At 52.6% G+C, this 115343-nt stretch carries 99 protein-coding genes, 6 tRNA genes, 1 pseudogene and 1 CRISPR repeat array (2 of these 107 only partly in view); of the genes and pseudogenes, 33 read left to right on the forward strand and 73 right to left on the reverse strand.

Annotated elements, in window-relative coordinates; all coding sequences use genetic code 11:
* Positions 1–703, reverse strand: the 5' portion of a protein-coding gene (gene lepA / locus CMUST_RS11780) for a translation elongation factor 4 (protein WP_047262684.1). It extends 1148 nt beyond the left edge of the window; the window shows 703 of its 1851 coding nt (coding positions 1–703); it begins with the start codon at positions 701–703; its stop codon lies off the left edge, out of view.
* A gap of 544 nt (positions 704–1247) precedes the next feature.
* Between lepA and CMUST_RS11785 the strand changes: the two genes are divergently transcribed.
* Both CMUST_RS11785 and rpsT read left to right on the forward strand, forming a co-directional pair.
* Complete coding sequence (locus CMUST_RS11785) at positions 1248–1766, forward strand: type II toxin-antitoxin system PemK/MazF family toxin (RefSeq protein WP_047263613.1); 519 nt, start codon at positions 1248–1250, stop codon at positions 1764–1766.
* 153 nt (positions 1767–1919) lie between these two features.
* On the forward strand, positions 1920–2183 hold the full coding sequence (rpsT, locus tag CMUST_RS11790) for a 30S ribosomal protein S20 (RefSeq protein WP_047262685.1): 264 nt from the start codon (positions 1920–1922) through the stop codon (positions 2181–2183).
* A 98-nt stretch (positions 2184–2281) separates the two neighbouring features.
* Here rpsT and CMUST_RS11795 read toward each other — a convergent pair whose 3' ends face one another.
* Genes CMUST_RS11795 through CMUST_RS11805 form a run of 3 tightly spaced genes read right to left on the reverse strand, consistent with a single transcriptional unit; the run spans position 2282 to position 6745 of the window.
* Positions 2282–4378, reverse strand: a complete 2097-nt coding sequence (locus tag CMUST_RS11795; RefSeq protein WP_047262686.1) for a 3-hydroxyacyl-CoA dehydrogenase/enoyl-CoA hydratase family protein — start codon at positions 4376–4378, stop codon at positions 2282–2284.
* Positions 4375–5541, reverse strand: a complete 1167-nt coding sequence (locus CMUST_RS11800) for an acetyl-CoA C-acyltransferase (RefSeq protein ID WP_047262687.1) — start codon at positions 5539–5541, stop codon at positions 4375–4377. Before CMUST_RS11800 ends, CMUST_RS11795 begins: the two co-directional genes overlap by 4 nt.
* A 28-nt stretch (positions 5542–5569) precedes the next feature.
* On the reverse strand, positions 5570–6745 hold the full coding sequence (locus CMUST_RS11805) for an acyl-CoA dehydrogenase family protein (RefSeq protein ID WP_047262688.1): 1176 nt from the start codon (positions 6743–6745) through the stop codon (positions 5570–5572).
* Positions 6746–6947: 202 nt separating this feature from the next.
* On the opposite strand from CMUST_RS11805, the gene CMUST_RS11810 reads away from it, so the two are divergent.
* Both CMUST_RS11810 and CMUST_RS11815 read left to right on the forward strand, forming a co-directional pair.
* Positions 6948–7529, forward strand: coding sequence for a TetR/AcrR family transcriptional regulator (locus CMUST_RS11810; protein ID WP_047263614.1), 582 nt, complete (start codon positions 6948–6950; stop codon positions 7527–7529).
* Positions 7530–7630: 101 nt separating this feature from the next.
* On the forward strand, positions 7631–9118 hold the full coding sequence (locus tag CMUST_RS11815) for a 3-oxoacid CoA-transferase (protein WP_201779205.1): 1488 nt from the start codon (positions 7631–7633) through the stop codon (positions 9116–9118).
* 57 nt (positions 9119–9175) lie between these two features.
* On the opposite strand, the gene CMUST_RS11820 is transcribed toward CMUST_RS11815, so the two are convergent.
* The 18 genes from CMUST_RS11820 to CMUST_RS11905 all read right to left on the reverse strand — a co-directional run bounded on the left by CMUST_RS11820 (position 9176) and on the right by CMUST_RS11905 (position 30856).
* Positions 9176–9664: an ankyrin repeat domain-containing protein gene (locus tag CMUST_RS11820; protein WP_083987560.1), complete on the reverse strand. Its 489-nt coding sequence runs from the start codon at positions 9662–9664 to the stop codon at positions 9176–9178.
* A gap of 18 nt (positions 9665–9682) precedes the next feature.
* The gene (gene holA / locus CMUST_RS11825; RefSeq protein ID WP_047262690.1) at positions 9683–10636 is read right to left on the reverse strand and encodes a DNA polymerase III subunit delta; all 954 of its coding nucleotides are present in this window, start codon (positions 10634–10636) and stop codon (positions 9683–9685) included.
* 47 nt (positions 10637–10683) lie between these two features.
* On the reverse strand, positions 10684–12399 hold the full coding sequence (locus CMUST_RS11830; protein ID WP_052844721.1) for a ComEC/Rec2 family competence protein: 1716 nt from the start codon (positions 12397–12399) through the stop codon (positions 10684–10686).
* Positions 12396–13184 (reverse strand): ComEA family DNA-binding protein, encoded by a 789-nt coding sequence (locus tag CMUST_RS11835; RefSeq protein ID WP_047262691.1) that lies wholly within the window; start codon positions 13182–13184, stop codon positions 12396–12398. The genes CMUST_RS11830 and CMUST_RS11835 overlap by 4 nt, the downstream gene beginning before the upstream one ends.
* Before the next feature lie 130 nt (positions 13185–13314).
* Positions 13315–14175, reverse strand: a complete 861-nt coding sequence (locus CMUST_RS11840; RefSeq protein ID WP_047262692.1) for a DegV family protein — start codon at positions 14173–14175, stop codon at positions 13315–13317.
* Positions 14176–14186: 11 nt separating this feature from the next.
* The gene (locus CMUST_RS11845; protein WP_047262693.1) at positions 14187–14924 is read right to left on the reverse strand and encodes a histidine phosphatase family protein; all 738 of its coding nucleotides are present in this window, start codon (positions 14922–14924) and stop codon (positions 14187–14189) included.
* Positions 14925–14930: 6 nt separating this feature from the next.
* Positions 14931–15395 (reverse strand): ribosome silencing factor, encoded by a 465-nt coding sequence (gene rsfS, locus CMUST_RS11850; RefSeq protein WP_047262694.1) that lies wholly within the window; start codon positions 15393–15395, stop codon positions 14931–14933.
* Positions 15396–15525: 130 nt separating this feature from the next.
* A complete protein-coding gene (gene nadD, locus CMUST_RS11855; RefSeq protein WP_047262695.1) occupies positions 15526–16146 on the reverse strand; it encodes a nicotinate-nucleotide adenylyltransferase in 621 nt (206 codons plus the stop codon).
* 21 nt (positions 16147–16167) lie between these two features.
* Positions 16168–17433: a glutamate-5-semialdehyde dehydrogenase gene (locus CMUST_RS11860; RefSeq protein WP_047262696.1), complete on the reverse strand. Its 1266-nt coding sequence runs from the start codon at positions 17431–17433 to the stop codon at positions 16168–16170.
* A 580-nt stretch (positions 17434–18013) separates the two neighbouring features.
* Entirely contained in the window at positions 18014–19027 is a 1014-nt protein-coding gene (locus CMUST_RS11865; RefSeq protein ID WP_052844726.1) for an HtaA domain-containing protein, read from the reverse strand.
* Positions 19028–19245: 218 nt separating this feature from the next.
* The gene (proB, locus tag CMUST_RS11870) at positions 19246–20358 is read right to left on the reverse strand and encodes a glutamate 5-kinase (protein WP_047262697.1); all 1113 of its coding nucleotides are present in this window, start codon (positions 20356–20358) and stop codon (positions 19246–19248) included.
* Between the two features lie 54 nt (positions 20359–20412).
* The gene (gene obgE, locus CMUST_RS11875; RefSeq protein WP_047262698.1) at positions 20413–21924 is read right to left on the reverse strand and encodes a GTPase ObgE; all 1512 of its coding nucleotides are present in this window, start codon (positions 21922–21924) and stop codon (positions 20413–20415) included.
* 94 nt (positions 21925–22018) lie between these two features.
* Complete coding sequence (locus CMUST_RS11880; protein ID WP_047262699.1) at positions 22019–24229, reverse strand: Ig-like domain-containing protein; 2211 nt, start codon at positions 24227–24229, stop codon at positions 22019–22021.
* Positions 24230–24279: 50 nt separating this feature from the next.
* Positions 24280–26313, reverse strand: coding sequence for an Ig-like domain-containing protein (locus tag CMUST_RS11885; protein WP_047262700.1), 2034 nt, complete (start codon positions 26311–26313; stop codon positions 24280–24282).
* A gap of 459 nt (positions 26314–26772) precedes the next feature.
* Positions 26773–27051: a hypothetical protein gene (locus CMUST_RS11890; RefSeq protein WP_047262701.1), complete on the reverse strand. Its 279-nt coding sequence runs from the start codon at positions 27049–27051 to the stop codon at positions 26773–26775.
* An 89-nt stretch (positions 27052–27140) separates the two neighbouring features.
* Positions 27141–27398: a 50S ribosomal protein L27 gene (rpmA, locus tag CMUST_RS11895; RefSeq protein WP_047262702.1), complete on the reverse strand. Its 258-nt coding sequence runs from the start codon at positions 27396–27398 to the stop codon at positions 27141–27143.
* A gap of 43 nt (positions 27399–27441) precedes the next feature.
* Complete coding sequence (gene rplU, locus CMUST_RS11900) at positions 27442–27747, reverse strand: 50S ribosomal protein L21 (protein WP_047262703.1); 306 nt, start codon at positions 27745–27747, stop codon at positions 27442–27444.
* Between the two features lie 169 nt (positions 27748–27916).
* On the reverse strand, positions 27917–30856 hold the full coding sequence (locus CMUST_RS11905) for a translation initiation factor IF-2 N-terminal domain-containing protein (protein WP_047262704.1): 2940 nt from the start codon (positions 30854–30856) through the stop codon (positions 27917–27919).
* A gap of 407 nt (positions 30857–31263) precedes the next feature.
* Here CMUST_RS11905 and CMUST_RS11910 point away from each other — a divergent pair, with 407 nt between their 5' ends.
* Complete coding sequence (locus tag CMUST_RS11910) at positions 31264–31989, forward strand: anti-sigma factor (RefSeq protein WP_047262705.1); 726 nt, start codon at positions 31264–31266, stop codon at positions 31987–31989.
* Positions 31990–31993: 4 nt separating this feature from the next.
* On the opposite strand, the gene CMUST_RS11915 is transcribed toward CMUST_RS11910, so the two are convergent.
* The 5 genes from CMUST_RS11915 to CMUST_RS11935 form a co-directional block, all read right to left on the reverse strand.
* The gene (locus CMUST_RS11915) at positions 31994–32512 is read right to left on the reverse strand and encodes a hypothetical protein (RefSeq protein WP_047262706.1); all 519 of its coding nucleotides are present in this window, start codon (positions 32510–32512) and stop codon (positions 31994–31996) included.
* Positions 32513–32775: 263 nt separating this feature from the next.
* Positions 32776–33186: a nucleoside-diphosphate kinase gene (ndk, locus tag CMUST_RS11920; protein ID WP_047262707.1), complete on the reverse strand. Its 411-nt coding sequence runs from the start codon at positions 33184–33186 to the stop codon at positions 32776–32778.
* A gap of 17 nt (positions 33187–33203) precedes the next feature.
* Positions 33204–33626 (reverse strand): DUF4233 domain-containing protein, encoded by a 423-nt coding sequence (locus CMUST_RS11925; protein ID WP_047262708.1) that lies wholly within the window; start codon positions 33624–33626, stop codon positions 33204–33206.
* The gene (gene folC, locus CMUST_RS11930) at positions 33623–35113 is read right to left on the reverse strand and encodes a bifunctional tetrahydrofolate synthase/dihydrofolate synthase (protein ID WP_047262709.1); all 1491 of its coding nucleotides are present in this window, start codon (positions 35111–35113) and stop codon (positions 33623–33625) included. Before folC ends, CMUST_RS11925 begins: the two co-directional genes overlap by 4 nt.
* The gene (locus CMUST_RS11935; protein WP_047263618.1) at positions 35113–37809 is read right to left on the reverse strand and encodes a valine--tRNA ligase; all 2697 of its coding nucleotides are present in this window, start codon (positions 37807–37809) and stop codon (positions 35113–35115) included. The genes folC and CMUST_RS11935 overlap by 1 nt, the downstream gene beginning before the upstream one ends.
* 119 nt (positions 37810–37928) lie before the next feature.
* On the opposite strand from CMUST_RS11935, the gene CMUST_RS16095 reads away from it, so the two are divergent.
* The gene (locus CMUST_RS16095; RefSeq protein WP_052844728.1) at positions 37929–38591 is read left to right on the forward strand and encodes a MerR family transcriptional regulator; all 663 of its coding nucleotides are present in this window, start codon (positions 37929–37931) and stop codon (positions 38589–38591) included.
* Positions 38588–39325, forward strand: coding sequence for a hypothetical protein (locus tag CMUST_RS11945; RefSeq protein ID WP_047262710.1), 738 nt, complete (start codon positions 38588–38590; stop codon positions 39323–39325). The genes CMUST_RS16095 and CMUST_RS11945 overlap by 4 nt, the downstream gene beginning before the upstream one ends.
* 24 nt (positions 39326–39349) lie before the next feature.
* Here CMUST_RS11945 and CMUST_RS11950 read toward each other — a convergent pair whose 3' ends face one another.
* Entirely contained in the window at positions 39350–40327 is a 978-nt protein-coding gene (locus CMUST_RS11950) for a malate dehydrogenase (RefSeq protein WP_047262711.1), read from the reverse strand.
* A 417-nt stretch (positions 40328–40744) separates the two neighbouring features.
* Here CMUST_RS11950 and CMUST_RS11955 point away from each other — a divergent pair, with 417 nt between their 5' ends.
* Positions 40745–41524, forward strand: a complete 780-nt coding sequence (locus tag CMUST_RS11955) for a TetR family transcriptional regulator (protein WP_047262712.1) — start codon at positions 40745–40747, stop codon at positions 41522–41524.
* Between the two features lie 74 nt (positions 41525–41598).
* Here the strand turns inward: CMUST_RS11955 and clpX are convergent, their stop codons facing one another.
* The 6 genes from clpX to CMUST_RS11990 all read right to left on the reverse strand — a co-directional run bounded on the left by clpX (position 41599) and on the right by CMUST_RS11990 (position 46687).
* Positions 41599–42885, reverse strand: coding sequence for an ATP-dependent Clp protease ATP-binding subunit ClpX (gene clpX / locus CMUST_RS11960; RefSeq protein ID WP_047262713.1), 1287 nt, complete (start codon positions 42883–42885; stop codon positions 41599–41601).
* 221 nt (positions 42886–43106) lie between these two features.
* Entirely contained in the window at positions 43107–43733 is a 627-nt protein-coding gene (locus CMUST_RS11965) for an ATP-dependent Clp protease proteolytic subunit (protein ID WP_047262714.1), read from the reverse strand.
* 19 nt (positions 43734–43752) lie between these two features.
* Positions 43753–44349, reverse strand: a complete 597-nt coding sequence (locus CMUST_RS11970; protein WP_047262715.1) for an ATP-dependent Clp protease proteolytic subunit — start codon at positions 44347–44349, stop codon at positions 43753–43755.
* A gap of 133 nt (positions 44350–44482) precedes the next feature.
* A complete protein-coding gene (gene tig, locus CMUST_RS11975) occupies positions 44483–45847 on the reverse strand; it encodes a trigger factor (RefSeq protein WP_047262716.1) in 1365 nt (454 codons plus the stop codon).
* An 83-nt stretch (positions 45848–45930) separates the two neighbouring features.
* A tRNA-Pro gene (locus CMUST_RS11980) sits at positions 45931–46004 on the reverse strand.
* A 611-nt stretch (positions 46005–46615) separates the two neighbouring features.
* Positions 46616–46687: transfer RNA gene (locus tag CMUST_RS11990), tRNA-Gly, on the reverse strand.
* Positions 46688–46980: 293 nt separating this feature from the next.
* Between CMUST_RS11990 and CMUST_RS11995 the strand changes: the two genes are divergently transcribed.
* A complete protein-coding gene (locus CMUST_RS11995; RefSeq protein WP_047262718.1) occupies positions 46981–47199 on the forward strand; it encodes a hypothetical protein in 219 nt (72 codons plus the stop codon).
* A 412-nt stretch (positions 47200–47611) separates the two neighbouring features.
* Positions 47612–48466 carry a hypothetical protein gene (locus tag CMUST_RS12000; RefSeq protein WP_047262719.1) on the forward strand — a complete coding sequence of 285 codons (855 nt, stop codon included), beginning with the start codon at positions 47612–47614 and terminating at the stop codon, positions 48464–48466.
* A gap of 51 nt (positions 48467–48517) precedes the next feature.
* Here CMUST_RS12000 and CMUST_RS12005 read toward each other — a convergent pair whose 3' ends face one another.
* Positions 48518–48991 (reverse strand): ribose-5-phosphate isomerase, encoded by a 474-nt coding sequence (locus CMUST_RS12005; protein ID WP_047262720.1) that lies wholly within the window; start codon positions 48989–48991, stop codon positions 48518–48520.
* Between the two features lie 50 nt (positions 48992–49041).
* The gene (locus CMUST_RS12010; RefSeq protein ID WP_047262721.1) at positions 49042–49653 is read right to left on the reverse strand and encodes a mycothiol-dependent nitroreductase Rv2466c family protein; all 612 of its coding nucleotides are present in this window, start codon (positions 49651–49653) and stop codon (positions 49042–49044) included.
* 219 nt (positions 49654–49872) lie between these two features.
* Here CMUST_RS12010 and pepN point away from each other — a divergent pair, with 219 nt between their 5' ends.
* A complete protein-coding gene (gene pepN / locus CMUST_RS12015; RefSeq protein WP_047262722.1) occupies positions 49873–52500 on the forward strand; it encodes an aminopeptidase N in 2628 nt (875 codons plus the stop codon).
* Here pepN and CMUST_RS12020 read toward each other — a convergent pair.
* Together CMUST_RS12020 and CMUST_RS12025 are read right to left on the reverse strand one after the other, a co-directional pair.
* On the reverse strand, positions 52497–53171 hold the full coding sequence (locus CMUST_RS12020) for a cation diffusion facilitator family transporter (RefSeq protein ID WP_047262723.1): 675 nt from the start codon (positions 53169–53171) through the stop codon (positions 52497–52499). The genes pepN and CMUST_RS12020 overlap by 4 nt on opposite strands.
* 43 nt (positions 53172–53214) lie before the next feature.
* The gene (locus CMUST_RS12025; RefSeq protein WP_047262724.1) at positions 53215–54366 is read right to left on the reverse strand and encodes a cystathionine gamma-synthase; all 1152 of its coding nucleotides are present in this window, start codon (positions 54364–54366) and stop codon (positions 53215–53217) included.
* 228 nt (positions 54367–54594) lie between these two features.
* On the opposite strand from CMUST_RS12025, the gene CMUST_RS12030 reads away from it, so the two are divergent.
* Entirely contained in the window at positions 54595–55017 is a 423-nt protein-coding gene (locus CMUST_RS12030; protein WP_047262725.1) for a globin, read from the forward strand.
* Here CMUST_RS12030 and CMUST_RS12035 read toward each other — a convergent pair.
* The 5 genes from CMUST_RS12035 to CMUST_RS12055 all read right to left on the reverse strand — a co-directional run bounded on the left by CMUST_RS12035 (position 55014) and on the right by CMUST_RS12055 (position 61081).
* The gene (locus CMUST_RS12035; RefSeq protein WP_047262726.1) at positions 55014–55634 is read right to left on the reverse strand and encodes a hypothetical protein; all 621 of its coding nucleotides are present in this window, start codon (positions 55632–55634) and stop codon (positions 55014–55016) included. The two genes, CMUST_RS12030 and CMUST_RS12035, sit on opposite strands and share 4 nt — an antisense overlap.
* A gap of 17 nt (positions 55635–55651) precedes the next feature.
* Positions 55652–56071 carry an acyl-CoA thioesterase gene (locus CMUST_RS12040; RefSeq protein WP_047262727.1) on the reverse strand — a complete coding sequence of 140 codons (420 nt, stop codon included), beginning with the start codon at positions 56069–56071 and terminating at the stop codon, positions 55652–55654.
* Between the two features lie 224 nt (positions 56072–56295).
* Positions 56296–57966 carry an energy-dependent translational throttle protein EttA gene (gene ettA / locus CMUST_RS12045; RefSeq protein ID WP_047262728.1) on the reverse strand — a complete coding sequence of 557 codons (1671 nt, stop codon included), beginning with the start codon at positions 57964–57966 and terminating at the stop codon, positions 56296–56298.
* A gap of 135 nt (positions 57967–58101) precedes the next feature.
* The gene (locus tag CMUST_RS16100) at positions 58102–58755 is read right to left on the reverse strand and encodes a single-stranded DNA-binding protein (protein WP_052844730.1); all 654 of its coding nucleotides are present in this window, start codon (positions 58753–58755) and stop codon (positions 58102–58104) included.
* Positions 58756–59041: 286 nt separating this feature from the next.
* Positions 59042–61081 (reverse strand): cytochrome c oxidase assembly protein, encoded by a 2040-nt coding sequence (locus tag CMUST_RS12055; RefSeq protein ID WP_407922011.1) that lies wholly within the window; start codon positions 61079–61081, stop codon positions 59042–59044.
* 230 nt (positions 61082–61311) lie between these two features.
* On the opposite strand from CMUST_RS12055, the gene CMUST_RS12060 reads away from it, so the two are divergent.
* Positions 61312–61385, forward strand: a tRNA-Arg gene (locus tag CMUST_RS12060).
* Between the two features lie 97 nt (positions 61386–61482).
* Here CMUST_RS12060 and CMUST_RS12065 read toward each other — a convergent pair.
* The 7 genes from CMUST_RS12065 to cmrA form a co-directional block, all read right to left on the reverse strand.
* On the reverse strand, positions 61483–61854 hold the full coding sequence (locus CMUST_RS12065; RefSeq protein WP_047262730.1) for a hypothetical protein: 372 nt from the start codon (positions 61852–61854) through the stop codon (positions 61483–61485).
* A 5-nt stretch (positions 61855–61859) separates the two neighbouring features.
* A complete protein-coding gene (locus CMUST_RS12070) occupies positions 61860–62075 on the reverse strand; it encodes a hypothetical protein (RefSeq protein ID WP_047262731.1) in 216 nt (71 codons plus the stop codon).
* Positions 62068–62376 (reverse strand): hypothetical protein, encoded by a 309-nt coding sequence (locus CMUST_RS12075; protein ID WP_047262732.1) that lies wholly within the window; start codon positions 62374–62376, stop codon positions 62068–62070. The genes CMUST_RS12070 and CMUST_RS12075 overlap by 8 nt, the downstream gene beginning before the upstream one ends.
* Before the next feature lie 3 nt (positions 62377–62379).
* Positions 62380–62718, reverse strand: coding sequence for an immunity protein Imm33 domain-containing protein (locus CMUST_RS12080; protein ID WP_047262733.1), 339 nt, complete (start codon positions 62716–62718; stop codon positions 62380–62382).
* A gap of 41 nt (positions 62719–62759) precedes the next feature.
* The gene (locus tag CMUST_RS12085) at positions 62760–63911 is read right to left on the reverse strand and encodes an ATP-binding protein (RefSeq protein WP_047262734.1); all 1152 of its coding nucleotides are present in this window, start codon (positions 63909–63911) and stop codon (positions 62760–62762) included.
* Between the two features lie 480 nt (positions 63912–64391).
* The gene (locus CMUST_RS16105; RefSeq protein WP_052844732.1) at positions 64392–65174 is read right to left on the reverse strand and encodes a hypothetical protein; all 783 of its coding nucleotides are present in this window, start codon (positions 65172–65174) and stop codon (positions 64392–64394) included.
* A gap of 107 nt (positions 65175–65281) precedes the next feature.
* Positions 65282–66082 carry a mycolate reductase gene (cmrA, locus tag CMUST_RS12095; RefSeq protein WP_047262735.1) on the reverse strand — a complete coding sequence of 267 codons (801 nt, stop codon included), beginning with the start codon at positions 66080–66082 and terminating at the stop codon, positions 65282–65284.
* Positions 66083–66238: 156 nt separating this feature from the next.
* Here cmrA and orn point away from each other — a divergent pair, with 156 nt between their 5' ends.
* Complete coding sequence (gene orn, locus CMUST_RS12100) at positions 66239–66874, forward strand: oligoribonuclease (protein ID WP_047262736.1); 636 nt, start codon at positions 66239–66241, stop codon at positions 66872–66874.
* A gap of 41 nt (positions 66875–66915) precedes the next feature.
* Positions 66916–66988, forward strand: a tRNA-His gene (locus tag CMUST_RS12105).
* 83 nt (positions 66989–67071) lie between these two features.
* Here the strand turns inward: CMUST_RS12105 and CMUST_RS12110 are convergent.
* Positions 67072–67420 (reverse strand): annotated as a pseudogene (locus CMUST_RS12110) (DUF2200 domain-containing protein).
* Positions 67421–67506: 86 nt separating this feature from the next.
* A complete protein-coding gene (locus CMUST_RS12115; protein ID WP_047262737.1) occupies positions 67507–68703 on the reverse strand; it encodes a L,D-transpeptidase in 1197 nt (398 codons plus the stop codon).
* Positions 68704–69099: 396 nt separating this feature from the next.
* On the opposite strand from CMUST_RS12115, the gene CMUST_RS12120 reads away from it, so the two are divergent.
* Positions 69100–69172 (forward strand) — tRNA-Lys (locus tag CMUST_RS12120).
* A 344-nt stretch (positions 69173–69516) separates the two neighbouring features.
* Here CMUST_RS12120 and CMUST_RS16110 read toward each other — a convergent pair.
* Entirely contained in the window at positions 69517–70290 is a 774-nt protein-coding gene (locus CMUST_RS16110) for a nucleotidyltransferase family protein (protein WP_052844737.1), read from the reverse strand.
* Positions 70291–70497: 207 nt separating this feature from the next.
* On the opposite strand from CMUST_RS16110, the gene CMUST_RS12135 reads away from it, so the two are divergent.
* A complete protein-coding gene (locus CMUST_RS12135) occupies positions 70498–71058 on the forward strand; it encodes a nicotinamidase (RefSeq protein ID WP_047262738.1) in 561 nt (186 codons plus the stop codon).
* A 54-nt stretch (positions 71059–71112) separates the two neighbouring features.
* On the opposite strand, the gene CMUST_RS12140 is transcribed toward CMUST_RS12135, so the two are convergent.
* Positions 71113–71388, reverse strand: coding sequence for a DUF3618 domain-containing protein (locus tag CMUST_RS12140; protein ID WP_047262739.1), 276 nt, complete (start codon positions 71386–71388; stop codon positions 71113–71115).
* Between the two features lie 96 nt (positions 71389–71484).
* Here CMUST_RS12140 and bcp point away from each other — a divergent pair, with 96 nt between their 5' ends.
* Positions 71485–71958 (forward strand): thioredoxin-dependent thiol peroxidase, encoded by a 474-nt coding sequence (gene bcp, locus CMUST_RS12145; protein WP_047262740.1) that lies wholly within the window; start codon positions 71485–71487, stop codon positions 71956–71958.
* Between the two features lie 3 nt (positions 71959–71961).
* Positions 71962–72618 (forward strand): TetR/AcrR family transcriptional regulator, encoded by a 657-nt coding sequence (locus CMUST_RS12150; RefSeq protein ID WP_144414210.1) that lies wholly within the window; start codon positions 71962–71964, stop codon positions 72616–72618.
* A gap of 36 nt (positions 72619–72654) precedes the next feature.
* On the opposite strand, the gene acpS is transcribed toward CMUST_RS12150, so the two are convergent.
* The 6 genes from acpS to CMUST_RS12180 form a co-directional block, all read right to left on the reverse strand.
* Positions 72655–73044, reverse strand: a complete 390-nt coding sequence (gene acpS, locus CMUST_RS12155; RefSeq protein WP_047262741.1) for a holo-ACP synthase AcpS — start codon at positions 73042–73044, stop codon at positions 72655–72657.
* A 5-nt stretch (positions 73045–73049) separates the two neighbouring features.
* Positions 73050–73331 carry a hypothetical protein gene (locus CMUST_RS12160; RefSeq protein WP_047262742.1) on the reverse strand — a complete coding sequence of 94 codons (282 nt, stop codon included), beginning with the start codon at positions 73329–73331 and terminating at the stop codon, positions 73050–73052.
* Between the two features lie 123 nt (positions 73332–73454).
* Positions 73455–73721 carry a hypothetical protein gene (locus CMUST_RS12165; RefSeq protein WP_047262743.1) on the reverse strand — a complete coding sequence of 89 codons (267 nt, stop codon included), beginning with the start codon at positions 73719–73721 and terminating at the stop codon, positions 73455–73457.
* A 489-nt stretch (positions 73722–74210) separates the two neighbouring features.
* Positions 74211–83318 (reverse strand): type I polyketide synthase, encoded by a 9108-nt coding sequence (locus tag CMUST_RS12170; protein ID WP_047262744.1) that lies wholly within the window; start codon positions 83316–83318, stop codon positions 74211–74213.
* A 223-nt stretch (positions 83319–83541) separates the two neighbouring features.
* On the reverse strand, positions 83542–83760 hold the full coding sequence (locus tag CMUST_RS12175) for a hypothetical protein (RefSeq protein WP_047262745.1): 219 nt from the start codon (positions 83758–83760) through the stop codon (positions 83542–83544).
* Between the two features lie 36 nt (positions 83761–83796).
* Entirely contained in the window at positions 83797–85230 is a 1434-nt protein-coding gene (locus CMUST_RS12180; protein ID WP_047262746.1) for an aldehyde dehydrogenase family protein, read from the reverse strand.
* Positions 85231–85538: 308 nt separating this feature from the next.
* Between CMUST_RS12180 and CMUST_RS12185 the strand changes: the two genes are divergently transcribed.
* Positions 85539–86945 carry an NAD(P)/FAD-dependent oxidoreductase gene (locus CMUST_RS12185; protein WP_047262747.1) on the forward strand — a complete coding sequence of 469 codons (1407 nt, stop codon included), beginning with the start codon at positions 85539–85541 and terminating at the stop codon, positions 86943–86945.
* Between the two features lie 84 nt (positions 86946–87029).
* Here the strand turns inward: CMUST_RS12185 and CMUST_RS12190 are convergent, their stop codons facing one another.
* Positions 87030–87242, reverse strand: a complete 213-nt coding sequence (locus CMUST_RS12190) for a DUF4926 domain-containing protein (protein WP_047262748.1) — start codon at positions 87240–87242, stop codon at positions 87030–87032.
* Positions 87243–87617: 375 nt separating this feature from the next.
* On the opposite strand from CMUST_RS12190, the gene CMUST_RS12195 reads away from it, so the two are divergent.
* From CMUST_RS12195 to CMUST_RS12230, 9 genes are all read left to right on the forward strand, one after another.
* Positions 87618–90467 carry a CRISPR-associated helicase/endonuclease Cas3 gene (locus tag CMUST_RS12195; RefSeq protein WP_047262749.1) on the forward strand — a complete coding sequence of 950 codons (2850 nt, stop codon included), beginning with the start codon at positions 87618–87620 and terminating at the stop codon, positions 90465–90467.
* Between the two features lie 87 nt (positions 90468–90554).
* Complete coding sequence (gene casA / locus CMUST_RS12200; RefSeq protein WP_052844739.1) at positions 90555–92201, forward strand: type I-E CRISPR-associated protein Cse1/CasA; 1647 nt, start codon at positions 90555–90557, stop codon at positions 92199–92201.
* On the forward strand, positions 92202–92819 hold the full coding sequence (gene casB, locus CMUST_RS12205) for a type I-E CRISPR-associated protein Cse2/CasB (protein WP_047262750.1): 618 nt from the start codon (positions 92202–92204) through the stop codon (positions 92817–92819).
* Positions 92820–92834: 15 nt separating this feature from the next.
* Positions 92835–93971 carry a type I-E CRISPR-associated protein Cas7/Cse4/CasC gene (gene cas7e / locus CMUST_RS12210; RefSeq protein ID WP_047262751.1) on the forward strand — a complete coding sequence of 379 codons (1137 nt, stop codon included), beginning with the start codon at positions 92835–92837 and terminating at the stop codon, positions 93969–93971.
* 2 nt (positions 93972–93973) lie between these two features.
* A complete protein-coding gene (gene cas5e / locus CMUST_RS12215; protein WP_047262752.1) occupies positions 93974–94675 on the forward strand; it encodes a type I-E CRISPR-associated protein Cas5/CasD in 702 nt (233 codons plus the stop codon).
* A complete protein-coding gene (cas6e, locus tag CMUST_RS12220; RefSeq protein ID WP_047262753.1) occupies positions 94675–95337 on the forward strand; it encodes a type I-E CRISPR-associated protein Cas6/Cse3/CasE in 663 nt (220 codons plus the stop codon). The genes cas5e and cas6e overlap by 1 nt, the downstream gene beginning before the upstream one ends.
* A 5-nt stretch (positions 95338–95342) precedes the next feature.
* The gene (cas1e, locus tag CMUST_RS12225) at positions 95343–96317 is read left to right on the forward strand and encodes a type I-E CRISPR-associated endonuclease Cas1e (RefSeq protein ID WP_047262754.1); all 975 of its coding nucleotides are present in this window, start codon (positions 95343–95345) and stop codon (positions 96315–96317) included.
* Positions 96314–96664, forward strand: a complete 351-nt coding sequence (cas2e, locus tag CMUST_RS16410; RefSeq protein WP_083987566.1) for a type I-E CRISPR-associated endoribonuclease Cas2e — start codon at positions 96314–96316, stop codon at positions 96662–96664. The genes cas1e and cas2e overlap by 4 nt, the downstream gene beginning before the upstream one ends.
* Before the next feature lie 54 nt (positions 96665–96718).
* Positions 96719–102227: a CRISPR direct-repeat array (repeat unit 28 nt; unit sequence GTTTTCCCCGCGTGAGCGGGGATGTTCC).
* A gap of 381 nt (positions 102228–102608) precedes the next feature.
* Positions 102609–103370, forward strand: coding sequence for a DNA glycosylase family protein (locus CMUST_RS12230; RefSeq protein WP_052844740.1), 762 nt, complete (start codon positions 102609–102611; stop codon positions 103368–103370).
* Between the two features lie 28 nt (positions 103371–103398).
* Here the strand turns inward: CMUST_RS12230 and CMUST_RS12235 are convergent, their stop codons facing one another.
* From CMUST_RS12235 to CMUST_RS12260, 6 genes are all read right to left on the reverse strand, one after another.
* On the reverse strand, positions 103399–103944 hold the full coding sequence (locus tag CMUST_RS12235; RefSeq protein WP_047262755.1) for a DUF1697 domain-containing protein: 546 nt from the start codon (positions 103942–103944) through the stop codon (positions 103399–103401).
* Positions 103945–103951: 7 nt separating this feature from the next.
* Positions 103952–105046 (reverse strand): hypothetical protein, encoded by a 1095-nt coding sequence (locus tag CMUST_RS12240; protein ID WP_047262756.1) that lies wholly within the window; start codon positions 105044–105046, stop codon positions 103952–103954.
* Positions 105047–105048: 2 nt separating this feature from the next.
* Positions 105049–106320 (reverse strand): glycosyltransferase, encoded by a 1272-nt coding sequence (locus CMUST_RS12245; protein WP_047262757.1) that lies wholly within the window; start codon positions 106318–106320, stop codon positions 105049–105051.
* A gap of 8 nt (positions 106321–106328) precedes the next feature.
* Positions 106329–107201 (reverse strand): ATP-grasp domain-containing protein, encoded by an 873-nt coding sequence (locus CMUST_RS12250; RefSeq protein ID WP_047262758.1) that lies wholly within the window; start codon positions 107199–107201, stop codon positions 106329–106331.
* Positions 107202–107204: 3 nt separating this feature from the next.
* Positions 107205–108116, reverse strand: a complete 912-nt coding sequence (locus tag CMUST_RS12255; RefSeq protein ID WP_052844743.1) for a PIG-L deacetylase family protein — start codon at positions 108114–108116, stop codon at positions 107205–107207.
* Between the two features lie 307 nt (positions 108117–108423).
* Positions 108424–108506: transfer RNA gene (locus CMUST_RS12260), tRNA-Leu, on the reverse strand.
* Between the two features lie 84 nt (positions 108507–108590).
* Between CMUST_RS12260 and CMUST_RS12265 the strand changes: the two genes are divergently transcribed.
* The 3 genes from CMUST_RS12265 to CMUST_RS12275 all read left to right on the forward strand — a co-directional run bounded on the left by CMUST_RS12265 (position 108591) and on the right by CMUST_RS12275 (position 110649).
* Positions 108591–108989 (forward strand): hypothetical protein, encoded by a 399-nt coding sequence (locus CMUST_RS12265; protein ID WP_047262759.1) that lies wholly within the window; start codon positions 108591–108593, stop codon positions 108987–108989.
* An 11-nt stretch (positions 108990–109000) separates the two neighbouring features.
* The gene (locus tag CMUST_RS12270; RefSeq protein ID WP_047262760.1) at positions 109001–109348 is read left to right on the forward strand and encodes a DUF3817 domain-containing protein; all 348 of its coding nucleotides are present in this window, start codon (positions 109001–109003) and stop codon (positions 109346–109348) included.
* A gap of 131 nt (positions 109349–109479) precedes the next feature.
* Positions 109480–110649, forward strand: coding sequence for an HNH endonuclease signature motif containing protein (locus tag CMUST_RS12275; RefSeq protein ID WP_047262761.1), 1170 nt, complete (start codon positions 109480–109482; stop codon positions 110647–110649).
* A gap of 39 nt (positions 110650–110688) precedes the next feature.
* Here CMUST_RS12275 and CMUST_RS12280 read toward each other — a convergent pair whose 3' ends face one another.
* Genes CMUST_RS12280 through murI form a run of 4 tightly spaced genes read right to left on the reverse strand, consistent with a single transcriptional unit; the run spans position 110689 to position 113707 of the window.
* Positions 110689–111303, reverse strand: a complete 615-nt coding sequence (locus CMUST_RS12280) for a non-canonical purine NTP pyrophosphatase (RefSeq protein WP_047262762.1) — start codon at positions 111301–111303, stop codon at positions 110689–110691.
* On the reverse strand, positions 111303–112031 hold the full coding sequence (gene rph, locus CMUST_RS12285) for a ribonuclease PH (RefSeq protein ID WP_047262763.1): 729 nt from the start codon (positions 112029–112031) through the stop codon (positions 111303–111305). Before rph ends, CMUST_RS12280 begins: the two co-directional genes overlap by 1 nt.
* Before the next feature lie 39 nt (positions 112032–112070).
* On the reverse strand, positions 112071–112838 hold the full coding sequence (locus CMUST_RS12290; protein ID WP_047262764.1) for an MBL fold metallo-hydrolase: 768 nt from the start codon (positions 112836–112838) through the stop codon (positions 112071–112073).
* Between the two features lie 50 nt (positions 112839–112888).
* Entirely contained in the window at positions 112889–113707 is an 819-nt protein-coding gene (gene murI, locus CMUST_RS12295) for a glutamate racemase (protein WP_047262765.1), read from the reverse strand.
* Between the two features lie 131 nt (positions 113708–113838).
* On the opposite strand from murI, the gene CMUST_RS12300 reads away from it, so the two are divergent.
* Positions 113839–114678, forward strand: a complete 840-nt coding sequence (locus CMUST_RS12300; protein ID WP_236690113.1) for a GDSL-type esterase/lipase family protein — start codon at positions 113839–113841, stop codon at positions 114676–114678.
* A 34-nt stretch (positions 114679–114712) separates the two neighbouring features.
* Here CMUST_RS12300 and CMUST_RS12305 read toward each other — a convergent pair whose 3' ends face one another.
* Entirely contained in the window at positions 114713–115321 is a 609-nt protein-coding gene (locus CMUST_RS12305) for a rhomboid family intramembrane serine protease (RefSeq protein WP_047262767.1), read from the reverse strand.
* A protein-coding gene (locus CMUST_RS12310; protein WP_047262768.1) for a P1 family peptidase crosses the window boundary here: on the reverse strand, positions 115318–115343 show its end. It continues 940 nt past the right edge of the window; 26 of the gene's 966 nt are visible here — the last part of the coding sequence; its start codon lies beyond the right edge, outside the window — the gene reads right to left on this strand; its stop codon occupies positions 115318–115320. The genes CMUST_RS12305 and CMUST_RS12310 overlap by 4 nt, the downstream gene beginning before the upstream one ends.

A 115343-nucleotide genomic window follows, 5' to 3' on the forward strand; every position in this document is an offset into this window, starting at 1 on the left:
GTTTGCCGTCGATCATGCGGATATAAGTAACGACGCCGCGATAGGTGTCGTAGACGGAGTCGAAAATCATGGCACGCGCCGGCGCGTCGATAGGCTCCTCGGTAGTTGGTGGGGGCACTAGTTCGGCCACCTTGTCCAGCAGTAATTCCACACCTTCGCCGGTTTTGCCGGATACCCGCAGTACTTCTTCGGGTTCGCAGCCGATGATGTGGGCGATTTCGAGCGCGTATTTCTCCGGGTCGGCGGCAGGCAGGTCGATTTTATTAAGGACCGGGATGATCTCCAGGTCGTTTTCCATCGCCAGGTAGAGGTTGGCAAGTGTTTGGGCTTCGATGCCTTGGGCGGCGTCGACAAGCAAAATTGCGCCTTCGCAGGCTTCGAGCGCGCGGGAGACCTCATAGGTGAAGTCGACGTGGCCGGGGGTGTCGATCATTTGCATGACGATTTCCTCGCCAGCGTGTGGGCCGGTGCGGGGAACCCACGGCAGACGCACGTTTTGGGCTTTGATGGTAATGCCGCGTTCGCGCTCAATATCCATATTGTCCAAGTACTGATCGCGCATGTCGCGGGCATCGACGACGTTCGAGAACTGGAGGATACGGTCCGCCAGTGTCGATTTGCCGTGGTCAATGTGCGCGATGATGCAGAAGTTACGGATTTGGGAAAGATCCGTAAACGTCTTTTCCGCGAAATTCTTGGGCATTATCTTGCTGTCTCCCTTTCTTGTTTAATCCCCCTCACATTACCGCATTGTGGTGTGTTTTCTTAGTCCGGTGTTTGCACTGCTATCGCTTGTCGACGTTTGCCTGTTAGCAACGTGTCACCGCCGTCATTAAGACACGGTTGCCTGCACTTACCCCCAGATAGGTGAGCAGGTTAACTAAATCGGAAAATAACAGACCTTGAGGTGACATTTTTGCGCTGGACGAAATACCTTTTCACACGGGGGCAACATTCACCCCCGTTGCCCAAACGTTATTAATTTAACCGCATGACAACCTTAAGATTTTCTGCAATGATTGTGTACAGGTACACCAGTTTTATCAACGGGCTGTAACACTCAAGGTGATGTGACCGGATAGCCCTATAGATAAAGGTTCGCCTTTCCGCATGTCGGAATGAACACTAGTGGGACAGATGTGACTAGAGTGATGAGTATGAGTCTCCGCAGGGACGCCAAACCCGCAACGACGCCGACCGCTGGCCGCCCCTCCCGCGCGCCCAAACCCACCGGCTTTCTTAATAAGATGCTGCGCTGGTTCAAGCGTGACCACAATGACCCCCTTGATGAGGGACTCACCATGTTGTATTCCCGGCTGGGACTACACGAAACCACCGTACCCACCGATATTCGTCAAGAAAACTTCGCCGAGTTCACCGTCTGCCCCGCCGCAGCCTGCCCCCGTAGTCTTTTTTACGCCCCAAATATGGACGGCCATGTCGACCCCGGCGAGATCGTGTGGTTCTGGGTCGCACCGGACGATCAAACCGGATCGCTGATCGAACGCGCCTTGGTCGTCGTTGGTCGCCACGGAGATATGATCATCGGGCTACTCACCTCCCCCAATCCCAGCCATGCGGATTCCACAAACTGGCTCGACATCGGCGCGGGCCCGTGGGACGATGCTGGACGGCAATCCTGGGTACGGCTGGATAAAGTGATTAAAGTCCCGGAAACCGCTATTCGACGCCAAGGGGCCGTCATTCCGGAACATCGGTTCAATCGCATTGCCAATCGGCTGCGCTCCGACCACGGTTGGGCTTAGCACTTCATTCGTGCTAGAGTTTTTCCTCGTTGTCCAATACAACAGCACCTAGATGATTTTCACCACACAACCAGGACCTTGGGGTTGTTACCCGGTTAAATTTCACACCAAAATCTAGGTGGTCTTTTGCTGCAAGATTAAGAGGTAATTGTCATGGCAAATATCAAGTCTCAAAAAAAGCGCGTCCTCACCAACGAAAAGCGTCGTCAGCGTAATCAAGCTGTTCGTTCCGCTGTCCGCACCGAGATCCGCAAGTTCCGCGAACTCGTTGCCGAAGGTGACAAGGCTGCCGCTGAGGCACAGCTGCGGGTAGCTTCCCGCGCACTGGATAAGTCCGTCACCAAGGGCGTCTTCCACCGCAACAACGCTGCGAACAAGAAGTCCAAGATGGCTAACGCCCTGAACAAGATGGCTTAACACTTTTAAGCTTTTCATCTAAAAACTCGCCACCCGCATATGCTGCGACGTGGCGAGTTTTTGCTATTGAACTGGCGGTTTTGTTCGACTTTTGGGGTCTAGCTGCGTTTTATCCCAGTAGCAACGGCCTTCGCCCGTTCGGCGTTCGCTGGGTTGCTAATGGCCTCAAAGGCGAGTTCGGTGGATTTCTTCGAGAACTCGGTTTCGGCCAGTTCCCCGTCCCCGGTGAGAAGCTGCGCCAAGCACTGGCCAACTTTCACATCGGCGACCTCACCGGTCACCGCACGATTTAATGGTTGCCCCTGGTAGAGCGGAATAGATTGTTCGACGGGAGGTCGGTAATCAGCGGCCAGTTCCGTAGCCACCTGAATGGCCATGTCACGCAGATGTTTGCGTGAGGCGACGATCCTGTCACTGGGCCGTAATAGGCAGTTGTCTTGGGCATCAAAGGCGGTCTGGAGGCGTGCGGCGGACATTGCAAAGTCGAACACCGCCTGATGCGGGTTTTTCGTTCCGGCTTCTAAATGCCGGATCAGGTGCTGCACTACCCCGCCCCAGCCGGGAAAGATTCCGACGCTTCGTTCGGGAAAACCGAGTTTAGTATCCACGTGTGCCACCACGGTATCGGCGTGCAACATCAGTTCCGCACCACCACCCAGTGTTATCCCGTGCACGGCCGCCACCACCGGAAACGGCGCAAACTGGAGCTTGCGGTAAACGGACACACCAATATCGATGAAACCTTTGCCGCCAGTGACTAGGCTGCTTAGTTCAGCACCCGCGCTAAAGGCCTTGGGGTCATTGGATGTGATGACTAGTCCGCGCAGATCGGATTCAGCCGCGGTGTTGAGGGCGGCAAGCACATCGGTGGTGATGATCCCCAGTTTCGTGGTGATGGTTAGCACCCCGATCCCGGAGGGCAATCGGGTTAGGGTGGCTGCAGGCGATGTGGCAAGGACCTCCCCCGATTCGGCTTTCGCCGGGGAATCGGAGCTAAACGCCTGGTAGAAGCCACCCGCCGCGACGGCTTCGAGTAGAAGCGAGGGCGGGTTGTCGTCGAAAAGCGAGACGATGGTGTCCACGCCGATAGCGTCCGCCAACGCGAAGGGCCCGCGCTGCCAGGAATAACCAAGTTCCATGCCCGCATCAATATCGGCGATAGTATTCGCAATGTCGTGGGCGTGGTCGCAGCAATAGCGTAGGGTTTCTACAAACACCTGGCGTGCGTAATCATTGCTGGTGACCAGCTGTATCAGGTCGGTGGGAATGGTGACCTGCCGCTTGGGTCGATACTCGAAGGTGGAATCAATCACCTGATCCGGGCCGTTATAGAAGCCAGAATCCCCGGTGCGCCCAGTCAACCCCCGCTCAATCAGCCCGGTAAAGAGCGGATGTTCCACGACGTTGTATTTTTGGAGCGCGTCGGTCGCCGGAAGCGTGTTATGCAGACTTCTCCACACGTCGGGAACGAGTTGCAGGCCGATGTAATCGAAAAGCCCGAACACGCCGGTGCGCGGAATTCCGAACGGTTTACTGAAAACCGCGTCAGCGTATTCCGGATCAATGCCCGAATCCAAGGCGATGCGGGCGGCCACCGCCATCCAAAAATTGCCGATCCGGTTGGCGATAAACCCAGGCGTATCGCGGCAAATAAGCACGCTTTTGCCGAGCTGCCGCTCGATGACGTCGATAAGCCAGCCCATGAGCGGGGCGTCGGAGGTTGCGGCGACCACCTCAACCAACGGCATAACCCGAGGCGGATTGAAGAAATGCGTGATGAAGAAATTGCTGCGGTGCTCCTGCGCCAACTCGGCGCTTAGCTTGGCCAGCGGAATCGTGGAGGTATTGGAACTCAGGACGGTATCGGGGCCTAAAAACGGCGCGATTGCGGCATATAGCGACCGCTTGGCATCAAGGTTTTCAAAAATCGCTTCGATAACCCATTGTGCATCCGCAACCACTGCAAGGTCATCTTCGGAATTTCCGACCGTGATATTCGCCGCGAATTTTTTATGGAAGAACCCGCCGCGTTTGAGTTGCAGGTCGACGGCCGCGCGGGCTCGGGCGTTGCGGTCTGGCCCGTCGGCGGGCATATCGAGCAGATGCACCTTCACGCCGGTACTTGCTAATAGCGCGGCGATGCCGGAGCCCATGGAACCGGAGCCGAAAACCACTGCGGTTTGTAGATCTGTCATAACGAAACTCCTGGGTTTTCTAATACCACCGCGATGCCTTGCCCGCCACCGATACACATGGTGACCAGGCCATAGCGGAGGTTGTGCCGCTGCATGTGGTAGATAGCTTTCACGGTCAGGATCGCACCGGTTGCCCCGAGCGGATGCCCCAATGCGATCGCGCCGCCGTTGGGGTTGACGATCGCCGGATCGAAACCAAGCTCCCGACTCACGGCCAGCGCTTGGGCGGCAAATGCTTCATTCGATTCGATGACCCCAATATCGGCAAGACTAATCCCCGCCTGCGCGAGCGCCTTCGGCACCGCCGGAATTGGCCCCAGCCCCATGAGATGCGGTGCGACACCAGCCACCGCCCAGCCAGCGATGCGCGCCAACGGGCTTAGGTTGTGGGTTTTCACCGCGCTTGTCGACGCCAACACCGTAAACGCGGCGCCGTCGTTGATGCCAGAGGAGTTTCCGGGAGTCACCGTTCCATCTTTTTGGAAGGCAGGACGCAGCCCACTGAGCTTTTCGACGGTGGTGGGGCGCGGGTGTTCATCACGGCTAAAGTCCCCCACGGCGACTATTTCGGCGTCGAAAAGCCCAGCATTTTGCGCCTGCGCGGCACGTTCTTGCGACAGTGCGGCAAATTCATCCTGGTCGTGCCTGCTAATCCCAAGCTCAGCCGCGATATTCTCGGCGGTAATCCCCATATGCACCTGATCGAATGGACAATTAAGAGTCCCGATCATCCAATCGCGGTTCATGCTATCGCCCATCCGGACCCCGTGACGCAATCCAGTTACCGAATAGGGAGCATTACTCATGGATTCCACACCACCGGCAAGCGCAATATCCGCAACGCCGTGGCAAATTTCCAGGGCGGCGGAGACGATCGCCTGCGCCCCGGAACCGCATAACCGATTGACGTTAAACGCGGCGGCACCTTCGGGTACACCCACCTCACGGCCCACCATTCGGGACAGGTACAGGTCTTCCGGCCGGGTTGGGATCACATTGCCGACAACCACCGAACCAATGTCGGCTGGCGAAACATGGGCACGCTCGATTGCAGCGGCCGCCGGAATGGCCCCTAGTTCCGCACAGTTCAGCCCCGCCAGCGATCCGTTAAATTTCCCGATGGGTGTCCGAGCCGCACCAATAATAAATACATCTTCGTGCATCTGAAAATATCCTCCTTGGATTAGGCGATCAGGCAAAAGCCCCGGTGCCGGTGATCTTGCGGCCCACGATGAGGTGCTGGATGGTCTCGGTTCCTTCGTAGGTGTGCAGGGCTTCGAGATCACCCATGTGCCGAATGATGTGGTTTTCCAGCAAAATCCCCGAGCCACCCAGCATGTCCCGCGCGTTTGCTGCGACAATGCGGGCGTGTTTCGTGCAATAGCCTTTCGCCATCGAGGCCTGTTCCGGCGCAAGGTGCCCGGCCGCTTCCAGCACGGCCAGTTGTTTGCAGTGCAGCGCCATCGACGTGATGTCCTGGAGCATTTCCGACAACCGTTGCTGAATGATTTGGAACTTCACCAGCGGTTTCCCGAACTGGGTGCGGGTTTTCGCGTGTTCCAAGGCAATTTCATAGCACGCGATCGCGTGCCCCAGTGCCGCCCAGGCAACACCGGAGCGTGTGGCCGATAACACCTTGGACACGTCTTTGAAGGAAGATACCCCGGGCAGCCGGTTTTCCGCAGGCACCCGGACGTCTTTCAGGGTGATTAGCGATTGGTCGATAGCGCGCAGCACCCCCTTGCCTTTGATGATTTCGGCCTGGTAATTCGGGGTGGTTTGCGGCACCAAGAAACCACCGACGCCGCCGTCTTCCAGTCTGGCCCAGATAATCGTGAGATGTCCGTTAGCGCCGAACCCGATCCACCGTTTTTGCCCGTTGAGTACGTAATCATCGCCGTCGAGAACCGCCGTGGTTTCTAGCGCCACCGCATCGGAACCGTGGTCGGGCTCCGTGAGCCCGAAAGCGCCGAAGATTTCACCCCGAGCGAGTTTTTCAATATAAGTATCGCGGTGCTGTTGCGAGCCGTACAGCATGATCGAGCGCATGACCAGCCCGCCTTGGACTGCGGCGACCGCACCCATGGAACCATCCGCACGAGAAATTTCCATTGCGACCAAGCCTGCGGCCAGTGGACTCATAACTTCGTGACCAGGAATTTCCACTCCATCAGTAAAGAGGTCACGGTCACCAAGTGCGCGCACGAGATCTGGGTTGGTGCGACCGATTTCCCAATCCTCATTAATGACTTTCAGGCATTCCACGCCAAAGTCGCGGGCGGTAGCCCACCATTTTTCATCGGCCGGGTCGAGATCGGAAAAAATTCCGTAGTAATCGGTGCTGGGAGCAAGAAGGTTGTGAGGCATAACGTGTGTCCTTTGTGGATAGTCTGAGTGCAGCCAAGTCAGCTGCCAGCGGGAAAAGCTTCACAACAATAACTAATAACCATTCGTTAAAACGAGTATGACGCAGATCTCAATAACTGTCAATACATCGCTCTAAAATTGCGAAAACCCAAAGAAACAAACCGAATGGTAATTCGCAGGAAATTCGACCACAATGACAGACATGAAGAAGCTCACGCGCAGAACCGAAATCCTCGCCGCAGCCCTCGAGATCATCGCCGAACGCGGCTATTACGGGACTGGCATGCAAGACATTGCGGAGGCCATCGGAATTCGGGCATCGAGCCTGTATAACCACTTTTCTTCCAAGCATGAAATCCTGGCAACGATCATGACCACCACCATGTCCGACCTTCTCACCCAACACGCCCGCGCCATCGCGGGAACAACGTCGCCTGCTGAAAAGCTCAGCGCAACCATGGCGATCCACCTGCAGTTTCATGCGGAACGCCGATTGGAAATCCGGGTAACCAACCGGGAGATTTCCACCCTGCAAGACCCCGACCGCACCCTACTGACCCAACTGCGACGCGATTACGTGAATAGATGGATCCGGATCATTGAGGACGGAATAACGGCAGGCGACTTCTCCTGCCCCGACCCGAAGATCGCCTCCTACGCACTCGTCGACATGGGGATGGGGGTTGCAAATTGGTACCGGCCCGACGGACCGCGCAGCTTAGCGGAGCTGCAAGAAACCTACTGCCGCATGGCTCTCAACGCGGTGGGGGTAGCCGAAATTTAACCCCTCTTCCCCTACCCACCATTGGCATGTAACCTGCATCACAACAATAACTAATCACCATTCGCCTAAATTCTTCCCGTCAGACCCAACAGAAGGAATGAATGATGGTCGATAAAGTAGTGAGATCAGTTGACGAAGCCATCGCAGGGATCACGCCCGGCGCGAACCTTGCCATCGGTGGTTTCGGAATCTGCGGAAACCCCCTGGTGTTGATCGAGGCGATAGCCGAACGCGGCATCAACGATCTTGTGGTGTATTCCAATAACCCTGGTACACAGGTCACTGGCGAGTCTTTAGGGCTTGCACGGTTTAGCGAAAAGCACTTGATGCGTAAATTCGGCGGTTCCTATGTCGGTTTCAATATCGAATTTGAACGCCAGTACCTCAACGGCGAAATTGAGGTGGAGTTGATCCCCCAGGGCACGTTGGCGGAGCGGATGCGTGCAGGCGGCGCGGGAATTCCGGGGTTCTACACCGCCACCGGCGCCGATACCGCCGTCGCATTGGGCGGGTTGCCGCAGCGGTTTAACCCCGACGGTTCCATCGCGTCGCCGTCCCCGCCAAAAGAGACCCGGGTGATGACCTTCCGTGGCGAGGAGCGCACCTTTGTTTTTGAGGAGGCAATCACTACGGATTTCGCATTGATCCGTGCCAAGAAAGGCGACCGGGCTGGAAATTTGGTGTTCAATCTTTCAGCCCAGAATTTCAATTTTGAAGCCGCCATGTGCGGTGGAATCACCATTGTTGAGGTTGAGGAGCTTGTCGAAACCGGCACCCTTGATCCGGATGAGATTCACCTACCGGGAATCTTCGTCGATCGGGTTCTACCGCTAAGCCCGGAACAGGTAGCAGCAAAACCAATTGAGATTATCCGCACCCGTAGTGACGACGGCGGCCAGTCCCAGGCACACACCGATGCTGAGCTACTTAACCCAGACGGGAAGGGGTGGAGCCGCAGCGGCATTGGTAACCGGGCAGCCCAGGAGCTTCGGGATGGCGAATACATCAACCTTGGGGTGGGGGTTCCCACCGAGGTGGCGAATTTCGTGCCGGAGGGGGTGACGGTAACCCTGCATGGTGAAAACGGCATTTTGAATATGGGCCCCTACCCCACCGAGTCAGAGGTTAACGCCGACTTGATCAACGCAGGAAAGACGACTGTCACGCTTAAGCCGGGCGGTGCCACCTTTAGTTCGTCGTTAAGCTTTGCGATGATTCGAGGCGGGCACATCAACACCGCGATCCTGGGGGCGTTGCAAGTTTCCGAGAAAGGCGATATTGCCAATTGGGGTATTCCTGGCAAAAAGATGAATGGCATGGGCGGAGCGATGGATCTAGTCAAAGGCGCCCAGCGAGTCATCGCGGTGTTAGATCACGTGAGCAAGGACGGCTCACCTAGATTGCTTGCTGAGTGCACCTATCCGCTTACCGCCGCTGGTGTGGTGCAGCGCATCATTACCAGCCTGGGGGTCTTCGACGTGGTTGACGATCATTTGAATCTCATCGAGCTTGCCCCTGGGGTCACGCTTGACGATATCGCCGCCAATACCGAAGCGCGGTACACGGTTGATCCGTCGCTCAGCACCTAAAACACTTAAGCCCCGGCCACCAATGACACGACTGGTGACCGGGGCTTATGTGTGCTTTTAGCCAGCCAATGCCCGCAGACGCTCGGCTAATTCAGTTTGCCCAAACATATCGGCACAGGCGATTGCGTCGGGGTGGCCTGCTAGTGGGTTCGCGCCAGCGTCGATAAGCGCTTCAACAACGGCTGTTTCCTTTTTGAAAATAGCGCCCGCCAGTGGCGATTGCCCCCGGTCATTCAGTCGGTCCACGTCCGCCCCTACCTTAGCTAAGGCAGTCACGATGTCGGCATGCCCATTGTATGCAGCCAGCATCAGCAGGGAGTTTCCTTCATGGTTGGTCAGATTCGGGGACAGCCCAGCCTCCACGTATTGCACCAAATGCTCGGCGGCACCGGGGCCGCCGTTGCGGGCGAGATTAAAAAGTTTGGCTACGAATTGCTGCAATTCTGGTGGAAGTTCAGCGCTATCCTCCGGGGCAGCATCGTCGTTGATGGTGGCGTTGGCATAGGATTGTTCAAGTTCTTCAGAAGACATGGGCTTTTCAGACATGCCTTCATTCTAGGAACTTTAGCCCGCTAATTTGGCTATTTTTAGCACGGCGTTTTCCAATGCGAATTTCGGATCGCCACCTTGGCCTTTGACACTTGCATCAAGTTCCGCGATCACAATCACTGCCTCGCTGACCGCATCGCCGGACCAACGCCTAGCTAATTGGGCAGTTTTTTCTAAAACGAAGGGATGCATACCCAACTTGCCTGCTAGGGATTTATCCACCCGCCCCCGCAGACTATAAAGCCGCGCTATAGCTGATACTTTCATCGACAACGCCGCCGCTAAGGCCGCCGGTTCCAATCCCAGTTGCAGCGCCCGGCGCATACTGGCTATAGCCCGCCTGCTGTTACCGCTGCAGGCTAAGTCAGCTATATCGAAACCAGACACCTCCGCCACCCCGGCGTAATATTCCCGGACTTTCGCCTCGGTGATTTCGCCTTGGGTGTCGGCCACTAGTTGGCTAACAGCGCTGGCTAGTTCCCGCAAATCTGAACCCACGCCTTCTAGTAATGCATGCACCACATCCGGAGTGGGGCGCACCCCGTGTCGACGAAATTCTGCGGTCACCCAGCTGGTTTTCGCACTTGCTTTTAGTTTGGGAACCTCATGAACTTCGGCAATTTTCTTCAGCTTAGGCACCATTGATTTCGTGCGTCCCCCACCGGAATGCACGATAATCAGGTAGATTCCAGGTCCCGGATCGACCGCAAATTTCAACACAAGCTCGGCTGGTTCTTTCCCCGCTTCCTCCATTTTGTTCAACACGATAATGCGATCCTCGCCGAAAAGGGAGGGGCTGCACATGTCAATGATTTCCGCCTCGGTGACGTCACCGGCCCGCACGGTGGTTACCACCAGGTTTTCGCCCTCCGGTGATTGTTCCCTCAGTGAAGCAACAACCTCTAGCCGGGCGCGCTCGGCGAGGAATTCTTCATCGCCGACGATCAAATGAACCTGTGGATTGGGCATGTCCCATACTTTAACCCATGCTCGAAAAAGGGTGCAGGATTGCGGCCTTAAAAACTCCCATCCACCGCATGTTGAGTACCGTCGCTATACACAATGACGCCCGGAGCCTGATCGACAAAGATTACCGGGATACCCTCTCGTGTAATGGTGGGGCGGTGAATTGGTTTCACCTGTACGCCCCGGCGCGCTGGCGGAGCGCGTAACACCAAAACAGCTTCGGTACCTGGTGGTATTCCGTCGCTTCGCCCGTCGCGGTTCACGTCGCGTCCGAGTTTTTCTAATTCCTTGATGTCTGAAACCGTAACGGTTAATAGGCTTCGGGGGTCGCGTGGCTGTGGGCGACTGAGATCTAACGGTTGGCTAGGAATGACCACCATCGCAATGATTAGTACTATCAGGGTTTTAAACAACCGCCGATACAGTAACACCACCACCCAGCAGGCGGCGAGCAGTGCCCACCAGAAAGCAAAAGGCGAATCGATGCTAAGTTGCGCCCCAGGCAAGCGGGCTGTGGTTTTAGCGATAAACACCACCCACTGTGCTAAGGGATCTAAAAGAAGAATCAGCGGCATGGCGATGCTGGGGTGGATGATACTTAATACAACAGACGCCATTCCGAGCAAGGTGATGGGCGCAACCACCGGTGCGGTGAGGATGTTTGCCAGCACCGCAACAACAGAAATGGTTCCGCTCATGGTGGCGACAATCGGCATGGTGACCAATTGGGCAGCTAATGCCACGGCTAACGCCCGTAGGAGGATGGCAGGAACTGGAAGTAAAACGAAAAATCTCAGTAGAACTGGGTAAAGAAGCAGGATTCCTGCGGTTGCGGCTACCGATAATATAAATCCGAAGTGTGAAGCCAAACTTGTATCCCACAACAGCAACCCGATAATCGTCAGCGCTAGACCATGAATCGGGGTGCTGGTGCTGGAAGCAACAACCGCCACCACAGCTGCCACGCTGGTGACCGTGGCACGTAATACCGAAGGTTCTGGGCCTACTAGTGTCACGAATGCAAGCATGGCAACCAGCACCACACAGCTACGTAGCAGCAACGTTAATCGGGCTGCTACCAGCGCCACACAGGTCGCAACGATCGCCACATTGGCACCAGAAACCGCCGTGAGATGCGCCAAGCCGCTTGCTTTCACAACCTCGCTAAATTCCGCCGATTGCGCGGTGGTATCTCCTAGCACCATGGCGGGAATGAGCGCGGCTGCATCCCCCTCAATATAGCGTGATACTGCGTGAGTAAAGCTGGTGTTGATCGCGTTGCTGACCGCATGGGTTATGTGTGGAGACGCAAGTATGTGCCAGTCCTGGGCTGTAATAAGGATGTGGCTTAATCCGATCCGATTGCTCGTTACCACGTTGCCTGTGATTTCTATCGTGGCACCGGGAGGCATATTAAGCGGTGTATCGGACATGACCGGAATATACGTTGGGTAATCCGCAACTCTAATGTCCTGCACCCAACCGCTGTTAGTGCGCCTGGGTCGTGATACTGCCGTTGCGATGATGGTTCTTGCCCATTCATACTGATCCACTTGCCGCACCCGCATCAGGGAAATCATAAGTGTGCTCGATCCCAGCAGCCCGCACATAATCGCCTGGCCGACATCAACTTTCAGGCAACCGATGAGCGAAATGCCGAAAACAATCACCACGATCCAAAGACCGCTACCGCCGCGCAGCCAGATCGCAGCAAAGCTTAGTGCCCACACCACCAAGGCACTAGGTGCCAGCCGCCATTGCGTCACAACGTAACCTCTTCGGCAATCGCACTGAACTTGGCTGGCCCGATGCCTTTGACTTCTTGGAGTTGCTCAACGCTGGAAAACCCGCCGTGGCTTTCCCGATATGCCACGATCGCCTGCGCGGTTTTCTCCCCTACCCCGGGAAGCGTGGTTAATTCCGTTACCGTGGCCGTGTTAATCGAGAGCTTTCCCACCATGCCACCGCCCACCGCTCCGCTTATCGATGCCCCTTGTCCAGCAAAAAGTTGAGGCGGCGCCGTAACCGGGTCGTCAACGTGGGGGACGAATATCTGTTCGCCGTCGACAAGCTTCTGCGCGAGGTTCAACCCCAGTGTCGCCGCCTGCGGTTTCAACTGAGCTTTCTCCAGTGCGTCTGCGACCCGGGCATTGTGGGCGAGTGTGATCAGACCGGATTGTTCCACCTCGCCGACGACACTGACAACAATGCTTGTCGACGCCGCCGCTTCATCGCTAATCGGATTCCTCTCAGCCCCAGCATGTGGTGGTATGTGCCGATCAGGCAGTGACGAATGCGCCGAGGCGATCGATACTGGAACTGGTGTTGAGGTTTCGGTGAAAAGATTCCAGGCCACAGCAAGCACTGAGACGACAGCGATCACAAACCCTAACGCCAGCGCCGCCCGGGGATTAATTCGCCACTGGATGTCAGCTGGTACGGGAAAATTCACCGCTAGTTCTTCTTCTGTTCCTAGCGGAGCGGTAATGTCACCCAATCGTTGCCTCACTGATGCGGCAACCTCATGACGTAGAAAACCGAAACGTCTCATACCTTTGACGCTAAATCGAAATATCAGCTGCGCGAAAGGGCTACTTCGGTTCTGTGGATAACTACCGCCTTACTGAAAACAACATTTTCAGTAAGGCCCACATCCCTGTGGAAAACCCACCTTTAGCGGACTACTCCGCCCCCGCAGTGGCGCCGGAATCCACAGCAGTTTCGGTCTCCGACGCAGGTGGCTGCGCCACTTCATCTTCGCGTTGCGAAAACACAGTGGATACCCCCAACGCCCCCGGACCACAATGGACAGCCAAAATCGGATCCATCTCCGTAATCATGATTGATGACCCCACTGGTAGTTCACCGTATAGCTGTGTCTCCAACGTGCGCGCGGCCTCCCGCGCTTCATTCTGCTGGATAGCAATAAACACCGGCTGCCCCGCAGCGCGGTCACAAATAAGTTCCGTTAGCTTTGCAAAAGCCTTCGATTGGGTACGGGTCTTAACCGCCAATTCAATCCGACCGTCGGTGATCTGCATGATCGGCTTCGTCGCAAGTGCCGTCGACACCACTGCGGTGGTCGCCGAAATTCGGCCCGACCGCCGGATCTCATCAATCCGGTGCAAATAAATCCATGTCTGTGACCGAGCGAGGGTATCCTCTGCTAACTCGACACATTCGGTCACGGTTGCCCCATCCAGCGCCAACCGGGCAGCCGCCATCGCTGCCGCCCCCACGCACATACCTATGCTTTGGGTGTCAATGACCGTCACCGCACCATCGAACACCCCCGACGCGGTGACCGCCGCAGACCAGGTGGCTGATAAATCTTTCGACAAATGAAGAGCAACTACCCCGCTATCACCACCGCGCTCCAACTGCCGTGCATAGGCGGCTGTTAATTCCAACGCGGAAAGCCCAGATGTGGAGCGCTCGTCGTCATCACCCATCAGATGCAATCCGACAACAGTAATCCCCAGATCCGCAGCCACCTGGGGTGGAACCCCGGACGAAGAATCAGTAACTATCCGAACTGGCATCCTACAATCCTTTATTTACCCGGCGCGCCGGCCTCACCGATCGTCGAAAAGTTCGGCGACTTTAGACCTAAGGCCACTCCCATGTTCCACCCATCGAGATACCACCGCGCGGTGTCAATAGTATCTGGGGTAAAGCGCGTGAATCGGCGTTTGCCATTGCTATCTAGTTCAAACTTCGGCCGGGCAGTCAATTGTGCCCAACAGGTATTGCCCAATCCAGAAAACATTGGGTACTGCGGAACCTCAAGATTCAAAAGATTGGAAGTTAACGCGCTAATCGTGCCACCATGGGCTACCAGCAGCACCGTACCATCGTCCCATTGCTGATTGTCCCGCATCAATTCATCAACCACCGGACGGGCACGCCGTGCCACATCGACACGCGACTCGCCTCCGCCGGGCGGAGCCCAAGTGGGATCGTGGCGCCATACTGCCCGCATCCCCGGATACATCGCATCCACTTCGTTACGGGACCGAGCCTGCCAGTCGCCTAGGTGGGTCTCCCGAAGCCGGGGGTCTTTCTTCACAGCGACCCCAAGCCGGTCCCCAACCACAGTGGCGGTGTCATATGCGCGGTTCAAGTCGGAGGAAACAATGGTGGAGATATTCAGCGTGGAAAGGAAATCCGCCGCTGCCTCAGCTTGCGCTACACCCAACTCACTGAGTTCAGTATTCAGGTGCCCCTGCATACGTTTGGTCGCATTGTATTCAGTCTGTCCATGGCGCAACAGAATTAGGCGGCGAGTCATGATGATCTACAGCTCCTCTTGTGGCTCTGGCTCAGCAAGCGGAATATCATCCAACGACTCAGCGGTGCGAATATCAACCTCGCTGGCCCAGTCGTCGGGTCGCACCATCGTGTCAATGCCTTCAACATCGATCAACGGGCAATCTTGGTATAGCCGATCCAAACCATAAAAATCACGCTCAATATTGCGTTGCACATGGATAACCAGCATTCCGTAATCCAGCAGCACCCACCGGTTTTCCCGGTTACCTTCGCGCCCCTTGGGTTCGTGCCCACGTTTGGTCAGCTCGTCTTCAATTTCCTCGACGATAGCGCGCACCTGGCGTTCGTTGTCAGCACATGCCAACACGAAAACCTCAGCGACATCCATAACATTCGATACGTCGATGACGGCGATGTTAGTTGCAAGTTTCTCATCCGCGGCGCGGGCGGCTACTTTTGCAATCTCAATTGTGTCTAAAGAAGCAGTCACAAATATTCCTAGTTCCTAATGTTGTTTAAATTTCCACTCTACAGTCTCCCATGAATGCTGGCAGCATATGAAACTACTCCCCGCATACGCATGCACAGGTTTTCCACGATGTGCAGCACTTTACCTACCACTATGTGTTATGAGCGTCTTGATATAGCCCGCGTTTATTGATGTATTGCACAACCCCGTCTGGCACCAAATACCAGACTGGCCGCCCGGCGCGGGCTCGTTCTCGGCACCCCGTCGAGGAGATCGCCATGGCTGGTATTTCCACCAATTCCACCCGATCTTTGTATTCATCTGGGATGTTATCCTCGTGCAACGTGTAGCCGGGCCGGGTAACTCCCACAAAGGTGGCAAGGTGGAACATTTTCTCCCAATCCCGCCAGGTCAATATTTTTTCTAATGCATCCGCGCCGGTAATGAAAAACAGCTCCGCGTCAGGGTATTCCAGCTTAAGTTCGGTGAGCGTATCAATGGTGTAGGTAGCACCAGGACGGTCAATATCAATGCGGCTGACGCTAAACCTCGGGTTCGAAGCGGTGGCGATCACCGTCATTAAATATCGGTCTTCAGCTTTGGAAACATCCCGTCCAGCTTTCTGCCACGGTTGCCCGGTGGGGACGAAGATTACCAAGTCGAGGTTAAACAAGTCCGCCACTTCGGAACCTGCTACTAGGTGCCCATGATGGATCGGGTCGAAAGTACCGCCCATAATTCCGATGCGGCGAGGTGTGCGTGGGGTTGTCATAGATCTAGCGCTCCGAAAACATTACGGCCGAGTCTGTCCAGTGCCGTGCAAAATCCACTTGGTGCTTGTTAGTTCTGGCAAGGACATGGGTCCGCGCGCGTGAAGTTTTTGGGTAGAAATGCCAATTTCTGCACCCATCCCGAATTGCTCCCCGTCGGTAAAAGCGGTGGAGGCATTGATCATCACTGCGGCTGAATCAACTTCGTTGGCAAACCGCAGTGCGGTCGTGGCGTTGGTGGTGGCAATCGCCTCGGTATGCCCAGTACTGTAAGTACGAATATGTGCCAATGCTGCATCTAAGCCGTCGACAAGCTTCGCTGCTATGTCCATCGAAAGGTACTCGTTTGCCCAATCGTCTTCATCTGCTGCGACGACACCGGCGATCCCGAGCGTTTCCCAGGGTTCGGTGTCGCCGTGCACTGTCACTCCTGCGCTGTGTAGTGCGTCAATGATTTCCCGCTTTTCGACGTCCCTAAGGCCCGCATCGATCAATACCGTCTCGGTGGCGTTACAGACCGAGGTGCGCCGCGTCTTACCGTTAATCAGCAAGGCAATCGCCTGTTCGAGATCAACCTCCCGGTCGATATACAGATGACAGTTGCCGGTTCCAGTTTCGATGGTCGGTACCGTCGCACCGGTCACCACAGCATTAATCAAACCCGCGCCACCTCGCGGAATCACAACATCAACCAAACCACGCGCTGTGATGAGATCCTGCACACTGTCGTGAGACTCGCACGGCAGCAGCTGCACGGCTTCGCGGGGAAGATCATGCCGTGCTAAAACATCTTGAACAAGAGTAACCAGCTTTTCATTGGAGGTTTTCGCAGATTTCGACCCGCGAAGTAACGCGACGTTCCCGGACTTCAATGCGAGCCCAAATGCATCAATGGTGACGTTAGGGCGTGCCTCATACACCATGCCCATCACCCCAAGCGGCACCCGCACTTGGCGCATCTGCACCCCATTAGGCATAACGGAACCCCGAATAACTTCACCCACTGGGTCTTTCAACGCAGCAACCTGCCGCAAACCGCCCGCCATACCAGCTATGCGGTCGGCGTCTAAGGCTAACCGGTCAATGAGCGACTTACTCATCCCAGCTGCCCGCCCGCGTTCAATATCGGTGGCGTTCGCGGCAAGAATATCGGAGGTATTGTCAACCAAGGCAGCTGCCACAGCTAGCAGAACCTCATCCTTCTTCGCGCTAGAACATCCGGCGATAATCGGCGCGATTTCTTTAGCCACACGCGCTTTTTGTAACACTTCTTCCCGCTCAGCAGTCATACCAGCTCATTGTAGGGTGTTTGGTTCTTACAGCCAAGAGATTTTGTGGGCACTAACCAAAAATAGCGCGCTTGCGGTTTTCAGCAGCGGGCTTGTTACATTATTTTCTTTCATGGCCTTTAGAAACCTTGATTTTTCGCTTGTATAGTGTGCACGCACACCCCAGTATCCTTAAAAGTAACTTCAATGATGATCTAATTAATTAGGTAGAGGCAAATAAAAACCCGAAATAGTCATTAAGACAACTTTGCAAATGTAATAAAACCCCAATCCTTTTCTCCACATAAATCTCATTTGAAGGCAAGCAAATTATTAACGGACGCAATAAGCGCCAAACCGAAACCACAGTGCATATCTACTCACAACAGTAGATAGAACACATTCCCGTGGCGTTGGTGGCAGATGCAGCGAAAACACCTGGCGCCATAGCTATACGTCACCGCTTTCCAGATGGGCGCCCAATCAGTACCTTTTATTGGCATGCAAAACGCGGCTGGGCACATGAGAGGATTCACATGCCCAGCCGCTCCCTTGGGTTCAGGGTATTAATGGGGGTTCAGTAACGAATTTTACCGCCGATTTAGAACTTTGGCAGACCAGGAACTAAACCGGAGCGCGACAGCCACTGGAACAGCCCTGCCAGCAAACCACCGATTCCCAGAACGCTGACGATACCGATGATGGCTTTCTTAAGCTTATCGTTCATCGTGCTTTGCTTGTCCTTACCAGGATCTTTTGGCTCGGAAGGCTTAGTGGTGTTGGTTGGCTTACTCGGCTCAGAAGTCTTGGTGGTCTCCGAAGGCTTACCCGGCTCGGAAGTCTTGGTAGGCTTCGGAGCTTCGCCACAGTCCTTCTTGAGCTTCAGCTCAACATTAACATCGTCCATTTCTGGCTTGTTGCCAGCGTGGTACTGACCCATGAAGATTAGGTCGACACCCTCAATGTACTGCCGGTGTGTGTCTTCGTCATACCGGGTACCTGGCTTTGCCTGGTACTTGATGTTTGTTCCGGTCAACGTAGCAGCAGAATCGTCAACCTTCCAGGAAGCATCACCGGAGGCAAAGGTATCCGTTCCGGTACGGAAGTTATCAGAGGTACGGTCCTGTGGCGTATATTCAGCCATGCCCTTACCCTCAACGTAGTAGCCTTCATAGGTGGTACCAGTCTTAACAGTATTGCCCGCTACCTCTACATACGGAGAGATGAAGGTGGAGCTCAATGCATCGTGGTGACCGCTGAATACAACCTTCGATGCTTGGGTCTTGATGGTGGCTGCGGTTACGTTACCGTCTGGACCAACTTCGATGGTGGAAGCAGCTGGATCAACGGCGAACTTAAGCTGATAATCAGTTGCCCGCTTCTTTGCAGCATCGTTTTCGGTAACTGCACCTTCAATTGTCCAATCGCCTTTTGCGATTGGCCCCTTTACATAGCTACGCCATGAATGCTTGATACCCCAATTCAGAGAGCCAGATTCGATGGACACCTTGCACTGCTGTGCGTTCTGTGCAGTTGCAGCGATTGGGTTAACGACACCAGCGCCCACCGCCAAAGAGGTTGCCAGCCCAAGTGCGGCAATAAACCTACGCGACATATAGAAAACTCCTTAAAAGAGATTGGGATTTATGTGGACAACACACACAATAAACCGATAAGGCTTACCAAACAATACTTAACACCCCCTTTATTCACCCCCTTCCACCTGCAAGAAAGGATTAAGATAGAAATCTGTCACTTAACGCCCCAAGGATGCGTTATTCGGACATTCCAATAAATAACCAAAACCCCAGGGGATAAACCTGGGGTTTTAAGCTAAGCACGAGAAGCGTAATCGGAGAGATAATCGGCATGGACTACTGGACGCTGCATTCCCGGCGGCAGTTCATCGGAATGTTTTCCAAGCATTCCCACCAAGGTCTCCGAATCGTAGGAGACTTCCCCACGGCCAATGATCTCACCATTAGGACCAACGATTTCGACAATTTCACCGGAGTGGAAATCACCATCAACCTCAGTGATTCCGACCGCCAGCAGCGAATTACCGCCAGAGGTAACTGCGACGACTGCACCAGCGTCGATACGTAACGTTCCACCAGTATCCGCAGCGTATAACGCCCAGAATTTCCATGCTGATAATCGGTTTTCTTTTGGATGGAAAACCGTTCCGACGTTAGCGGTGGTTAATGCAGCACCAATGTTATCCGCGCTGGTGAGCAACACGGGAATGCCACCACGAGAAGCAATTCGCGCCGCCGAAACTTTCGATGCCATCCCTCCGGTACCCACCACACCGCCGTCACCAGCAATGACACCTTTTAAGTCATTGCCGTCCCGAACTTCAGCAATAAACTGGGCGTCTGGTTCCAAGGGGTTTTTGTCGTATAACCCGTCGACGTCGCTTAGCAATATTAAAGCATCCGCGCAGGCGAGATGGGCAACAATGGCAGCTAGACGGTCGTTATCACCAAATCGCATTTCCGTGTGTGCCACTGTATCATTTTCATTAACGATAGGCACCACCCCCAGCCGCAACAGCTTATCGACGGTTCGTTGCGCATTCCGTGCCCGATCCCGGCGACCCGCGTCAGAGGCGGTTAACAACACTTGACCGATGGTGCGATTATGTCTTAAGAAACTCGTACCCCAAGTATGCATCAAGTGGACTTGACCGACTGAGGCGACAGCCTGCTTAGTTGCCAGATCAGCTGGCCGCGATGCAAGCCCCAGTGGCCCCATCCCAGCGGCCACTGCGCCGGAAGAAACCACAATCATTTCCGTCCCGAGTGCAAGCCGCGCCTGGATCGCATCGACCAGCTGGTCTATGCGAAACGGGTCAACCGTATGATCAGAGTTGGTCAACGAGGAAGAACCTATCTTAACCACGACTCGCTTAGCCGAGGTGATTAGCTCACGCACGTGAGACATGAAGAAACATCCTTTGTAAGTGTTGTGACTGCAGCAGATGAGGCGTCGAAAAGCTTAGCCCTGCCACCGCTCCCGGTCTGCTTCCTGGCCGTCACCGTAGTCAAATTCATCAATCAAGCCACGTCGCACCTGCGAGGCACGTTTACGTTCCGCAGCCGAAACCCGCTCCGTCCGGGACAACCGTATATCAGTTCCTCTGCCCGTCAATGTGGGATCCACGCCAGCGGCCGTCATCGGTTCCCACTCGAAAGTAACCTCCCCAATGGTCACGGCACATCCGGCTTTAGCTCCCGCCTTAGCCAAGGCATCTTCCACTCCCATGCGGTTAAGCCGGTCCGCCAGGTACCCAACAGCTTCATCATTTTCAAAATCGGTCTGCATGATCCACCGCTGGGGTTTCTCCCCGAGAATAATGAAACCACCGGGGATTTCCGGATCTTCTTCAATACTAAAATCGTGGCCCTTGCCCTTGGCATCAACAGCCTTCGGACGAACAATAAGCTTCGGTTCCGCCTTTTGTTGCGGGCGAGCTTTTCGCGCCTCCTGCACGATCTCTAGCAATTTATATTTCAACGGATCTAAGCCTTTACGCGCAACAGCAGAAATGATAAAGACTGGCCACCCAAATTGCTCGATCAAATCTGCTTTTACAAACTCGGCAAGCTCTTCAGCCTCAGGAATATCCGCCTTATTCAACACGATGATACGAGGCCGATCCCGCAAATCACCCAGGCCGGTGTCTTCATCCAGCGCCGACTGATACGCTGCGAGTTCCGCTTCCAACGCCTCAATATCTGAAGCAGGATCGCGGCCGGGTTCCAATGTCGCAGTATCTACTACATGTGCTAACACGGCGGTTCGTTCGATGTGACGCAAGAAATCCAACCCCAATCCCTTGCCTTCCGAGGCACCCGGAATCAAGCCTGGAACATCTGCGATGGTAAAGGTATCGTGTCCAACTTCAACCACGCCTAAATTAGGTTGCAACGTGGTGAAGGGATAGTCACCGATTTTCGGCTTAGCTGCCGATAACACCGAAATCAATGAGGACTTGCCTGCCGACGGATATCCCACCAATCCAACATCGGCCATAGATTTCAGCTCTAAAATCACATCATGGGTTTCGCCTGGCTCCCCCTTTAATGCAAAACCAGGCGCCTTTCGGGCGGCAGATGCTAACGCGGCGTTACCCAAGCCACCGTATCCGCCTTCAGCTGCAATAAACCGCATACCCACAGTGGTGAGATCAGCAAGAGTTTCCCCTGTCTCACTCAACACAACGGTGCCCGCTGGAACTTCCAACACCATATCCTCGCCACGGGCACCATTACGGTGATCACCGGCGCCATTTTTGCCACGACCAGCTTTGATATGCGGGCGGTAATGCAAATCTAGCAAGGTGTGAACTTGAGGCGACACCTCCAAAATGATGTCGCCCCCATGTCCGCCGTTGCCGCCGTCGGGGCCACCAAGTGGTTTGAATTTTTCCCGGTGCACGGAGGCACAGCCATTGCCGCCATCACCTGCCGCTAGATGTAAGACGACGCGGTCGATAAAACGGGCCATTATAGTAGGTGCCTTCCAGTACAAAAAGAAAAAGGGGTGAGGTTAAGTAGCTAGATTTTAGCAGACACTTAACCCCACCCCTAGTGGTGGCGTGCTACAGGCGAATTGGTAATACGCCGGAGTTTACCAACCCCAGCCAACCGAGGATCCCAAGAATACCCACGGTGAAAATGCCGGAGAGAACTTGCCAGATAGTCTTTAAAGAGAAATCGGAGGAAGAAGATGAGGACGAGCCGCCCTTACCGCCCTTCTCACCGGTTACTTTAAGTAACTTCGGAGTGGATTCCTTGCCGCCAGCCTGGGCCACAATTGCAACCTGGCCTGCTTCCTTAGGCTGGAACTTGAAGATGTACTTACCCTCGTCGTTAGTACGGCCTTTGACAATCTCGTTTCCGATCCGTACCTCAACGGCCTCGTTTGCAGCAACGGCATTGTTCTTATCGGTGACGGTTACCGTGTACTCCCCGGTGTCGTCACCAACCTTCAAAGTATCCGGTCCTTCAACTGCAACATTGCCGATCGCAGGAAGAACGTTCACAGCGGGAAGTTGCTCAGCGCCAGCATCCGGGGCGCACCGAGCCATGACCTGATGCACATCATCGCTGTTAGAGAATAAACCTGCCTGGAAGAAATTGATCCGGGTGCTAAAGGTTAAGAACGAATCTGCCGCTTGGTTAGCGTTGATGTCGGCTGCTGCAGGAAACGTTGGACGCATTTCGCCTTCGGCGTTTGGCGTTACGACGAAAACACCGCGTCCGATAGAACCAACCACTCGATCACCGACGACGGTACCGGTGGCACCACCATCAGCCTCTAGCTTGATCTGCGCCCGATTTGCCGGATCAATGGAATCGGTGTCTAATCCACCAGACACAATGACACGGGTGTCGTTGAGTGCATTACCTTCGATCTGCACTCCTTGTGGGAAGTCCAGTGCCAACCGGGCCCGACTGACGTCGTTATAAGTGGTCTTAACAGCAGATGTGTTGTTGTTTACCGACTTGAAGTCGAAGTTCACGTTCCGAATCACGTAACGTAGCGGCGCACCGACCCGACCATTCTTGGGGTACTCTGCCTCAACTGCAAGTTTAAAATCGGGGTTAGTCTTGGCACCGGCAGCAATTCCGTGCAGTCCGTCAACATGACGCCCTAACGCGGAGCTTTCCTTGTCTGCGGTCAGATAGCAGCTAAAAGCGGTATGCGCAGTTGCTGTCTCAACACCAAAAGGCGCATCGACTTGGTAATTAAAAGGCGCCGATTTCACATCACCAACTGATGCCGAAACCTCAATTTGTCCTGATTGCACGGGGGTAAACCGACGAATAACAGTACCCTCCCGGTCGGTGGTGAGCACTTGACGTTCACCTGCGATAACGGTTTCCATATCAATCAGCGGTACTGGCTTGCCAGCCTCGTCGGTTGCCTTGAAAGTAAACTGCGAAGTTTCTTCTTGGAAACCGGTCTGCGGGCTTGCAGAAATAGCAATGTTCTTCACGGAAGCTGGATCACCGCCGTCTTCCACAGCTACCGCAGGGAATCCCTTGAAATCAGAAGGGGTACACCGCACGAGTGCGCGAGCTTTCAGCGTTCCAACGATAGGGGCAGTAGCCTCAACCGCAGCGATCAGTGTGACAAACGAATCCTTTGCTGCGTATCCCGCTTTATTGGGGTCGGCGACCAATGGTGTGGTTGGTTGAATTTTGCCTTTTTCCTTGGCACGGGCTTTAACCTTGATGGTTGGCAAATCAAAGCCGATCTTGCCGCCTTGATTTCGGCCCACCATGCCCCGTTTTTCGCCATCCTTGGCGAGCCTAATTTGATCAGGTTTAGTGGCATCAATGTTATCGGTATCGGCATCCCCGCCGATCCGCAGCTGATTCGTCTCCTCTAATCGCTGCGCAGTGACATCGTCTTGTCCGCCAGACTGCTCGATATTCTGAATATCGATATTATCGGGCAGATTGACCAATAAGCGGGCTTGTTCAACAGTGGTCAGTTTCACCGTTGCTGGCCCTACCGAGAACGGATTTCCTAGCCCAACAAAACCGCCTTTGAGGGTGTAATCAAATTCTTGACCAGGACGAACTGCATCAGGTGCATCCACCGTGAAGTTAAAGACGAAACCGTCTTTTTTCTGGGGACCATCGGCTTGACTCGCGAAGCTGCCGAGACCGGCGGTCTTAATATCACAGGTGAATTGAATACCAATGGTTGTTTCTTTGGCTTCAGCCACCGGAACCGCGATGGCTGTTACCCCCACTACCGGCGCTATAACCGCCGTCATGAATTTCTTGAGTTTCGACATACGTCTTCCTTAAAAATCTGTTGAAGTGTGTTCGGTTAACAAGCCACCGATTACGGAACCAACCTGAAGTAGCGCAGGATCGCGTAGATTACGCCGCCGAAGAAACCTGTGCCCAAAACACCCGCGACGATCTTCCAGATGGTCTCGCCATCGGCACTTCCACCATTTTGCGATTGATCAGCAACAACCACCGTGGCAGTCGCGGTCTTGTTCGAAACCGTTGCTGTTACAGTGTGGTCACCTAGTGTGGTTGGTGAGAACGTGAAGCTATAAACACCGTCAGTCTCGGTGCCGCGCACGGTCTTGCCGTTGTAGGTAAATTGCACGTCTTGGCCAACCATCTTGGAGCCGTCGCGGGCAAGAACAGTCGCGTCGACGGTTGCGGTCTCGCCCAATTTGATGGTTGCGTTGCGCGGCGTGAGCGTGATTGATTCCACGATCTTGGAGTCTTCTTCTTCGACCAAGATCTTTGCCTCTGCTGACTTGTCTTCTACCTTTGCCGTGATGGTCTTTTCACCAAGAGTCGCGGCTGTATATTTGAATACGTAACTACCAGCTGGGCCTTCTTGGGCCGGTGTGGACTTCCCGTCAACCTCAAACGTAACGTTCTTCCCGGTCATCTTAGAGCCGTCTTGCGCGAGAACCGTCGCGGTCAGCGTTGCCTCAGTACCAATCTTTACAGTCTGGGTTTCTGGGGCCACGCTTATCGACGCCAAGACGTCTGCCGGTTTCGGGTTAACTTTGACATCAATGCGCTTGGTCAAGCGGGAACCGAAGTATGCGTCGACACGGATGTCACCCACTCGATCTGTAGTAAAGGTATGAACGAACTGACCAACTGGGTCGCCTTGTTTGTGCTGGACCGTGACTCGGTCGCCGCGATCGTAGCGCATTTCAATTGAATCAGCTGCAAATGGTTGTCCCTCATTGTCGATGAGCTGCGCGGTTATAACCACGTCCTTGCCACTGGTAACTTCGGCTGGCTCTGCACTGAGTCGAATTTCGCCAGCAACTGGTGCCGGCTTTGTAACCTGCACTTCGACAGGCTGTGACATTTTGTCCCCAACCTTAGCAACAGCAGTCAACGAACCAATCTTGGTGGTTTGGTACTGGTGGCTGAAAATTCCGTTGGTACCGGTTACCCCGGAGAATTTTTCTTCACCAATTTCAATGGTTACAGGTGCACCAGCAACCGGCTGCTGTTGATCGTTCAGCGCAGTGGCATTGAAGGTAACCTTTTGACCATTCTCTACAGTTTTTGGCTCCGCAGTCAGGGTCACGGAATTCACGGCATTGACGTCAGAAACGACTTGTACTGCTGGCAGGGTCACTTCAGCTGACGGCGAACAACGAATCAGAGCTTTGAAATCGTTGGTCTTGTTGTAAGTCATATTCGCCATTGCGGTGAAAAACGCATTTTCCGCGGGGAAACCATTTTCGCCGGCAGGAACGGAATGACGTCGAATGGAGGGGCTAAATTTCCCCGCCTTGGTTGGTGTAAAGGTTAAATCGAAGCTTGGTGAAGCCATTTTAAATGTTGTCGAACCTGGTTCACCAGTCATTCCACCTGGTTCTAATGCAGCGATCATGTCGATAGCTGCCTCGGATGCCGGAATGTTATCGGTATCCTTATCGCCTTTAACAACGATGGACGAACCATCAATTTGCACACCAGCGCTGGCGACTGGAGTCACAACGGAGATATTGGGGTTTTCGATATTCTCCGGTAAATCAAAAGTCATTCGCCCTTGGGAGAGACTCTTAATCTGCAACGGAGTAGAACCCCAGAAGCCAAGCAAAATGGGGTTACGAAGATCCGCTTCGGCGACCTTCACCTTGTAGGTGACAGACGATCCCAATGTAGCTTCGGCAGGGGCATCGACCGTCATATTAAACTTCAGCCCATAAGACTTGTCGTATTTACCCACAACGTTAGATGTGAATCGTTCACTCGATCCGGGTTTTATATGGCAATCCATAGATATTTTTTCCGAAGCTTCTTCCGCTACGGCTACAGGGGTGGTGAGGATTGCCGCACCGAGTGCGGAAGCCATGACTACTGCGAGGTTTCGAATACCAAACATCGCCGATAATACCTCCTTATTATTTTCTTCCATTGATAATATAAGTTGAAATTAACATTCTGTTACAGGAAGAACCTTAAAAAATCACTAGATTATCGGAGTAAAAGGCGAATAATTACGGTTTCCAACACAGGTGAAGCAGTTGTTTTTCCATTGATTTCAAGCAAAGATACAGCCAAATCGAACTTAAATAAAAATAAGCGATACCTATACTTTAACTAAGATAAATCTTTGTGCATTTGTTGCTACATCACCCCCATATAACCCCCCAACGATACCATTAGGTTATCGTTCCACAGAGATTGAACACACCAGAAATCCCACATTTTTATCACAAAGATGGCTTAACCGCGACCACCAAACGTCGAAAAGCAAAACCCACGACATCGAGAAAAGTAGAACCGATACCGTGGGCGTAAAACCGCAGCTGTAATGCAGCTATTCAAAGATGCTTAAAACTTAAAAGCGAATGCCAAACAATCCTAGAATCCGGCTTGCAAATACCGAAATGAAGGCCAGGACACCAACGACGATCCCGAATACGATCAGAATCGTGCGGAGGGTTTTACTCTGACGTTCAGTATGGAAAATCTGAGGAGTTTCAGATTCTTTAACTGCCTGTTGTTCCACGACGACACCTGGAACTGTGACCGCAGGGCTAGCAGAAGCAGCTGGAGCCACGATCGGCGCGGAGACAGCCACAGCTGTGCATAATGCGGTTGCGATACGTTTTTTCATGTTGTGATTCTCCTGAGATTTAACACGTGGATCTTACACATAATAAAAGACCGACCCGAGAAATAGGGTCGGTTTTTTAAAAAAGTGGCTTATGCCTCTACTGGAACAATGTTCACAGTGCGGCGGTTGCGCTTGATGCTAAATTGCACAGAGCCTGGCTTCAAAGCGAACAGAGTATCGTCGCCACCACGGCCGACGTTCTCACCTGGGTGGAACTTGGTGCCACGCTGACGGACGAGGATCTCGCCGGCGTTGACCCGCTGGCCACCGAATCGCTTAACACCAAGGCGCTTGGCCTCGGAATCACGACCGTTGCTGGAGCTAGATGCACCCTTCTTGTGTGCCATTTCGGTTTCCCTCCTTTTTAGGGTTTAGGTAGGCCGGTGAGCCTTACTTGATGCCAGTTACCTTAAGCACGGTCAGCTTTTGACGGTGACCTTGACGCTTCTTGTAACCGGTTTTGTTCTTGTACTTTAAAATCTTGATCTTTGGGCCCTTAACGGCCTCAACGATCTCGGCAGTGACCTTCACCTTAGCGAGGTCCTCAGCTTTGGTAGTAACATTTGCGCCATCGACGAGAAGAACCGGGGTGAGAGCCACGGACGAACCTGGCTCACCCTCGATCTTCTCGACCTTGACGAGGTCACCTTCGGCAACCTTGTACTGCTTGCCGCCGGTCTTGACGATCGCGTACATACGAGGGCTACCCCTTATCTATTCTCAGGATCAGGTGAGAGTTTCATAGCCCACCCGATGGAACTAACGTTTACTTTCATTGTGTTTTAAACAGTTGCGGTCGGCGAATCCTGCTTAAAACAGCGACTGTCAAAGACTACCCTTTAATGCATAGAAAAGACAAACTGCGTCATTTCCGTGTGCCCCGGCGCACAGCGCGTCGCCGCCCACGAGAAGCAGTCTCCGGCTGGGTTGGTTGCGACTCCGACTCTAGTTTTTGAGGGCTAACCTTGGTATCAGCCGAAGTGCGGGTTGTGGATTTGCGTACGACACGACGTCGTTTCCCGCCAGATGCTTGACGACGCTCCACAGCCACGGTTTCCGGCGCGTTCTTTCGGACTGCCCGCCGCCGTTTACGACCATGCGCGCCCTCACCCAGGTGCGAAATTGCGGCGATGTTTGCTTCTTTTTCGTCGTCCTCGACCTCAGTCACTTGCGGCTGCGTATCAAAGTCCTCAGGACGCGGCGGGATATCCGAGACGGAGTTTCCGCGTGTCCTACGTCTACGGCGCGGTGATTGTTCAAACTCCGCCACTGCCTGCTCATAGGTGTCTGGAAGGATACTCTGTGACGTTTCATCCGCAGAGATTGAACCGGACTTGGCTGCCGCTGCATCAGTATCTTCGGACTCCTCCGGCAAGGCTATGACCGCAGCTGCCAACTCTTCGATGGAAGGCGATTCGGCTTCCCGTTCCGGTTGTTTAACAACGACACCATCGCCATCAACCCCGGCAGCTTCGTTATCTTCCGCAGTTTGCATGGCGACTACAGCTGGATGCTGGGTGGGGTCCTGATGCAAAACACCGTGTTTACCGCGTGGCGTGGTGGAATCTCGTTGCTCGACCGGATCATCATGGATTAGGACACCCCGGCCACCGCATTCCTCACATTCCGTAGCGAAAGTCTCAAGTAAACCGGTTCCCAATCGTTTCCGGGTCATTTGAACCAAGCCTAAGCTCGTGACCTCAGAAATCTGATGTCGAGTGCGATCTCGGCCTAGTGCCTCAGTGAGCCTCCGCAGCACCAGATCTTGGTTTTCTGGCAACACCATGTCGATGAAATCGACCACGATCATGCCGCCTAGATCTCGAAGCCGCATTTGGCGAACAATTTCCTCCGCAGCTTCTAGGTTATTTTTCGTAACGGTTTCTTCCAGATTTCCGCCCTGACCGGTGAACTTGCCAGTATTGACATCAATGACGGTCATAGCCTCGGTCCGATCAATGACTAAGGTTCCACCAGATGGCAGCCATACTTTCCGGCTAAGTGCTTTCTTTAATTGTTCGTCCACCCGATGCACCATAAACGCATCTTGTCCGTCGTGTTCTAAGCGATCGAAACGCTGAAGCCGCGACAGCAAATCAGGCGCAACCGATTGGATATACGCATGAACGGTGTTCCATGCCCGCTTACCGTCAACAACAAGCGCGGAGAAATCCTCGTTAAACAGATCGCGGATAACCTTCACCAACATGTTCGGCTCTTCGTACATGGTGACGGGCTTTGCGCCTTTGGATTCTTTTTCTTTCTCGGTGCGCTCTTGGATTTGCTCCCACAGATTGTGCAAGCGGTTAACGTCAGCGGCGATAGCCTCTTCCGAAACTCCTTCCGCAGCAGTCCGGATGATTGCTCCCCCGTCGTTGGGCACAACGTCACGCAGGATGGACTTTAACCGTTTGCGTTCCGGGGCCGGGAGTTTCCGGGAAATCCCTGCGGACTTACCACCGGGTACGTACACCAGGTAGCGGCCAGCAAGCGAAATCTGTGTGGTCAGCCGTGCGCCTTTTTGCCCCACCGGGTCCTTGGCAACCTGAACCAATACTTGATCGCCAGATTTAAGTGCCTGCTCTATCTTGCGATTACGTCCACCTAGGCCAGCGGCACGCCAATCTACCTCACCTGCATAAAGCACGCCGTTGCGTCCTTTGCCTATGTCGATGAAAGCTGCCTCCATGGATGCTAGGACGTTTTGCACCCGGCCCAGGTAGATGTTGCCTACCATGGACGACTGGGTGTCTGAGGTGACGAAGTGCTCAACAAGCATGTCGTCTTCCAACACGCCCACCTGCGTGACCATGCCCGGATGGTCGGTGCGTTCGCGTTCCCGAACCACCATTACCCGGTTAACTGATTCCCGGCGCGCTAGAAACTCGGCTTCGGAAACGATGTGGCGTTTCTTGCGCGATTCCTCACGCATTTCCACCCGACGTCGCCGTTGCGCCTCCAATCGCGTCGAGCCTTTGAGGGCAAGCGGCTTGCTGATGGGTTGATCGTCTTCGTCGATTAGCTCCGGTTTTCCGGCGCCGCGTCCGGTTCCACGGCGACCCCGGCGTCGTTTGCGTGGAGAGGAGTCGCTGCTATTTTCGTCATCGTCATCACTGCTGTCGTAATACTCCATGTCGTAGTCATCGTCGTCGTTGCTGTCGACGGTGGGTGCGACGAATAGCGGCATGCTAAAGCCAACAGTGCGCGGCGCAGGTGTGATTACCGGTTCTAATTCCTCTTCTTCGTCTATGAGGCTAAATTCTGGAAGATTCGACGAAACTAAAGATGCGGCCGACTTGGATGTGTCTGCTGCGTCTGAATCCGCCTCCACGGCTGCGGGAGTTTCGCTCTCGCTCAAAAGACCACGATCCAACCGATCGGCAATGTCTTGTTGAACTTTTTGTTCGATTTGGTTGATTTCGTTTTCAACGTTTTTCTCTACTCGGTGGCGGATTTTTTCGTCGTCTTCTGCCTTTTCCAACGGTTCGCCGGTTTGTTCCGCGAGTTCACGCTCGACTTTTTGCTCAATCTGGTTGATTTCGTTTTCAACGTTCTTTTCCACCCGATACCGTAGTTTTTCTTCCTCGGTATACGTGTCATCGGCATTTGCTGTCGTTTTGGCTAGCGCGTCTAGGACTTTTTCCGCTTCATCGCGGGTCAGATTGGATTGAGCGACCTTTTTCAATCCGATCTCAGCGAGGGAGGTGATGAGTTCCTTGGAACTTAATCCAAGGTTCTTTGCTAAGACATGTACGCGGGTTTTTTCACCGAGCGCACTGCGGTCAAATGTAGTTATGTCAGCCATTTTGTTCTCCTGGCATAGGTTTTTACAAACGTTTCGGGCGCCTGAAAGTCAGCCTCACAAAACGCTTCTTTTATGGTTTGTGACTATGAAGTTGTGTGTGGTGCGAACATATTCTTATGCTTCTCCTCTTTGGCACGCACCATCCCATTGTTTCACAAAGGGGTGGGCTTGTGCAGTAAACCACTGTTTGCCGTGTCTTGAATTAACACATGAGTGTTTTTCTCAGGTTTACCCTCCCCCGGTGAGCAAGGGGTTAGTCCCGGGGTAAGGCAGCCGCCAAGGTATTGATCAGGAGAAATCATTTTTATTCGTTCCGGGGGTAACGCTTGGGGATCGCGTCAACATTGTTTACACAACCTGCTACAACTAATATTTACCTGGTATGCAAATTAAGAAAGGGTGAGAATATGCAGGAACCACACCGAAATGGTGATACCCCCGTTTTCGATGATTTGGTGGATACCTTACTCTTCTCCCCAGACGCAGAGCCCAGAACCGAGCAAGCACTAGAAACCGACTCACCTTCTTTCGAGGCCGAGTCAGCACCAACAACAAAATCCAACCGCGCCAATCTTTGGTTTGCAGTTGCCGCAGCCTGTAGCGTCCTCGCACTCAGCAGTGGTCTTTATATTTTTGATGAGATGCGAAATAACGAACAGGCAGCTGCCGAGCTTAGTTCTCAGCTTCCGACAGAGCCATCTGCGATGTCACGTATCACCATGGTTGATCCAACTAACACTTCCGCAGAATCTGCTGAAATTACAGAAGCTGAGGTTTTTGCCGAACCAGAAGAACCCCAGGCAATAACGCTTGAATCAATAACTACAGCTGAAGATGCACAGGTTCAGGTTATCGACATCTACGGGGCGCGGGGAGAGATTCACTCATCAGCAGCATTGGGACAAGCCGGGCTTTTCGTCACAGGTTTCCCCACCCCACCTCCCGGGATTGGTATCCAGATGTGGACGACCAATCCAGAGGGAGTCGTGTCGTCTGCCGGAATGGTCACCCCGACCGACAGCGGCACTTGGATGCCCGCCGCACCTGGAACTACTCGCATTATGCTCAGCGAAGAACCAGAGACAGGTAGCGAGAACCCGACCGGTGGCGTTATCGTTGACTACGGATTTTAAGCCGCTAAGCGGTGCTTCGTTCGCGACCAAATTCCACCGCACATCTGGCAAGCGAGACAGAGAAAAATGCTATCCAGAGTGGCAAAATGGTAAACCGTCCAACATCGGGCAGGTAGACCATGCAGAACATGCTGGTTGCTACGGTTATAAATGCACCTACGCTGATGGAGACGAGCATTTGTGGCAGCGCAAAAATGAAGGCGGCGGTGATGTAAGTGACGGTGATGATCGCAACGTCGCCGATTAGCCCCCAGAGTGATATTGCAAGTCCGATAAGCACAATTACATTGCCGAGTGCCCAACGATTGCTCCCGTGGTTGTAAGCATCAAAGCCAAACCCGATGATGTAAACCATACAAAACGTGACCCAAATAATCAGGGCGCTAGCCCACGCGACCGGTGAGGCGATAGCCGCTATAACCGGCAGCAGCGTGGAACATCCGAATGCTAGCCAGACCCCGCCAGCGACAGCCGCAACCGGATCGAATTTTCGACGTGGCGCCACAACTGCATTTGCCTCCATTTTTCGCACTCCTCCTCTCAGATGCTTCTTATCACCCGGTTTTCCACACATAAGCTGCATGAACCCAATCCAACAAGCAAAGCTAAACTGAGAATAATTTAACCTACAACTATATATTGGCCAAATCAGTATTAAGCATTACATTATTGGATTCCCTCAGCCAATAGATTGACCCACCGTTGCCCCCGCCTGACTCGCCCTATAACGCAGAAAAATCCCGCTGCTCATAATCAACAGAGAACAGCGGGAAGGGGAACGAAGTGTTAAAGGTTAGGGAACCAGATGCCAATTTCCCGTGCAGCGGATTCCTCGGAATCGGAGCCGTGAACCACGTTTTCAGCAACGTTCAAAGCAAAATCGCCTCGGATTGTGCCAGGGGTAGCCTTAGCCACCGGATCGGTGCCACCAGCTAGCTGGCGCCATGCGTCGATCGCACGTGGGCCTTCGATCACGCCAGCAACAAGCGGTGCGGATGTGATGAATTCAACTAGTTCCCCGAAGAAAGGCTTGTCAGCATGCTCAGCGTAGTGCTTTTCAGCGGTTTCTCGATCCGCGACGCGCAGATCCAATGCCACGAGCTTCAAGCCTTTGCGCTCAATCCGAGCGATGATTTCACCAACATGGCCAGATGCAACACCGTCTGGCTTAATCAGAATCAAGGTACGTTCAGTCATGGTTATTCAGTTTATACCTACATGTGCTGCGTAGTAAGCAAACCGCGTTTCATTCGTTCCAATAAGTTCCGGCGTAGATAGAGAATGTACCACCACACTAGGGCGAATAGAACCGCAACTATTCCCATCGATACGTGAATATAGAAACCACATAATGCAATTACCTGGATGGCAATATTTACTTTGAGCGCCCAAGGTCGTGACTGCATAAAGCTCATAATCAACATCACGGTAGCTAAAACCGTGACGCTGACCCAGTTAAAGGTGGTCCAATGCGCGCCGTTATCAACTCGAAGGATAACCGTGAGTACCAAATAAAAGGTGATCGACTGCATCATCATTGCGCCAGCCATCACGCCACGCAACCCTTTCATGGGGTCTTTAACAGGTTCGTGTCCCGGACCCAGCGGCCCATATTCGACAGTTTCGGAACTACTCATGCAGGTTCCTTTCCAAACAATGTTCGGGCTTCACCAGCCGTTACTACAGATCCGGTCACAATAACGCCGGCTCCTGATTGAATATCGGTGTCTTCGGCTAATTCCACTGCTAGTTCTATAGCGCCGGGCAGATTTGCGGCAACGTGAACCCGTTCTTCCCCAAAAATCTCCTGCGCGTAATCCGCTAGGTCAGCCACTGGTAATGCCCGTGGACTGGTGTTTTGCGTTACAACAATTTCCGCACAATACGGTTCTAAGGCCAACAAAATATTGCGGGCGTCTTTATCACCCAGCACCGCAACCACTCCGATCAATCGGCCGAAGTCAAAGTCGCGGTCCAATGCGGCCCCCAATGCGGCTGCCCCGTGTGGATTGTGCGCAGCGTCGATAAAGACCGTGGGGGCAGTGCGAACTCGTTCCAACCGGCCGGGACTTTCAACCGTCGCAAAGCCCTCACGCACCGTATCAAGATCTAAACTGCGGCCTGGCCCGGCACCGAAGAATGCCTCCACCGCAGCAAGCGCAGTGGCCGCATTGCGCGCCTGATGTTCACCAGAAAGCGGCAAGAAAATATCGGGGTATTCACCAGCCAAACCGTGAAGTGTCAGCATCTGCCCACCTACCGCGATCGCGGATTCAGTCAGCCCAAATTCCACGCCGCTGCGCGCTACTGAAGCATCAGCGTTAACCGCATGTTCCAAAATAACAGCCATTGCTTCCGGCGTTTGCTCACCGATGATCGCAACGTTGTCAGGTGGGGCTAGCAGGTCAGAAAGATCCCACCGAGGTTTGATAATTCCGGCTTTTTCCGCCGCGATCTCTTCGATGGTATCGCCAAGGTATTCAGTGTGATCCACCCCGACCGGGGTAATCACAGCGACATCCGCATTGATAACATTGGTAGCATCCCACCGCCCGCCGAGTCCCACTTCAATGATCGCAACATCGACTGGGGCATCGGCAAAGGCGGCGTACGCCATCGCGGTGAGCACTTCAAATTTCGACAGCCTCGGCCCGCCTTGTTTCATGCTCTCGGCATCCGCCATCTCCACGTAAGGCTTTATTTCCTGCCATACTCGCACGTAATCGCGGGGGTGAATGGGGACACCGTCAATGGCAATGCGTTCGGTGACCAATTGCAGGTGTGGGCTAGTTGTTCGCCCAGTACGGCGATGAAACGCCCGCATCAGGGATTCGATCATCCGAACGGTGGAGGTTTTCCCGTTCGTACCCGCGACATGGATCGCTGGGAATGCCCGCTCGGGGTTACCCAGCAGATCCATCAGCAGTTCCATTCGCCACAACGTGGGATCAATGGTGGTTTCATTCCACCGGGTGTCCAATTCCGCCTCGACCTCTGCCAAAGCAGCGAGGTCAGTTGGGGTTATCTCTACCGGTGCTGGCTTTTCGACGTCCCCACTGGCGTCGATAGGCAAACTTAGTCCGCCCTCGCCCAACGTGACTTCTCCTAGGTTCAGCTCGTCCATCACAATTCCCCAAGCCGGGCGGTAATACGTGCAACTTCTTCCTGAGCGATCTGCTGTCTGGTCTTAATCTTGTCCACCACCGCCGCAGGTGCTTTGCTCAAAAATGCTTCGTTGGCTAGCTTCTTTGTGGTTCCGTCAAGTTCCTTTTGCGCCGCTGCCAGGTCTTTTTCAAGCCGCTTGCGTTCAGCTTCCTTATCCACAGTTCCTGAGGTATCCAGCGATACTTCTATGGTCGCGGTGCTCAGCCGCACCTCGACGGTTGCCGACGCCTGAAAATCTGTCGGTGGTACGTCAACCTTGGCCAGGGACCGAATGACTCCTTCTTGATCAGCCAAATCCGCAGCGGTGAAGTCGATCGCAGCTGGAACCTTTTGGCTTGGTTTTACTCCTTGATCGGAGCGGAACCGACGTAGCTCCGTCACCAGCTTTTCGACGTCTGCCATGCGCCGGGCAGCCAACTTATCAGTAGCCGCACCACCGTTGGTGATCGTGGCATCCGGCCATGCAGCAATGGTTAGGCTCTCGCCATCGGTCAGCGCCTTCCACAGAACTTCGGTGATAAACGGCATGGCTGGGTGCAATAAGCGCAGCACGGCATCCAATACATTTCCCAAAACAATCTGGGTTGTGATTCCCCGACGTTGTTCTTCCGCCGAAGCGGTGTCGAAATCCCGTGGAATTTGTACCTTGGCGATTTCGACATACCAGTCGCATAGTTCGCCCCAAGTGAACTGATACAACGCCTCGTTTGCTTTGGCAAACTGATACCGATCCAGGTAATCATCAACGTCTACCCGTACCTGTTCCAACCGATCCAGAATCCACCGATCTGCATCGGTTAATTCCTCCCGTGCTGGCAATTGTCCCGTGTGTGCGCCGTTCATAAGTGCAAACCGGGTGGCATTAAACAACTTGGTGGCAAAGTTACGGGAGCTTTGGGCTGAATCCTCTCCCACCGGCAAATCAACCCCCGGATTGGCGCCACGCGCTAGAGTAAACCGCAATGCATCGGCACCGTAGTCCCGAACCCAATCCATCGGATCAATACCATTACCCAGCGATTTACTCATCTTGCGGCCGTGTTCGTCCCGAACCAAGCCGTGCAAGAATAAATCAGTAAATGGCACTTGTGGCCGACCATCGGTCCCGTGGCCCAAGACCTCCGGTGTCTGCTGGGCTGCGAAGGTGCCAAACATCATCATTCGAGCAACCCAGAAGAACAAAATGTCATAGGCAGTCACTAGCACAGATGTCGGATAAAACTTGGCCAGGTCTGGGGTCTTATCCGGCCACCCCATAGTGGAAAACGGCCATAATGCTGAGCTGAACCAGGTATCCAAAACGTCAGGGTCTTGGGTATATCCTTCCGGTGCGACCTCATCCGGCCCGAGACACACGACTTCGCCGTCTGGCCCGTACCAGATAGGAATCCGGTGACCCCACCACAATTGACGCGAAATTGTCCAGTCGTGCATGTCATCAACCCAGTCGAAATACCGAGGCTCAGCGGATTTCGGGTGAATAACCGTGTCACCACTACGTATGGCGTCACCCGCCATCTTCGCCAGTTCCTCAACTTTGACAAACCACTGCAAGGATAACCGAGGTTCAATCGGCTCACCGGAGCGTTCTGAGTGCCCAACGGAGTGAACATAGGGTCGTTTTTCGGCCACAATTCGCCCCTGCTCAGCCAACGCTTCCCGGATTTTCACCCGCGCCTCGAACCGATCCATGCCATCAAATTCCGTTCCGGTACCAGCAATCTTTCCGCTTTCATCCATGATGGTTGGCATGTCCAACCCATGCCGCAGCCCCAACGCGTAGTCATTCGGGTCGTGCGCCGGGGTGATCTTCACTGCACCAGTTCCAAATTCCGGATCGACGTAGTCATCAGCAACAACTACCATCTCGCGCCCGGCAATAAATGGATGCGGCAAAGTGGTGCCTACCAAATCCGCGTAGCGCTTGTCATCCGGGTGCACTGCGACCGCGACGTCACCCAACATGGTTTCCACCCGGGTAGTGGCAACCACGACGTGCGGCTGGTCGTCGTCAAGCGAACCGTAGCGGATCGAAACCAGCTCGCCCTCAACGTCTTTGTATACAACCTCAATATCCGAAACCGCAGTTTCTAAAATCGGTGACCAATTGATCAACCGGTTCGCGCGGTAAATCCAACCGCGATCGTACAACTGCTTGAAAATCGTGGTCACCGCCCGCGACAATCCCTTGTCAAGGGTGAACCGCTCCCGCGACCAGTCGACGGAGTCGCCAATGGCGCGCATTTGCTTACCAATGGTGCCGCCAAATTCTTCCTTCCACTGCCACACTTTGGCAATGAAATCATCGCGCTCGTAATCCCACCGGGACTTCCCTTCGGTTTCCTTCAGCCGCGCCTCCACCTTAGATTGGGTCGCAATTCCGGCATGATCCATGCCCGGCAACCACAAAACTTCGTAGCCCTGCATTCGCTTACGACGCGCAATGCAGTCCATTAACGTGTGATCCAAGGCATGCCCCATGTGCAGTTGCCCAGTGACGTTGGGAGGAGGTAGCACGATAGAAAATGCTGGCTTATCAGAATCGGCATCAGCAACGAAGTATCCCCCGTCAACCCACTCTTGATACAACTTTTCTTCTACTGTTTTCGGTTCCCAACTTTTGGGCAGTTTATCTGCACGATTCATTTCAGCCATGCCCACCATCTTAGATACTTTAAGCCCCAATTCCACTTTCACGCCCACCAGAGACACGGGCACAACGGCTGAGCCAATTCTTGACCTTGCCGTGGCGTAATGGTTTAGAACTTGAAAACATGAAGATCTCAGAAGTCGCTGCCATTGTCGGTTGCACCCCCAGGGCTATCCGGCACTACCACCAGATAGGTGTGCTGGAAGAACCACCACGACTGAGCAACGGTTACCGCAACTACCGGATCACCGATATTGCTGCAATCGTTCGCATTCGCGCCCTCATCGCAGCAGGTATTCCCATAGAATCCGCTTCGCAAACAATCGACCTACACGCCGCGCTGCAATCATTAGACAACCGAATCCAGTCACTTGAACGACAACGGGCCCAACTCCTCCGCTACCTCACTGAGGGATTCGGAATTCCCGAACCAATAGCAACAAAACTACGCTCTACCGTTCCCACCGCGGAATTTGAAATGTGGGAACTAATGGCTTTTTCTGGCATAACAACCGAAAAAACATGGCAGGTGGTAGAACAAAACCTCAATAACCCTCACTTGGTTGCTAATACCCTACGGTTCTATGCCTTGTGGTCTGATCTTTCGGACTCGGATTTCGATGAAGCTGCACTGCTTATCGACGATTCCATCATGAAAGATATCTGGCAAACTTTTCGCGAAGGGGATCTCAGTTTTCCACCTGGGGCGCTATCGCTAAGCCCGCCCCAAGAACAGTTCTTAACCAGCATGGCTGCGATTATGATTAACCGGCTAGGCTCATCATGAAGAAACTGCGTCTCCCCCTCATCACCGCCGGGCTGCTCATAACCGTCGAATGGTGGCTCGTCCATGTGGAGGCTTTGTCCGCGCACATTGCGATCGTTTGCTTCATATGCCTCGAATGCGGTTTAGGACTATGGGCCTACGCCCGCGACCCCAACCACATCGCGTTTCGATACTGGCGCGCAGAATGGCAGATGCTTAAAACGATCACATATCTACTCCGGCGACACATCATCATTCCGCCAGACGCCGTCCCGATTACCGGGGCTGGCAATTGGTGGCAGATTCCATGTGCCATGACTGCCGCCACTGCCCTGGAAATCCTTGCGTTAGAGCTACTGTTAGATAACCGTCTGATCCGAATATTACTCATTGTGGTCTCCGGATACTCAGTCTTGATTCTGTGGGCGATTTTCGGTAGCAAAAAGACTCACCCGCATTACCTATCAGAGACTAGCCTAGTACTCCGGCACAATCGCGAAATCATCGCAGAGATCCCACTTAAGCAGATAACGAAAATCCAAAAATCACGAAACTTCAATGCGCACAATTACGACATAACGGCCGATACCCTCGTGCTCGGTTCAAACGAAGGCACCAATGTCGCAGTGCAATTAAACCAACCAACACTCGTGGTACGGCCGCATTATCCATGGCAAGAACCCCAATCGGCGCTTGCCACATCTATTCACATATGGGTTGACTCGGATTCTGCCGATATATGTAGCATGTTTTAAACCCGAATCACCCGTTGCTGGATTTTAACCCAGAAGGTGCGAAACAGCGTTGCGCTCTTCTTCCAATTCCGTTACGTTGGCCTCGATACGCGCCTTTTGGAAGTCTGAGAGCTCCAGACCAGAAACAATCTCCCACGCCCCACCACGGGACACGGTTGGCAGGCCTACGATCAGCCCTTCAGGAATGCCATAAGAACCATCAGAAGGAATAGCTGCGGTCGCCCACCGTTCAGTGCCATTAATCCAGTCATGCATGTGGTCGATAGCTGACGATGCAGCCGAAGCAGCCGAGGACTTACCCCGAACCTCAATGATTTCCGCACCACGCTTTGCGACGCGTGGAATGAACTCATCTACATACCAAGAGTGATCCAAGCTGTCGAAGATTTTCTCCCCAGCCACGGTGGTGTAAGTCAAGTCTGGGAACTGCGTTGCGGAGTGATTACCCCACACAACCAGGTCGTTGATGTCATTTTTATCGCAGCCCAACTTGGCTGATAGCTGCGATAGCGCCCGGTTGTGGTCTAAGCGCATCATGGCATTGAAGCGATCATTTGGCACATCCTTTGCAGCATGCATGGCGATCAAAGCATTGGTATTAGCTGGGTTTCCTACCACCAGAACCCGAATGTCGTCCGCAGCGTGGTCATTGATCGCAGCGCCCTGTGGCCCGAAAATTTTGCCATTAGCAGCCAACAAATCGGAACGCTCTTCACCCTTGCCACGTGGCTTGGCGCCAACTAGGAACGCAGCATTGGTTCCGTCGAAGGCTTCCTCCAGTTTATCGGTCACCACGATGTTCTTCAGCAGTGGGAATGCCGAGTCATTCAATTCCATGGCAACTCCCTCAGCACCGCTGATGGCATCTGGGATTTCCAACAGCTGCAATTCGATGGGAGTGTCCTTACCGTAGACATCACCGTTTGCGATACGCCATAGAAGTGAATATGCAATTTGGCCAGCAGCACCCGTGACGGCGATCTTCTTTACGGATTGGCTCATGAAAACTCCTTAAGTCCTTAGGAAAAGTCTGGACAACGATTGACTCGCGTAACGCTTGCCACATTCGCGGACAATCTGGGCGCTGTGGCTGGCGTTCAACACTTAATTATCAGACTAACTCACAACAGCCAACAACGACCCACCAAGATCGAAAAAACACAGGTCAGAGCCATTTAAGAGATTTATCACATAAACATCCGGGATGGCCCCAAATACCACAAAGTTTATGAATCTAACTCCCAACTTCCGATACCCTAACCCCAAGGATCACCCCCACTCTCCTGCCCTTTCCTACAAAATGAGCAAACCAGCCCGTCTCAATCCGCCGATCATCGGAAATTCCGCTATGTTTGGCCTAGGAAGGCCCATTATTGGGTGAGGATTAGCGTACGGTTGTTTTTAGGAGTTTCAAGGGTGATGGACGCCAATAGCAATACTGTTGATGCACAATCAGTTGATTCCCCAACCACTGGAGAATCCTTACCTGCCACCGAAATCACCCCAGAAACGGTATTGCAAATCGCGCTTCTTAAGTTCGCTGAATTAGGCTTTAACGACGCACGGCTTGAAACCATCGCCAAAGAGTCTGGCATGTCCAAACGAATGATCCACTATCATTTTGGCGATAAAAAAGGGCTGTACCAACGTTGTCTCGTTTTAGCCATCAACAGGCTCCGCCCGACAATGGAAGAGATGGCTTTAGACTCTGACGTTCCCGTCGAAGGTGTAAAGAAAATAGTCGAAGCGGTATTCAGCCGATACGTGGCACACCCAGAAGCCATCCGTCTACTGGCGGTCGAAAACCTTATGCAATATGCAAACCTGGTTGAAGCGCAACCAATCGTGGATCAATCCAGCATCACGCTACAACTAGACAAATTATTGATGTTAGGCCAAGACGCCGGAGCGTTCCGCCCCGGAATTTCTGCCCAGGATGTTTTCACCCTCATCGCATCACTAGCGATCTTCCGCATAACGGTTCGCAACACCACCATCAACCTGTACAACATCGACATGATGGATGAAAATAACACTCAGGGCATGGCGCGCATGGCCGTTGATGCGGTCTTGGCATTCCTTACCTCGCATCTTAAGACTGGGGATCAGATATCCTATCTATGCCCTATGACCGCCAGTGAAGCGCTCGAAGTTGAAGAAGATTCTACCTACGAAATCTCCCCCGATATGTTTCAATAATTAGGCTATATAAACCTAAAATGTGCGCCCACCGAAATCAGGTATTTGGTGGGCGCACATTTTAGGTATTTTTGTTAAGCAGATTGTTCGGCTGCATCGCGATCCAGAAGCTGCGGCGCTTCCTCACCACGTGCCGCTGCAGCGGTGACCATAACGACCTCAATGTCCTCGTGATCTGGAATGTCGTACATGATTGGGACCAGAATTTCCTCCATAATAGCCCGGAGTCCGCGTGCGCCTGTACCGCGATCAAGCGCTAGATCCGCAATCACATCTAATGCTTCAGGTTCAAATACCAACTGAACCCCATCCATAGCCAACAATTGCTCGTATTGTTTGACCAAGGAATTTTTCGGCTCAGTTAGAACTTGAACCAACGACGCCCGATCCAAATTGGTTACGGTAGCCACGATCGGTAACCTGCCAATAAATTCTGGAATAAGACCAAACTTCACCAGGTCTTCTGGTCGCACATCCTTAAAAATATCGATTTCATCGCGTTCTTCTTTGGTCTTGATATCGGCACCGAAGCCAATCCCTTGTTTGCCACGTCGCTCCTCGATCACTTTTTCCAGACCTGCGAATGCGCCAGCGACGATAAACAAAATATTCGAGGTGTCCAACTGAATGAAGTCTTGGTTTGGATGTTTCCGACCGCCTTGTGGCGGGATAGATGCAACCGTTCCCTCCAGAATCTTCAATAGTGCTTGTTGTACGCCTTCACCAGAAACGTCGCGGGTGATGGAAGGATTCTCTGATTTTCGAGAAATCTTATCCACTTCATCGACGTAAATAATGCCTCGCTGAGCCCGTTGAACGTCAAAATCAGCAGCTTGAAGCAACTTCAAGAGGATATTTTCCACATCTTCACCAACGTAACCAGCTTCGGTCAGTGACGTGGCATCCGCGATGGCGAAAGGAACATCCAGCAACCGGGCGAGCGTTTGGGCCAAGTAGGTTTTTCCGGAACCGGTCGGGCCCAGCATCAAGATGTTGGATTTCTGTAATTCGGTTTCTTCTTCTTTGTTTCGCCGTGGATTCATACTCCGAGCTTCCTCGGCACGAACCCGCTTGTAGTGGTTATAGACCGCAACAGACAGGATCCGCTTGGCTTCGGTTTGCCCGATGACGTACTTATCTAAAAACGCTGAAATCTCGGACGGGCGTGGCAGCCGATTGGAATCCTCAGAATTAGATTCCTGGGATTGACCTAACTCTTCCTCAATGATCTCATTACATAGTTCAATACACTCATCGCAGATATACACTCCACCACCTGCAATGAGTTTTTTCACTTGCTTTTGGCTCTTGCCACAGAAGGAGCACTTCAGCAGATCGGCGCTTTCTTGCATGCGTGCCATAAAAGTACGTGGCCTCTTTCTTTAGTCTTTGTGAAACAAAGCAGCGCCCACACATGGGGCAGTTACCCACCAACACTAGCACCGTCTCAGGCGATAATCGTGATCTGACAGACGGGTTTAGTATTCGGAATACAAACAACGTGGTGGATGGAAGAAAACCACGCCACCAAATACCAAGACGGTCACTTTTGGGGGCGTGGCGGTGGAATTATTTCATTCAATTACGCGTTGAGTTTGCGGTAATCAAAGACCTGATCGATAATACCGTACTCCATAGCTTCCTGTGCAGTGAGGATCTTATCGCGGTCAGTGTCGATTCGAATCTTCTCGGCTGGTTGCCCGGTATGGCGTGCAAGGGTTTCTTCCATCATGGTGCGCATACGCTGAATCTCAGCCGCCTGAATTTCCAAATCCGATACTTGTCCTCGACCGCCTTCGGTCGCTGGCTGGTGGATAAGGACCCTGGCGTTGGGCAACGCTGCGCGTTTGCCTGGCGCACCCGCCGCCAACAGAACCGCCGCAGCGGACGCAGCCTGCCCTAAGCACACCGTGCGGACATCTGGGCGAACGTACTGCATAGTGTCATAAATGGCCATCAGGGAGGTAAACGAGCCCCCGGGCGAGTTGATGTACATGGTAATTTCCCGGTCGGGATCAAGCCCTTCCAACACTAAAAGTTGCGCCATAATGTCGTTGGCCGAGGTGTCGTCTACCTGAGTACCCAGGAAGATGATGCGCTCTTCAAATAATTTGGCGTAAGGATTCGTTTCTTTCGTGCCATAAGTGGAGTGCTCAATAAAAGAAGGCAGCACGTAGCGGGCGGATGGCATCTGCATACCGTTAGTCATGTTGTTCTCCTGGTAATTCTTAGTTAGCGATCGAACCCTGCGCCGAGGCAATAACGTGGTCTACTAGACCATATTCTTTTGCCTGTTGCGCTGTGAACCAACGGTCCCGGTCGGAATCTTTGGTGATCTGTTCGAAGGTCTGGCCGGTATGTTCAGCGATCAGCTCCGCCATTTCCCGTTTAGTTTGAGCGAATTGCTCCGCCTGAATCGCAATGTCCGCGGCGGTACCGCCCACGCCTGCCGACGGTTGATGCATCATAATTCGTGCATGCGGCAGAGCATAGCGTTTTCCTTTGGTGCCACCAGAGAGCAGGAACTGCCCCATGGATGCAGCTAGCCCCATTCCGTAAGTAGCAATATCGCATGGTGAATACTTCATGGTGTCATAAATAGCCATGCCTGCAGTGACGGAACCACCTGGGGAGTTGATATACAACGAGATGTCACGGGTAGGATCCTCAGCAGAAAGCAAGAGGATTTGCGCACACAACTTATTGGCAATCTCGTCATCGACGGCTGTCCCAAGGAAGATAATGCGTTCCCGGAGTAGCCGTTCGTAAACCGAATCGCTCAAATTTAACCCGCTTGATGCGGATGAATTAACCAGTTCGTTCATTAAAAACTCCTTGTTCGATAAAAGTCGATGGTCTCAACGATACAACGAATCGTCACGAAATCCGCTTTTGTTCGCTAACAGCGTTAAAACACCAAAAGCCCAGCATTAACGCTGGGCTAACGGGGAACGGGAATTAGGACTCAGTCTCGGTTTCAGTCTCAGTTTTGGCCTCAGACTCGTCTACCCCGAAGTACTCGGTGACATCCACCTTGTTACCAGCATCGTCGGTTACAGTGGTCTGGCAGATAGCGGAAGCCAGGGCCTTGCCACGACGAATGTCAGCGAACAACGCACCGATCTGGCCAGCGTTTTGCAGCTGCTCCATGAATTTCTCTGGCGGCATGCCATATGCCTGAGCGGTGTATACGACATGCTCAACGAACTCTTCGTTTGAGACAGATGGTTCTTCCTTGTCTGCAAGGGTATCCAGGAAGAGCTGGCTGCGAACAGTCTTTACAGCCTGCTGTTTAGCTTCTTCCTTGAACTTCTCTAGCGAAGAGTCCTGAGTCTTCAAGAAATCGTCGATAACCTGCTCTTGGTGAGCAGCTTCACCGAAAGTACCATGCAAAACGTTGTGGACATGCTCGTCGATTAGGCTTTGCGGAACCTCAAATTCGGTCTTTTCCAAAGCTGCATCAAGCACCGCGTCGCGGATAGCTGCGGCTTGCTCAGTCTTAGCACGCTCTTCCAACTGGCCGGAGGTGGCCTCACGCAGTTCTTCCACTGTGTCGAATTCGGATGCCATCTGAACAAACTCTTCGTCGAGCTCCGGCAACTTGCGTTCCTTGGTCTGAACGACAGTTACGGTCACGGTTGCCTCTTCACCAGCATGTTCGCCCGTCTTGAGGGTAGTGGTGAATTCTGCGCTCTCGTCGGTCTTCATGCCACGCAGTGCGGTGTCAAGACCTTCGATCAAGTCATCGGCACCAACCATGTAGGACAGGCCCTCAGCGGAAGCTTCTTCAATCTCCTTACCATCTACCGCAGCAGAAAGATTGATGATGGCGAAATCATTGGTCTTGAGCTTGCGTTTGGTATCGCTCAGTTCACCGAAACGTTCACGTAGCTTGTCAATCTCAGCATCAATTGCTTCATCGTCTACTTTGCGCGCAGGAACCTCGACAGCGATATCTGCAAAATTGGGCAGATCGATCTCTGGGCGAACATCTACCTCCGCAGCGAATTCGATCACTTCACCGTCTTCTACTTTGGTCAGATCGATCTCCGGGGTACCAAGCACCTTCAAATCGTGCTCTTCAACGGCTTTCGGGTAGTTGTTATTGATTGCATCGTTGACAACTTGCTCAAGAACAGCACCACGACCGAAGCGGGCGTCGATAAGCTGTTTCGGCGCCTTCCCCTTACGGAAACCAGGGATAGAAACCTGTGCGGCGATTGCTTGATAAGCCTGATCGATTTCGTTCTTCAGTTCCTCGAATGGAACCTCCACGGTCAGCTTGACTCGGGTATCGTTCAGCTTTTCGACGGAACTTTTCACGAGCTACTCTCCTGTTTTATCGGTGGTAATACTGGTTTAAACCCCCGAGGTGCATGACAATTTATGCTCCTCGGGGGTTATTGTCGGGACGACAGGATTTGAACCTGCGACCCTCTGCTCCCAAAGCAGATGCGCTACCAAGCTGCGCCACGTCCCGTTATACTCCACTAGGATTCTAAACCCTTACATGGGGTGTGCCGTTCTCAACGACAGGAGAAATCTTGCCACGTTACCCCCCGTTTTACCTAATCCGCAGGTCACGGTAACTAAAAATCGCAGATCACCACACTGAACCACCAAAAGCCAAATTTCAAACCAGCCCTCAATGCTTAAGTGCGATCAAACCAAAGCACAGCCGCAAGACAGACACTAAGACAAGAACACCGATCACCAACCCCACGCAGCCAACATCTTTTAGTGCAAAAATGCCCGATAGGTTCCCAGTTCCCACGTTTCGGCAACCGTCAACGAAACCACCAATATGGAAGCATCCTCGCTTATGTGCACTACTATTTTGGCCCACAATCAGCAATTTCGCTGCCGGAAAAACTGCACTTAGGTATTCATTAGTAAGCAAGCATACTATCCCCCATCACCACCCCCGACAGTGAATGAAACCGACACATTCCTTAGCCTTTTACATCCCCTTTTATTGAAATAAAAAAGTCAATTAGTACATGCATTAACTCAGCCAAGCCCGCGTGCTGATTTAACAGAAAAATTCCCGGAATTGTAAAAACTACAATTCCGGGAATTTAATTTCACTTGAGGGAACGACGGGAATCGAACCCGCGTCTTCAGCTTGGAAGGCTGAGGTATTAGCCACTATACGACGTTCCCATTCACATTTTGTGTGGTTCCCATACTGTAGCGAATCGAACCCCGATAGAGCAAATCCGCAGAACTCCCCCATCATTCACCCCTATTTTAAAGTTACATTTCGAAATCTTTTATTTATTTTTTTGTTATAAAACGATCAATATTCACGCGCTTCCATACGATTTCAAAAGTTATTTCAGACACCAACGTTGTTGATACTTTTACAATGAAATAAACCGGGATTACCTGGGCTTTAAGTTTATGCTGCAATATTTATTAGGAACTTTTTTGCTTTATGGGTTAATATTCAAAACATGAAGCCAACGATTATTGATGCCGACACTGGTCGCGAACTTTGGACAGCTATTGAATGTGCAACTTTCTCTGGCACCGCACGTGGTACCTTCACCAGCTACGCAGGACGTGGCCGTGCTCCAGTCCCAGTTGCAAAGCACCACGGTCTAACCTTGTGGGACTCCGACGAGATCCGCAAGTGGACCGCAGAGCGTAAAGCAGCCAAAGAGTCCGACTAGTTATTAGACACGCTGGAGCTGGTGCAGCGGAATAAACTGAAATCCAACTGCCATTGGAAACAAGTTACACAACCGCTCTACAACACCTTTAGAGCCACGCTGTATTTCTAATTCCCGCGCGTTATCCGTAACTAACTGCGTCCTTCTTCTGTCGAGTTAAACAACACTCTAAACGTTTGATTCCCACATTATGGTGGACGTGCATTCTTAAAAAAACCTTTCACTGTGCGTTCCGCGCATGGATGAGGTACCCGGCGACTGCCATCGCCTACCTCGTCATCACTGCGCCTGCCCAGTACCAGTCCATCCGTCCATTACAGTTCCCAGGAGCAGCAATCTGCGCTGGGAACTTTCGCTTTTTAGCGGTCGTTGTTATGGAAAGTGTAACGAACGAATCAAGGAGACTATCTACATGACGGGTTTGATACTAATCGCTGTGGTTATTGGCGGCGTTGTCTTGTTACTCAGCCGCTCAGGCAATAAGAAAGCTATCGCATCTCACAACACACAGTTAGATGATGCTATCGCAGACGCACGGCGTTGGATCGAACGGCTGGGATCCCAAGTACTGAGCATTTCTGGCACCGACGCTGCCTCCACGCAGGCTATCGCTGATGCTTCCGAGCGTTACAATGCAGCGTCATCCCAAATTTCCACTGCCCAGACTGTGCGCCAGGCACAACTAGCACGGGAGTCTGCGTTAGAAGGCTTATATTTCATGAACGCAGCACGCGAAATCATGGGGCTTCCTGCAGGGCCGGAACTACCGCCATTAGAAGGCCAAAAGACCGCTGGCAAGGTGTCCGAACACCGTACCATCACCCATGATGGACATGAGATTATCGCGTCTCCCGCTGCCTCAGCGCAGACTCCTCATTATTATCCAGGTGGAGCCGTCGCTGGCCGCCCGGTGCCTGCTGGGTGGTACTCAGAACCGTGGTGGGCATCTGCGCTTCGAACCGGCGTATGGGCTGCAAGCAGCGCCGTTTTGTTCTCTGCTTTATTCGGCGGAATGGCTGGGGTGGCATCCGCCAGTGCCTTTGAATCTGGCATTGCTACTGGAGATCTACCTGCTGATGATCCCACCGGTGGTGCATTCGATTCGGGTGGCGCCGATGTTGCCGAAGGCGCTGGTGAATCTGGCGGATTATTCGACGGGTTCTTTGATGGTGGCTTCCTCGGCGGAAACGATGGTGGTGGCTTCTTTGGTGGCGGTGACAGCGGCGGTTTCTTCGGAGGTGGCGATGGCGGAGGATTCGACTTCTAAGATGGCATAAAATATCCGGGTACATCATCTTTGCAATGTACCCGGATATTTTTATTGTTGTGGTACCTCAGGCGGGATACCAGTTTTTTCAAATTCAGCGAGAATGTCGATACGGCGTTGATGCCGCTCAGCTTCGCTCCATGGTTGTTCTAAAAATGCATCCACAATGGCGAGAGCTTCCTCTTCGGAATGCATGCGGCCGCCGATACCAATCAACTGTGCGTTGTTGTGCTCGCGTGCCAACTTTGCGGTCTCAACCGACCAAGCGAGAGCGCACCGAGCTCCCTTCACTTTGTTTGCGGCGATCTGCTCGCCATTACCAGATCCGCCCAGTACAATTCCCAGCGAACCCGGGTCGTTAACCACCCGGAATGCCGTCTCAATGCAGAATGCTGGGTAATCATCGTCTGCATCATAGACATGAGCGCCGCAGTCGATAACCTCGTGGCCGGTATTTTCAAGATGTCGGGCAATCGCATTTTTCATATCAAAGCCCGCGTGATCTGCTCCAAGATAAACTCGCATGCTTTAAAAGTGTAGCGGACACCGCGAAAGTAGGGGTGATAGGACGTTGGTTACAGTTGTGGGCGCTCTGTTCGGGTGCGTTTTAGTTCAAAAAAGTGCGGATAGGAGGCCAGCTGCACGCAGGCGTCGAAAAGCTCGACAGCTTGACTGCCGCGCGGCACCCTCGTGATAACCGGACCGAAAAATGCTACGTCGTTAAACTGAATGACCGGCGTTCCGACTTCATCCCCTACCGCCGCCATAGCCTGGCCATGGAAGCGGCGTAGCTGGTCATCGTATTCGGTGGTGTTAGCGACTTCCGCGATCGACGGGTCTAAGCCGACCTTAGCCAGGGCCTGCCTAATAAGCTCGTCGTATGCCCCAAAACCTTGTTTTCCGCCCTCACCTCCGTGATGGATCATGGTTCCTAGCTCGGTATAGAGCTCATCAACCTTGTCAGGATTCTCGGTAGCAACTTTCGCAAATACCCGAGCTGGCCCCCAATTAGCTTTCATTTTATCCATGTAGTCAGGGGCTAAATCTCGTCCTTCATTGAGAACCGACAAGCTCATGGGGACCCAGTGAACTGCAAGATCTCGGTGCTGTTGGACTTCTTTCAGCCACCGAGAGGTCAGCCAGCAATAGGGGCAGGAAACATCGAACCAAAAAGTGGCATTAGCCATTGTTTTATACCTTTCGTGTATCACCGCTACGGCGACAATGTCCGTCATGGAAGAAGGAGCGGTGTCGAAGCGTTGTAATCTGTTGAAGGAACGAGATCACAGATCTTCCAATCCCGCCTCTAGCAGTTATGCAAATCAGATCTAACAGTATCGTATATCCCGGCAATCCCAATTGTTGACAATCCGGCAGTTTTTCGCCAGAAAGGTACCATCAGCTCCATGTCATCGGTAAACCTCACCCATACGGAAGCGCAAGAACGCGCCGCGCTTATCGACGCACTCGACTACACCATCGCGATTGATGTGACCACTAGCGACTCCGTCTTTTCTTCCACCACTACTGTTTCTTTCAATCTGCGCGAACCTGGCAGCACTTTTATTGACCTCATTGCAAAAACCGTTGAATCCGTGGTACTTGATGGTGTCAATATCACCGCCTCGGCAGTTCCAATTAAAGAAGATTCAGCGGAATATGACCCGACTACTGGTATTAGGCTCACGGATCTTTCAGCCGGGGACCACACTCTAATCATCGAAGCTACCTGCGAATTTTCTCACAGCGGACAGGGGCTCCACCGGTTCATTGACCCGGTGGATAATGAGGTGTATTTATATACCCAATTTGAAACGGCGGACGCTAAACGGGCATTTGCATGTTTCGATCAGCCTGATTTAAAAGCCACTTATTCATTGTTTATAACAGCACCGAAAAATTGGCAGGTAATTACCAATTCTGCGCAGCAAAAAACAATTAATGGTGATAAAGCTGTCTTTTTCTCTCGAATCGGTTATCCACTGTCTACCTATCTTGTGGCAATATGCGCCGGGAATTACGCGCATGTCACCGATACCTGGCGCGGGAAACTGACTCATACGCCCCAAACACCAGCGGATTCTCCTACCGACGTGGAGATCCCATTGGGGATATATTGCCGCCAATCGCTTGCCGAGCATCTGGATGCCGAGACGCTTTTTACCGAAACCAAACAAGGTTTTGACTTTTACCACGCTAATTTCGGTGTCGCATATCCTTTTGGAAAATATGACCAATTATTCGTCCCTGAATTTAATGCAGGCGCAATGGAAAACGCAGGCGCGGTCACCTTCCGCGATGAATACGTTTTCACTTCCAAGAACACCAAGTATTTGTACGAACGGCGATGTGATACGTTGCTGCACGAAATGGCTCATATGTGGTTCGGGGATCTGGTCACGATGCGTTGGTGGGATGACCTATGGCTCAATGAATCATTTGCTACCTGGGGTGCAGCAATATCCCAAGCAGAGGCAACCGAATACACGAATGCGTGGGTGACTTTTGCCAACGTGGAAAAAGCTTGGGCCTACCGACAAGACCAGCTGCCTTCCACGCACCCAATTTCCACGGATGCTTCCGACATCGAAACAGTAGAACAAAACTTTGACGGAATCACATACGCGAAGGGCGCCTCGGTGCTAAAACAACTCCAAGCATATGTGGGCCGGGAAGCGTTTTTTGCTGGTGTCCGTCAGCATTTCGCAGACCACGCGTTCAGCAATGCTACCTTTGATGATCTCCTTGCAGCCTTGGCAGCAGCTTCTGGCCGTGACCTTTCCCATTGGGCCAAGCAGTGGCTTAAAACCACCGGAATCAATGAACTTTCCGCCACCAGCGGAGTCACCGACGGGAAATACTCATCTTTTGAAATCCGGCAAGGCCCCGCCACACCGGGTGCTGGTGAATTACGTAGCCATCGCATTGCCGTAGGGCTCTATTCGCTTGTCGACGATCAGGTGGTCCGCACCCACCGCCACGAATTAGACATTGCGGCAGCGGCGACTCCAGTGCCTGAGTTCATCGGCCTTCCGGAAGCTGATCTGGTACTTGTCAACGACGATGATCTCACCTATTGCCTCATGCGCTTGGATGAAAAATCCCTCGACTTCGTGCTGCATAACATTGAAAAGATCGCAGACCCGATGGCTCGTACACTGTGTTGGTCAGCTGCCTGGCAAGCCACCCGCTCTGGCCAGATACGCGCCCGCGACTTCATCGCGTTGGTGGTTCGGGGAGCTGGCAGCGAATCGGAAATAAGCGTGCTTAATACCATCCTCCAGCAAGCACGGACCGCCCTTTCAGATTTCGCTGACCCAAAGTGGGCACGGCAAACTGGAACCGAGCTCCTGGTCCGCGCATTCGTCGACGCGGCCACCGCCGCACAACCTGGTTCAGATCATCAATTAGCGTTCATCCAAGCGCTTAGTGCAATGGAGGTAACCTCAGACTCCGTGAACCCGTTATCGAAAATTGTTGCTGGCGAGAGCCCACTTCCGGGGTTGATCATCGACAACCAATTGCGGTGGGATGCTCTAACAGCATTAGCTGCAGCGGGCGAAGCTGGAGACGTCGAAAAGCATATCGAGGCGTTAAGCGCAATTGATCCCAGCGCCACCGGGCGAGCATGTGCGCTACGGACTCGGGCGGCGATTAACACTGCCGAAGCCAAAGCTGCGGTGTTCACTGAGCTTACTGAGCAAGCTGCAGAATTGAGTAATATCGCAATCCGATACAAGCTTTCCGGATTGACGTTCCCCGGGGCGGACGCGCAATTACAACAGTTTAATGAGAAATACTTTGAGTGTGTGTTGCCTATCTGGGAGTCCTTGCCTACAGAGACAGCCTCCACTTTGATCGAATCGCTCTACCCCACGTGGGATGTTTCAGCGGCAGGCATCAGCCGAGCAGACGAGTTCGCCGCGCAGTCGCTGCCAGCTGCCGTTGCCCGGCTAATAGCCGAAGGCAAAGCTAAGGTTGAACGTTGCCGGGCAAACCAGCTTGTCGACGCCGCCCCGGTTGCAGCCTCCTAGTCACATCCGCAGGGGCGCGCGCCGCTGTTCAGCTCCGTGTTTGGGTCCAGGACCCGGCCGGTGCTGAGCGCGCAAGCGTCACCTTCCCATGCCTCTTTTCCTTCCCGAAGTGCAAAACCAGCAATCACCAAAGCTGCAACCGGGTCAGCCCACCACCAACCTGCGATTGCATGGAGTGCCAACCCAACCAACAACGCGACGGACAACCAGGCACACACCAGCGTTTGTTTGGAGTCCGCCACCGCCGTTGCGGAACCTAATTCCAACCCGGCACGGCCTTCCACGTAGCTGACCATCGGCATGATAACCACACTTACAGCCGCAATTGCTATACCGAACAGGCTGACCTCGGGTGGTTGTTGCCAGATGAGAGTGAATACGGAGTCAGCTATGACATATGTGGCTAATCCGAAAAACGAAAACGCGATGAACTGTAGGGTCAGTGGTTCGTATTTTTTCGGATCCCTACGGCTAAATTGCCATGCTACCGCCAATGCAGAAGCCACCTCGATGGAGGAGTCGATTCCGAAACCAATCAATGCCCCTGACGAGGCATATCTCCCAGCCCAAATAGAGACTATCGCTTCCGCAATGTTATAGGTGATGGTGAACATCACTATAAGTTTGATTCGCCTCGTTAACGCCGCAGCGCGTTCTGGGGTGGGACTCACGACATACCTTTTAGACTTCTATGTAAGTGGGGGCAGTCGTATCTTAAAGCTGGGCCAAGGCCTGGTCAATATCAGCTAGTAAATCCTCAATATCTTCGATCCCCACCGAGATTCGCACCAAGTCGCGTGGCACCTCCAACGACGAGCCGGAAACAGACTGATGAGTCATAGTCGCAGGATGTTCCAGTAGTGATTCCACCCCGCCTAACGATTCCGCTAGACAAATCAACTGTGTGGAAAGACAGAATTTTCGGGCTGCCTCCTCCGAATGGAACCGCACGGAGATCATCGCTCCGAATCTACGCATTTGCTGCTTGGCGACGTCGTGGTTTGGGTGCTCAGGTAACCCAGGAAACAGAACACATCTCACTTTGTCACTGGCTGTAAGGTGGTGGGCAATCGTCTCGGCGTTATCGCAATGCCTATCCATCCGAACCGCAAGAGTTTTAATACCGCGCGCCGTCAAATACGCATCAAAAACAGAAGGAATTGCGCCAGCTCCACCTTGTAAAAATTGCAATGCTTCATCCACCTCGGCGGAATTGGTTACCACGACCCCTCCTACGACGTCCGAATGACCACCAAGATATTTGGTGGTGGAATGTAACACATGATCTGCCCCCAAAGCCAAGGGGTTTTGCAAATAGGGTGAAGCAAAGGTGTTATCTACCACCAATTGCGCCTCAGAACCTGTGATCGCATCAGCAACAGCGGCAATATCCGTTATCGCTAGTCCTGGGTTTGAGGGCGTTTCTAGCCACACCAGTTGTGTGTTGGGGCGCAGCGCCGCTGCCACCTGGCTGGCATCGGTCGTGTCTACAACGCTGAACTCAATCCCCCACTGGGCATAAACAGACTGAATCAGCCGGAATGTGCCACCATACGCATCGTGCCCGAAAATCAGGTGGTCGCCAGGCTTGAGAATGGATCGCAATAGTACATCGGTTGCCGCCATGCCGGAAGAAAACGCACGGCCAAATGTAGCGCCTTCTAACGCCGCCACAGTTTTTTCCAACGCCGCAATCGTGGGATTACCGCACCGGGTATATTCGAACCCACCGCGTAGCTGATTAAGTCCATCTTGGGCGAAAGTCGTCGATGCATAGATCGGGGTATTGATGGCACCATATAATGAATCCGGCTCGTAACCAGCATGAATGCTCGCGGTGGAAAAACCCGACGGCGTAGTGGACATGGCGGCAAACCCCTTAGAACAATCAAAAATGTGGCCTATATCTCTTTGGCGATAGTAGAGCACGCAGCCACCAGGTAGGTAACTTACCCGATAACAAAAAGAAGTATCTAATTTATAGTTGTGGAGTCTAGCTGGGAAAATGATGAGCGTTGCGCGTCGAAAAGCATGAATAAAATAGCATCAATAACACTGCAACACCGAAGCTAAAAAACGACGTAGAGTAAAACCATGCGTTTACCCGAACCCTCACCCAACGACAACCAGACTCAACAATCGTTCTTTGACTCAGTCGGCGGCGAAGAAACCTTCCAACTGGTGGTGCACCGGTTTTACCAGCAAGTCCGCGAAGATGACCTAATCGGACCGATGTATCCCGTCGATGATTGGGAAGGTGCCGAGGATCGTCTGCGTTGGTTCCTCATGCAATACTGGGGCGGGCCACAAACCTTCAGTGAAAACCGAGGGCACCCCCGCCTCCGCATGCGGCACGCACCATTTGAGATCGGCGAAAAAGAAGCCGAGCGGTGGTTAGAAATGATGGACAACGCCATCGACAGCATCGATGAACACACCTTAAGCCTAAGCCACCGGGCCGCCATGCGGGAACACATGCAACGCGTTGCTTATATGCTCATCAATAAACCCGACTAGCGGATTACCAGTAAGTTAATTCGCTCACACAGGTACACCGAACCAAATGGGGCATCTACCCGCACCCATCTGCCCGTCCGAGATACTCGCAATTGTCGCGGGATCTCCGGTGGCGCAGACTCACCGGGAATAAAACCCAAGGCATTCAACGCAAATATCATCCGCATGGGGATTTCCGCCGTCATATCCCCATTAGTTGCCGTCAGAACAGTCTGATTAAGCAGGCTCTGTGGTGGACCCAATGCGGAAGAAAACTGACGAGCCAAATCTTTGCCGCTTTGGTTGAGCCTAAAAACCACGTCGGATGGAATGACATCCACTAATTGAAACCCTGCGGCTGGGGGTAACTCCCCCGCATCCCAGATTACGTCAACTGCGGGCGCACGGAATTCTTCTGCCACAAACGTTGCGGCCTTTACCACCGAACCATCCCGGGTGATGGTTCCAGCGACCCTACGTGATGCGAGCACCCCAAAGGGGGTGGACACAAAAACCTCGACGCCTGAATCCAGTTGCTTGAACCGTGCCAACGCCGACTCATCCAATGCCGCCACGCGACGCAATAATGCATTTATTCCCTGGTCAAAGGGTGTTAGTTGAATGATTTCGTCTGACATTGGCTCAAAAGGTGTTTCTAAGCAGAGGTAAGTACTTTCATTTCAAAGTCGGTGATTTGACGGGGGCGAGTGGTGATAACGTCTACTGCAACCTGGACCACTTCAACCACGCAGCACAAATTCCCATCGGCGTCTTTGATCTCTTGCCTGGTGGTAAACGATGTATTTCCGATTTCGATTACCTGTGTCTCAACCGTTACTTCAGTGGTATTGGATAGGATCGGTCGCAAATAGTCGGCCTCGATTTTACGAACGAACACCGCTGGTATTTCCAGTCCGCGTTTGTTGAATTCACGCTGGGCAAAAGCCATACGAGCTTCTTGGGCCAATTCGACATATGCAGCGTTGGTGATGTGATTAAAACGATCGAAATCACCCCAACGTACCGGAATCTGCTCGGTATGAATATTGCCGTTGACGTTGGTTGCTTCGCTCATGATGGGTGTTCGTTCTCTTTCCCGTAACCTTTAGCTGAATATGTAAATTGTTGGTGTAGGTACCCCACACCAGACAGCATGTTCAATGTTGCCACATACCATACCGCCCGACACAATAGTTTGTTACAAAAGTAGGCAATCGTGGACAAAACCGCTGCTGAACGCAAAACCGCGACGGTAATCCAAAACAAAGGAAAACCATCGCGGCATATCGGCATAGCCGATTAACGGGTCAGTTTGCGGTGAGTAACCCGAGATGGTCGTGCGGCTTCAGCGCCCAAACGTTCCACCTTGTTCTTTTCGTAATCCTCGAAGTTACCTTCAAACCAGAACCACTTGCCCTCCTCGATATTGCCTTCCCACGCGAGGATATGGGTACAGGTACGGTCAAGGAACCAGCGGTCGTGGGAAATGACCACAGCACAACCTGGGAACTTCTGCAATGCATTTTCCAACGACGATAGGGTTTCGACATCGAGGTCGTTTGTTGGTTCGTCCAGCAGAATCAAGTTTCCACCTTGTTTCAACGTCAAAGCCAGGTTCAGGCGGTTACGCTCACCACCGGAAAGTACCTTCGATGGTTTTTGCTGATCCGCGCCCTTGAAGCCGAAAGCGGAAAGGTACGCGCGAGACGGCATTTCGTTCTGTCCGACAACGATGTAGTCGAGGCCGTCCGAAACAACTTCCCACACGGTTTTTTCCGGATCAATGTTTTCGCGCCCCTGGTCTACATAGGACAACTGAACCGTCTGGCCGATCTTGACCTCACCAGCATCTGGTTGCTCTAGACCAACAATGGTCTTAAACAGCGTGGATTTACCCACACCATTGGGGCCGATAACTCCGACAATGCCGTTACGAGGCAAGGTGAAAGACAAGTCCTTGATAAGGACACGGCCGTCGAAACCCTTCTCCAAATCGGAAACCTCTACAACCTGAGCACCAAGGCGTGGCGGGGTTGGGATCTGGATTTCCTCAAAATCGAGCTTCTTGTATTGCTCCGCCTCAGCAACCATCTCCTCATAGCGGGCAAGACGTGCCTTGGACTTTGCCTGGCGTGCCTTCGTTCCAGAACGCACCCACTCTAATTCGTCCTTCAAGCGTTTTTGCAGCTTCTTGTCTTTCTGGCCAGCAACTTCCAAACGCTCTGCTTTCTTCTCCAAGTAGGTGGAGTAATTCCCTTCGTATGGGTACAGCTTGCCGCGGTCAACTTCGCAGATCCAACCAGCCACATGGTCGAGGAAGTAACGGTCGTGGGTAACAGCCAAAACAGCACCTGGATACTTGGCAAGATGCTGCTCCAGCCACAAAACGGATTCCGCGTCTAGGTGGTTGGTAGGCTCGTCGAGAAGCAACAGATCCGGCTGGGAAAGTAGCAGCTTCGCCAACGCAACCCGGCGGCGCTCACCACCGGAAAGATGGGTAACAGGTTCATCAGATGGCGGGCAACGCAGCGCTTCCATGGCCTGCTCAATTTTGGAGTCAACCTCCCACGCATCGGCAGCATCCAGTTCTTCCTGGAGTTTGCCCATTTCTTCCATGAGCTCATCGGTGTAGTTGGTGGCCATTTCTTCTGCGATAGCATCAAAGCGCTTCTTCTTTTCGAAGATGTCGCCTAGGCCCTCTTCGACGTTTTCACGAACAGTCTTTTCCTCGTTGAGCGGTGGTTCCTGGAGCAGAATGCCCACGGTTGCGCCTGGGTCGAGGAAGGCTTCGCCGTTGGAAGGTTGGTCAAGCCCGGCCATGATCTTTAAAATCGATGATTTACCAGCACCATTTGGGCCAACCACACCAATCTTGGCGCCTGGATAGAAAGCCATAGTTACGTTATCAAGAATGACTTTGTCACCAATTGCCTTGCGCACGTTTTTCATCGTGTAGATGAATTCACCCACGTTGATTTTCCCCTTAAATAGAATAGGACAGTTTGGTTGTTAAGGGTACATCATCTTGGCCGCAACAGCACCACCAGCACAGCAGGGTAGATGCAACATCACAACCCTATCTGCCCTTCTGGTATCACCGAAGAATCAGGCAACCATGTGGGTAGATGCAGTTGCCTTGGAAGGATGCATATCGTGGGTGGGATCAGGGACAGCAAAACTCTCGGTTTTATTATTCCCTGCAGCTGCCCGATCGTCAGCATTAGAGTCCATAGTGACGGGCATTTCTGGTAAGTGGCTGACATCCTTGCACCCCTCGACGGCAGATGCCTGCGGTTGCAGGATGTCAGGCTCCGGCGGGTATTTGCTGAAATCCGCACCACCGGTTTCCACCTGCGGCATGGGATTGCGACGGAATTGCAATGCGTAGTTTCGCATTTCAAAACCAACATATGTTGCACGCAAAATAGTTTTGGACATCGTATTGCCAGTTCCCGAATCTTGCCACTCTTGGGTGGTGAGGAAGCCTACACAGATCACCGGTTTTCCTTTTCGGACGGAAGCATGTACGTTCTTCGCTAGATTTCCCCAGCATTCCACATCGATATATAGCTGATCCCGGTCGATGTAGTTAGCATCCTCGTTTGGCGGAATAGTCGAGACATCATCTTGTGATCTAGGCATACGCCGCACCCGGCGCGACGCAGCTATCCGGAACCGGGTCAGAGTGGTTCCACTAGCAAAGACTTTAAGACTCGGGTCCTGGGTAAGGTGCCCGATAAGGGTAATGGCTTGTTGCATGGATGGCCTCCTAAAACCAAAGTGACGGTACGGGAGAAAAACACAACCAATTTCTGGCCCATTGCCAGTTCACAGCGTTTTTCTGTTTCACAATCACTATGTATCGAATGCGGAAGCCACCACAATGTTTTTAAGCCGAAACTCCAAAATCTGTGGAATTCAACCTGCGCTTTATAGTTATCCACATTAATCCCTCCCAAAGCTGGCAAATTTTTGCATGATTTGCATAACTTTCCCGCATATATACGTGGGTTTCGGGTGGCTATCGTCACAGCGTGTTTTTAACTTAGTCGCGGTTAAACGATTGGTCGTGGTATGTGGAAATATTATCCGATTCACCCCGATTCATTGCCGCAAGCATTTCATTATAGGCATCCAGGTCGCCTTCCCCAGATTCTTCTGCCCGTTTATCGTATTCTTTTGCTTCCTTGCGATCATCCTTAAGCCATTGGAGGAACAATGTGCCAAATACGACGGTCAGCGGGAATGAACCAGAAGCCCAGGCAATGCCACCGCCAACGTTCTGGTCGTGCATGAGGTCAACCCCCCACGGCAAAAGCAAGGACCTATAGAAATCTTCTGCCAAGATTTCCGAGAGCTGCATAAGGTAGACACCGAAATATAGGTGAAATGGCATGGAGAACACTAACCATGCCAGTCGGCTGACAACCGTGTTGTCCCTGGGTTTCGGATCGGAGCCGATCATATCCCAGTAGTAAATGTAGCCGGACAGTAAGAATACCCAGTTCATAATCAAATGTCCTGCGTGTTCGGAAACCATAAGGTCATACCACGGAGTGATATACAGCAGATAGAAAATAGTAATGAACTGAATGGTATTGACCGCCGGGTGCATGATTACCCGCAGGAAAGTGGAATCCAAGAATGCTTGAACCCATTCGTGCAGTCCCGGCTGCTGTGGATTAGGTTCGGTGACAGTTAACATCAGCCGAAGTGGGGCACCAAGTACGAGAAATACCGGTATGACCATCGATAATGTCATATGCGCCACCATGTGCATGGAGAACATGGCTGGCATATACAAACCAATCCCGGAGCTCATGGCCAGACCTAACGTGACGGTGCCTAATACCCACCAAAAGGTACGGTGCCACGGCCACGCAACATTGCGCTTGCGCAATTGGTACAGCCCGTAGCAATAACTGCCGAGCAGAGCGATCGCAAGTGTGGTGAACATGATATCGAAGCGCCATACTGTCCACACTGACCATACGGTCGGTTTGATGGTGAGGTCGTAGCCCATTTCCAATGCCATTGGAGAAAGATCAAACACGCGTGGTGGCGGTGGCGGGGTGCGACCTAAGGAGATCGCCACCCCCACTGTCGCCGCCATGACAACTAATTCCACGATGCTTACCCGAATAAAGGCCCGCTGGTCGCCGGTTCTTAACCGTGGCATGGTGCTATTTCGGTGCCACAATCCGAACAACGCAAGCAGCAGGGTGAGCACGAATTTGGCGACAATCACTTTGCCGTAGCCGGAGGTGAACAGGTCGGAAAACCGCACCCGAATCGCAGCGTTAATTACACCGGATAGAGCCATAGCAATGATGGAGATAAGGGCGATCGTCGAAAAGCGGCGCACCGCTACTGCCATTCCCGGTCCGAGCCGACGACCGTGTGCAACCAGTCCGAATAGACCGCCTACCCACAACATCATGAATAGTAAGTGCCACAGCAAAGAATTAGTGCCGTAATCGTGATCGCCGCCGGAGGCTGAGTGCCCTTCCAGGCCCAGCGGTGCAACTATAGCGATGGCACCAAGAAGCCACACCGGCTGCCACATCCACGTTTTTGCCAGAATCAACGCGCCGATGCCAACAACCAGTGCAATCGCCGCGGAGCCTAGCCATGCTTGCGATTCCGCCACTTGGGACAGCGCGACCGACCAATTGCGTGGTTTCACCGCTTCGGAAAACGGCTGGCCGGAGACGTCGGAAAGCACCAGCGGCACCATAAGTGATGAAATCATGGCAAAACACAGCGCGGCAATTGCCCCGGTGCGGCTGGCGATCACGCCGTCGACGTTTAACGACGTCTTACGGAGATCACCGGGTTGCGGTGAAATGAAAAACGCGGCGCTAAGAAATGATCCCACCGACAACGCGGCACATAGCCAGGCGACCGCCCGGAAGAATGGTAAGCCCGCAGTTGTTATGGGCCCAGGATCGGGGATACCCAGCGCTGCCAGCGACTCCCCCAGGAAACCCCACGCGATGACGGCACCCACAAGCCCAGCCACAGCCATCGCCGCGACATAGATGGGCCAGGATGATCGAACCGAAGCGGATTGGGGAGTTTTCACATCAACCATGCAGTCAACACTAATACTCACACCGTTTCGAAAGACATTTCACCCTGTTAGCACACCGAACATAATATCTTTTATTATTTTCTGACCATTCCAGCTCACCCCATCACTGCGTCTCCTTGTACCTAAGACATTTCGCAACCCCCGACGACCCAGGTTTCGTTTATCGCTGGTTAGTGTATATATTGCTACCGTCGGCCAAGTGCGCTAACCTTTTATTGCTTGCCTCCATAGCTCAGTGGATTAGAGCTGCCGGCTTCTACCCGGTAGGTCGCGGGTTCGAATCCTGCTGGGGGCGCACATCAAAACCCCATTTCACCTGCGAAAAATCCGGTGGAGTGGGGTTTTTAGGTGTCATTTGTCGATATTGCAACGACACGTATTTCTTCACACCACTACCGCACCTCAAAAACCAAACCAAAATCAGTTTCGTTAAGATCACCGGCAAAGCAATCCAGGTGGAAGTGAGTACCGGATATGTCATTCGGTTCGAAATACTCCACAAGGTTGTCCCCTATTACGCGAAACGCTTGCTTATTGCTGCCGATAACCAAGGTTATTTCGTTCTCAATATCCACGGCTAGCCGATCGGTGGCGTCGACAAGCGGAACGATCCGAAGTTCGGAAATGCGCTGTGGCGAATCTGCGATAGCGGCAACGGGTACCGCTACTTCTTCCGTGACACTGTGGAAGATTCGCCCGAGTTGGTGCAGTTCAGATACCGTTCCGACGATACTTAATTGAGTGTCACCATACACTTCCAGCATGGCGATTATCCCTCCAGAATTTCCAGATCATCTGGTTCAAACATGACGAGTCGTTCGGCACCGTCGAGTTTCACGGCGTAGCCATAAACTGTCTCGTTTTCACTGCTTATTCCGCAAATTTTTCCACTATCACCACAATGATTTCCGCTTTTTGTTATTCGCACCCGTGCCCCAAAATCCTGAGCAAAGTTGGTCGGTGACGTTGGAAAATTTTCACTCATCAATATCCCCTTCCCACCGCATATAAAAGAAGTGTTCACCTGGCGGTAATTGCCGCGAAATTCGTTTCGTGTCGCAGATAATTTCTAAATTCTGCGTTTCAAACTGCGGAAAATCACACAAGACTTCGGTCATTGCAACGCTGATCGCTTCTTTTTCTTCCCAAGCAAGCGGCGATTCTACTATTATTTTCAACCGAAAAACATTCGGATCATCGCTAAAAATTATGGCGCGGACTTTGGGGCATATCTGCCCAAGAAACGCCTGCAATAGCGATAGTTTTAATCCAGATTCAAAACGCATATCCTAACTTATTCCCGGGGCTTCGAAATAGACATCTTCGTACCCTTCATGGTCGATGACGAATCTAAACCCGCATTCCAGCCCCAGATACGGCATAACCTCCGGCAGGGTTTCAGCAATATGTTCAATGCACATCACGTCGAAGAAATCATCTTCCCCGGTGTTTGCACCGCAGAATAAAAACCACGTTATCTCGTTAGGGTCGTCAGTCATCGGAAATTCCCGCAGACCGTAGGTTGGTATTTTTCCTAGAGTTTTCAACGCAATCGCAATCCGGGTTCCGGGCTTCGGGTAGTCAAAGGCAGAGCCGTATTTCTTGCAGATTTCCGCAGCTTTATCCATGCGCCTAGGCTACCACCGCACCGCATTATATTCCTGGCGTTTTAGGAGAAATTTTTAAAAGGATAGTTGCTTTGCGACGATTCCAGGTACTCCTTAAAATAGGGCAGTCGAAACGACAATTTCCCCCAGGCAGTCGCCGCAACTACCTCTTTTATCAGCAATCTGGCGCGCACGTCGGAAAGCGAAGTCACTTGTTTACCTAGCCGCTGCGCGATGGCCGATAGTTCTGCTTGACTGTTTTCATCCATCACAGCAGCCATTGCTTCGATGAACTGGGTTTCGGAACGTGTGAGATACTTCAATTCTGGCTGGTGCACCTGGGTGCCCAATGAATTGATCGCGACGTGGTTAATCGCATCAACTTCTTCGACGTCAATGTGATCTTTCCCGGCGCGTTTCGCCTGCCCCCAGGCCAAAGAGCCGGTTAATTGCACCAGGTAGGGGTGCCCTTTGGCAAAGGCGGCTGCGGCTTCTGCTGCTGGTTGACTAAACGCAATCCCGGATTTTGCGGCAGTGATGATAAGCGTATCGACCGATTCTTGGTGCGATAACGGCTGTAATTCCACACGCACACCACGTCGAATAAACGTAGTGCCAGGGTGGTGTAAAAGGCTGTCTACGCCATGGCTTAGCCCCGCCACAACGAGACTAATATCGACGCCATCACGAATTAGGTCTTGATATGCGGTTGCAATTATCGCCATTTCTTCTGGGTCGATGTGTTGTACTTCGTCAATCGAGATGACAATACCGGTGCCGTGCAGCGCTAACAGGTCGCTTAATTCCCGTAAACTACTGTTGAGTGTCGGTTGCGGTTGTTGGGTTTGGGTTTGCTCAGTGGTGATTCCGCCCAATCCGGCAATAGTGGCTCCAGTAATTCTACGGCCAGCTGGCGGGTCAATCTGGTGAATTTTGTTCGCAATGGTAGAGCTCACCAGGGTTTCCACCGGGTTCCGGTCAGTGGTATGTACACGTATCGGAATCCAACCGGCTTGGGACGCTATTTCTTCCAGTTCTGTCACCAAGGCAGTTTTCCCGATACCACGTAAACCGCTGATAACTAAGGTGCGGCCTTGGTCACCGGGGAAGGAATCTAACGCTGCCATATACGAATCTAGTATGGCCTGTCGACCAGCCCATACTTGCGGCACGATTCCAAAGGCGGGACGAAATGGATTTTTAGCTACAGCCATGGTTACTACTGTACCTATACCCCAGCCGATAAATCCGATAAATTTCATATTGGCCGATAAATCCGATAAATTTTGCGTCTCACTTGCGGCGCCTCGGTCAGCAACATTAACAGCACAACCACAAGCCGACGGTTGACAATTTATCAGCGCCCGAGAAACGTCTTTCTGGTGCAGATTTTCGGGAAGAAGATTGCATACCAGGATGGTACCCCGTTGATATTGTGTCCAGTTTCAATACACATGACGATCAGCATATTGCCGCTTGAAACACCCACCTTATACCGGCAAATAAGAACACCCTTGATAGGAAATTTTTCGGGGACATGGTTGACGTTGCGACCACCTAAACCCGGCTAGGGCTCTACATTCGTTTTTGGTAGTCAATGATTCCCTCCCCGATCACCACCCTATGCTATAAGGCGGAGGAGCCTTCCCCGTGCTCCTCCGCCTTATAGCATAGCCTTTTGCGCGGGAGTTTTCTTAAGTACCTGCCGCTAAGTCGTAGGTGTTTATCCACGTTAGTGCTTTATTGTATGCCCCCGATTGGATAAGTTGCAGCAATTCAGGGTTTTCTTCCACTAATTTTTGCACGTGCGCCAGGAAATCTGGCGTAGCTATTCCCCGCTTGTACCATGCAGGATCAGCCGCAGCCAGATAGTCACATTCCGTCCCATCAGCAACAAATCGATCACTAAAATCGACGTTGCTATTCAACCAGTCTCTTCGTGCCAGCTCATGGAATACCACCGCCAACCCAGCATGGGGCTGCAATCTATTCAGCATCTCAGCAAGCTGTTCAAAACTGTAGTCAGCGGACCAGTGTCCACACACATAACCGGATTCCACATCAATAGTTTCAGCCGTGTGATCCAACGTTTGAATAACATCGTTGGTTTCCTGCGAAATAGCAGTCAAGTGACTGCGCATGTACCAGCCTGGCCGCAAGTGTTTTATACCACGAAGAAAAAGGCTTGCGTCCGGCCCCATTGTTGCTTTCAGCAAATCACCCGGTACCAACGGGTAGTGGGTGGCGATGCTGCACACTTCAAATACACCACCATTGTCCGTAGTAGCCACAGGTTTACATAAAACCGCCGCAGGCGGTTGCGGGCACAGCTGGTCAGTTCGGGGCCGAATGTGGACACTGACGAAACATGACGACTCGACCCCGGCATTTCGAACTGCAACATCTGCACCACGGTTTTCACACTGTGGTGTATCGGAGGCGTGAACGATCGGGCGTTCGGTAATAGAAACTGGCATAGTGGGAACTCCTGAATAAACTCAAGATACGGATTTATGGTCGTATATATTCTTGGACTCATCCAGAACCCCGTTTGGTTCCATGCCATCGAGAAATTTTTAAAAATTTATCCCATCTTCCGGTAAAACCACCCCATAATGGGTGATAAAACCGCTGTCGGCGCAACGGAAGAAACCGCATTCATGGCCTTAGACAACGGGCCAGGCACCACACGTCGTTTATTCTTCGCCATCGCATCAAGGGTTTCCTTAGAACAGGATTCATATGTTGTCCACAAGAAATCTGGCACTACCTTATCGACGATGCTTTGTTCCGATTCTGGAATTTCCGCCTCTCGAACCGGGCCAGGTGCAAGCAACGTACAGCTGACACCAGTCCCCTTCAATTCATAATGCAATGCCTCGGTAAACGCATTGATTCCAGCTTTAGTCAGCACATAGGTGGCATTGTTTGGAATAGGCATATTCCCCGCAGCCGACCCAACATTGCAGATAGCGCCGCTGCTACGCTCAATCATGCCAGGCAACACCGCATGAGTGAGTTCAAAAACTGCCGTAGCATTCAAAGCAAACTGCTTAGACTCGTAATTAAAATCCTGCTCAATAAACGGCCCAAAGCTAGCAATTCCGGCGGAATTAACAATGATATTGATTTCACGCTCCGCAATATCAGCAATCAATTGATCCAATTGAGGTCTCTCTGCCAAATCACAAGGATAAACCTCCGCAACAATGGAATGCGCACGTTCCAATTCCTCAGCTAACTCCCGCAGAACATCCTCGCGCCGGGCAACCAGAATAAGGTTATGCCCCATCGCTGCGAGATCGCGGGCCATAGCCATTCCTATGCCTTGGCTAGCGCCGGTTATGAGTGCACGGGCCGACATTGACGGTGCAGGAAGTGCCATTGAAATATCCTTTACACAGAAATGGGGGTGGTTTTTAAGCTTCCTCCACCCTACCTGGTTTGTTGCCGCGAAAACATCGGCTTGTTTCGACGAATGATCACTGAAGATCGGCTGTGGTGAAAACGTCGATTAGCAAGTGGCTTAAAGTAGTAAGTTATGAACGAAACTACCCCAGCTAAAAACGATCGCTTGGTGTGGGTGGACTTGGAAATGACCGGTCTAGATATTCACCAACACACCATTGTGGAGATCGCCGCACTCGTCACAGATGCAGACTTGAATATTCTTGGTGAGGGGGTGGACTTGGTCATCAACGCTACCGATGAGCAACTGGCGAAAATGGATGATTATGTCACTGAAATGCACCGTAGTTCAGGGTTAACCAATGAGATTAAGGCATCGACCATCAGCCTATCTGAGGCCGAAGATGCGGTTTTGGCGTTAATTGAACAACACTGCGACCCGGAGCACCCAGCACCACTGGCCGGAAATTCCATCGCGACCGACCGGTCGTTTATTCGGGAACAGATGCCCCGGTTGGATGCGGCGCTGCACTACCGGATGGTTGATGTTTCCAGCATCAAGGAATTGGCGCGGCGCTGGGCACCTCGGGTGTATTTCAATCAACCAGATAAGGGAATGTCGCATCGGGCGTTATCCGATATCATCGAGTCCATCCAAGAATTGGATTACTATCGCCGTAGCCTATTCGTCCCAGATCCGGGCACCGAGGAGTGCGAGGCAGCTAAAGCCGAAGCAACCACTCGCTACCAGCAGTTTTTGCAATCTTAGGTTCGTGGGTTATTATTGTTCTCGCTGCATAAGCAGCAATGGTGGCTGTAGTTCAGCTGGTAGAGCACCAGGTTGTGATCCTGGGTGTCGCGGGTTCGAGCCCCGTCAGCCACCCCTAACAAAATAGCCCAATTCATGCAGGTGAATTGGGCTATTTGTTTGTTTAAAGCATCTTTCTTTCACAAGCATTCCGCAGGTTACAGTTTGCGCAAGATTTTTGCCATGTCTTTACCCTTGGCCAGTTCGTCGATTAGTCTGTCCAAATACCGGATAAGTCGCATGAGAGGGTCTTCCACCTCGTGGACTTTCACCCCACACACTGCCAGTGATAAGTTCACGGTGCGGATTGAGTTGAGGTGCATTATCAAAAAATCCACGGAAATCCGTTCGGACTGCAAGTTCTTGGTGCAGTCCGTCCGCTGAGTATCCAGTAAGCCAACAAATAATCTCGTCGACCTCGGCCTGAGTGCGGCCTTTCCGTTCTGCTTTGGCAACGTAGTGTGGATAAACGTCCGCGACCGCCGTTGTAAAAATACGATGAGTCATGAATTCGATACTAGAGGGCGTCGAAAAGCTTTAGGATACACCCAGTGCTTTTCAACGCCCTCAGGGTTGCGCTACCTCACGAATTTTTAAACGTCGTCGGCGTTGCCTTTCTTCCAGGTAGCCCAGTCAATGTTCCAATCCCCTAAGCCGTCATAACCACTGAGTGTCTCACCGACGGTGTTTTTGACGGTGACAATGTCGCCACGTTTAACGAAGTTCTGAAACCATCCAGCATTCTCCGTACTGACGTTGACGCAGCCGTGCGACACATTGGTGTTTCCCTGAGCCCACACGGACCAAGGGGCTGCGTGGACAAAGATACCCGAATACGACATCTGGGTGGCAAAGTCCACCGGAGTGCGGTAACCGCCGTTTTCCAAGGCTAAGCCGTAGCTTGTCGAGTCCATCACGAGGTTAGGATACTCATCGCCGATGATATACACACCGTTCGGCGTAGGCCACTGACCTGAACCTAAGGAAACCGGCATGGACTTTACTTTGTCTCCATTTTTAAACACGGTCATGGTTTTAGTGTTGTCATCGACAACAGCTTCAACACGGTCGCCGATGCTAAACGATGCTTTATTGCCATTAGCGCCATAAATACCTTCGCCAACCTTTACACCATACAGGTCAGCGTCGACCGTAACCTTGGTTCCCGGTTTCCAATAATCCTTTGGTCGCCAACGAACTTCCTGGCTGGAAATCCAGTAGAAAGCACCGTCAACCTTCGGCTCCGTTGTGATCTTAATGGCCTTTTCCACTGCTTTCCGGTTTCCCACCACAGTGTCAAAGCGGACACCGATGGTTTGACCTACCCCAACAGTGGAACCATCCAATGGAGCTAACGAATTTTCTGCCAACATGTTTGCAGCGATGGTCTGGAATTTCGTTGTGGTGGTTTTACCATTTTTGTCGGTGGCCACCACACTATATGAACGGTTAAAACCTAAAGGTTCGTCGCTAGTCCACGACATGGCATCCTTAGACAGCTTGGATTTGATAACCTTGCCATCCTCGTTAGTCATTTCTACCGATTTCAGACCCTCACCAACAGATTTAACAGTCACCGGATCTTTTGGATTAATGCTGGTTGCGCCATTTTTAACGCTTACCTCCGGCGGCATCGACTTAGCCACTGTTGAGGTAACTGGCGCGCTTGAAGGCGCAACGCTTCCTTCCGCACCCACCTCGGAAGTAATCGTGCACGCCCCAAGAAGCAATGCAGCGCTAGAAACGACTGAAACACACACATGCTTGACAGCCCTGTGCGACACTCCCATACTTTTTGTCTTTTCCTGTCTTGAACTTATGCAACCTGACTCGATTGGTTGATGAAACAACTAAGAGCTGACTTCCAATCCTAAACAACACTTGTACATTGGGCCTCACTTATCAATGTTCCGTTGCCATATTGTTACCAGCAGAAACCTTAGTTCCAACCTCTCACTAACACATCGATATAAAATCCTTGCACGTTAGCAGCATTTGCGCTACCTGATGGTTTCATTGCCCCCGCGCTAACCCCGTCAATCCCCACAGTTGCACAATGTCACACTTTACCATGAACCCAGTAACAAAACCCTGATTGAACTGGGGATTTTACTTTAATACTCAACTACTGTTATTGTTTTCTTCGTTGCTGGCAAGCACCAAAGCGTTTGCATGGACAACACCTAGCGCCATTAGCTCAATTGGTAGAGCAACTGACTCTTAATCAGTGGGTTCGGGGTTCGAGTCCCTGATGGCGCACAATATCACTGGGTGTGCAAGTCTTTTCCAACTTGCACACCCAACTTTTACATTTTCACCAATTACTTTGGGTGATAACTCATTGTGGATTAACGGACACGCTTTTATCCCCTAACCCCTCACTGTTCGATTTAATTAAACCGCAACTTCCCGCATGAAATATCGAGAATGACTCTCTCGAATTACTTCTAAAGAATCGGCCTGGACCACAACTACCTCGATGTCCCGACTTGGTCTAGATTCAGTACGCCTGAAACGTTCCTGAAATGCCAATCTGGGATCTGAATACTCCACCACATCTACGAAACCTGTTTTACGGTTGTATTCGATTAAGAATGAAATCATCATTCACCCCAATCTTTTTGGTTCTTTTTGGCCCTTGTCGCTAATTCTACAAGTTCTTGGTGAACAGAGAACAGTTTATTCTTCAGGATACCGATTTCATTGGGATCAGCCAATTGTTCACGATTGCAGTTGACTGACCGTGACGAAACCCGATCGATTTCTTCTTCAATTTTTTTAATTTCTGCAGAAAGTTTCTGCATGTCAGCTATTAAATATGCGCCTGGATGGCTTTCAGCTATCCGTTCGTAGCGGTGTGCCCTTCCGAAAATATCCCCTAAAAGCTCGTTCACATTAGCCCAAGCTGCCTGATAGATAGTTCTAATCTGAAGCTCTGATCGACCTGCCGCACAAGTAATATGTAGATGTATCGCTCGATATCCTTGCTGCGTTTCTTGAAGATAATTCTTCAGGTTCACTTGAGCCCCAATCGCGGTGTACGCATCCTCTAATCTCTTAGCAAACTCAATTTGCGCCCCTAGCCCACACTCAAGATCTAATCTGCAACCAGCAAAATCTTGAATCCTGTTGAGTTTCGTTTTCAGCCTTAAAAGTTTGTCTGCTAGGGTATCGTCCGTTTTAATTCGTTTAGTTAGTTTATAGTTCCCCTCAATTTGAAGATGAAATGGGTACTCATTCATCATGTATTGTTTTAATTCCCTTTCCGCAACCAGAGCTATTTCCGCGATAAGCCGTTCAAACCAATCCGTAATTTCCGCGTATTTGACAAGGTCAGGAGTTTCCCCCATTTTCAATGACTTTCCGATCCTATCCATGTCACCATTCGTAAACGGCTTGTTTGAGTTTAAATCCAATTGTCCTAACCTTTCTAACGAATAATAAGATTTTAAGGCAGTAGGTACCCTCAATTTCACCACGCGGAAGTAATAGTTGTTGCTGTAAAACTAATAATGCCCCCACCATCCCTGCCCGTAGGATAATCACACTGCGGAAAGCCCGTTAAGTGTTTAAACTGTGGTGCCATGAGAGCTCTCGTTATTGTGGATGTCCAAAATGATTTCTGCCCGGGCGGTTCCTTGGCCGTTACCGGCGGCGATGATGTAGCCGCAGCCATTGCAGCGCATGTAACTGAAAATAAGGCTAAGTACCACAAGGTGGTTGCCACCAAGGATTGGCATATTGATCCCGGCGATCACTTCTCGGCGGAACCGGATTTCGTGGATTCGTGGCCGCCGCATTGTGTGGCTGATACATCGGGGGCGGATTTTCATCCGGGTTTGATGCCTGTAGCGGAGCAGTTCGATGCTGTGGTGTTTAAAGGCCAGCACTCAGCCGCGTATTCGGGGTTTGAGGGGGCGACGGAGTCGGGCGAGATGCTGGCCGACTATCTGCACCGAAACGACATCACCATCATTGATGTGTGCGGGATCGCCACCGATCACTGTGTGCGAGCGACCGTTCTGGATGCACTGAAAAGCGGGTTTGAGGTGAAGGTTCTCACCGATTTGTGCGTCGGGGTGGGCGCTGAGAGCAGCGAAGCCGCTTTGCAGGAAATGGTGGGAAGCGGCTGTCAGTTAGCATAAAGATTTGCTTTTCGACGCGCCAACGCTGCGGCGTCGAAAAGCAAAAGTCTGCGCCTAGCGGGCGGCGAGGAGTTGCTGCAACTCTTTCAGGTCCTTGCGCCGTTTGCGGGAACGCAAAACTCCCACGGCGATGAGCCCAACCACAACGGTGCCAACCCCCATCACAATCTTTTGCACCTCTGGTTGCTTTAGCTTTGCGGAGAAGTTGGTTTTTGCATCCTCGACGATGTTTTGCGGCTTGGCACGGTCAGCGATCTCGTCGAGGGTTTTCGCCAGCTGACGGCGAGTACGCTCAATTTCGCGCTGGATGTCATCAATGTTGCGTGCCACGGAATACTCCCTAAAAGTTTCAAATGAGGTTTTGTTTTCCTCTAACACCTTAGTCGGAATCCGAGGAAAAATGGTTAAACAGGTAAAGTTGAGCGCATGACTGAAAACCTGCGTTTGGAAATCGGCACTCAGGCCCCAGATTTTACGTTAACCAACGACGAAGGTGGCACCACCAGCCTCAAAGACTATCGCGGTTCAAAGGTGCTGGTCTATTTCTATCCCCGCGCCAACACCCCCGGCTGCACCAAAGAGGCGTGCGACTTCCGCGATTCACTGTCGCAGTTAAATGACCTAGGGATCGCTGTAGTGGGCATTTCCCCGGACTCCCCAGAAAAACTACGCCAGTTCCGCGAAGATCATGAGCTTAATTTCCCACTTCTTTCCGACCCAGATAAAGAAGTAATGAAAGCCTATGGCGCATTCGGGGAGAAGAAAAACTACGGGAAAATTGTGGAGGGGGTTATTCGTTCCACATTCCTTATCGATACCGAAGGCAATATTGCTAACGCCATGTACAATGTCCGTGCCACCGGACATGTGGCCCGCGTAATTAAGGAGCTTAACGCGTAAATCATGACAGATATGCAGGCAGAATCCCCCGAGGCTGAGGTGATCTTACAACCTCGGCGTCGGCCTGCACAGAAACGATCGCGGGAACGTTATTCCCGGATTCTCACCGCAGCCCGTACCGTGCTCGTTGACGTAGGTTTTGAGTCCTTTACTTTCGACGAAGTAGCCAAACGCGCCGAGGTCCCCATCGGCACCCTGTATCAGTTTTTCGCCAATAAATACGTGCTCATCTGCGAACTCGACCGGGAGGATACCGCAGCCACGGTGGCGGAATTAACGCACTTCGCCCAACAAGTCCCTGCCCTGCAATGGCCCGATATTTTGGACGAAATGATCGACCACTTCGCCGACATGTGGCGGGCTGATCCCTCCCGGCGCGCAGTCTGGCACGCCGTCCAATCCACGCCTGCGACCCGTACAACCGCCGCCGCCACTGAACAACCCGTACTCGCATTACTAGCAGGGGTTTTAGAACCCCTATCTCCCCATGCCACCGAGTCGGAGCGGCGCAATATGGCAGGGTTGTTAGTTCACACTTTGGTGTCGTTGCTTAATTACGCTGTGGGGATAAACGATGCGTCAGAAGAAGTGTTCGCGGGCACAGTTGGTGAGATCAAACGGATGCTGGTGGCATACCTGTTCGCAGTAGCAACGGATTAACCACCCACCACGCATTCCCACATGACGCAACCCTTGTTACAACACACAAATTGCGGTGGCGTAGTCGCCGTCGTGGCTAATGCTTACCGTGATGGCATCGGACACAACGTGGCCAGCTAGTTTCCCGGTGAGCACTATTTGGGTTCTCCCCCACCGATCCGGGGTTACTTGAATCTCCGCCCAATTGACCCCCTCCGGTCCGATTACTGGCGGTGTTCCGTAGCGGGATTGCCCCCACGCTTTGATAAACGCCTCCTTTGCCGCCCACCGCCCAGCGAGGTGTTCCGCCCGGCGGGGTTTTGTTGCTGCAATACGCAACTCCAACGGACTGAACACGGACTCAAATCTGCTTCCCGGTTGTGCCAATTGCTCCGCGAAGCTGGGAATATGCACCAAGTCGATGCCGACGAACGGGGTGGGGCTCATGGTGGCTATTCTTCCACAACTGTGGTGTTGGGGTTTCCCGCAACGGGTTTCGCAAGCACGTTAACCAATTGCTGTGCCAATTCATGGTGAGATCGATCAAAGTACAACACACTGGGCCCGCAGTAAATATCATCAACCAAGCTAAATTCACAGCCTCCGTAGGTGATGAACCATAGTTCGGCGTTTGGCGCGACCCCGAACCGCGGATTCAGGGCGGCCAAAGCCGCAGGGTCGAATGCCTCGAATTCGATTTCCCACAGGTTATGCCCCAGATTGAATGGCTGCATTATGCTTAACTCCTTGATGAACAAATACGAGGTGAAGCTACAGAATTACGAAATGGTGCGAACGCTCTTCACCCTGCTGGAATACATCAACTGCACCCGGCTTGCATAATTTTAGTACGCCTTTTATTGCTGGTTTCCCGCAGTTGGTTTCGTAAGCATGTTAACCAATTGCTGTGCCAGCTCATGGTGCGACCAGTCGAAAAAACGCACACAAGGCTCGTAATCGAGATCGTTAACGAAAACAAACTCACAGCCTTCGTAGGTGATGAACCACAGGTCGACGTTTGGCGAGAACTCATAACGAGGATTGAGGGCGGCCAAAGCCGCAGGGTCGAATGCCTCGAAGTCGATTTCCCACAGGTTATGCCCCAGTTTGAATGGTTGCGTCACACTAACTCCTTAATGAACGAATATGAGGCAAGGCTACAGAAAATTTTCTTCGATCTCATTGAGGGAGCTTTTAGCAAACGATGTGGAGATCAACAAGATTTTCATTCTGTGTTGATGTTGATAAATGCATTGCAGAAATGTGTGAATATCCACCGGGGATTTGCTCACCGGTGGATTTCTACGCCTATTTGGACGGAGAAGACTACCGCCCCTTCAGCTGCGATTGGCCGGAACTATCCGATGCGGAATTAAAAGAATGCCTATCATTGGCCTTCGAGCTGTGGGTGGATTGCCGGTGGAGAGAAACCGAAGGGTACAGATACTTCGACCGGCTTTATTGCATGTTTTTCTCTTCAGACTTGTTGTGATGCTTTTCGACGCCCCAGGGCGCCGGTTGGGAACAGGTCTGTAATCGGAACTTCAAAAAAGCTGATGGTTGCCCACTGTCGTATTAGCAGTAGGCGACCATCAGCTTAGTTTTTGGCTTGACTACTTAACGACGGTGAGGACACCGTCGACAAGCCGAACGTTGTCACTTAACAGGATCGCTGCTTCGCGCTCCTTCGCGGCATCACCCGTAGCACCTAGGTTGCGGTCAACCGGGCGCTCAAACAATGGCTTGCCACCGTGCATACCGGAAACGATGGTACGCAAACCTGCGGCTTCACGTTCAGCAGCCTTATCCGCCCACTCGGCAGCAGCGGCTGCACCATCTGCCGCCCGGATTGCCTCCTTGAAGGCAGCCGGGTGAACAATAGCCAACAGCGCGGAGACGTGACCGAAGCCAAGGGATGTTACCAAGCCAGCCTTTGGTGCCTGAGCTGACAAATCCAACGGGCGACGCAACCACACCAGGTGCTCATGCTTCGCCAATACTGGGTCCACACAGTCTAGGGACATGTTGGCTGGAACCATGCCAGAGCGCAGCACCTGAGTCAAACCAATAATCTGGAAAGCAGCAGCGCCACCCTTAGCATGACCAGTCAGAGTCTTCTGCGAGATCACATACAGCGGGTTACCGGAACTACGGCCAATTGCGGCGGCAATACGCTCATGCAAATCTGACTCGTTCGGGTCGTTGGCGGTGGTGGAAGTATCGTGCTTGGAAATAATCGTGATGTCGTCAGCAGAAACACCAACTTCAGCCAATTGCTTCACCAGTCGGGATTCAGTTCCACCGCGAGCAGCCCCCAGAGCACCTAAACCTGGCGCGGGGATGGAGGTATGAGCACCATCAGCGAAAGATTCCACGAAACCGATCACACCAAGAACCGGCAACCCAGTTTCCTTAGCAAAGCTACCTTTTGCCAACAGAATGGTGCCACCACCAGCGGACTCGATAAAACCACCACGTCGGCGATCGTTAGCCCGCGAGAAGAACCGCTCTTCAATACCCTTAGCAACCATATCGCCGGAATCAGCCGTAGCTGCCATGTCCCCGAAGCCGGTAATTCCCTCAATGGAAAGATCATCAAAACCACCGGCCACAACAAAGTCGGACTTACCCAACTTGATCTTGTCAAAGCCTTCTTCCACCGAAACCGCAGCGGTAGCGCAAGCAGCAACAGGGTGAATCATCTGACCATAACCACTGACATAGGACTGCATGACGTGAGCGGCCACAACATTAGGCAATGCTTCTTGCAGAATGTCATTTTGACGCGGCTCGGCCATAATGCCATCCAAATACAACGAACGCATGGACTGCATACCACCCATACCAGTGCCTTGCGTTGAAGAAACGCGCGCCGGATGGACAGAAGCCAGTAGTTCCGCAGGGCTGAAACCAGAAGCCAGGAACGCATCAATGGTTGCAACCAGGTTCCACAATGCCACCCGGTCAAGATTGTCAATCATGTCAGCTGGTATGCCATAAACAGTTGGATCGAAACCTTCTGGTATTTGGCCACCAACGAACCTACTCATGGCCATACGTCGCGGCACGCGCACAACCGAGCCAGCCTTGCGAGTAATGACCCATTCGCCGGAATCCTCATCGAATGTCGCTGTCGTGAGTTCTGGATCAGATTCCACAAAGGTTCGGGCCGCAGCCTTATCAGCGACATTGAAGGTGAGATCGTGATCCAAGTACACCTGGGTCAATTCCGGAGCGAGGTTATCCACCATTCCGAAATCGTCGTGGTAGCGCCGTACCCCGACCCGAGCAAGTACTTCGTCGTGGAACCGGTCGAAGATTTCGGTTTCAGCAACCGGATCGTCGTTCTGGTCGTACCAGCCTGGGGTTGGGTCGGTGTCCCAGTGGATAAGACCCATACTCCATGCCAATTCAGTGACACCGGCGGCAGTGAGGCTGCCGGTTAATTCCGCATCGAAGCGGGTACGAGAAGAGCCCCATGGTCCGATTTCACCGGCCCCGACAATGACCACCATGTCATCCAGGTCTTGACGAACCTGGTTGGCGAAATCCGGGGTGGTTTCGGCAACTGGCCGGTACGGGGTTGGCAGAGCTTCAATCGTGTTGGGTTCCTCAGCTTCTGGTGCGGCGGAGCCTCGCTCCAACTGCCGTGCCAATGCTGGCAGGTCGATATCAATTTCACCCAACCCTCCAGTGACATCAACTGTCACTGGAGACTGTGCTGCGGTTGCCCTCACGTCGGTGGCGATCTGTGCCACCAACAGGTCAGCCATTTCTTCGGTGGAATAAGTGGTTACACCGGCAGCCTCTACAGCTTCGACCAGTGGGTCGTTTCCGCCCATAAGACCAGTGCCACGCACCCAACCGATCAGCATGTGCACTAACGAGGTATGTGGTTGCCACGCCGGTTCGGCATTCCACCGGGTAACCAAGGCATCGAGTGCAGCCTTGGATTCACCGTATGCGCCGTCGCCGCCGAAGCGGCCACGGTTCGGCGATCCGGGCAGCACCACGTGCAGCCTGCGTCCAACATGGGTGTCGGTGCCAATGGTGGAAAGACCAGCGATCAACCGTTCCACGGACCACAGCAGCAAACGCATCTGCATCTCGGCAGCCGGTCCGGCGTCGGCAAGCGAACCGGAGACGCGCGGTGCCGCAAACGGGAACAGCAGGGTTGGTTTGAGCGCCGGTTTGACTAGCTTGGACGCGCCGTTGACGGTGGCGGTCTGCGCGGAACCAACCCACGCGATCAGATCGTCAAGATCACTGAAGCTGGACAAGTTAGCAGGAACCACCCATAGAGCCGCAGTTCCGCGTGCGGACTCAGAATACAGCTTCTTGTAGTAGCCCAACCGGTCGTGGCTTAACGACGACGTGGTGGCGATCACTGTAGCCCCGCCAGCCAAAAGTCGCTTGACCACACTGGCGGCGATGGAATTCGGGGAGGCGCCAGTGACAACTGCCACATCTTCGGCAAATTCCAGGGTTCGGTTATCGCGCGCTTGGGCTGCTAGTTCGCTAAGCCCGAAGAACTCCGCTTGGCGGGCAACCTGCTCACCGGCACCGGTGACATCAATTGACTTTGAAGTGATCTCGCCCAAGGCAACCCGAGTGATATCCTCGCGTGCGCTGGCCCAGCGGTCGTCGATAAGCACCGCCAGATTCTCATCGAACCGGGGTTTGATTTGGCGCGGCCAATCAGAGCCCAATTCCCGCGAAACAAGTTCAAATAGAGCAGCATCTGCATCGGCATCATCTAGTGACAGAGTCTTAGACGGTTCGGCATCCAAGCCTAAGTTGCTCAAGATGGTGCGGGCAGCTGCGGCAAGCACACCAGCCTTACCGGTGACTTGCTCAGCAAATTCACCCAAGGCTGCGGAGTCAACAACTCCACCGCCAGCGCCGCCACCAGCACCTGGCATAGCAACGGCAACTCCCTGTTTCGCTGCCACGGCTTGCACCGCCGCATCAATCAATTGATCCAGTTCAGCAGCATTTCCAGGCGCGGCTGGGCTGAGCGTTGCCAAATCACCGCCGCGTAACGATGCGCCCTCGCGGGCACAAAGAACAACCTCTGCGACCACATGATCGGCCCAGCCCTGTCCCAAGCCCCACGCACCGGTGACTCGTTCAGAAATGTAGTTCGCGCGTTTACCAGTTGGCCCAGTCAGACGGCGCAAAGCATCACCAACTGCCTCCGAAAGAACCGGCCCGAAAGCGGTGTAGCCCTTAGCCATACGGGACACGGTGGCATACAGATCATTTAGCTCGGCATCCGCAGCGCCATCTATAGCGCCCAGACCAAATTCCACCCCAAGGTCCAATAACAATTGATTGCGGCGAGATGACACACCTTCTACCAGGGTTTCGATGGAGTCCGAAGCACCCATTTGATCCGGGCGAACCTTCGTCCACAGTGCAATGAGCATCGCGGTGGCTTCCGCCGGGCCAAACGAGATATCGCTTGGGGTACCAGCTGCAGCCGGAGCCGCTGCGGGTGCTTCTACTGGCACTGCGGTATCGGCAACTGGTGTAGTTTCGGCCGTTGAAGCAGGCTGTGCTGGCGCTTGGTTGCTTAGTTCAGCGCTTTCTGGCTGTTCAGGTTCTGGAACCTCACGCACAATTTCATCGGAAGCGAACACGACGCTTCGGTCGCGTTCAACGTTGAGGATTTCGACCTCAACACCGGCGTACTGCGGCAACGCTGTAGTCTGAGCCATCATATTGGCCAAGGTTGGGGCAGAACCCACGCCGACCTCAACAAACCGCTCGGCGCCTAGTCCCCCATTCTCGGCGGAGCGCAACAACAAATCCTGGGTTTCGATCCACCGCACTGGTGAGGCGAACTGCCAGGCTAACAGCTCCACTAGGAGGGTGCGGGCCAGGCGCTTCGGATTACGCACTTCAACATCAAAATCAGCCAGAATATCCTTGATGATCGGCGCATCCACTACTTCCAGAATGGACTCGACGAATTCGCGTGTAAGCTCAAACGGCCGGGCAACCAGATTCGGGATGTACCGTCCCACCAGGATGTCTAGTTCCACTTCGTCGGGCAACAAATCATCCAAGGTGTCGCGGAATGCATCCACCCCACCTAGCAAGTGGCTGGAGTGGAACGGCACATCGATGCCAGGGATCAGAATGAACGCCCGCTGACCCGGCGCGGCTTCGTCGCATGCGGCTTCCAGTGCTTTTAAGCCTTTGAATGTACCGGCCACAGCGTACTGCATACCGGCAAGGTTGTAGTTGACGATCTCTAAAAATTCGCCCGACTTGTTTGCGATGTCAGCCACGAAATCAAAGACGTTTTCTGCGGTCAGACCCATCTTGTGTGGGCGAAGTGCGGCCAGGCCGTAGTTTGAGTTGCCTTCAGCGTCACGTTCAACCAGCCGGTGCATGGTCAGGCCACGTTGGTAGACGATCTCCACAACGTTTTCTAACGACAGCACGTCTGCGTAAGCGGCCAGTGCGTTGTACTCGCCCACCGAGTGTCCAGCGAAAAATGCGCGTTGGTTTAAGACATTAGCTTCCCGCATTTCAGCGATCTGTGCCACACCCAAACACGCCATAGCAACCTGGGTGAACTGGGTGAGGAACAATACGCCCTTCGGGTGGGTGAATGTCTCGCCCGCAACGACAACCTCCGTCGGATTGTTTTGGACAATCTCTAGAACTGAGAAGCCTAGTTTGCTGCGGGTATGTTTATCGGCTCGATCCCACACCTCGCGTGCGGCTGCTGACTTGGAGCGCGATTCCATACCCATGCCTTGCGACTGGATACCTTGACCTGGGAATGCGTAGAACGTTTCTGGTGCCACCATCGTCGCGGTGGCTGTTAATACCATTTGCCCGTTGACGGTTGCGGTTACTTCGCGCACCTCACTGCGCCCAGGGCGGGTGTCGATGCCAGTGCGCTCCACCAGAAATTCGATCTCAGCTCCTGGCAGGATCGGTGCCAGCATAGTCGCGGTGTATTCCGCCACCTTGGCTGGAGCGGTGGTTACAGACTCGTCTGAGTAACCAGCGGCGGCCAATAGTTCCGCGATGGCGGAGGTCCACATGCCGTGCACGATTACACCATTGTTGAGACCAGCAAGCGCTGCAGCTGTGTCGGATACGTGTATCGGGTTCCGGTCACCTGAAACCACAGCGAAGGGATGCATAGATTCGGGAGCGGTCACCTTGGCATAGGCACGGAAGGACCGTGGGGCATGTTCATGGGTAGGTAGTACGGAGGTGTTTGTTCGGGCGGTAGCCTTCCCGCGTCGACCCCGCACCGCCATTCGTTCAGATAGCTTCGCTATGCGATTGCCATGTGCTGTAATTTCAGCGCGGATCAAAATGATGCGGCCGATCTCGGTGTCAGAGACGTCTTCTGCCTGCGCGGTAACTTCAATGTCAATTACCTCGCCTGGTTTCGGATTCGGCAGATCACCAATCAAAGTGATGTGGTGCTCCAGGTGCACCAAACTCAACATGCCTTCAACAACGGAGGCAGAATCGGTTCCTGGAATAACAGCCGACTGCACTGCTGCGAAAATCGCGGGCCACGACCGTCCTACTAAAACGTCCGGTGCCGTACCAGCCGGTACTATGCTGCTAGGCAAGTGGCCAGCGGTGACGTTGACGTAATCAGCAATGTCCTCGGCGGAAAGCGTAGTACGCCACGTGGCCACACCGGAGGCATTCTCCCCGATCTGTCCACCAGCAGCAATCGTCGCCAAGCTAGTCATCGCAGCTTCGGCATCAGCTTGGGTTACCTGTGGAACCGCGCTTATTGGGGCATCTTTCGGTATTGATATCCGAATGTCTAGGTCCGCTGTGGTACCAAACGCGGTCGATCCTGCCAGTGGCACCGTTAACACCACATGCTCGTCATCTTCGGGAATCAAGATGGCACCGGTTGGCCCATGGCTGGCCTGTTTGCGGCCATTGACCTCGCCGAACTCCCACGCATCGATATCGCTTAGGCGGGCAATAAGCGACGTTTGGTGGCGACCTGCCCAATAGGTTCCGGAAGCATTGATTACTCGCTTAGCAGGGCATAGCGGTTCTTCAATAACTTCCGCATTGTCATTCTCCAACTGGGCAATGGTCGCAGCGTTAAACCGCTCTAACAGCTCGGCCACCGGTTCGTTTGCTTTAGTAATACCCGCAACTGCGGCAATGCCTGGGATGATTGCCACCTGGTCGGCGTCGTAACGCTCATCATGCGACTGCCACAGCGAGTCGGAACGCCACCAACGGCGTACGTCCTGATCGATAACTGGTACGAAATTTACCGGTTTGCCAGGGGTACGACACAGCTGCATAAACCATGCGACGTCCGCCGGGTGCAACGTATCCGTTGCCGCCTCCGGGTACGCTGCCACTAGCTTTTCGACGACCGCAGCCGGATCATCTTCCACCGAAACCTGCACTTGGGGTGCGAATCGGCCGTGATCCTGCGCAATCAACCGAGCTTCGCAGCGAGCCACCATCTCAGCGAAGCGGTTAAACCACGATATGTCCGTCCATTCGCCCTTATAGGGGCCAGAAAGCTCAAGATACCGCTCTAACCAATCGGTGTAGGTCATGGCTGGTAGATGACCAAAATATGGCTTTGCGGTCTTGGCAATTGCTGCAATGATTTCGTCCCGACGGGCTGCCACTGCATCAGCATCGCCAGCAACCTCGTCTAACAATCGTCCAGCTCGGGCGAAGGAATTATCAATCTCGTGAATATCCGCCCCCAGTTGGGAGCGGCCCGAAGCCATTCCGCCAGCGGCCTTTCCGGCACCTACCCAATCTTCAATGCCGGTGGTTTCCACCAGCATCTTCTTCACAGATTCGGAGGTTTTGGCTTCTTTAGTGGCCATAGCGGCGGTACCGATCAAAATGCCATCCACTGGCATCGGTGGCAGGTCGTACTTCGTTGCCCAATCACCTGTAAGGTATTCGGCGGCGCGTTCTGGGGTGCCGATACCGCCACCTACACACAACACAACATTGTCGTGGGCACGAATATCTTCATACGTATTAATGAGCAGATCATCCAAGTCCTCCCAGGAATGGTGCCCACCAGCTTTGCCACCTTCAACCTGAACGATCACCGGAACGTCAGGAACATCGGCGGCTACGGCGAGTACCTTGGCGATTTGCCGTACCGCTCCGGGCTTAAAGGCTACCCACGGGAAACCTCCGTCGCGCAGCTCGTGGACCAGGGCAACTGCCTCATCGTGTTCCGGAATACCAGCGGTGACAACGATCCCATCGATCGGTGCTCCGTTGGCACGAGCCTTAGGCACTAACCGTTTGCCGCCGATTTGCATTTTCCACAGGTACGGGTCAAGGAACATCGAGTTGAACTGGGCGTTTACGCCTGGCAAAAGCAAGGAGGTGAGTTTCTCGATATGTGCTTCCAGAATTTCTGGGGTTACCTGGCCACCGCCAGCCAATTCCGCCCAGTGCCCGGCGTTTGCCGCCGCCGCAACGATTTCTGGGTCGACCGTGGTTGGAGTCATGCCAGCGAGCAGCATAGGGCTACGGCCGGTGAGTTCGGTGAACTTAGTGGAGACGCGGTTTCCGTTGGCGGTTTTAAGCAACCGAGGTGCGAATTCCTTGAAGTTTCGTGGAAGTTCAGGAGCTTGTCCTGCGTCGAAAAGCTGGGACTGACCACTTAGCCCACTCACGCTCAATGACAGTGCACCGCGTCCGACCAGGATTGAATTAGTAAGCAAGCCAACGCCCGCCGCCGGGCCCACATCAAGAATCCACCGAGCACCTGCATCTACAACCTCAGTGACCTGCGCCAACCAGTCCACCGGGTCGACCATGGTCGACTGCGCGACTTCGCGTGCCAGGTTGACATCTAATTCAGCTTTCTTTGCCCACGCAACGACCTGCTCCACACCGTCTGCCATCAGTGGGTGATGGAAACCAACCTGTACCGCCAGTGGAGTAACAGTGGGTGCGAAAGCAGCACCGCCGCGCTGTTTCTCCTCAATAGCTTTCGCGTCCTTGCGTGCCCATGCGTTCACAACATCAACGACTTTGCGGTTATCTGCTGGGCGCCCCACAATGACGAAGGTATCGCGCGAGTTACGCAAACCGATCACCGGGCGGCTTTGCGACGCCTCCACACCGCAGGCCACAGCGATGGCTTCTTCCACCTGCTGGCGGCTAACACCCGAGATAGCCACCATTGGCATATCTTCGCCCGTTGCGACCAAACCGGTGATGCGAGCCTGGCGAGTAATAGCCGCACCTACCAATTGCGCGATTGCCAGAACCTCCGCAGCACGGCTGAGATCCTGGCAGGCAATAACCCCCAGCAATCCCTGGGAATGTCCAATACTCGCAATCGCCGATTCCACATCAAGACCCTGTGCCTCCAACTGATCCAGCACCGCAAGCTGGGCAACAAAGATGCCTGGCACACTGACTGCCGCCTGGCTCAAGTCAATGGCAATGTTGCCGTGATCAGCCCAGTTTAGTGGGTCGAAGCCATAAGGTCGGGTACCCGCAATCTCGTCAGCCACTGGGGCGATCAGCGCAGCTGCCTGTTCTACCAGCGGCGCCACCGTTTTGCGAGCCCCCTGTGCTACCGCAGCCTGAAGTGTGGGTAGCCACTCGAAACCCTGGCCAGAAAACGCCAACGCAAACGGCTGTGTGGCAAAGCGATCGATGAGTCGATCAGTTCCTGGTTGGAGGCCGAATTTGTGGGATGTATCGGTCACGGGAAAACTCCTGAACACTCGGTTACTGAAAAATCCGCCCCCAGTTCAGCCGCATCGCGTTACCTTTAAAAAAGTTGGCACGACAAAATTAGGGACGTAAAAGTTTTGCCTAACAAATATGCCACAAAACATGAGGGAAGTGTCATCTTTTGCGCCCTAAACCGAGAAATTCACATAAAACTTCCAGGCAACACATCCACCCATCCCCCCGAAAAACCCCAGCTCAATCCCCCAAAATCTGAGAAATAATCCGCTCGGCAGATTCCCACTCATCAGAATCTAAAACACCATCCGCTTCACCCCTATTCGGCGCGTCGACATCCGGAACGTACCACTGGGTGGATGGTTCAAACACCTGACAGGGATTGTCTGGTACCACCTCAGCCGACTGCACAATGCCATGGGCCGCCAAATACTCATCAAAATTACGAGAAATACTCATAAGTCATCAGTGTAATAGGCGACCCATCATGAATAATCAGTCGAGGTGAATGACCCCAGTACGCAGATCGCTCATATCTAGCAGCGTATGTTTGCCACCGATCCGACCCCAACCGGTACGAGTACCACCTACACCACCAAACGGCATGTTAATGTCCCAGAAACCATTGCTATCATTTACGATCACCTGGCCAGTGCGCATATTTTCCACAAACCTATAGGCACGGGTCATATCCTTGGTGAAAACCGCTCCCTGCAACCCAAGTGCATCATCATTAGCCAAACGCAATAGCTCGTCATCATCAGCACCAACAATGATTGGCACCACCGGCCCAAAGGTCTCTTCGACACTAAGCAAACTATCTGGCGCCACGTTATCAACAACGGTGAATTCATAGTACAAATCCGTTGGGTAATCAGCACTACGATTACCACCGACAACTATGTCAAAACCACGTTCCTTGGCTTCTTCCAGATGACGATCCACCTTCTCCGCTGTGCGTTGGTTATTCATCGGGCCCAACGTAGTCTTCTCATCGAAAGGATCACCAAGAACCGCTTCCGTCGCCGCAGCTTTAACCGCCGCAACAAAATCCTCATGTACCGCTTGATGGACCAACACACGACCAGTAGCACAGCACACCTGGCCCGCGTTATAGTATGCACCCTGAACAACCGCTTTAGCAGCCGCATCAAGATCAGCATCATCAAGCACCACTACCGGACCATTTCCGGAAGCCTCAATGATCGCCCGCTTAAGACCAGCGGTCTGCACAATCTTTTCCGCCGTAGCAGAAGACCCAATGAAGCCAATCGCGTCGATTCCCGTATGGCTCACCAATTGCGCACCAAAATCACCTTCACCGGGAAGAATATTAATCAATCCGGGTGGCACACCTGCCTCATTTAAAACATCAACCAACGTCAGCAACGTCAAAGAGGTATGGGTTGGCGGCTTGACCACCAATGCATTACCCGTAGCGAGTCCCGGAGCCGCAAATTCGGAAAACATCAAAACTGGGAAATTCCACGGAATGACAATTGCCCAGGTTCCAACTGGTTGATAGAAAGTCCACATCCGTTTGTGCGGATCGTTAGCGGGGAGAGTCTCACCATGCAACCGCACCGCATCTTCAGCATGCAACCGGAACAGTTCCGCAGTCTCATCAACATCAGCGTAGGACTCCGTGATCGGCTTACCCTGCTCCAGTGTCAAAAGCTTCGCCAACTCATCGCGACGCGCATCAATCAACTCCCCCACTTTGCGACACACAGCCGCTCGCTGCCAAACCCCCACCTGCCGCCACTGCGCTTGCGCCTCCCGCGCCACAGACACCGCGCGATCCAGATCAGCTGACGTAGGAACAGCGACTTCTGCAATCACATCCCCTGTCACTGGGCTCACGATTGGAGTTACACCACCATCAGAGGCGTCAACAAATTCACCGCCAATATAAAGCTGAGTTTTCATTTATTTGTCACCAACATTCCTTTGAAAAACATGAAACGAAACGGGGGACACAGCTATATAAGAAAACCCGAGGGAATTCCTAAGGTGAAACTCAGCCGCAAAACCCCGATTCAAGAGCACATATAGCCAAAAGCTAGTGCGCCCCACCCTATACAAAACCGCCGAAAACGCGCCACAATTCACCACAAATAACTACCCCCATCTCCCACACCTACCACATATTTTTCGAGGGAAACCCACCCCCACTACCTCGTCCGCCGTAGCATAGACATCAAGCAGAAAAGACGAAAAAGGAAACCTCAGAACACATGTCCACCGCCTACGGATCCACACCAACCCACGACCCAGCACTTCTCACCGAAGCGCTCAAAGACGCGAACACCACGCCCTTTTGGCTCGATAACCCCAACCGACCGGAGCCACGGCCCGCGCTGACTGAAGACATCAACGCTGACCTCCTTATAGTCGGTGGCGGCTTCTGCGGACTATGGACTGCAATTATCGCCAAAGAACGCCACCCCGAATGGGACGTTGTGGTCGTCGAAAAGCGGCGAATTGCGTGGGCTGCCAGCGGTCGCAATGGTGGCTTCTGCGAATCCAATCTCACCCACGGCGACGACAACGGAAAACTCCACTTCCCCAACGAATTAGCAACGATACACAAGCTTGCCGACGAAAACTTCGCCGAACTTCACCGCACCATCACCCAATACAACATTGATGCCGAATGGGAAAACACCGGCGTCATGGTCGTAGCCACCGAAAACCACCAAGTTCCGTGGATCACCAATAGCAACGCCCAACAACTTAATCCCACCGACAACCACGGCCACGGCAACTCCCCTGTCTACCGCGCCGCATTATTCAAAAAAGACGGATACTCCTTCGTCCACCCCGCAAAGCTAGCTTGGGGGCTAGCCGAAGCAGCGGAAAAACTCGGTGTCACAATCTACGAAAACACCGAAATCACCGACCTCAAACACAACCAAACTGGCGCCACAGCCCACACACCAGAAGGAAAAATAACCGCCACCAAAGTAGCGCTGGCAACAAACGCATTCCCCTCCTTGCTACGACACCTGCGACTGTTTACACTCCCGGTCTACGATTACGCCATCGTTACAGAACCACTCACCAATAACCAACTAAAAGAAATCGGGTGGACGCAGCGCAACGGAATCACCGACTCAGGCAAAGAATTCCACTACTACCGCAAAACCGCCGACAACCGCATCCTCTTCGGCGGCTGGGACGCCATCTACCACCGCGGACGTAAAATCACCCCACGGTACGACCAACGCCCCGAAACATTCCGACTACTCGTAGACCACCTCTACACCACCTTCCCCAGCCTAAAAGGCACAAAAATCACCCATGCCTGGGGCGGAGTTATTGACATGTCCACCCAACTCGTTGCATTCCACGGCACAACCCGCAATAAAACCGTCGCCTACAGTGCCGGATTCACCGGACTCGGGCTCGGCGCCACCCGATTCGGCGCCGAAACAATGCTCGACCTACTCGAAGGAAAAGAAACCGAACGCACCAGGTTGAAAATGGCACGCCGACTACCCATCCCGATCCCACCCGAACCAATCGCTTACCCCCTCGTACAAATCATGCGGCGTGCGGTAAACAAATCCGACCAAAACGGCGGGAAAGACGGCTTACTACTCAAACTAATGGGACTATTTAAAATCGGATTTGATAGTTAATAGTGATACAACCTTGGCGAGTCAGCGTGTTTTGCGCGCGTTGGCTCGCCTCTTGGTTTTTTCGGGGGGAGCATGTAAGCCAATCTAGGCTCTAGTAATTTGATCCTCGGTAAGAGCTGGCAAAGCAATAGTTCGCCCCTGATCATCCGCAAACTCCACCAAATAGGCAGTGCCATCTAACAAATCGACAACAGTCCCAGTCGTGCCTGCCGACAGTGCTGGCTCCGGCGGGTCGATTGATTCATCCGCTGGAATGTCGGTAGTAAGACGAACGGTTTGGAAAAGGTTAAAAGGCATAAGGGGGATTGTAGAGGGGATTCGGAAGAGTGGGGGCTGCGACTATTGTTCAATTCTTTTGCGGTAGGCAGGTTGTCAAAAAATAACTAAAGTTTAGCTTGAGGTTTAAAAAGTTCTTGCCGTAGCAGGAATGTTCCATTATGCAGGAATTGATAATCTCATTCCCCGCGCCAGCGGGGGTAGTCCCTTTTTCGCGGATTGTGTCGGCGAGAAAATTGCTCATTCCCCGCGCCAGCGGGGGTAGTCCCCTGAACCATATCCGCATTTAAAACGCAAGTTTTAAAATGGTTTAGGGGATTGTTTTCATTTCACTGATCTTTGTTCAATGCGCGGTGCATAATAAATATCAAATGCAATAACAATCAGGAAGTTTTCATGCCAAACGCACCTTTCATTCAGGATCCACCTTCGGTTGAGGAACATAAAAATGCTTGGGCGAAATATGATCGCCATAGTGGTGGCTGGTTACCCCTCTACCGCCATCTAGATGACATTGCCTGCGTTGCAGCAGCTTTATGGGACACCTGGCTGACCCCCAATTCAAAAGCTTTGATCTGTGATTCCTTCGACGGGGATGAAAACTTCGGACGACAAGTTGCAGTCTTTTTAGCAAGCGGACACGATATCGGAAAGTGCAGTAGCGCTTTCGCCATAAAGGTTCCCGAATGCGCATCTCGAATGACCGCTGCAGGTGCAGTTTTCTTAACATTAGACAAAGCGGATAAAAAATCCATGCCTCACGGAACTGTGAGTGCATTGAGTTTGATCGATTGGCTCGAGTCCCAAGTACAACCTGAAGATTGTTTCGCTATCGAATCATTATCGACGATCGTAGGAGGCCACCACGGCGTATTTCCTTCTAAAGTAAATCTCCTCAATTGCTTCCCCTATACCCGAGAGAAAGAAACGCATTGGCATAAAGATCGACTTCTACTATGGGAGCGGGCTGCAAAAACAGCAGGCTTTTCTCAACAAGATTTAGTTCGCTTAACAAAAAAATCGCTATCCCAAACAGCCCAAATGACACTATGTGGCTTTATCATCATGTCAGACTGGATTGCATCCAATACCCAGTGGTTTCCGTTGGATGACTACCGCTCTAGTAAGCAACGTGCCGAAATCGCGTTTGCATCTCTCCATTTTCCAAAACCGTGGCTTGCATCTCCACCAATTGACGATCTTGAATTATTTCAGAATAGTTTTTCGCTACCAGAAGGATCAGCCCCACGCCCTGTTCAAAAAGCAGCAATGGAACTGGCACGGAAAGCCGACTCCGCATGTTTAATACTCATTGAGGCTCCCACTGGGGAAGGGAAAACCGAAGCCGCATTCACAGCAGCAGAAATCTTAGCTTCTCGCTTCAACCTTTCCGGTATAACCATTGCACTACCAACATGTGCTACTAGTGATGCGATGTTTCCAAGAATGCTGCGATGGCTTGCAAATCGTCTACCAAGCGACAAGGAAGCAAGTACTGTGCTTTGCCACGGAAAAGCACAGTACAACGAGGAATACACTGGGTTATTTTCGAAAACTAGCAACGACTTTTCACCAATTTACGGAGAGGAAGCAGAAAACAAAGCGTCACTCATTCCCCATTGGTGGTTCAGCGGACGAAAGACAAGTGCACTTTCAGACTTCACCATAGGGACGATCGATCAAGTGCTTTTCGGGGCTCTTCGCTCACGCCACTTAGCGTTACGCCACTTAGGCTTCAGCGGCAAAGTTGTGATCTTGGATGAAATCCATTGCGCGGATTCTTACATGTCAGTCTATCTTGATCGGATACTGATATGGCTTGGCGCTATGGGAACTCCGGTCATAGCTCTTTCAGCAACCCTTGATCCTAAACGAAGAGGAGAACTATTAACTGCATATAGGACTGGCGTGTGTAAAAACACACGGGTTCCCTACAAAAAACATGCTGCAAAATCTGACCTGAATGCTGCGTATGAACAACGAGACTACCCGCTTATCAGTGTTTCTAACAGCTCTGAAGTCACATTCTCTAATCCGAGCCCAAGCGGACGTTCAACCCAATTCAACGTTAAATTTTTAGGAAGTGAAACCTCTACCCTAATAGAAAAAGTCTTACAGCTATCCGAGATCGGTGGTTGCGTTGGCGTGGTTTGCAACACAGTTTCACGAGCTCAACAAGTATATGAAGAAGTAAAACAAAAGGTCACCGATGATGTCGAAATTGTACTCCTGCATTCAAGATTCTCCGCTTATGACCGAAGGAGAATCGAGAAAAGTATCGTTGAAAGGCTTGGACCGAATGCGAATAACAGACCATCTAAACTGGTCGTGGTTTCCACTCAAGTAATTGAGCAATCCATGGATATTGATTTCGATTGCATGATTTCCGATATAGCACCCATGGATCTCATCTTTCAACGCGCTGGACGGCTACATCGTCACCACAGACCCCAAAACCAACGCCCTTCACAGCACCAGCTACCAACCCTTTACGTTTCAGGATGCGACGCCCCTACAGAAGAGGAACCCCCGTTCGTTGAAAAGGGATCAAGCTTCGTTTACGGTCAGGCATCGCTTCTGCGCAGTCTTCGCGTGCTACAACTGCACGATAGAACGATCAAATCTCCTGATGATGTTGCGAACTTTGTGAGGTTATCGTATTCCCCGAGTTTGACGCCACCAGGTAGCTGGATTTCAGTTTGGGAAGAAGCGAACAGAGAAGCCGAAGAGGACAACAAACTTCGGAAAATTAAAGCAAAGCAGTATCTGTTGCCAGTGCCCGCAATTAAGGAACCTGTTTGGGAAATAGATACTCTCAAGCCTGTTGAGGCACGCGAAGAGATCAAAGGGCATGCTCAGGTGCGCGATATCGAAGACAGCCTTGATGTTATTTTGATCGAGAAAACAACCGATCATTTCCAAATTCCATCTTGGGTACCTAAATATGGCAACACCAAGCTGGAATTTCATTTTCCAATTCCAGAAGAAGAATCGAAAATTTTAGCTATGTGCACTGTACCTCTTCCCCAGTGGGTGCTAAAAGGAAAAATTGGGGAGGCTCTCCTCGATGCCTTGGAATTGTGCGTTTTTAGCGAAGAAGAAGTTTTCAATATTTCAAAAAACAAATGGCTAAAAGAACAATTGTTTTTACCTTTAACCCCCAGTCACGAGGCTACAGTTGCAGGCCTCCATTTTTCCTACAGCACCGAACTAGGAATGAAAGTCACTTCCGCTAACCCTGAGTGAGGGTGGATAAAAACAAGATTCATTGACACCGGTGCATTTCCTACATAAGTTTCTAATCTAGAAATCGACGAGATGAAAGGAGTGAAAATGACCAAATCTTACAATCTTTTAACAGAAAACTGGATTCCTGTCCGGTTCACCGATGACACAATCGAAAACATTGGTATAAAAAGCTTTTTTGAGAAAGCAGAAACGATTTCAGACATCGCGTGCGATCTGCCAACCATGCGATTCGCAATTTTCAGAGTTCTTTTCGCCATTTTCTGCCGAAGCATTGACGAAGATATGGAGGAAGAATCAGCCTCACTATGGAAGGAACTTTGGGATTCGGATTCCCTTCCCATTGAAGAGATAAACACGTATCTAGAGGAACATCACAACAGATTTGATTTACTGCATCCGGAATATCCCTTTCTGCAAACCCCCTCACTGCATACAAAATCTGGGGAATGGAAAGAACTCGATATCATAGTTGCAGACAGCCCTGGTGAGGGAGCGCTTTACAGTCAAACTGACCCCAGGCACCCGATTTCGTTTGCGGAAGGAGCCCGATGGCTTATCCATGCAACCCAATTTGACTACTCGGGCATCAAATCTGGAGCCGTAGGCGACGACAGGGTCAAAGGCGGAAAAGGTTATCCCATGGGTATCGGGTGGTGCGGCTGGATGGGTTGCACCATTATTCGTGGCATGAACATGAAAGAAACTCTTCTTCTAAATTACGTTCCACGCAGCAATGATTCATCCGACTATGGTGAAACATCTGACCTACCAATCTGGGAACTTCCTACCCCTCAAGCCCACAAACAAGATGTTTTGATAGCAACTGGTCAACTATCCCTAATAGCATGGCCACAACGACGAATTCGCCTACGAAACAATGGAAGCAGATTTGATGGCGTCTTGGTATGCAATGGCGATCCTGTGGATTACCTTTCGCAGCTGAGCCATGAAACTATGACACCTTGGAGATTCTCTAAGCCACAATCAAGTAAGGCAAAACAAGATATATATATGCCGAGAAGTCTTGACCCTGGGGTGGCTTTGTGGCGAGGTCTACAATCCCTTCTTCCCTATGACAATCGATCTGCAACAGTAAAGTCCGTCTCGACTCCAACGACAACGGTACCGGCGTTTCTTCCCCCTAAAACTATAGAAGTTGTTGCTCAACGGATCGGAACCGTCTTACCTCGTAATTTCATCTTGAACGTTGAAGTTTCGAGCATGCTGTACGGAACCCAAAGCGCCTCTTTCTCGGAAGTGGTTCATGACAAACTTTCGTTTCCAGGATTACTAGCAGTAACTAGCGAAGAAGCTCTTCGAAGTCGTGCACTTACGGCTGTTGACCGCGCCGTAAACAGCATCAACGTTTTGGGAGATTTCGCCGCCAATGTTGCCAGATCAGAAACTGATAGTAAAGAAGCTCCAGATAATGCACGCAACCGTGCCAAAGAGTCTGCTTTTTCTTTAGTAGATCCTTTTTTCCGGTCATGGCTACAAAAACTCAGCACCGACGCAACAAAAGCAGAAGATCAACTAGCGGAATGGACGGCGTGGCTGTACCACACGTTACGCAACGAGGCTCAACAGATTTCCCACAACGCTTCGCCAGCAGCCTGGCATGGCCGCAAGAAAGATGATTTTAATTTCACCCTTGGGCAATCCGAAGCGTGGTTTTTCAGTCGCTTGCGCAAGGCACTTCCCATACGAACTGAGAGAAAGGAGACCGAATAAATGGCTGCTTCGAAGACAGCGCAGATACGAGCCGTTACGACTCGTATAATCTCGCAGCTTCAAGATGGTTATTTAGCAGGTACGCCGAATGCAAAGGCAAATATTGCCGCTTTTCGACGCCAAGCCAACCGGCACCTTGGCGAGTCGCCCGAAACATGGGCGGTCTTTTCCGAAAGTCTTCCAGCTGATCTCGTTGGAAAAGGAGAAAACCCATCACCAGCGGAAAAGGCAATTTTCACAGCATTGACGTTGTACGCTGTGCATCAACAATCGAAGACTGAACCTATGCATGTTCCATCGCAACCACCAGAATCCGGTACATTCACAGCGGAAAATGGGTTAGGAACTGCCGTTCGAAAAATGGCGACTATCACGGACACTGAACTTTTTGATAGTTCCCTTTACCGGCGATTCGTATCAATTGTCCAAAGCCAGACTTTTGAGGCGACAGTCCACCATCTCCGGTCAATGATTCAGTTGTTGCGAACCGAAAGCATCCCGCTGGATTACGGGCTGCTAGCTAAGGATCTCTATCGATTCCAATTCCCCGACAGCAAAAAATCAGTTCAACTGAGCTGGGCCCGTCAGCTCTATCGAACAGAATCCCCTACCGAATAGAAAGGATTTAAACCCATGTTCATCGACTTCCACGCTATCCAAGCCATCGGCCCAGCGAACATCAATCGCGACGACTCTGGCTCGCCAAAAAGCACTGTATTCGGCGGCACCCGCCGAACCCGTGTGTCTTCCCAAGCATGGAAACGAGCCATCCGAAAGGACTTCGAAGAGCACCTCGACGCCGAGATGTTGGGCGAACGCACACTTTTCGCAGTCGACCGAATCGCAAAAGCGATCACGGAAGAAGCACCAGAATTCGCCGAACAATCCCAAAAGATGGCAGAAGAAGTACTCAAAGCTGGCGGCATTAAGATTCAAGCTGCCAAGAAAAAGAAGGATGATCCTGAGAATCTTCCCGAAAAACTGATCACAGGATATTTATTATTCCTGGCTCGTGCACAAATCAAGGCTCTGGCTCACCTCGCTGTTACCGCATACCAGGAAGCTGACGGCAAAATCGATAAGAAATCAGCTAAAGCGGCAATAAACGACAAACACTCGATTGATGTTGCACTTTTCGGGCGTATGATTGCGGACTCCCACGATTTAAGCTCAGATGCCTGCTGTCAGGTTGCCCATGCGGTCAGCGTCCATCCCATGGAAATCGAGTTCGACTATTTCACCGCCGTCGACGATAATGCGCCAGAAGACAACGCCGGTGCGGGCATGATCGGGTCGATTGAGTTCAATGCCTCCACCCTCTATCGATATGCCACCATCAATGTCGATGCTTTAGTTACAACTCTCGGATCCGTTGACGCCGCGAAGAAGGCTATTGGTGCTTTCACCAAGGCATTCGCTCTTTCTATGCCAACAGGCAAGCAAACAACTTTCGCAAATCGCACCCGGCCCGAGTTCTTTGCTATCTCTATCCGTACGGATCAGCCCGTAAACTTCGTCGATGCATTTGAAGATGCGATTTTGGTTTCCAAAGGGAGAACTTCCGAAGCCACGAGACGGCTTGCAGAATATGCAATTCAATCGGACAAGATCTACGGTTCGGACTCCACCAACTATTACCTAGCAACTGGAACTGCAGCGACGGAAGAACTACAACTGACACTTGCTAACTTCGGTGAAAATTGCACTCTACCTGAGATTGTTTCTCACGCAGAAGAAGTGGCGCGGAAAGCAACCACCGAAATCGAGTAAATATGTCTACACTTCTTTTACAGCTTTCAGGGCCACTGCAGGCTTGGGGCGATTCATCGCGGTTCGCCTACCGTACTACTAGACGGGAACCGACTAAAAGTGGTGTAATCGGGCTGCTTGCTGCGGCCCAGGGACGTGAGCGAACGGCAGATTTAGCTGATCTTGTCGGGCTTCGTTTCGGGGTCCGAATCGACCAGGTTGGCAGAGTTATCCAAGATTTTCAAACGGAAATCGATTGGCGCACCGGGAAATCAAAACCACTGACACACCGCCAGTATCTAGCTGACGCAAAGTTTGTGGCGGCGCTCGAAGGACCGTCAACCGTCCTTGACGGAATCGTCGAAAGCATCAAATCACCAGTATTTCCGCTTTTTCTCGGACGTCGCTCATGCCCACCATCTTCCCCCGTATTTTTGAGTCTCCAGGACGGTGACCTAGAAACAGAGCTACAGTCTTGGCCGTGGATTGCCTCAGATTGGTACAAACGAAAGCAACCGAAAACGATTCAACTAGCGATTTCTCGCGATTGTAAAACAGGCGAAAATCCAGATGAGATGATTCGAGATCTTCCTGTTTGCTTTGAACAGCGAAATCGTCGCCACGAACTTCGGCCGGTGATCCATTCATTCACCCAACCTTTTACCAACCCATTGGGAAACGAAGACGATCCCCACAATCCCTATTCACTGTTAGGAGGGGTGTGATGCCTTATTTGAGCACAATGGAACTTAATGGCCAGCGTAGACAAACTGCCAAGTTCTTAGCCAACCCACGTACCATGCACGCAGCAATCGAATCGTGTTTTCCAAGTACGCCTGATGAAGGCAACCCTCGGGTTTTATGGCGCCTTGAGCGTCACGGGTCGAAGGTTACTCTGTGGCTAGTCAGTGAGCGCCAGCCTTCATTCGAACACATCCAAGAGCAAGCTGGGTGGTCTGCCCAACCAACCTGGGAAACCCGAAACTATGATCTACTACTTGACCGATTAATGACCGGGCAATATTACCAGTTTCGGCTTACCGCAAATCCTGTAATCTGCACAGTTTGCGAAGATGGGAAAAAACGACACGTCGGACTTGTCAGGGAACCAGACCAAATTAATTGGCTATTAGCCAGACAAGAAAATTTGGGAATCTCGGTTCAAAGCGATCCGGACTCCGTTCCAACGTTTTCTGTTTCCAGATCAAAGCGGGTCAGATTCCCTCACAAAAACAAGCAAACCTACGTCACAATCGACCAATGCCAATTCGATGGCGTTTTGACTGTGACTGATCCGAATGCCCTTCGAACCGCACTAATCGAAGGTATTGGGCGAAGTAAAGCATACGGATCCGGTTTACTAACCCTCGCCACGTATAAGGGATAGAAATAATGGGTAAGTCGATACCAGGAATGGCTCCGTCAAAACCAAGTAGCTTGGTACGAGCAGATGATCGGATATCCTTCCTGTATTTGGAGCATTGCACTATTGGAAAAAGTTCATCAGCACTTACTGCGACTGATGAAAACGGTGTAATTCACATACCGAGTGCTACATTGTCAGTTCTGATGTTTGGTCCTGGTACTCGGGTTACCCACCAAGCTATGTCAACTATCGCCGATTCTGGTATGAGTGTCATCTGGGTCGGCGAGGAAGGCGTCCGATATTACGCCCATGGACGGCCAATTGGTCGTAACACCAAACTTCTTGAAGCTCAAGCACGAATTGTCAGCAATACCCGATTGCGGTTACAAGCTGCTCGCATTATGTATGAAATGCGTTTCGCCGGGGAAGATACCTCTTCACTAACGATGCAACAGTTACGCGGAAGAGAAGGGGCACGAGTTCGTAAGATTTATGCAGAGATGTCAAAAACCCACAAGGTTGAGTGGAACAAACGCCAATATGACCCAGACGATTTCTTGGCATCCGATCCAATAAATCTCGCGCTATCCGCTGCCCACACCAGTCTTTATGGCCTTGTTCATGCAACCATTGTCGCTTTAGGATGCTCCCCTGGCCTTGGAATCATCCACACTGGTCATGACCGATCATTTGTTTATGACATTGCTGATTTGTATAAAGCGGACGTCACTATTCCGATCGCGTTTGAATCTGTCGTCGCAATGCGGGATTTAGATTTTCCACTAGACCAACTGGCATCCTATACACGACGGTGCTGCCGAAATGCCTTCAAGCAGGCACGATTAACTGAAACCATCGTAAGAGATATCAAAACCCTCCTACTTCCTGACGCTGAAGAAGCCGAAGACGAACTCTATTTTGAAGCTGAAGTCATTGCACTTTGGGATGAACGCGGGAAGAAAGTAGTTGGTGGTAAGAACTATGAGACAGAAATGCCATGATTACAGTAGTCCTAACCGCCTGCCCAGAGTCTCTACGGGGACATCTAACTAGATGGCTAAGCGAAGTATCAGCAGGTGTTTTTGTAGGTAAAGTGAATCCTCGAATCCGCGACAAGCTTTGGGGGTTAATCGTCGCTGAATGCAAAAATGGGCGTGCCATCATGACCTTCACGACGCGTGACCGCGAACAAGGGTACGACTTCAGGCTGCACAATCATGATTGGGAAACAGTCGACTGCGAAGGGCTCGTCCTAATAAAGCGACCTTCACCGAACCACAGCAAACCAAATTCCAAACCGAAACCAGGTTGGTCCCGAGCTGGACGCAGAAAACGATTTCACCGTTGACCCAAACTAAATCTATAATGTACTCCAAGGAACTAAAACCAATGGTTAATAAGTGTTTTCCCCGCGTGAGCGGGGATGTTCCCCACCGAAGAAAACAAATCAGCCCTTGTGGACAGTTTTCCCCGCGTGAGCGGGGATGTTCCCGTACAATAATCGTCATGAAACACACCGACTGGGTTTTCCCCGCGTGAGCGGGGATGTTCCCCTCCGCCCGCAATTCCTTTTGCCTCCGCAAAGGTTTTCCCCGCGTGAGCGGGGATGTTCCCAAACATTACGATTTGTCGGAAGCGCTACGTTTGTTTTCCCCGCGTGAGCGGGGATGTTCCGTCGGTGTTGGCGGCGTACAACGTGGGGGGTCAGTTTTCCCCGCGTGAGCGGGGATGTTCCCCCTACAAGCGCCGAAAGAAATACACGGCATTAGTTTTCCCCGCGTGAGCGGGGATGTTCCCCCCTGCTTAATGCCATCGAACGCAGGTTTGAGGTTTTCCCCGCGTGAGCGGGGATGTTCCTGCCCCAACACCTTAGAAGCCACCTCAATACCCGTTTTCCCCGCGTGAGCGGGGATGTTCCGCGGTAGATACAGGTGATAATCCAAAGGACAATGTTTTCCCCGCGTGAGCGGGGATGTTCCGTGATCCTCATTGGTTGTGAGACCAAACCGTTTGTTTTCCCCGCGTGAGCGGGGATGTTCCGTCCCCTAGAACACCCCATGTGGGAAGCTCAAAGTTTTCCCCGCGTGAGCGGGGATGTTCCTTATAAGCCGCCACAATGACACTTCGCTGATTAGTTTTCCCCGCGTGAGCGGGGATGTTCCGTTGAAAATGTGGTGTATAACCCTGATACTCAGGTTTTCCCCGCGTGAGCGGGGATGTTCCGCCGACACAAAGATACTTCACTGATTACGCTGCGTTTTCCCCGCGTGAGCGGGGATGTTCCTGCATAGCCACTCTCAGATGGGGTTTAGCTCTTGTTTTCCCCGCGTGAGCGGGGATGTTCCTATCTATCACCAACCCCACAATGGAAGGACAAGGTTTTCCCCGCGTGAGCGGGGATGTTCCTGACACTATCGAAAATTTGGACGAACGCAGAACGTTTTCCCCGCGTGAGCGGGGATGTTCCAGCGTGGAGAACGCGATTAGCCAGAATCACGCTAGTTTTCCCCGCGTGAGCGGGGATGTTCCGCCCGCCTGCTCTCGCAGGTGCTCCAACTGCACGTTTTCCCCGCGTGAGCGGGGATGTTCCGGGTGACTGAAACCTTGTCTTTCGTAATCCAGTGTTTTCCCCGCGTGAGCGGGGATGTTCCGTGGGATCCGGGTTCGGGTCGTGGGGTGCCAGGGTTTTCCCCGCGTGAGCGGGGATGTTCCCGTCAACAGGGTCGCCTGCTGAGATGGAGATTGGTTTTCCCCGCGTGAGCGGGGATGTTCCTACGGGTGCCGTAACGGTGCGTACCGCATAAAAGTTTTCCCCGCGTGAGCGGGGATGTTCCGCTTGCATGAGCTGCTGAAACCAGCAACCCCGCGTTTTCCCCGCGTGAGCGGGGATGTTCCGATCGGTTGGTTGCAGCGTTCGCTGAATGCTATGTTTTCCCCGCGTGAGCGGGGATGTTCCGTGCCGAACCATGCGGGGGAAAACGTTCGAAATGTTTTCCCCGCGTGAGCGGGGATGTTCCGATCGGTTGGTTGCAGCGTTCGCTGAATGCTATGTTTTCCCCGCGTGAGCGGGGATGTTCCGTGCCGAACCATGCGGGGGAAAACGTTCGAAATGTTTTCCCCGCGTGAGCGGGGATGTTCCGATCGGTTGGTTGCAGCGTTCGCTGAATGCTATGTTTTCCCCGCGTGAGCGGGGATGTTCCGTGCCGAACCATGCGGGGGAAAACGTTCGAAATGTTTTCCCCGCGTGAGCGGGGATGTTCCGCGACCGGAGCTGGTCAAGTGTCCCCTGATAGGGTTTTCCCCGCGTGAGCGGGGATGTTCCCTAACCCGGCGCAAGAATGAGATCATAGCGGAGGTTTTCCCCGCGTGAGCGGGGATGTTCCTGGAATTATCCGAGTTCGATTCAATTCAAGGAAGTTTTCCCCGCGTGAGCGGGGATGTTCCCCGCAACCTACACTTTTGAGGTAGATGGTGAGTGTTTTCCCCGCGTGAGCGGGGATGTTCCCGGCTAGCGAACGGCTTCCCGAATCAGTCTATGGTTTTCCCCGCGTGAGCGGGGATGTTCCTTAATTTATAAGGGTCGCCTTATAGATAGTGCGGTTTTCCCCGCGTGAGCGGGGATGTTCCTTCCCGTAGTAATTTACCGTGATGGATATTGGGGTTTTCCCCGCGTGAGCGGGGATGTTCCGGGCCTACCGAAGGGCCTACCGTTTTCCCCGCGTGAGCGGGGATGTTCCACCTCCGATCAGGTCACACTGTCCGAGGGGTGGGTTTTCCCCGCGTGAGCGGGGATGTTCCACGGTATTTTGATTGCTCGCCACGTATCTGCGCTGTTTTCCCCGCGTGAGCGGGGATGTTCCTCCGAGTGCAACCCGCAGCTTTTCGATTGCGGGGTTTTCCCCGCGTGAGCGGGGATGTTCCGTAAACGCGCCAAAAACCGTGTGCTTATCAAAAGTTTTCCCCGCGTGAGCGGGGATGTTCCTTCGGACTTGCCAACGACCACATGCCAAAAGCAGTTTTCCCCGCGTGAGCGGGGATGTTCCTTCCTCACGGAAAGTTTTTGCAGCTTCCAGCATGTTTTCCCCGCGTGAGCGGGGATGTTCCACACCCCGCTACCAGCGGGGTTGACAACTTTTTGTTTTCCCCGCGTGAGCGGGGATGTTCCCTACGATATGGTAGTTGCTAATACTCACGGCTAGTTTTCCCCGCGTGAGCGGGGATGTTCCTTAGATTATCTAGGGTCATTACAGCTCCTAAAGGTTTTCCCCGCGTGAGCGGGGATGTTCCTTAGATTATCTAGGGTCATTACAGCTCCTAAAGGTTTTCCCCGCGTGAGCGGGGATGTTCCTAGTCATGTAAGGCAATCAATCCAAAAGGTAAGGTTTTCCCCGCGTGAGCGGGGATGTTCCTCAATCAAAACCCTCTCAAACTCACTCAAAATAGTTTTCCCCGCGTGAGCGGGGATGTTCCGGCTGCAAAAACCAAAAACCACCCTAGGGTATAGTTTTCCCCGCGTGAGCGGGGATGTTCCCATAGGTGAAGATATTTCATGGTCTTGTAGACCGTTTTCCCCGCGTGAGCGGGGATGTTCCCAAATACCTCAACGCAACCCCAATCGAACGGAAGTTTTCCCCGCGTGAGCGGGGATGTTCCTTCCATCCGTTCAAAAAACGAATCTTCGCATTCGTTTTCCCCGCGTGAGCGGGGATGTTCCCATGTGAAATATCTGTGCGACGAATACCTAGGGGTTTTCCCCGCGTGAGCGGGGATGTTCCCAATTCGGACACTTTGTGTTCCCAGTCAGCTTTGTTTTCCCCGCGTGAGCGGGGATGTTCCTTACCACCGACAACACCACAAAAACAGCAAACAGTTTTCCCCGCGTGAGCGGGGATGTTCCGCGGTGTGATTCTGTGTGAGTCCGAGGGTGGTCGTTTTCCCCGCGTGAGCGGGGATGTTCCTTCTTTTCGCACTTCGTCAAGCATCGCCATTACGTTTTCCCCGCGTGAGCGGGGATGTTCCGAAAAACTAATTTCGCAATCGGCAAAAACACTAGTTTTCCCCGCGTGAGCGGGGATGTTCCTTGGAGTATCGCCCCCAATTTCCTCACGGAAAGGTTTTCCCCGCGTGAGCGGGGATGTTCCGGGGTGGCGACTTCCCCTAGTTGACAAAACATGGTTTTCCCCGCGTGAGCGGGGATGTTCCGTTTTCCCATGTAGATGGTACTATCTGGAACCAAGTTTTCCCCGCGTGAGCGGGGATGTTCCGGGCGATTTGAAGGCGGCGCAAACGGCGTTGAAGTTTTCCCCGCGTGAGCGGGGATGTTCCCGGCATGGGGGAACCCCGAGTGTTTCACACCATGTTTTCCCCGCGTGAGCGGGGATGTTCCGCATCGAACCTTTATCCGCGTGGGTGCAGGAACGTTTTCCCCGCGTGAGCGGGGATGTTCCGGCTGCAAAAACCAAAAACCACCCTAGGGTATAGTTTTCCCCGCGTGAGCGGGGATGTTCCGATGAGTATCACGGTAGGGATATGGACGGCTACGTTTTCCCCGCGTGAGCGGGGATGTTCCTGCGACCACAAAACCCCACCACAACCACCAAAAGTTTTCCCCGCGTGAGCGGGGATGTTCCGTCCAACACCTCGCCGAACGCATCTACCAACTAGTTTTCCCCGCGTGAGCGGGGATGTTCCTCCGTCTGTGATTGCGTGCCAGATTGTTTTATCGTTTTCCCCGCGTGAGCGGGGATGTTCCGCCGTTTTATATAAACCTTGTTTGCTAAAGGAAGTTTTCCCCGCGTGAGCGGGGATGTTCCGTGGAGTTGGGCTGCGAGAGACAAAGAGGTTAGGTTTTCCCCGCGTGAGCGGGGATGTTCCGCACGGAGTCGAGCGGAACCCATGGTGAACCCGGTTTTCCCCGCGTGAGCGGGGATGTTCCCGTGAATGCGCCGAGTTCAGGAGGCTGGGGCAAGTTTTCCCCGCGTGAGCGGGGATGTTCCTGTGTGGTGTTGTTGGTGGAATTGTTCGGTGTTGTTTTCCCCGCGTGAGCGGGGATGTTCCGGAGACTTTCGAGTCGCAGCTTACTCGGATCATGTTTTCCCCGCGTGAGCGGGGATGTTCCGGGAAACCTTACTGACACGTTATTTGAAAACTCGTTTTCCCCGCGTGAGCGGGGATGTTCCGTCCAAAACATTAATGATATTCGAGTTCGCCCGGTTTTCCCCGCGTGAGCGGGGATGTTCCTGTTTCCCGCGCCCACAACAACCGCAACCAATGGTTTTCCCCGCGTGAGCGGGGATGTTCCCACACGCCACCGCAACCCCCACCCACACTGCACGTTTTCCCTGCGTGAGCGGGGATGTTCCGGTTTTACCGCTACGTATTGCGCCTTCCCAGATGTTTTCCCCGCGTGAGCGGGGATGTTCCGCCGGTCGGCACCCTAAAAAATAAGGAAAAACAGTTTTCCCCGCGTGAGCGGGGATGTTCCTACATACGTTCAACATCAAATCGATTAAAGATCGTTTTCCCCGCGTGAGCGGGGATGTTCCGCTTCAGCCCGGCGATGACATCGCCATGTTCTTGTTTTCCCCGCGTGAGCGGGGATGTTCCGCACAGCGCGGAATCGGGATCTATGGCTGGTACGTTTTCCCCGCGTGAGCAGGGATGTTCCCCCTGCGTCATGCCAACACCGTCGATCTCGAAAGTTTTCCCCGCGTGAGCAGGGATGTTCCCTGCGGAAATTTCCCGGTTCGACGGTCGCACACGTTTTCCCCGCATGAGCAGGGACGTTCCCTCCCGAATTTCGACTTTTCCGCCTGTTGCTTTGTTTTCCCCGCGTGAGCAGGGATGTTCCCTCCAGCTCGTAATACCGTTGCCCTGCGGGGGTGTTTTCCCCGCGTGAGCAGGGATACTTCGACAACCAAGAATGAATAGTGTGGAAATCAGATCGCAGCATCTGAACAGGTTTATACCCCAAACATCGCCGTTTTCTGGCTGCACGTTTCTTACTTTGAGCGAGAATGTCACCAGAACTCACCGAGACGATCGGTTAATATACAGTCCTTATATGCATCGTGTCACTGAGATTCTGTTGGCTGAAACAGACAAAATTTAACCCAAAGTTAATTAGTTCTTCGTAGTTTCCGATGCACACCACAAAACGGACAATTCCCATCACTAATTAGCATGCCAGTTCGAATTCCTATAGCCTTAACCGTATACGCAAACCGACAATCATGTTCACGTTTTCGGTTTTTTCATTAGCCCTATCCCTGATTCGGAGAAGGATATTCCTCATGCCAGATACCTCGCATTACCAACCTCATATGTCTGTGGTTATGACAGATCATCCGGCGTGGTTAGCGCAGAAAGGTGGGCGGCTTCGTATGTGGCGCCGGGTAGATGGTTGCATTCAGGAGGCAACAGTTACGGATGCAGGCAGGTGGGTTGCTGGTTCATCTTCTGATCAGGACCCACAGATTATTGCGAGTATTTCGGAGTCTGACCAGGAAAGCTCAATCGTTGTGCGAAGGTGGGCCACAACCGATCTTTGGGAGGCAATCGCCGCTGGTATTGTGCGGCAGGTTATTCGCGCTGATCAAGCACGGAAGCTTTATTCGGTTGCGGCGCAGCGCCTTGGCGATGAATATACACCCAGCTTCCGCGGATTTCCGAGTGCACAGCAGGTTTTATTGCGCCCGGTTCAGGATTTCGTAGATTGCGGCCTGGCGTTCCAGGTCCCGAAGTTGAAGGCGGCGGCCGAATGGTATGTCGCCGCCCCTGCTGCCCCACTGGAGTTAGATGTCCTTGCCAATCAGCTTGGTGAGATTCCTGGCATCGGCCCGTGGTCGGTGGGCGTTATTATCGCGGATATCAGCAACGATTTTGCGTGGTATCCCTATGATGATCTCGCGGTACGACGTGGTGCGCAGCGGCTGTGGCCGGATTATGGGTTTCCGGATAAACCCGGCGCGTTTGCCCGGCGATGGGCGGAATTCGCGGGTAAGAATCTCGCTGAGTTCACAGCAGTGGCGCTTTCGGGCATAGCGTCGTTGTAGCCTGCCACCGGTGCTGCGTTGAAAAGCGTTATATCTTTTTCAGCAATCTGATTATTGTGCCCCGGGTGCGGGTGGTGGCGACGCCACTGGTTGCGGTTTCGATTTCGCGGGTGGGGCTGCCAGCAGTGTTGTTGCGTTTGCGGATGGTTCCCAGCGCGATGCCGTCGTCGATAGCGAAGATGGTCACGTCGTTTTTGGGATTTGTCCAGGGCAGTTCCCAGGTTGGTTCCGTGTTGCTTCTGAAGAACGTGACGGTTTCACGGTAGGTGTCATCGTTGGTGTGGTGAGCGTAGCCATCATTGATGACGATCTTTTTGAGGCGATCGATGGGAATTATGAAGTAAGCATCGTCGTAACCGCAGGTGTGCGCGATGGTTTCCGTTGCTTGTTGGGTGTGTTTGTCGGGTGTTGCGGTTGCGATTATCACTGTTCCATTGGTTTGAAACGACGTTGCGGCTTCGCAGCCAGCATCACGAAACGCGGCTTCCAATTGGGCGCGGTTGGGAGAACCTGCATGACCAAGGTTCATATTCCGGAAAAAGACTACGTAATTCACGCCTGCGGTTCCAAGCATCTGTTGGTTATTGCCCAACCCAGATTTCCCCCAATGTCGTCCAGTGTTCGTCGGTCATTTTACTGGCTGGGGTTACTGAGACGTGGTCAGCCCCTCCTTGGGCGGAGTAGCGCAGTGCTAAGGCCATGTCGGCAGGGCTTACTGTGGTGTCGTTATCGCCCCATAGCCCTACGGATATGGTGTATCTGTCGCCGTATCGGTCGCTGAGCGATGTGGCTAGTTCTTGGGAGTACCTGGCGGGTTTGTCGTTCATTACGTGGTAATTCCATACTCCGATTCGGTCGGCTTGGCTGAGTAATACGTCGTAGTCGTGGCCGGATAGTGCTCGGTCGGAGGTTGGGTCATCCCAGGGGGCGCGTACATCGAGTTCCAGTTGGGTGTTGTCTGGTAGTTGATCTTGGATTTTTTCTGCCAAGTGGCGCAGTGCTTCGGATCGCCATTTCCCCAGGCTTGGGTCGGCGGTGTCGATGCTGGTGCCGGTGCGTGGCCAGTCGGTGGCGCCGCTTAGTTTTTTATAGGATTCGAGATCGTCTTCGCCGAAGGTGTAGTCGTCGAACATCAGCTCAGTCAATACGATGCGTTCTGGGTTGTATCGTTGTGCTAAGTATTCGGCGAGTTCAATGATGCGGTCGCCTACGTCACCGTCGCGTAGCGCGGTCACGGAGGCGAAGTCTGTTGAGCGTTTGCCGTTGGGGGAAACTCCAGCAAGGCTGGGGTCGTCGGCGATCATGGCTGGGACCAAGGTGTCAATGATGAGACTGTAGTGGAATGAGTCGCCGAGGGTGGTCATGGCGGTTTGCACCGGGTCGGCGGTATCGTCAAGGGCTTGGGAATCCGTATACGCAGGCCACGGGTGCGCGACCCATTCGACCCGGCCCACCCCCAGCCCCACGGCGTTGGCGCCGACGGTTTTCAGTTTGTCGGCGGCCCCCGCCCAGTCGTAGTCGAGGTTGGAGACGTCTTCGAAACCGAAATTAACGCTGCGTTCTTCGGGTATGGGGGCGTTGTTAAGCTTTTTTAGCTCGGAGCTGGACCCGCACGCGCTGAGTAGGGTGATGCCGGTGGTTGATAATGCGAGTTGGAGAAATTGTCGACGGTTCATTGTTATGCTTCGCTCCGCTCTTGCTTTTCGACGCTAAGCCCTTCGATACTTATCGTTCCGGTTCGTTCGAGCTTGTTCCAGTTCTTTTCCGCTCCTCGAATTTCGAGAATGACCGCCCATCCTAACGCAAAACCCATGACGGTTGCATAGATCGGCCACAATGGAAATACCCAAAAATACCGAAGATCTTTCCACGCTTTGTTAAGAGCTATCGAATAAAGCAACACAATCAGTGCCAAGCTGAGTCCGATTAAGCTTATCCACCCGATGAAGTCGTGCGGGAGATCATCTGGCTGGACGACAAAAACCACCGGCAATCCGATTAAGACGATAATCTGGGCCAATGGAACCACTATCATGCTGAGGGTGTTGAACAACAAGTAAATGCCGAAGGCGCCGTATCGGGGATTGCCAATCATGTCTTTATGGATCAACGTTGCTTGCAGCATGCCTCGCGCCCACCGCACACGTTGCCGCCATAAGCCGCGCAGTGTTGAGGGGGACTCCGCGTAAACGACGGCTCGGGGGGCGAATTTTACGGTGTAGCCAGCCCGGTGCATGCGCCACGTCAGTTCGAGATCTTCACCGAGGGTATCGGTGCGCAATGCCCCTGCTTTTTCCAATGCCTCGCGGCGAAACATTCCGATATTTCCGGACACTACCGGCAGGCAATCGATGACGGACAATGCACGCCGAATAAAGCCGGTCCCAACATGAGAGATCAATGACAGCAGTTTTGTTAACACCCGGTCTAGATTTACCGGGCGGTCGTCGCCGCTGACTGCCCCCACTTTGCGATTTTCAAACGGACGCAGCATTTCATTGATGGTGTCTTTGCCAAAGACACCATCTGAATCTACGTACATGATGAACCGACCATTAGAGTATGCCGTTCCGGTGTTTAGGGCTGCACCTTTGCCGGAATTTGGCTGGTCAACGAAGATAGTTTTTGGGTATGTTCGCGCTAATTCACGCATGGTGTCAGCCGTGCTATCCGTTGAACCATCATTGACCAAAATTAATTCGTAGTTTTCATAATTCGCAGCCACGATCGATTGCACGCAGCTTACCACCACCCGGTCTTCGTTATAGCCGGGAACGATAATGCTGACTAGAGGCTCCTCGCGCTTGGGCGTTTTTGCTTGTCGACGCCTCCTGCGCGCGGCTTGCAGCTCAAAAATAGCGGACAGGGGGATAAAGAGGATTTTTATCGCCCCAATCCAGAAAATAAACACACTCAATGCCGCAACGGTGGCGGTCACCAGTACCGACATCGACGCTGTCACTCCGTCGAAAAGCTAAGAACAGCTTCAAGAATCTCCGGTGCCAGTGAACTATTGGCACCAAACCGGGCGTTAACCTCCAACACCACCGGCCTGCCATCTACCATCCGCCGAATATCCAAGTCCACCGGGCCCTCCAACTTCAACGCACGGCATGCCCGCACCGCAAGCATCGCAACGTCCAATGCCTCAGAAGTATCAATCAACTGCACTAATGGTGCTTCAGTTCCACAAAAATCCTCACGCTTCTTGTGCACAACTGCGACTAATTCCCCACCACCTTTGGCATCCATATGCACCATAGGAGCATATTCCTCACCCGGCGCGAAAGCCTGAATAATGTAAGAATCATCGTACGCAGCCAAATTAAAGGCCGCCGGTGAGCGGTGCACCTTGAACCCTCGACCTCCCCGAGCCACCCGCGGCTTAGTGATAATCACCTCACCGAGCTTGGCGAACACGTCCTCCGCATCCTTGAAATCACTCGGCAGCCCAAACGGCGGCACTGAAACCCCCGATTCACGCAACGCCCGCATGGTAAAAAGCTTATCGAAGCACTTTTCCACCGCCTCCGGCGCGGAAATTACCACATGCGCATGAGCAAAAACCCCCACATTCGCAGCCTTAGCCACCATTAAAAGTTCATCCGCAACCGTCGGAATGAGAACATCAACCTGGTATTGCTGAACCAATCGCGCTAAATGATTAATCATCTCCGGGTCATGCGCCGCAGGAACCAACTCAAACGCATCAACCTCAGCAACCGGAACCTCCTGCATATCCACCCCAATGACGCTATGCCCGCTGGTAGCCAATTGCTTAACCAATGCCCGGCCAGCTGGGCCGCCAACGCCAGTAATCAAAATATTCATCTTTTACTTCAACCCCGCAATCGAATCCTTCAACCGTACAATTTCAAACCCTTCAGCTAATTCCACCTTTCCTTGCGCCCCTCGGAAATTAGCCATTCCCTTCAATCGATCACAACGCAAATAACGCTTGCCAGCCTGATCCCGGTGATCCTCAACCGCCTTGACCTTAACATTCATGTAATCCGTAATATCAATGAAAACTGCTGGGTTAAATTCCGCAGTCACCGACGGCGATTCAAAACACAAAATCGATGGATGCTTCCGGGCGGCACGCAACACTGCGTAATGCACCGCCTGATGATCCTGGTGTTGATCGTGTATCGAATGGGTGAAAATCACTTCAGGATTAATCTCATTGATCTTGGCCTCCACAATCTCGACCATCTCCATGTTGTGATCCTCCAACCGGGTATCTGTCAAAGAATACACATCAATGTGAGCGATCCCCATAGTCCGGGCACCATTGCGTGCCTCATCTGGGCGAACCCCCCGATTTCCACCTTCACGACCATCACTCATCACAATCGCATGAATCTCATGTCCTTCATCGCTCAACCGCGCCAAGGTGCCACCACAAGCGATCTCCAAATCGTCTGGGTGTGCGCCCACCGCCAGCACCACTTTCGGGTGCGTAGCACGCTGCGGTGCCGCGATTCGATTGCGCAACAGCACAACCAACAAACAGCAGCAACCGCCAATAATCATTGTCAATGGAATAGTAACCGACCAGGCCGCTTCCCCATTCATAATGAGGATCCCCAAAGCGATAAGAACAAGAGCCAATACCGCTATGAACGCACCGCGGATCTGCGCCCCCGCAGCAAACCGCTTGAAGAACACCGCGCGACCATTAGGCGAAAGCGCATACCCAATAAGCGCCACCACCAACAGCATTAAAACAATATAGAGGGCCATGACCAGCCTTTTCTTAGCGTCAGATTAATAAAGATCATTACTTTCAATTTTGCGCAATAGATTTAGCTGTCCACTGTTTTCAAATAGAAAAATAACGATACAGTCACTAACAATATCCAACCTGACTCAATCGCGGGTAAATACATCATGAAAAAATTTTCATTTTTCTCATAGGGTTTCACAATTGCTGGTCACGTTCCCCCATTGGGGAAATTCGAAGCGTGCAAACCAAACGCAACAACACCCCCAAATGTGCTAACAAAATAAGGCACCTTCCCAATGGGGAGGTGCCTTACCTATTCACAAGTGCGCCCGGGGAGACTTGAACTCCCACGTCACTAAGACACTGGAACCTAAATCCAGCGCGTCTGCCAATTTCGCCACGGGCGCTTGCTCTATGCATTCTACAACTAAACCCCCTATCGAACACAAATCAGCAAGCTCAATTTGCCCAACACGGTATCCTTAAACGTTGTGAGTACCAACGAAGAAACCCCCCGCCCAATTAAGAAACTCAAAGTCAAAGCGTGGCACATCTTCTTCCTTGCCATACTCATAGCCTGCACACTCGGCCTCGCATGGTGGCAATGGACCCGATTCCAATCCGGAAGCGGAACCTTCCAAAACCTAGGATATGCCCTCCAATGGCCGTTCTTCGGGCTCTTCTTCGTTTACGCCTACAAAAAATTCATGGCTTATGAAAACGAAAAACGAGCATTCGAGGCGGAACAGGCCGATGAATCGGAACAGTTCACAATCCACAATGCCCCTAGCAATTTGATCGACGAGGAATTCCTACCCCAGAGGAAACAACTCACAATCGAAGAATACAACCAACAAAATCAACCCCGTCGAGGTACATCCCATTCCTAAGGAGACCCCCAATGACAATCCACCCAGAGCGCAAAAAACGAGTAAAAACCGCACTTACCTTTTTCTCGATCTCAGCATGGGTTACAGGCATATGGCTGCTTTTACTCACTGCCCGAATGATCGCCGAATACCTATTGGGGATTTCAGTTCCCCAATGGATGCACTACGTTGGGCAAGTCCACGGACTGTTCTACATCATCTACCTCATCGCCACCCTAAACCTCGGAACCAAAGCCCTGTGGCCGCCACTACGCTGGCTAGTCACCGCACTTGCAGGATGCATCCCCTTCCTGTCTTTCTTCGTCGAAAAATGGCGGCGTGATGAGGTCACCGAAAAATTCCAACTCAACACCCCTTAATTATTGGGGAAATGTACTTCCCCAATAATTAGACTCAGAAAACACCCCAATCGGTTCCCAAATGTGAGATATCCCCTTTGACAGGGAAAATACCTTGCCACCTGGGCGTCGAAAAGCATAGGCTGCAGATTATGACCGCCACCCCGCTTCTCGACGCCTACGCCGCAGCCACCCGCGCCAGCGCAGGCATCCTTGCGGAAATCAAACGAACAAAACCCAAACCAGAACACCTTGCACATCAACTCGGAATTACGCACAACACAGCGACCCAGCTTCTACGCAACGCCACCTACTTTTCCGCCGAACAACTAACGGACATGGCGCGCGCCCAACTTACCATGGACACCATCACCACAATTGGGCGATTTTGCCGAAAATTATCCAATCTCGACATCAACCCAGACGAGTTCTTTCAACAATCAGTTAACCATGCGACCACCGCATCACTGACGGAATTGGCCGAACACCTAGCCACCATCGTCGCAAAGCACAATAGCGCTAAAGCCAACAGGCCCCGCGCCGACTGGGCGCGCTTCAGCCACAGCACCGACTGCGACGGCAAAGCCTACCTTAACATCAAAGCCCCAGCCGCCGACCTAGCACGCATCCGCAGCCTTATCGACGACGAAGCGAAACAAACCTTTCACCAAGGCCACGCCAGCAGCATAGCCGAAGCATACGCGCACATCATTACCAAGCGAATCATCGCACACAGCCAACCCATCACCGACCCCGAACCCAATCCACACAACTTTAAATACCGGCCGTTCGTCACAATCTGCCACCCCTGGCAACTCACCAACCACAACGGAAAATACGCCACCACCGACGGCAGCATAATCAACCCCAGCGAATTCGCCAATGCCATGCTCGAACCACTCGGCTGGGCAACCGTAGCCTACAAAACCCCAAACAACCAGCTCGAATTCACCCCACCCATCGAAATTCGCGCACGGCAAGCAACCGACGCACAACGGCTAATCCTCAGCAACGCCCACCCCATTTGCGCACACCCCGACTGTCGAATCCCCGCCCGATACTGCCAAATCCACCACATCAAAGCCTATGCAGCAGGCGGAGAAACCGACCTACCAAACCTTGTACCCCTGTGCCTTCGACACAACAAAGAAAACGACGACAACCCCACCAAACCCAAAAACGGACGAATAGAAAAAGACCCCACAACCGGACGAATAGGGCACCGACGAAAACCAACAGAACCACTAAGGCACAACCGGGCACCCATCGTCCAATACGGAGCCTTCGAACAAGCCATGCGCTACTTCGATACCAACCCCTAACAAGAACCACCCTTTAGGCCGAGAATATACTCCCTCGGCCTAAAGGTGCTGCCCAATGATCGGTGCTAATTGGAGCAACGCTTTACGACGATGGCTCACAGCATTCTTCTCATTGGGAGAAAGCTGCGCGCTACTACGCATGCCACCATTTTCAATCTCCTCATTGGGAACAAATATCGGATCATAACCAAAACCATTCTCGCCTTGAGGCTGCCGTAACAGCCGACCATCCCAACGACCTTCAGCGATGTACTCCTCCCCATTGGGGAAAACCAACGCACACACACTAACGAATGCTGCTTGGCGGCGGTCATCAGGAACATGCGCCATCTGTTCCAACAACAGCGAGTTGTTCGCGGCGTCGTCCCCATGGCTCCCTGCCCAACGCGCCGATAAAACTCCTGGACAACCGTTTAATTCTTCAACAGCAAGTCCGGAATCGTCGGCTAAAGTTATCATTCCAGTATTGGAGACACCTGCGCGAGCCTTGATGAGCGCGTTATCAACAAACGTACGTCCATCTTCGAGTGGTTCAGGGTATGTGGGGGCGTCGCGAAGTAAAATGACCCGAACGTCAGATAAATCAAACTCAGCCAATATCACTTCCAATTCACGAGCCTTTTTCTCATTATTGGAAGCAAGAAGAATCTCCATTATTTCCCCAATGCTGTCAGTTGGGCTTGAATTAGTTCTTGACAACCTTTTTCAGCGAAATCCAGCATGTCGTTGAGTTGCTGCCTGCTGAAGGTATTGTGTTCACCAGTGCCTTGGATCTCTACGAACTTTCCATCTGCAGTCATGATTACATTCATATCGACTTCAGCTCGCGAATCTTCTTCATAAGGCAGGTCTAGGCAGGTGTGCCCGTCAAGAATCCCCACCGACACTGCCGCTACAGGAGGAAGAAGCGGTTCTCCAGGCACCACTCCTTGTTTTTTCAAGAAAGCAATTGCATCAGCCAAAGCCACATAGGCTCCTGTTATCGAGGCTGTTCGGGTCCCGCCATCAGCTTGCAACACATCACAGTCAATTTGAATCGTATTTTCCCCCAATGCGGTTAGATCGATGGCTGCACGTAGGCTACGGCCAATTAGCCGGGAAATTTCATGAGTGCGTCCTTTAACTTTTCCTTTGAATGATTCCCGTGGCATCCGTTCGTGTGTGGCAGCTGGGAGCATTGAGTATTCCGCCGTCAACCATCCTTCGCCTGAGTCTTTTTTGAATCGGGGGACGCCGGTTTCGACACTTGCGGTGCACATCACTCTCGTATTTCCGTATTCGATAAGCACTGAGCCAGCTGGGTTGGTAGTAAAGCCCCGAGTGATCCGTATTGGGCGAAGTTGATTGGGGTCGCGGCCGTCTGCACGTGTGAAAACTGTCATGGTTGTTTACCTTAGTGCTTGTCGACGTTTCCCCAATACTCAGATCATCAATTTCAACCCCGAATACGCAACCTCAATGGGACCATCGTAGTGTTGTGCTGCTGATTCCTTCGCAGCTTGTGCGTCTACCCATGGTGGTATGTGTACGAGCACAAGTTTTTTCGCGCGGGCCTTGGTTGCGATAATTCCGGCTTCGCCGCCGCTCATGTGCATGTCGGCGGCTTTATTAGCACTGGTGTCTCCCCAAGTGGCTTCGCATAAGAAAATGTCTGCTTCATTCGCACATTCAATTAGTTCTTCGGTGTACGCGGTGTCCCCGGAGTAGGCGATGGTCTTTCCTGTTGAGTTTTCGACGATCCGTAGTGAATACGACTCGATGGGGTGAATTGCGGGGTATGGGGTTATGGTGACTGTGTCGAATAATTGGGGAATATGTTTTTCCCAATAGGTGAAGGCGAAAGTATCTGACATATCGTCTATTTCCCCTGGTATGTCTGCGCTTAGCCTCCCGAGGTGATCTGGTGTTGCGATTGGGCCCGCGCATAGGTTTCGAGCTGGTGCCGGTTGGGTTGGGTGGTATCGTCGCCAGACGAGTAGGGAGGGGAAGTCTAGGCAGTGGTCGGGGTGGAGGTGTGAGAATATTACGTGGGCGTCGTTGGGGTCGTGGTATTGTTGAAGTTTTGCTAAAACGCCTGGCCCCATGTCCATGATGATGCTTGGCCCGTGGTTGGGCTGTATGAGGTAGCCAGATGCTGGGTTGTGTGGCGCTGCTACGCTGCCGGAGCTTCCTAATACAATCACCTTCATGGTCTTACTTTCCCATGTTTTCCCCCAATAGGGAATTTTTTTGGTAGGGATTACATAGGGTTTAGCTTTTCGACGTGCGTCACATGCGGCCCCAAGAACCTTGTTGCAAGCTGTGCGAAGGTGCGGGGGTCGCCTGTGGATTCGAAGGTTTTGATTGGGGTTATGGTGTCGTCGGCAAGTAGATTGTGGTTGGTTAGTTCTTTGAGTACATCTTTGGCGGTTTCTTCAGCTGAGGAGACTAATGTTACGTGGTCACCAATTGCGAGTTGGATGACGCCGGAGAGCAATGGGTAGTGGGTGCACCCCAATACTAGGGTGTCTACGCCTTCGGCTTGTAGTGGTTCCACGTAGCTTTGGGCGACCCCGAGGATTTGTCGACCGGAGGTTATTCCGCGTTCGACGAAGTCAACAAAGCGTGGGCAGGCTTGGGCGTAGGCGGTGACATTGGGGTTGATTGCGAACAGGTCTTGATATGCGCCTGATTTGACGGTTCCTTCGGTTCCGATGACTCCTATTTTTCCGTTGCGCGTTGTTGCGATTGCGCGTCTGACGGCGGGTTGGATTACTTCGATGACGGGTACGTCGTATCGTTCGCGTGCGTCGCGGAGGCAGGCGGAGGTGGCGGTGTTGCAGGCTATGACGATCATTTTGCAGCCGCGTTCGACGAGTTGATCAGCGATGTTGAGTGCGTGGGTGCGAACCTCGGCAATTGGTAGTGGTCCGTAGGGGCCGTTTGCAGTGTCCCCAATGTAGGTGATGGACTCATTGGGGAGTTGGTCCATGATGGTTCGTGCAACGGTGAGGCCTCCGACCCCGGAGTCGAAGATTCCGATGGGGGCGTTGTGGGGGGATTGTGCTGAGGTTGTCATGTTCCCCAATGGTAGTGTTTTGTCCCCTTATTGGAGAATTAGTGGTTGTAACGTTTTGTTTGCTATGGACTATTTTTCTATATGTATTAGTCTTGATGGGTCTAGGTTTCCCCAATGAGAGGTCGGTTGTAATGAAGTCTCGTCGGTTTGTGGCTGCGATTTCTGCGGTTGTGGCTGGGTTTAGTTCGGTGGTAGCGGGCCCTGTGGCGGTTGCCCAGGAAAAGAATGTTGTGATGTTTGGTGATTCAGTTTTGGCGAATCCGACGTTCTTGTGGGCGGAGATTTTCCAGGGGCCAGGTAAGGCCACGAAGAATGCGCCTGGGGATTGGCGGTGTCCTCGTGGTGAGAGCCGGATTGCTGCTTCGTTGCAGCGGCTAATCGGTGGCAAGGTTGAGGATTTTGCCTGTACTGGCGCGGTTGCGTACGCCCCGATTGATGCCAATAAGAGTTTGAAGAAGCAGGTTGATACTGCGCTTAATCAGAATCAGCTTTCTCCTGCTACTACGAACGTCTTGATTCAGATTGGTGTGAATGACACGTGGAAGGCACCGGGTTTGTATCACATCCAATCGCAACGGTTTGTTGATGAGATGCGGGTGCAGGTTGGCCGGATCAAGGCTGCTGCTCCTAATGCCCGGGTGTCTTTTGTGAGTTATCCGGCAATGGTTGGTCCGCATGGTGAGACGTGCCCGTTCCATATTAATAATGCGCCGGCTCCGGTGATTCCGGTGGGTGCGGTTCGTTCAGCTTTGAATGCGGCTCATGATTGGCAGCGGCAGTCTGCTGCTGCTACTGGTTCGGATTGGATCAATATTGAGCCGGAAACGAAGGGGCATGATATGTGCGCGCCGCAGAATCAGCGGTGGGTTGCGGGGATTCTTGATAATTCAACTGAGCCGTACAACATTACAACACATCTAACGCATCGGGGTAATGATGAAGTTGCCCGGATTTTGAGCCGACACCTGTAATAGGAAACACCAGCCTTGTGCTGGTGTTTTTTGCTTATCGACGCCCTGCTGCCGCGCGTTTTGCTTGAAGCGCTGGCGGATCGTCGGAGGTGATGAATGCCCCTGCGATCATTCCCCCAATAGCGCCGAATAGGTGTGCTTGCCAGCTAACTCCCGGTTCACCAGGCAATACGCCCCATACCAGTCCGGAGTAGGCAAAAGCGAGGATTATCCCCAATAGGACTTGGTTGAGGCTGCGGTTGAAAATGCCTCGGACGATCAGATAGGCCAACCAGCCGTAAATGAGTCCCGATGCTCCAATGTGGGTTGTTCCGATGCCGCCGGTTAGCCACACTCCGACCCCGCCAACGACCATCGTGATCAGCGTAACTTCCCAATAGACGCGGGCGCCGGACCATCCGATGAGAAAAGAAAATACTGCGCCTGGGACGGTGTTGGCTATGAGGTGGTTGAAGCTGCCATGAACTAGTGGAGATGTCGCGATGTGCCAGAGGGTTGCCGGGTCTAGTGGCCGGATTCCAAAGTAGGCGAGGTTATTGGTGAATACGGACACGTTGATGATGTGGATCACCCAGATGATGATGGTGTATCCAATTGCGAAGCTCAACGCGGTTGTGATGCCGCCGCGGGTTGGTTGTGTCATGGGTGGACTTTCGTTGTGTCGT

The organism is Corynebacterium mustelae, from assembly GCF_001020985.1.
Taxonomy (GTDB): domain Bacteria; phylum Actinomycetota; class Actinomycetes; order Mycobacteriales; family Mycobacteriaceae; genus Corynebacterium; species Corynebacterium mustelae.

Excerpts from the sequence above, each read along its gene's own strand:
- CMUST_RS11785 (WP_047263613.1), top strand. The coding sequence starts at position 1,248 with ATGCTGCGCTGGTTCAAGCGTGACCACAATGACCCCCTTGATGAGGGA.
- rpsT (WP_047262685.1), top strand. The coding sequence starts at position 1,920 with ATGGCAAATATCAAGTCTCAAAAAAAGCGCGTCCTCACCAACGAAAAG.
- CMUST_RS11795 (WP_047262686.1), bottom strand. The coding sequence starts at position 4,378 with ATGACAGATCTACAAACCGCAGTGGTTTTCGGCTCCGGTTCCATGGGC.
- CMUST_RS11800 (WP_047262687.1), bottom strand. The coding sequence starts at position 5,541 with ATGCACGAAGATGTATTTATTATTGGTGCGGCTCGGACACCCATCGGG.
- CMUST_RS11805 (WP_047262688.1), bottom strand. The coding sequence starts at position 6,745 with ATGCCTCACAACCTTCTTGCTCCCAGCACCGATTACTACGGAATTTTT.
- CMUST_RS11810 (WP_047263614.1), top strand. The coding sequence starts at position 6,948 with ATGAAGAAGCTCACGCGCAGAACCGAAATCCTCGCCGCAGCCCTCGAG.
- CMUST_RS11815 (WP_201779205.1), top strand. The coding sequence starts at position 7,631 with ATGATGGTCGATAAAGTAGTGAGATCAGTTGACGAAGCCATCGCAGGG.
- CMUST_RS11820 (WP_083987560.1), bottom strand. The coding sequence starts at position 9,664 with ATGTCTGAAAAGCCCATGTCTTCTGAAGAACTTGAACAATCCTATGCC.
- holA (WP_047262690.1), bottom strand. The coding sequence starts at position 10,636 with ATGCCCAATCCACAGGTTCATTTGATCGTCGGCGATGAAGAATTCCTC.
- CMUST_RS11835 (WP_047262691.1), bottom strand. The coding sequence starts at position 13,184 with ATGAGACGTTTCGGTTTTCTACGTCATGAGGTTGCCGCATCAGTGAGG.
- CMUST_RS11840 (WP_047262692.1), bottom strand. The coding sequence starts at position 14,175 with ATGCCAGTTCGGATAGTTACTGATTCTTCGTCCGGGGTTCCACCCCAG.
- CMUST_RS11845 (WP_047262693.1), bottom strand. The coding sequence starts at position 14,924 with ATGACTCGCCGCCTAATTCTGTTGCGCCATGGACAGACTGAATACAAT.
- nadD (WP_047262695.1), bottom strand. The coding sequence starts at position 16,146 with ATGACAACCCCACGCACACCTCGCCGCATCGGAATTATGGGCGGTACT.
- CMUST_RS11860 (WP_047262696.1), bottom strand. The coding sequence starts at position 17,433 with ATGACTGCTGAGCGGGAAGAAGTGTTACAAAAAGCGCGTGTGGCTAAA.
- CMUST_RS11865 (WP_052844726.1), bottom strand. The coding sequence starts at position 19,027 with ATGTCGCGTAGGTTTATTGCCGCACTTGGGCTGGCAACCTCTTTGGCG.
- proB (WP_047262697.1), bottom strand. The coding sequence starts at position 20,358 with ATGTCTCACGTGCGTGAGCTAATCACCTCGGCTAAGCGAGTCGTGGTT.
- obgE (WP_047262698.1), bottom strand. The coding sequence starts at position 21,924 with ATGGCCCGTTTTATCGACCGCGTCGTCTTACATCTAGCGGCAGGTGAT.
- CMUST_RS11880 (WP_047262699.1), bottom strand. The coding sequence starts at position 24,229 with ATGTCGAAACTCAAGAAATTCATGACGGCGGTTATAGCGCCGGTAGTG.
- CMUST_RS11885 (WP_047262700.1), bottom strand. The coding sequence starts at position 26,313 with ATGTTTGGTATTCGAAACCTCGCAGTAGTCATGGCTTCCGCACTCGGT.
- CMUST_RS11890 (WP_047262701.1), bottom strand. The coding sequence starts at position 27,051 with ATGAAAAAACGTATCGCAACCGCATTATGCACAGCTGTGGCTGTCTCC.
- rpmA (WP_047262702.1), bottom strand. The coding sequence starts at position 27,398 with ATGGCACACAAGAAGGGTGCATCTAGCTCCAGCAACGGTCGTGATTCC.
- rplU (WP_047262703.1), bottom strand. The coding sequence starts at position 27,747 with ATGTACGCGATCGTCAAGACCGGCGGCAAGCAGTACAAGGTTGCCGAA.
- CMUST_RS11905 (WP_047262704.1), bottom strand. The coding sequence starts at position 30,856 with ATGGCTGACATAACTACATTTGACCGCAGTGCGCTCGGTGAAAAAACC.
- CMUST_RS11910 (WP_047262705.1), top strand. The coding sequence starts at position 31,264 with ATGCAGGAACCACACCGAAATGGTGATACCCCCGTTTTCGATGATTTG.
- CMUST_RS11915 (WP_047262706.1), bottom strand. The coding sequence starts at position 32,512 with ATGGAGGCAAATGCAGTTGTGGCGCCACGTCGAAAATTCGATCCGGTT.
- ndk (WP_047262707.1), bottom strand. The coding sequence starts at position 33,186 with ATGACTGAACGTACCTTGATTCTGATTAAGCCAGACGGTGTTGCATCT.
- CMUST_RS11925 (WP_047262708.1), bottom strand. The coding sequence starts at position 33,626 with ATGAGTAGTTCCGAAACTGTCGAATATGGGCCGCTGGGTCCGGGACAC.
- folC (WP_047262709.1), bottom strand. The coding sequence starts at position 35,113 with ATGGACGAGCTGAACCTAGGAGAAGTCACGTTGGGCGAGGGCGGACTA.
- CMUST_RS11935 (WP_047263618.1), bottom strand. The coding sequence starts at position 37,809 with ATGGCTGAAATGAATCGTGCAGATAAACTGCCCAAAAGTTGGGAACCG.
- CMUST_RS16095 (WP_052844728.1), top strand. The coding sequence starts at position 37,929 with ATGAAGATCTCAGAAGTCGCTGCCATTGTCGGTTGCACCCCCAGGGCT.
- CMUST_RS11945 (WP_047262710.1), top strand. The coding sequence starts at position 38,588 with ATGAAGAAACTGCGTCTCCCCCTCATCACCGCCGGGCTGCTCATAACC.
- CMUST_RS11950 (WP_047262711.1), bottom strand. The coding sequence starts at position 40,327 with ATGAGCCAATCCGTAAAGAAGATCGCCGTCACGGGTGCTGCTGGCCAA.
- CMUST_RS11955 (WP_047262712.1), top strand. The coding sequence starts at position 40,745 with ATGGACGCCAATAGCAATACTGTTGATGCACAATCAGTTGATTCCCCA.
- clpX (WP_047262713.1), bottom strand. The coding sequence starts at position 42,885 with ATGGCACGCATGCAAGAAAGCGCCGATCTGCTGAAGTGCTCCTTCTGT.
- CMUST_RS11965 (WP_047262714.1), bottom strand. The coding sequence starts at position 43,733 with ATGACTAACGGTATGCAGATGCCATCCGCCCGCTACGTGCTGCCTTCT.
- CMUST_RS11970 (WP_047262715.1), bottom strand. The coding sequence starts at position 44,349 with ATGAACGAACTGGTTAATTCATCCGCATCAAGCGGGTTAAATTTGAGC.
- CMUST_RS11995 (WP_047262718.1), top strand. The coding sequence starts at position 46,981 with ATGAAGCCAACGATTATTGATGCCGACACTGGTCGCGAACTTTGGACA.
- CMUST_RS12000 (WP_047262719.1), top strand. The coding sequence starts at position 47,612 with ATGACGGGTTTGATACTAATCGCTGTGGTTATTGGCGGCGTTGTCTTG.
- CMUST_RS12005 (WP_047262720.1), bottom strand. The coding sequence starts at position 48,991 with ATGCGAGTTTATCTTGGAGCAGATCACGCGGGCTTTGATATGAAAAAT.
- CMUST_RS12010 (WP_047262721.1), bottom strand. The coding sequence starts at position 49,653 with ATGGCTAATGCCACTTTTTGGTTCGATGTTTCCTGCCCCTATTGCTGG.
- pepN (WP_047262722.1), top strand. The coding sequence starts at position 49,873 with ATGTCATCGGTAAACCTCACCCATACGGAAGCGCAAGAACGCGCCGCG.
- CMUST_RS12025 (WP_047262724.1), bottom strand. The coding sequence starts at position 54,366 with ATGTCCACTACGCCGTCGGGTTTTTCCACCGCGAGCATTCATGCTGGT.
- CMUST_RS12030 (WP_047262725.1), top strand. The coding sequence starts at position 54,595 with ATGCGTTTACCCGAACCCTCACCCAACGACAACCAGACTCAACAATCG.
- CMUST_RS12035 (WP_047262726.1), bottom strand. The coding sequence starts at position 55,634 with ATGTCAGACGAAATCATTCAACTAACACCCTTTGACCAGGGAATAAAT.
- CMUST_RS12040 (WP_047262727.1), bottom strand. The coding sequence starts at position 56,071 with ATGAGCGAAGCAACCAACGTCAACGGCAATATTCATACCGAGCAGATT.
- CMUST_RS16100 (WP_052844730.1), bottom strand. The coding sequence starts at position 58,755 with ATGCAACAAGCCATTACCCTTATCGGGCACCTTACCCAGGACCCGAGT.
- CMUST_RS12065 (WP_047262730.1), bottom strand. The coding sequence starts at position 61,854 with ATGCTGGAAGTGTATGGTGACACTCAATTAAGTATCGTCGGAACGGTA.
- CMUST_RS12070 (WP_047262731.1), bottom strand. The coding sequence starts at position 62,075 with ATGAGTGAAAATTTTCCAACGTCACCGACCAACTTTGCTCAGGATTTT.
- CMUST_RS12075 (WP_047262732.1), bottom strand. The coding sequence starts at position 62,376 with ATGCGTTTTGAATCTGGATTAAAACTATCGCTATTGCAGGCGTTTCTT.
- CMUST_RS12080 (WP_047262733.1), bottom strand. The coding sequence starts at position 62,718 with ATGGATAAAGCTGCGGAAATCTGCAAGAAATACGGCTCTGCCTTTGAC.
- CMUST_RS12085 (WP_047262734.1), bottom strand. The coding sequence starts at position 63,911 with ATGGCTGTAGCTAAAAATCCATTTCGTCCCGCCTTTGGAATCGTGCCG.
- CMUST_RS16105 (WP_052844732.1), bottom strand. The coding sequence starts at position 65,174 with ATGCCAGTTTCTATTACCGAACGCCCGATCGTTCACGCCTCCGATACA.
- cmrA (WP_047262735.1), bottom strand. The coding sequence starts at position 66,082 with ATGGCACTTCCTGCACCGTCAATGTCGGCCCGTGCACTCATAACCGGC.
- orn (WP_047262736.1), top strand. The coding sequence starts at position 66,239 with ATGAACGAAACTACCCCAGCTAAAAACGATCGCTTGGTGTGGGTGGAC.
- CMUST_RS12115 (WP_047262737.1), bottom strand. The coding sequence starts at position 68,703 with ATGGGAGTGTCGCACAGGGCTGTCAAGCATGTGTGTGTTTCAGTCGTT.
- CMUST_RS16110 (WP_052844737.1), bottom strand. The coding sequence starts at position 70,290 with ATGGATAGGATCGGAAAGTCATTGAAAATGGGGGAAACTCCTGACCTT.
- CMUST_RS12135 (WP_047262738.1), top strand. The coding sequence starts at position 70,498 with ATGAGAGCTCTCGTTATTGTGGATGTCCAAAATGATTTCTGCCCGGGC.
- bcp (WP_047262740.1), top strand. The coding sequence starts at position 71,485 with ATGACTGAAAACCTGCGTTTGGAAATCGGCACTCAGGCCCCAGATTTT.
- CMUST_RS12150 (WP_144414210.1), top strand. The coding sequence starts at position 71,962 with ATGACAGATATGCAGGCAGAATCCCCCGAGGCTGAGGTGATCTTACAA.
- acpS (WP_047262741.1), bottom strand. The coding sequence starts at position 73,044 with ATGAGCCCCACCCCGTTCGTCGGCATCGACTTGGTGCATATTCCCAGC.
- CMUST_RS12160 (WP_047262742.1), bottom strand. The coding sequence starts at position 73,331 with ATGCAGCCATTCAATCTGGGGCATAACCTGTGGGAAATCGAATTCGAG.
- CMUST_RS12175 (WP_047262745.1), bottom strand. The coding sequence starts at position 83,760 with ATGAGTATTTCTCGTAATTTTGATGAGTATTTGGCGGCCCATGGCATT.
- CMUST_RS12180 (WP_047262746.1), bottom strand. The coding sequence starts at position 85,230 with ATGAAAACTCAGCTTTATATTGGCGGTGAATTTGTTGACGCCTCTGAT.
- CMUST_RS12185 (WP_047262747.1), top strand. The coding sequence starts at position 85,539 with ATGTCCACCGCCTACGGATCCACACCAACCCACGACCCAGCACTTCTC.
- CMUST_RS12190 (WP_047262748.1), bottom strand. The coding sequence starts at position 87,242 with ATGCCTTTTAACCTTTTCCAAACCGTTCGTCTTACTACCGACATTCCA.
- CMUST_RS12195 (WP_047262749.1), top strand. The coding sequence starts at position 87,618 with ATGCCAAACGCACCTTTCATTCAGGATCCACCTTCGGTTGAGGAACAT.
- casA (WP_052844739.1), top strand. The coding sequence starts at position 90,555 with ATGACCAAATCTTACAATCTTTTAACAGAAAACTGGATTCCTGTCCGG.
- casB (WP_047262750.1), top strand. The coding sequence starts at position 92,202 with ATGGCTGCTTCGAAGACAGCGCAGATACGAGCCGTTACGACTCGTATA.
- cas7e (WP_047262751.1), top strand. The coding sequence starts at position 92,835 with ATGTTCATCGACTTCCACGCTATCCAAGCCATCGGCCCAGCGAACATC.
- cas5e (WP_047262752.1), top strand. The coding sequence starts at position 93,974 with ATGTCTACACTTCTTTTACAGCTTTCAGGGCCACTGCAGGCTTGGGGC.
- cas6e (WP_047262753.1), top strand. The coding sequence starts at position 94,675 with ATGCCTTATTTGAGCACAATGGAACTTAATGGCCAGCGTAGACAAACT.
- cas1e (WP_047262754.1), top strand. The coding sequence starts at position 95,343 with ATGGGTAAGTCGATACCAGGAATGGCTCCGTCAAAACCAAGTAGCTTG.
- cas2e (WP_083987566.1), top strand. The coding sequence starts at position 96,314 with ATGATTACAGTAGTCCTAACCGCCTGCCCAGAGTCTCTACGGGGACAT.
- CMUST_RS12230 (WP_052844740.1), top strand. The coding sequence starts at position 102,609 with ATGCCAGATACCTCGCATTACCAACCTCATATGTCTGTGGTTATGACA.
- CMUST_RS12235 (WP_047262755.1), bottom strand. The coding sequence starts at position 103,944 with ATGCTTGGAACCGCAGGCGTGAATTACGTAGTCTTTTTCCGGAATATG.
- CMUST_RS12240 (WP_047262756.1), bottom strand. The coding sequence starts at position 105,046 with ATGAACCGTCGACAATTTCTCCAACTCGCATTATCAACCACCGGCATC.
- CMUST_RS12245 (WP_047262757.1), bottom strand. The coding sequence starts at position 106,320 with ATGTCGGTACTGGTGACCGCCACCGTTGCGGCATTGAGTGTGTTTATT.
- CMUST_RS12250 (WP_047262758.1), bottom strand. The coding sequence starts at position 107,201 with ATGAATATTTTGATTACTGGCGTTGGCGGCCCAGCTGGCCGGGCATTG.
- CMUST_RS12255 (WP_052844743.1), bottom strand. The coding sequence starts at position 108,116 with ATGGCCCTCTATATTGTTTTAATGCTGTTGGTGGTGGCGCTTATTGGG.
- CMUST_RS12270 (WP_047262760.1), top strand. The coding sequence starts at position 109,001 with ATGACAATCCACCCAGAGCGCAAAAAACGAGTAAAAACCGCACTTACC.
- CMUST_RS12275 (WP_047262761.1), top strand. The coding sequence starts at position 109,480 with ATGACCGCCACCCCGCTTCTCGACGCCTACGCCGCAGCCACCCGCGCC.
- CMUST_RS12280 (WP_047262762.1), bottom strand. The coding sequence starts at position 111,303 with ATGGAGATTCTTCTTGCTTCCAATAATGAGAAAAAGGCTCGTGAATTG.
- rph (WP_047262763.1), bottom strand. The coding sequence starts at position 112,031 with ATGACAGTTTTCACACGTGCAGACGGCCGCGACCCCAATCAACTTCGC.
- CMUST_RS12290 (WP_047262764.1), bottom strand. The coding sequence starts at position 112,838 with ATGAAGGTGATTGTATTAGGAAGCTCCGGCAGCGTAGCAGCGCCACAC.
- murI (WP_047262765.1), bottom strand. The coding sequence starts at position 113,707 with ATGACAACCTCAGCACAATCCCCCCACAACGCCCCCATCGGAATCTTC.
- CMUST_RS12300 (WP_236690113.1), top strand. The coding sequence starts at position 113,839 with ATGAAGTCTCGTCGGTTTGTGGCTGCGATTTCTGCGGTTGTGGCTGGG.
- CMUST_RS12305 (WP_047262767.1), bottom strand. The coding sequence starts at position 115,321 with ATGACACAACCAACCCGCGGCGGCATCACAACCGCGTTGAGCTTCGCA.